This is a genomic window from Thalassospira sp. MBR-102 (genome assembly GCF_040549275.1).
GTDB lineage: Bacteria > Pseudomonadota > Alphaproteobacteria > Rhodospirillales > Thalassospiraceae > Thalassospira > Thalassospira xiamenensis.
Genome location: NZ_JBEPTC010000015.1, coordinates 1 through 115,343, shown reverse-complemented (window position 1 = coordinate 115,343; position 115,343 = coordinate 1). Strand labels below are relative to the sequence as shown.

The following is a 115,343-nucleotide window of genomic DNA, read 5'->3' as shown; positions in this document are numbered from 1 at the left end:
GGCGAGGATGCGGTGAAACGCTATGGCATTACCGATCCGGTGCAATCAGAGAACATGTTCATCCTGTTTTCCCGGGATCACCCGCAAGGCAAAGTGTTGCGCGATGCGTTTGACGGGTTCCTTGATACCCCCGAAGGCCGGGCCATGTGCCGGGGCTGGGGGGTATGTGAACAAACCGCAAGTACCACGCCCGGATCGAAAATGACGGTTAACGGGCAGGGGAGCGTGCCGGGAAATCCGACCGGGGCAGATCAGGTGGGGGCAGATCAGGTTGGCGGTTTTTGACCGCCTTTTGATGATCCCTTGACCATCAGCGGCCCGATCAAAACCATCGGGATATGTTGCGATAACCATTGCGGTATAGATGTTCGATTTGTCCTATCCTTTTCCCGGTTTGTCCATTCTTCCCATGTGAAATCAGACGTATTCTTTCCTTATTGGAACGGTTCTTGTTCCGGAAAACCAACAAGAATAGTCAAGTGAGGTTTACGTCATGCATGTCCCTGTTGCCATTATCGGCTGCGGTCCTTCGGGGTTGCTGCTTTCGCATCTGCTGCATGTGCAGGGAATTGACAGCATTATCCTTGAGCGCAAGGACCGCGCCTATGTCGAGGGGCGCATTCGGGCCGGTGTTCTTGAAATGGGGACGGTCGGCCTGATGGAGCGGGTCGGCGTTGATGCCCGCATGAAGCGCGAGGGCATCATTCATGGCGGCATCTATATTAGCGTTAACGGCAAGCGCCAGCATGTGAATATCGAAGAACTGACCGGTGGTTCGACCGTGATGATTTACGGCCAGACCGAGGTGACCAAGGATCTGATACAGGCACGCCTTGATCATGGCGGCGAGATCGTGTTCGAGGCCGAGGATGTCAGCCTGCATGACTTTGATGCCGACAAGCCGCGTGTTCGATATGTCAAGGACGGCAATCCGGTCGAACTGACATGCGATTATATTGCGGCCTGTGATGGCTTCCACGGGGTCGGGCGGCAGACGATGCCGTCATCGAAACTCAAGACTTATGAAAAGGTGTATCCGTTTGGCTGGCTGGGTGTTCTGGCGAAGGCGAAGCCGGTGGCGGATGAACTGATTTATGCCAGCCATGACCGGGGATTTGCCCTTTGTTCGATGCGGTCCGAAACCGTTGTGCGCCATTATGTGCAGGTGCCGAGCAGTGATAAGATCGAAGACTGGTCCGATGACCGGTTCTGGAGCGAGCTTCGGGTCCGGCTTGGCGAGGCGGACGGGGAGCTGGTCAATGAGGGCGAGGTGTTTGAAAAAAGCATTGCACCGCTTCGAAGCTTTGTGGCCGAACCGTTGAGCCACGGGCGTCTGTTCCTGGCGGGCGATGCGGGGCATATCGTGCCGCCGACCGGGGCCAAGGGGCTTAACCTTGCGGCGAGTGACGTGCATTACCTGTCCGAAGCATTGATCGGTAAATTCAAGCAGAACCGTGATGATTTGCTTGAAACCTATTCCGATACAGCGCTGGCACGCGTGTGGAAGGCGGAGCGGTTTAGCTGGTGGATGACAACGATGCTGCACACCTTTGATGACCATCACGATTTTGACGGTCGTATCCGCCGCGCCGAACTGGAATATATCCTGTCTTCAAAGGCAGGGTTGACGACGCTTGCAGAAAACTATGTCGGTTTGCCTTACTGATTGTCTTGCTGATCGGCATGGTTTGGAGCCCCACACTCCGCAATCCGCCCGGATATCTGCAAGGAATGAACGGCCCGTTCCCACGACGGGCCGTTCTTTTTTGTCAAAAGCGGATTTCTGTTGGAAAAATATGTTGGCCCGGGGCGCAGAATGCCGCGGTTTGACGCGGGTGCCTCCAAATGATCACAATCTTGTGTGGAACTTCTTTGGGGTCCGGTTCGTTAAGCAAGTGTCGAATAAGTTAATGGATAACCACAGGAGTTTTATGATGGTGACCAAGACTGATACGGATAATGCAAAACTTCAGGCCGATGTCGAGGCTTTGCGCAAGGATCTTGCCGAAGTCACCAAGACGCTCAGAACGATGGGCAGTGACCGGGCCAATTCTGTTGCCCAGTCCGCCGCAGAGCGTGTTCGCGAGGTTTCGGGCCAGGTTCATGACCAGTTTGACCATGCGCGCGGCGTTGCCGTTGATCAGGTGCGCGAACGCCCGCTGACCTCGGTTGCCATAACTTTCGGCATTGGCATGCTGGTTGGCGGACTCCTTCGTAAATGATCGATCAGCTTGTTGAAGCGATCACTGAAATCGCAAAGGCCGCCGCCGTAAAGCTGGCGGTCTTTGCGGTTATCGGGGTGACGATCCTGATCGGGATCGGGTTCCTGCTGGCGGCGGTGTTTATTTATCTGGCCGCGCAGTTCGGGACACTTGGTGCCGCCCTTGGTCTGGGGACGGTTCTGGTCGCGCTTGGCTTGGTGGCGCTGGCGATTGTTCTGCAACGCGACCCAAGTGACGGGATCGCACGCGAAGACAAAGCAGGTGCCAAACCGGCACGCGATGAAGATGCGGTTTTGTTTGATATGCTGATCCATGCGGCCCGCGCCGGTTACGCAACCGGGCAGGGCGACAAGCGGCACATGCAGGACGGTCTGGAGCGCCTGTTTGCCGATTTATCGGCCCTTGGCGTGTTTGATCGGCCGGTTGGTTCGACAACAAGCCCCGCCGAACAACCGGGGACGCCAGACCAGCCGGAAAATGGCAGCACGACACCAGATTCAAAAATGGCGGGATAACCGGATGGTTCCCGCCATTTTCATTTCCAGTTTCCGAAAGCTTATTCGCCGTGGAAATGCACCGTGCCGATAAAGGGCAGGTTGCGGTTGGCCTGAGCGTAATCGATGCCATAGCCGACGACAAATTCATCGGGAATGTCAAAGCCGCAATAATGGATCGGAATTTCGACTTCGCGGCGTGACGGCTTGTTCAGCAGCGTGCAGATTTCAAGCCGGTTCGGATCGCGGGTTTTGAGCAGGCGGACGACTTCGGACAGGGTATAGCCGGTATCGATGATGTCTTCGACCAGCAGCACGTCCTTGCCGCGGATCTGACCGTCCAGATCCTTGACGATGCGGACATTGCGCGAGCTTTCGGTGGAATCGCCGTACGAAGACGCGACCATGAAATCGACTTCGACCGGAACGGTCAGCTTGCGGGCCAGATCGGCGATGAAAACGAACGATCCGCGCAGCAGACCGACAACGATCAGTTTTTCAGTATCTTTGAAGTTTTCATTGATCTTGGCGGCAAGCGCATCGATCTGCGTGGCAATTTCGTCCGCCGTTATCAGCGGCTTGACATCATAATCGGCCATCAATCTCGGTCCTGAAGCGTTGTGGGATGATTTCCCGCTTGCTATCACAAGCCGCCCCCCATGACCAGCCCGTGAATGGTAACAGAAGTATAATCCCGTAGAATTCATGCCCTGTTGCACGCCCTGATTGTGCAACAGTCACTCCATCTATACGACGGCTTTTTCATCAGATGGAAACAGGCAGGCGGCAACCGGTCAGGCGGCTTTGAATATCACCGGTTCATCGCCTTCGTGCCATTGGTCATATCTGACCATCGCATCGGCAAACCAGCGGGAATTCAGAAAATCATCAAGCCAGCGTTGCAGATGGACAAAGGGGGCCGCGTCAAAGGCGTCCCTGTCGGTATTAGCGAATTGGCGGATGAAGGGCGCAATCGCAAAATCGGCCAAGGCCGGGCGAGTGCCAAACAGGTATTTGCCAACCGCCAGACGGCCATCAAGCCGGTTGAGGATTTTTTCGGCATCGCGGCGATGTTCGGCCGGATCGGCATCCTCGTAGCGGTTGAAATATTTATAGCGGTCGAGATGATGTTTGAACGGCCCGTCATTTTGCGAAATCAGGGCGAGCATGTCTTCAAGCGTGCCGCTTTCAGGCTCAAGCCATTTTTCCGGGTCATTTTCGGCCAGCGCCCAGACCATGATTTCAAGGCTTTCGTCGATCACGGTGCCATCGGGCAGGATCAGGACGGGCACGGTGGCCTTGGGGGAGGCATCGATCATGGATTGCGGTTTGTCGCGCAGCACGACTTCGCGCAGTTCGACATCGGTGCCGCTTGCCAGCAGGGCCATGCGGGCGCGCATCGCATAGGGGCAGCGACGGAAACTGTATAAAACCGGGCGGGTGTCGTGATCAGTCATATAAGTCGATTAGCGCCTGGGGAAATGCATTGCAACCGATTATCGGGCACAAAGCGGATTGTCATGCGTTAGACATTCACGTATCGACTTCCTATGTTCAAAAGACGGACAAGACGGGATCGCGCAAAAAATTGCGTCCTTTGGGGCCTTTTTTGCGCAAGCGGGGTTGATTTCATGGCACAGTTTGTGAAAGGACAATGCCCGTCATTCATTTAGCAAGACCCGTTCGGGGACGTGCGGGCGCAGAGGGTGCGCCATTTGTACGGAACGCGGTCGAAGACCAAAGCCGACCTGGCACAAGCAAGGGACCAGTTACATGACACCGACCGAAATCGCGCGCGTTACAGATTATCTGCGCCGTACTTTTGATAATCCGAAAATTGCCGTCGATGCGCCCAAGCGCAAAGGCCACCCGATTGAAATGCGCGTTGGCGACGAGTTTGTCGGTGTTGTGCACCGTGACGAGGACGAAGGCGAGGTCAGCTATTCGCTGAATATCGTCATCCTTGAAGAAGACCTGCCGCCAGCCGTTTAAGGTTGCGGCATTGCCGATACAAACGCCCCGTGCCGATGGCCGGGGCGTTTTGCATTTGGGGATTGGCGTTTGTACGGGGGGCTGTTCGCGGGAAACAAAAGCGTGTCGGGCACGTTGGAAAAGGGGCGCGTACCCGTTACCCGGTTTGTTTCATTTCAAAGGACAGGCATGATTGACTGGATCGAACAGCACAGCACATTGCTTCAGACCGCGGTCAGCCTTGCGACCTTGCTGGTGTGGATTTTCTATGCGCAATTGCTGTTTCAGAATTACCGCCGGGTGCGGCGGCCCAAAATCGTGATCAACCAGATGCTGGGGAATTCGGAAAATGCGCGGTTCCTGATCAGCAATATGAGTCAGGAAGCGATCCATATCGAAACGGTGGTGATGTGCCTTGGTGGCGGGGAAAACCGCGTTTGCCAGCTTGTGACCGATGCCGACCCGGATGATGGCACGCGCCAGAGTGAACAGAATGACCAGAATAAAAAGACGGCCCTTTCGGCACGGCTTGACGAGGTGACATTGCAGGGGCCGTTGCCATCAGGCCGGTGTATTGAACTGGGCGCGATGCAACGCCTGCTAAGGCGGTTTGATCACGCGACCCGGCGTGATTACGAAGATGCGGTGGCCTGCAATCCGGTCCGCAATGGCGAGGATTGCCGGGTCGAGATTATCGTGATCGGGGTTTATAGCTCGGAAAAAGGGGTGATCGGGGCCAGCCGGAGCTTTATTTACGACCGAAACGGCCAATTGCGCCCCGAAGAAGTCCAGACCACCCAGCATACCGGCTTTTTCGCCCGCCGCCGGATGGCGCGGCTGCATTCGCGCTATATCTGAGGCAGCATCCCGGCTATGCGGCAGCTTTAGCGCGATTGAAGCAACTGGCGGATTTCATCCGCCGTGGCGACCTTGCCTTCGACGAGAATGCTTTCATCGACCATCAATGCCGGGGTGCGCATGATACCGGCATCAATGATGGCGTTGGTATCGGTGATTTTTTCAAGGTCATAGTCCAGTTCAAGCGCCTGTGCCGCGGCGGTGGCATTTTTGGCGAGTGTCTGGCATTTGGCGCAGCCGCTGCCGTAAATTTTCAATTTCATGGCGGGATTCCTTTATCGATCAGTTTGCGGGCCAGTAATTGCCATAGATGAAACCGGTGATCGTCGCCATGACGATCACAAGCGCGCAATATACCATTGTTTTCTGTGTGCCGATGACGGTCCGGATCACCAGCATATTGGGGAGCGACAGGGCCGGACCGGCCAGAAGCAGCGACAGGGCGGGGCCTTTGCCCATTCCGGCCCCCATCAATGCCTGTACAATCGGGACTTCGGTCAGGGTCGAGAAATACATGAATGCGCCAAGGACCGAGGCCAGGATTGTCGATTTCAGGGAATTGTCGCCGACGGCGGCATTGACCCAGCGGGCGGGGATCAGGCCGTCATGGCCGGGACGGCCCAGCAGCAGGCCCGCGACAAACACCCCGATCACCAGAAGCGGCAGGATCTGTTTGGTGAAATCCCAGCTTTGATCGGCCCATTCACGGTCTTTCGGGCGCGAAAGTGCGATCAGCATCATGCCGCCAATCCCGATGGCAAAGGCAAGTTGCGGCGCATCTGGGACAATCAGGGCGGCAAGGATGACCAGCCCGGCCAGTCGCAGCAGATGCGTTGCCGACCAGTTGAACTGCCAGATCAGCAACACCGCAAGCCCGGCCGAAAGCACAATGGTGATCAGCCATTTATGGTTGAAAACCGCCATCCAGATCGAATTTTCAACCGGCGCCCAATTGGCAAAGACCAGAACCGCAATCATCAGGGCGAAAAACGTGATGGTGGTGCCAAGCGGCTTTTCGGTATCCTTGGCGGCAAAGCCGCGCGCCGATGTTTTGGCCCGTGCGGCTTCTTCGCGGCGATAGATCAGATGCATGATCATGCCGATCACAATGGCAAAAGCAATTGCGCCAACACCGCGTGCAATGCCGATTTCCGCACCAAGAATTTTGGCCGTGACCACAATGGCAATGATGTTGATCGCCGGACCGGAATAGAGAAAGGCAATGGCCGGGCCCAGACCGGCCCCGCGTTTGTAGATGCCACCAAACAGGGGCAATACCGTGCAGGAACACACCGCCAGAAGCGTCCCCGAGATCGCGGCAACACCCAGGGCAATCGGCCGGGATGCATCGGGGCCAAGATACTGCATGACCGATCCCTGACTGATATAAACCGCCATCGCACCGGCAATGACAAAGGCCGGCAGCAGACACAGGATGACATGTTCGCGCGCATACCAGTTGGTCAGGCGGACGGCTTCGAGGACGGCATTGTCAAAACGTTGGGTGCCAGCAGGGATAAAATAGATCGCAAGAAAGCCCGCCAGAACAAGGGCCGCCAGATGCGCCTCTTTCGGGTTGTCGCGATAAAGTGTCCGCAAAGAGTTGAGCATGCCATCCCCCAGACTGGATCAATATTGCAATCTAGCGGGTTTCAAAGAGCAAAACCCTGATCTAGCGCAAGATCAGGGTTTTGTTTCGTGGCCTGTTTTTCAATCTTTTGGGGCGGAATTATGCGGCCTCGGCGTCCTTGGCCTTGATGACCTTGTGGTTGTCTTCGTTCAGGCCGAGTTTCCAGTAGCTTGAGATATAAAGATCATCCTTGCCCAAGCCCCGATCATTGCGGAAATGATCGCGCAGCATTTTCATCGCGGTAAATTCACATGCGGCCCAGACCGACGGGCGGCCATCGGCCCAGGGCAGTTTTTTCACCACATCGGGCAGGGCATTGGCATTTTCGCCCGGATGCGGGTTGATCACCCATTCGATGGTGACGTTATCGGGCTTTTGCAAATCCTGCATGTCGGCTTCGGACGCGATTTCGATCACGGCGTAACCGCGTGCATCGGATGGCAGCGTTTCCAGATTGACCGATATGGCGGGAAGGGCCGTCATATCGCCGACAATCAGGAACCAGTCGGCGGTCGGATCAACCAGCTTTTTCGGGCCGGGGCCGCCGATGGTGATCAGATCGCCGGGTTTGCAATTCACCGCCCAGTTCGAGGCCGGGCCGCCGTGATCGTTATCATCGGAACCATCGCCATGCATGACGAAATCGATATCAATTTCGCGGCCCTGATCGGTGATGCGGTCATGACGCACGGTATAGGTCCGGCGCAAAACCCGGTCCTTTTCATCGCCGTCAATCGGGAAGATCAGTTTGACATAGGCGCTTTCCTGATCGTCGGGGAAGGATACGATGCCGTCACCGCCCAGGGTCACGCGCAGCATATTGGGCGTGACATAACCTTTTCGGATGACGGTCAGATCGCGGGGTGCTGGTCTGTTCATTCCAAGCTCCTGTAGGGATTATCTGTTTTCGGATTCCAGATTGTCGGCCATCAGGCTGGCAATTTCGTTGAAATCCGTGATTTGTTTCTGGCTTAAACCGGTGGCCATGCGCGTGCGGATTTTGGCTTCTACGGCACGATATTCTTCCATCAGCGCATCGCCCTTTGGCGTCAAATGCAGGGTCTGGCTTCGCCCGTCTTCGGGATGCGGGCGGCGTTCGATCAATCCGTTTTCTTCGAGTTCCTTGATAAGCCGCGTGATGCGGCCCTTGTCCTGCCCGGTGCGGGCGGCGATTTGCTGTGCGGTGACGCCGGGGCTTTTGATGATCCATTTCAGCGTGCGCATCTGCGAGATTGGCAGCGGCATATCGGCATCCTGCAAACCTTCGCGCATGGCACGCTTGAAGGCATGGACAAGCCGGTGAAGGGTTTCGCCGGGGACATGCGCATTTGCAGATTTGGTTTCTGGCGTTTCCATTGGCTTACTCATCGATATGTTTCTGTCTTGCACGTGCGCAAGGTGTTGCGGGGTTTGTCATGACTGCTTGGCGACGGCATCCGCACCGTGCGGGGCGATGATGCCGGTGCGGATGGCATATTTGCGGCCCTCGCAAATGGCGGCCGATATCAGGGCAAAGCCCGCCGCAACCCCCATGATCGCGGTCAGATCAAACGCGCCACCCGTGCCGATCAGGATCGCGGCCAGGGCGGCACCAACCGATTGCCCGGTCAGGCGGGCGGTGGCGAGCATCCCGCCCGCACCGCCGCTGCGGTCGCGTGGGGCGCTTGTCATCATCAGGCGGTTATTGGGCGACTGGAACAGGCCAAAACCAACGCCGCAGATCATCAGGCAGGCAATGATCGCAAGGGCGGTATGGGGGCTTCCGGCCGGGATCAGGGTGACTGCAAACAGGCCGATGGCAAAAATCCCCATGCCGATCCCGGTCAGATGGATGGGTGAATATCTATCGGCCAGTCGCCCGGCGATGGGGGCGATGATGGCGGTGGCGACGGGCCATGGCGTCATCAGAAGGCCGGTATCGACAGCACTATAGTGCAGCACGTCATGGAAATAGAATGGGAGTGCGACAAAGGCGATGAATTGCGCGCAAAAGCCCGCAATCGATGACCCGATGGAGCAGGCAAAGACCGGACGGGCCAGCAGATCAAGCGGCAGCATCGGCCGTTCGCGCGAAAACTGCCGACGGACAAGGAAGAACCCGGCGGTGATCGCAATCACGAACTGGCCCGCGATCAGCATCGGGTGGCTTTGGGTGCCGACATTGCCAAGGGCCGAAATCAGGCCGCCAAAGGCCAGCACGTTCAGGAATGCGCTTATATAGTCAAACCGGGTGCGGGTCGGTTTGGTATAGGGCAGGGCGAATGTGCCAAGAACAATGGCGATGATCGAAATCGGCATATTGATCAGAAACAGCCAGTGCCATGTCGTCACCGCCAGAATGGCCGAGGCAATGGTCGGCCCGGCGGCGGCCGAGATCGAGACCACCATGGCAATCAGCCCGATGGCCCGGCCAAGCTTTGCCTGCGGGACGCTGTGGCGCATCAGGGCTGCGTTGATGCTCATGAGTGCTGCTCCGCCCAAACCCTGCAACACGCGGGCGAAGGTCAGGAATTCGATATTGGGGGAATAGGCGCAAAGGGCGGATGCTATGCCGAAAATCACCATCCCGGCCAGATAGACCTTGCGAAAGCCAATCGCTTCGCCAAGGGCGGATAGCGGCAGCAGGGCAACGACAACCGCCAACTGATAGGCGGTGATGACCCAGATGGCGTGCGCCGGGCTGACATTCTGATCCTGCGCGATGGCGGGCAGGGCGACATTCATGATCGACCCGTCAAGGACTGCCATCATGACGGTCAGCAACACGGCGATCATGGCGAATGACCGCTGGGGCTGCGGCAATCCGTCGGCGTGGATGGTTTTTGATATCTTCATGTGGGGCAACATTCCGAAAACAAAGCGTGCGGTGGCAAGAGGCGGCGCGAGGAGCGGGCAAACGGGGCAAATGCCACCCGATATCGCGGTTGCGGGCACGGTTATATGGTTGACTTTATCAACCAATATAAAATGTGGTTGATTTTGTCAACTTGTTTTCGGGGCTGTTCTTCTGGGGCTGTCCTTAGGGGTAGTGTTCGGGGCTATATTAGAGGTGTACCATTCGGGGTGAATAAGGGAGGACAGATTGATGAAAATGATGATGGTTCTGGGGATCGGTGCGCTGTTTGCGATGGGAGCCCTGCCGGGAATGGCAACATATGCGGCACAGGGTTCAATCGCGTTTGATCAGGCGGTTGAACATGGCGGCGGCTGCCGCAAAAGCTCCCCGCCGGGGCAGTGTTGCCATATGGATAACAAGGCGGGGTCGGTGCATTGTCATTAAATAACATTCGGGTGAATTCTTGATGCCAAATCTTATAGATACGAAGCGTGAGCTTGCTGTGATCCAGGGCATTTGTTCTGAGCCAAATGCAAAAATTGCTGTTGCTTTTTGGGGGCGAGGGGCATTTTCCCAACTGCAAGTTAGGTCAGATACTAAGGTAATTTGTAATCTGACAATGGGTGGAACAAACCCATATGAAATCGAAAAAATGCTGAATGACGGTGTGAATATTCGCCATAATCCATTTCTACATGCCAAGTTTTACTTAGGGTCTTCGTCAGCGGTGTTGGGGTCGTCCAATGCTTCCGCGAATGGTCTTTCTTTTCAGGGGGCTGAGACTTCTGGTTGGTTGGAAGCAAATGTTTTCATTGAAGATGGCAGTATGATTAATCAGTTGCGTGATCGGTTTGATTTTTTATGGGCTGAAAATAATACGCAAGAAATCAGTAGCAATGACTTGGTAAAAGCTAAAGAGCGGTGGAATGAGCGCCGCTGGCTTAATCGTAATCAATTTGATCAGTTGTCGGATTTTGATTCTGGTTTAGGCTTGTTAGAAGCCCTTGCAAGAGAACCGTATCTCTTAAGCGATAAAAGTATTTTTATCGCTGTATATGATGGCAAGATCAGCGAAGAGGCTAAAGAAAAGCTCAAAATAGAAAAAATAGCCGCAAAATCTCGAGGTCAGAAACCGAGTGACATTGACCTTTTCGAGAACTGGGATGAATTGCCGAACGCGGCAGATATAATTTGTTTCTATCGGGGCCCCAAGGGAGGGGTTCGTTATGATGGTATATGGCATATGCCTAAAATACGACGTGAAAATGAGGGTGTTGTTTTCTGTGAAAAATCTAAGCTAAGCCTGAATATAGGCCGCGCTAGTGATTGGAAGCCTTTTATAGAGTCTTCATATGAAGGGCGTGGAAGTTTTCATCTGGAAATTGGTGAATTTGCTGAGCAATACATCAAGAAGAGAGAGCTTTAAGACAACGCAAATTTAAATCGAGAATACCGATATATGACGAAGGAAACTTTGGGCGCTCGGGTTGGCGTGACCGAAACTTATATCGAGGCTGTCTAGCGCGGTGCTAGCCCGCTTTCAAAAAACTGGCGATGAAGACTGTGTCAGTTTCAAAGTTGATGCGGAAGATTTGGTGCCTTGGCCGCGAGCATGATTGATTATCGTAATGCGCGGGAAGAGAACTGTCTCCTTCTCAATATTTAATTCTGTAATTCACAATATGTCGATTTTTATATCAACATATTGTTGATGTATTATCGCGCAATCTCCTGTTATTGTTTGTTTTTAATTTGGTTGAGGGGGCGTGATGGTTCAATTGCTTTTTGACAGACTGCAAGAGGCCTCTGATGCCTCAGACAATGTTGCGGTTCATACTTTTCGAGAAGTGACATCTGATTTAAGCCGATTGGGTTTGAATTGGAGTCAACTCGGTAAGCTTATCGGCGGAAGGCTTTTGGGGGCAGAGGATGAAAAAGAAAATAGCTCACAGCAAAAGCGAATTGCTCAAGCCAGCTTTGGAGAGATTCTCAATACTCCCCTAAGTTTCGAGTTGAACAGGAAGGAGAGCGAATTTGTTCGAGGCGTCGAAAAGTTTTGGGTGAAGCACAGATATGTAACTGATAAGCAGGTCGTGAGTATTTGTGAGATATTCAAGTTAAACGAATATCGTGAGGCGGTAGATCTTTATGCAGGTTACGCACGGCCAGAATGGGTAGCAGAATATAAATATCAAAAGAATCAAAAGATCGTAGGAAGACGTGAAGCTGAAGAGGAAAAAAGACGAATACTCTTGAAAAAAGTGTCTGAAATGCAAGCCGTTCTGGCACCATTGAAGATTTCCACCACCCAAACAAATTTTGAGATGTTTGAGAGATGGAAAACGCTAGTGAAAAAATTACCCTATGAGAAGACCGAGCCGCGCTGTGAAATACAGAATTATAGGTCTGCGTTAAACGGTGCTGGATCAAAACAGGGAAGGGTAGGAGTTGCTCTAATGGTAAAGATAAGGCCGTCAGAACTTTTTGCGCGAGATAGTTATAAACGGTCTACAGATAATTACTTGGAAGACGATTTGCTTTGGCTGTCCTTCTTATCTCAAGAGTAAATGTTAGATAGTCAAACACCCACTCAACAAATATCCCCCCGTCGGCGCTTCCCAATCGACCATTTCGCCCAGACAATAGGTGCCGGGGCGTTTTTTGAGTTGGAATGTTTCGTCGAGTTCTTCCCATGCCACACCGCCCGCCGTGCTGATCGCCTCGTCAATCGGGCGGGGTTTGGTGATTTTAAGCGGGAGCGTCTTGATCGCGATGGCGAGTTTGGCGGGGTCGTTCAGGGTTTCGCGGGGGGTGGTTTCGAAAATCAGGGCTGTTTTGGTGGCATCAAGGCCGAGCGCTTTGCGCAGGTGATTGCCAAGCGAGTTTTTGCCGCGTGGTTTGTTTAAGCGCGTGGTGACGTCGGCGAGGTCGCGGTCGGGCGTTAGGTCCAGCGTCACGGTAGCATCGCCGGTTTCAAGCCATTGATCGCGAAGGGCCGCCGAGATGGCATAGACGGCACTGCCTTCGATCCCGGTTCTGGAAATCACGAATTCGCCGCGCACGGTTTGCTGCGGGCCGGATTTGGTTGCGACCGTCAGCGTCACGGCCTTGACAGGCGACCCCGCGCATTTATCAATCAGATGATCGGTCCAGGCGACGTCAAAGCCGCAATTGGCCGGTTTGAACGGGTTGCATGTGATCTCGGCATTTGTAAGGATTTCCATCCATTTGCCATCCGATCCCAGCCGTTTCCAGCTTCCGCCGCCCAATGCCAGAACGGTGATATCGGTCTTGGCGGTCACTTTGCCGTCCGGGGTTTTGAAAACGGCATTTCCGGTTTCATCCCAGCCGGTCCAGTAATGGCGGTAATGGATTTTGCAGCCCAAACCATCCAGACGCCTGAGCCATGCGCGCAAAAGCGGGCTTGCCTTCATCGCGGTCGGGAAAACGCGGCCCGAGGAGCCGACAAAGGTTTCGATGCCAAGCCCGGCACACCAGTCGCGGATTTCGTTGGGGCCGAATTTGCGCAAGTGCGGTTCGAGCCGTGCCCGCGATGCGCCATAGCGCGACAAAAACGTTTCGAGGTCTTCGGCATGGGTGATGTTGAGCCCCGATTTCCCCGCCATCAGGAATTTGCGCCCGGCACTTGGCATGCCCTCATAGATCGTGACGGCATGACCGGACCCGGCGAGGCGTTCGGCCGCCATCAGCCCCGCTGGACCCGCGCCGATGATCATCGCGGTTTTGCCGTTTGGTTTTGGGGGTGGGGTATCCGGGTTTGATGACATGCGGGGCCTTTGGGTGTGGGTTTGTGTCAGGCGGTTTTAGCCGGTTTGGCGGGGGATGGCAATTTGCGGGATTGTTCGCAGACTGGGGGCGGTGTGGGAGCGGGTGGCACGATGGACTCCCGCGTTCGCGGGAGTGACGGTAGAGGAGCGAGGCGACAGTAGAGGGGCGGGAGACGGTAAAGGAAGCGGGGCGGCGCAGGCATCGTGGCAGTGGCGATAGAGGGAACGTTACCATCCCCGTCATGCCCGCGAAGGCGGGCATCCAGTTTGTGGTGCCGGGAGTATCCGATCTTTGTGGTGGAGGTTGTGAGACGAAGGTTCCGGCTGCCCGTGAATGACGTGAGAGGGCGCAAATTCGACCTTGGCGGAAATAGGGTTCGCTGTGACTTGCGCATTAAGGGTGAAATCGACCCTTTTGGCGGAAAAATGCGGCAAAGATTGGCAATTTGTCGATAAATCGGCTAACAAAATTCCGAAGGTTATAACGCATTCAAAAATAATGATCCTGTGGAGGAAACATGGTTTCGATGAGGGGAATGGCGGGCGCGGCACGGCTGGCGCGTGGATCGGTTGTTGCACTGGCGATGGGGGCGAGCGCGCTTGTGGCGTTTGGCGCACAGGCCGCACAAGCCAACGAGAAGGTCGAGATTGCCGCACTGGCGTTTGTTTCAAGCGCGCCGTTATTTATTGCCAAGGAAAAGGGTTACCTTGCCGACGAGGGCCTTGATGCCGAGATTTCGATCTTTCAGGCGGCCCAGCCGGTTGCGGTTGCGATTGCATCGGGCGATGCCGATTTTGGCGTGACGGCGTTTACGGGCGGGTTCTTTAACCTTGCGGCCAAGGGGGCGCTTAAGGTTGTTGGTGCGCAGTTGCATGAAGATCCGGGTTATGACGGATCGGCCATTCTGGCGTCCAATGCGGCGTTTGAGGCGGGGCTGACATCGGTTGATAAATTGCCCGGTCATAGCTTTGCCCTGTCGCAGGTCGGATCAAGTTTCCATTACATGATCGGCAATGTGGCGGAGAAGGCCGGGTTTGACCCGGAAAGCGTGTCGCTTAAACCGTTGCAGTCGGTTCCCAACATGATCGGTGCGCTTAAAAGCGGGCAGGTCGATAGCATGATCATCGTGCCGCATATCGCAAAGCCGCTGGCCAATGCCGGGGCGGCACATATTATCGGCTGGGTGAAGGATTACGTGCCTTATCAGGTCGGTGGCCTGTTTACATCGACCGAGAATGTCGAAGAAAATCGTGAGATGGTCGAGAAGTTCGTGCGGGCCTATCAGAAGGGTGTGGCGGATTACCGTGCGGCCCTTCTGGCGACCGATGCGGATGGCAAGCTTGTTGAAAGCGACACCACGCAGGAAATCCTCGAGATCGTGCATAAATATGTTTATGCCAACGATCCGGCGGACAAGGCCTATCCGAAAATTCGTGATGGCGCGATGTTCATCACCGAGGAAGCCAAGCTTGACGTTGCCGATGTCAGGGCGCAGGTCAAATGGTATCAGGATCGCGGCTTTGTTTCGGCCGATGCCGATCCGGCGAAATTCATCGATACCAGCTTTATCCCGGCCCTGACCGAGTAAGGCGATATTTTCCGACCGGGCCATCTTCTGGCCCGGTCGTTTCATTTGTAGATTTCAGATAAACGGATTGTGCCATGCGGCTGCAAATCAAGGGCATTTGCCATTCATATGATCAGGTCGAGGCGCTGCGCGATATCGATTTCGGGATCGAACCGGGCGAGGTCGTCGCCCTGATCGGGCCGTCGGGCTGCGGCAAATCGACATTATTGTCGATCATTGGCGGGTTGTTGGCCCCGACACGCGGCGAGATTCTGATTTGCGACAAGGCCACCCCGGACGGCTGCCTTAACCCGCTGACTTATGTGTTTCAGGATTTCGCGCTTTTGCCGTGGCGGACGGTGGCGGGCAATATCAGCCTTGTGCTTGAAGACCACGGATTATCGAAGGCGGACCGTGATGCGCGTGTGGCAGAGGTGTTGGAGCAGACCAATCTGTGGGATTTCCGCGATGCCTATCCGAAACAGCTTTCGGGCGGGATGAAGCAGCGTGTGGGGATTGCGCGTGCGCTGGCCGTCCGCCCGGCGGTTTTGCTGATGGACGAGCCGTTATCAGCGCTGGATGCGCAGACGCGGATTTTGCTGCTTGATGAATTTGCGGCGTTATTTGCGCGGACCGGCATGACGGCGGTTTATGTGACGCATAACCTCAACGAAGCGGTGCGGCTGGCAAACCGGGTGGTGGCATTGCGCCGTCGCCCCGGCACGATCAAGGAAATCCACACAATCGATATTCCGATAGCAGAGCGGCGCGAAGGCATGCCGGAGCTGATCGTGCATGAGCAGGCCCTTTGGAACCTGATCCGGGATGAGGCGATTGCGGCCGATAAGGAGCTTGAAAATGTCGCATGATATTAGCGAAGTGCGCGCGGAGCCCCAAGGTGCGGCGTCCCCGGCAAGCCATGTCCGGTTTCGCGCCACGGGCTTTAACCCGAAGGCCAATCCGGTTGCGGCGTGGGGCTTTTTCGTGGCGGTGATTGCGCTTTGGCAATTGGGATCAAGCACCGGGGTGATCAGCGAACTTGCGATGCCAAGCCCGGTTGCGGTGGCCAAGGCGCTTTGGCAATTGATCGTCACGGGTGATCTTTGGCTGCATCTTGGCGCGTCCTTGCAGCGGCTTGTTGGCGGCTGGATCATGGGGACGGTGGCCGGGCTTTTTGTTGGTTTTCTGGTGGGGATGTTCAGCTGGGCGCGGTCGCCCGGTGTGGCGTTTGTATCGGCCCTTTTCCCGATCCCGAAAATTGCGCTTCTGCCGCTTTTCATCATCTGGTTTGGCATTGGTGAACCATCGAAATTTGCCACCATTGCCTTTGGCGTGTTTTTCCCGACCGTGATCAATACATTCGGCGGGGTGGACAATGTGCAGCGCAACCTGATCCGCATGGGGCAAAGCTTTGATCTGCCGATGTGGTCGGTGATCCGCAAGATCATCCTGCCCGGTGCGTTGCCGACGATTTTGTCGGGGTTTCGTATTTCATCCTCGATCGCGATTATCCTTCTGATTGCGGCCGAAATGATCGGGGCGCAATACGGGATTGGGGCGCTTATTCTGGCAGCCGGGAACCTGTATCAGACCGATCAGCTTATTGCCGGTGTGGTGGTTTTGTCGCTTCTGGGCTTATGTGTTTCTTGGTTGCTTGGGCGGCTGGATCGCTGGTTGCTGGGTTGGCGATAATCGATTTCGGACTGTTTGATCTGCCTTGATTTGGAACCAAAGCTGTCCCCGTAACGTTCCGGGGACAGTCCCAACAAAAAGGCAGGTTGAAATGCATAAGAACCAGTGGATTCTCGTGGCCGATGGAGGCAAGGCGCATGTGATTGCGGTTACGCGCGATGCCGAAGGCCGTCATCTGGAAACGGTCGAGGAAATGCAGGCCGATAACCGATCCAGTCAGGAAATCGCCAGCGACAAACCGGGACGCGGTTTTGCCAATCCGGCAGGTAATCAGCAACGCCACGCCATGCCCCCGGCATCCGATCCGCATGAACATGCCCAGAAGGAATTCGTCGATGATGTCGTCAGATATCTTGCCGATGAGTGCAAGCAGGGCAGGTTTGACAATCTGATTGTCATTGCACCGCCCAAGGTGATGGGCGAGGTCCGCACCAAAATGCCCAAGCCATTGGCCGAGACGCTTGATGGGGAAATCGTCAAGGATCTGACCAATGTGCCGCTTGGGGATTTGCCCAAGCATCTGAGCGGGACGGGTGGCTGGCTTTGACCGGTCCCGGATTTGGCCGGAGTTACCGGTGATCCTGCCGGAATTGCACCGGTGACATCGCGGCCTTTTTGGCGAAGAAGCGCGAAAAATATCCGGCATCGCGAAAGCCCAGTTCATCGGCGATCTGCTGAACCGCGATGTCGGTATAGATCAGGGTGCGTTTGGCTTCCAGGATCAGGCGGTGATGGAGGACTTCGATGGCGGTCATGCCATAGATGTCCTTGGCGATGCGGTTGAGCTGTGTCGTGGTGATGCCGATTTCGCGCGCGTAGAATTCCAGCGGTTTGTGCTGATTGTAGAAGGTTTCGATCAGCGACTGGAATTTGCGGAACTTGGCGGTTTTCTGTTCCTTGCGGCTTAGGCGCGCCGGATCGCCGGACGGGGCATCACGACCGATGCCGAGCAACAGCAATCCCAATATGTTGCGCAGGGCATATAACCGCCCGGTATTATGTCCGTAATATTCCGCGACCAGTTGACGGATCAGGAAATCGGTCGGGCTTGGCTGATCGGCGGTTGCCGATGCATCAACGCAAAGTGGTCGGTCAAGGCGTGCAAGCAATTTCGGGGCAGGGGCCAGAATTTCCTGCAAATGATAGTCGGTCAGTGAAATGACCCAGCCGTCGATATCGGGGCTGAAGCGAAAGCCGTGCACGGTGCCGGGCGGCAGGGTCAGCAGATGGCCGACCTGCATGGTGAATTGCCGGTCGTCAAATTCGATCCCGGCATCGCCGTGCGTGATGTAAAGCAGCTGAAACAGATTGGCGTGACGGTGCGGCTGAATGTGCAGGTCATGCAGTTTGGATCGCGACGGGATGCTTTCGAGATGAAAGAATTCCGGTTCGGAAATGGCAATCTGTTCGGCGGTTCCGGGGACGGTATCGCCGGTTTCGCCGTAAAGTTTATAGACCGGAATGCTGTTGCGGGTTGCGACCATGATCATGTGTTGCTGTTTGCTTTGGGACAGTCTAGCGGTTTTCGGGTTTGACCAAAAGAAAAGCCCGCCACAGCGGGCGGGCTTTTCGCAAGCTTATGATGCGCGTTGCTAACCGCCGAGGAATGTTGGGACAAACAATGTCAGGACCGGGACAAAGATCAGCAACATGATGCGGACGATCTCGGCGGCAAAGAAGGGCATGACGCCGCGGAAGGTCTGGCTCATGGGGACGCCATCGGCAAGGGCGTTGATGATGAACACATTCAATCCCACCGGTGGCGTTATCAATCCGAGCTCCACGACAATCAGAGCGAGAATACCAAACCAGATTTTAAGGTCTTCGGCCCCCATGCCATAGGCCGCGGTTGCCGCCGTTGCCCAGTCACCGCCATTGATATCGACCAGGGCCGGCCAGAAGAACGGGATGATCACCACGATCATCGACAGGCTTTCCATGAAGCAGCCCAGAACGATCAGGGCGAGCAGCATCAGAACCATGATCAGCCAGGGATCAAGGCCGCTGGTGGCGGCGGCCTCGGCCATATAGGCCGGAAGGTTGGCACGGCTGAAGAAACCCTTGAGGATTTCGGCACCCAGCAGGATGAAGAAGATCATCGAGGTGGTGACAGCCGTATCGCGCAGCGACTGTTTGAGGCCGGAAAATGTCAGGCCACCCTTGCCGCGCAGGCGCATGTAACCGCCATAAACCAGAATGGCAAACACGCCGACACCGGCCGCCGGGGTCGGGGTGAACAGACCGGCCCCAAGGCCCAGAATGATTGATCCGAAAATCACCATCACCGGGATCAGGCGCAGCAATGCTTCGCGACGTTCGGCCGGTTCCATCGGTTCGGGGATCGGGGCGAGGCTTGGATTCAGGCGGACCTGAATGGCGATCACACCCATAAAGAATGCAACCGCGATCAGGCCGGGGATGATGGCGGCCTGAAACATCTGGATGATCGATGCCTCGACCGTGACGGCGTAAATCACCAGTGCGACAGACGGCGGGATCAGGATGCCAAGTGTCCCGCCCGCCGCCAGCGTACCGGTGGCAAGGCGCGGCGAATAATTCAGGCGGCGCAATTCCGGCAGGGCGACCTTGCCCATGGTCGATGCGGTGGCAAGCGATGATCCGCAAACCGCGCCAAACCCGGCGCAAGCCCCGATGGCGGCCATGGCAACACCACCCCGGAACCGGCCCAGAATGGCATTGACGCCCTGAAACAGATCGCGTGAAAGGTTGGCCTGACTGGCGAGGTAGCCCATCAGGACGAATAACGGCACGACCGAGAGTTCATAGTTCGATACAATCCCGTAAAACAGGGATTTGAACTGTTGCAGATAGGGTTCAAAGCGCAGGAAGGGGAAGAACAGGCTAAGCACATAGTTGCCGCCGATCCCGATCCCGATCATGGCAAGCCCGACCGGAACGCGCAGTGCCAGAATAAAGAACAGCAGTACAAGACCGCCAAGGCCGATTAATTCGCGTTCAGACATTGGCCGTGGCCTCGCTTTCGAAAATCTGGCTTGCGGCAATCAGCGCCCACAGGAACATCGATATGATGCCCGGCACATAGAACGGCCAGATCGGCCAGCCCAGAATTGCCGACAGGGTATTGTCGCTGCGGACTTCGATCAGGCCGTTGATCATCATATAGCCAAGGAACAGGGCCAGCAGCGTCATCAGGACGCCAGAGATGATATCAACGCCGCGCGCGAACCAGTTGGGAAACATTTTGATAAACACGTCGACGGCGACATGGCCGTAACGGGTCTGGCAATAGGGGAAGAACATCAGGGCTGCCGAACTGACAACCATGCTGACGAAATCCTCGTAGCCGATAATTGCCGGGAAATTCGCACCAAACAGGCGCGCGAGTTTGTCCAGGCCGAATGCGGTAACGTTGACGATGGTTACCACCGCGATCAGCAGGGCCAAAAAACCACCCGCCACGGCAAGCCATGATGCGGCCTTGTTAAGCACGTGTTTCATCTGTCATTCATTCTCGCGGGCAATCTTGCGGGAAAACGGGGTTACGTAACGTGATGATACGTAACCCTGTCAGATTTGCCAGTAATCTGGAAAGATTACTGTTTGGTATGGGCGAGAACGGCAGCCTTGGCCTTTTCGACCAATGCAGCACCGTCGATGCCGTTCGATTTGGCTTCTTCGATCCAGCGATCAACAACCGATGCGGATGCATCGTCAAAGGTTGCTTTTTCTTCCGGGGTCAGTTGAACAACCTGACCCTTGCCATCGTTGATCATTTTCTTGCCGACTTCTTCGACATTGTTGAAAACATCACCGATCTGGGCGGCAAAATCGCGGCCGGAGTTCCGGTCGATGATTTCCTTGAGATCGTCGGGCAGGCTGTCGTAACGGTCCTTGTTCATGGCGAACAGGAAGACCGAGGTGCCGAAGCGGGAATTAACGCCCTGGCCTTCGACGGAGTAGGAAACCAGTTCAGCCAGTTTCAGCGGCGGGACGACTTCGAACGGAACCAGGCCGCCGTCAACCACGCCAAGCGACATGGCCTGCGGCAGGGCCGGGACCGGCATGCCAACCGGTTCTGCACCCCAGGATTCAATCACCCATGAACCGGTACGGGTCGGTGTACGCAGTTTGAGGCCTTTGACATCGGCAACGGTGCGGACTTCTTTCTGGGTCAGGTGGATGGCCTGACCGGCATGGACGTGAACGGCGAGCGGATGGATGTCCTTAAGGTCCGGTGCCATGTCTTCCATCAGGTCCCAGATCGCGAGGTTGGTCGCGCGTGCATCGCCCAGATGAACACCCGGAAGTTCGAAAACTTCGGTATGCGGGAAGACGCCCGGGGTGTAACCCGGCAGGGTCCAGACGATATCGGCGACACCATCACGGACCTGACGATACAGTTCCGGCGGGTTGCCACCCAGCGACATGGACGGGAAAATTTCAAACTTGATGCGACCGTTGGATTCTTCTTCGATCTTTTTGGCCCACGGTTCAATCATCTGGGCTTGGGCCGGTGCTTTCGGGCCCAGGAAGTGCTGGATCGTCAGGGTGACTTCCTGTGCGTGGGCGCCAAACGACACCATGGTCGCAACGGCGGCACCTGTCAGCAGTTTCGTGATGTGTTTCATTCTTTCCTCCTTTGAACGTCCCGTGGCGTTGCCAAACGCCATCAAACGTCTCAGCCATGATGCGTTTTTTATCTGCAAAGTTTTCCTGAAGTTTTTTTCTTGTTGTTTTTGTTATTCTTTTTGTTCGCATGTTTGCCGTTTATGCACAGCTGCCATGCCAATTTGTAATCAATCTAATGGTCGTCGCATGGTTATGTATAATGATATTGGCGCTTGTTTTCATAACCATATGATTATGTATCGTGGCGGGCATGGGTTGCATGATGCCGGGCGGCTTCTTCGCGGACGGCATTGATCAGGATTTCGACCGGGGGTGAGACCGGGCTGTCGATACGGGTGGTCAGGCCCACCGGGCCAAAGGTATCGCTGGTATCTATCGGTAATTCGACAAGGTGGCCTTCGGCAATGTCGGATGCCACAGCCCCGTTCGAGATGATCCAGATCGCATCGGTTTCGCGGGTAAAGGCGCGGCCAAAGGATGTCGAAACGGTTTCGATCCGGTCGGGCAGGGCACCGATGCCATGCGCAATCAGCATTTTGTCGACAGTCGAGTGAATGATCGCCTGTTTGGGCGGCACCAGAACCGTAAATTCGCGAATGCGCGTGATATCCGGGTTTTTATCGGCCAGCAATGGATGACCGGGCCGCGCAACCAGAGAGATATGTTCGGAATATAGATGTATGAAGGACAGGCCCGACATCTGATCGGGTTCGGCAAGGCGGCCGACCACCAGATCAAGTTCGCCGACGCGCAACTGCCCCATCAGCATGACGTTTGGTCCGGCCACGACCTTGACCGTTGTATCGGGGCTGAGTGCCTTGAACCGGCGGATGGCGTTTGGCATGACGCTGGCGGCGACGGTTGGCAGAACGCCAAGATTGATCGAAAGCCCGCCCTGCATGCGCACCTGACTGATGCTGTCGACACCCTGACGCAGAGCGGTGACGCTGGCCCCGGCATAACGCAAAAACACCTTGCCGAAATCGGTCAGCGTGACGCCGCGTTTGGACCGGTCAAACAGGCGGGCATCAAGATGTTCTTCAAGTTCGCGGATGGTTTTGGATACGGCCGGCTGGGTGATCGATAATGTGTCGGCGGCCTTGACGACGCTGCGCTGGCGGGCGACCTCCAGAAAGCAGGTCAGATGGCGGAATTTAATGCGTTGATCAAGCATGGTTACCATTCCAGAAATCAAATATTCCTGTTTTGTATAATTGTATAGTTATGCATTTAACGCAAATCCTCATTTTACATAACCAAAGTCGCCTGCCAGATTGGGCGTAACAAGTCAGGGTGGAAATGACATGAGTTTACAAGTCGCCCCGATCAACGGGACACATATCCATTATTGCCAGACCGGCCCGAAAGATGGCCCGGCTTTGGTGTTTTCAAATTCGCTGGGTACCGATCTGCGTATCTGGAACGATGTTGCCCCGGCCTTTGCCGACCGGTTTAACGTCATAACCTATGACAAGCGCGGGCATGGTTTATCGGGCATTGGCGGGGCGGATTACAATATCGACCTGCATGCCAATGACCTGATCGGGCTTCTGGATTATCTCGGCGTCAAAGACGTGATTATTTGCGGTTTGTCGGTCGGTGGACTGATTGCGCAGAAGGTCACCGAACTGGTGCCAGAGCGCGTTCGCGGTCTGATCCTTTGCGATACTGCGCCGAAACTTGGCGATGCGGATGGCTGGAACATGCGGATCAATGCCATCCGGGAAGGCGGTATCGAGGTTCTTGGCGATGCGATCATCGAACGGTGGTTGTCGCCGACATATCGCCGTGACCGTCCGCTTGAAACCGCGATGTATCGCGACATGCTGGTGCGCACCACGGTGGAGGGTTATGTCGGAACCTGTATCGCGCTTCGTGATGGCGATCTTCGTGATGCGGCGACCCGGATTTCGGTGCCGGTCCTTTGTATTTGCGGATCGGACGATCTGGCGACACCGCCCGATGTGGTGCGCGAGATGGCCGGGATGATCCCCGGTGCCCAATTCGAACTTATAAACGGGGTCGGGCATTTGCCGTGCCTTGAAACCCCGGAATTGCTTTCCCGGTTGATCGACCGATTTATCAAGGAGAAGAACCTTGTCTGAGAACCGGTATGAAGTCGGTATGAAAACCCGCCGTTCCGTTCTGGGCGATGCCCATGTGGATCGTGCATCGGCGAATGTCACGGAAATCGATGCCGGTTTTCAGCGTTACATCACCGAGAATGTCTGGAATGGTGTTTGGACCAGCGATGCGTTTACCAAACGCGAACGCAGCATCGTGACCATCGCGCTTCTGGCCGGGCTTGGCCATGAAGAAGAATTGGCGATGCATATCCGGGCGACGCTTAATACCGGTGCCACGCGTGAAGATATCCGTGAAGTTCTGATGCATGTTGCGGTCTATGCCGGTGTTCCCACCGCCAATACGGCGTTCCGCATTGCCAAACAAACCTATGCCGAGATCGATGCGGCCGCCAAGGGAGAGTAACGCCATGTCCACATTCAAACCGCGTGATTGGGGTTCCCACGCCCCCTTTATCGCGCCCGGTTACAAATCCACCATTCTGCGCGGTCCGACGCGTGCCCCGCTTGCCATCAAATCCGGTCTGACCGAGGGTACTGGCCCGCGGTTTGCCCCGGCATCAGTTCGCAAGCTTGATTTCGATCTGACGAAAAACGGTATCACCAATGGTGAACCGCTGGGCGAACGCATTGTGGTGCATGGCAAGGTCATGGATACCAATGGCCGCCCGCAGCCCGACATTCTTGTCGAGGTCTGGCAGGCCAATGCAGCCGGGCGTTATGTGCATAAGGTGGATCAGCATGATGCGCCGCTTGACCCGAATTTTCGCGGGTCGGGCCGGTGCATGACGGATGCCAACGGCAATTATGTTTTCTATACGATCAAGCCGGGAGCCTATCCGTGGGGCAACCATTTCAATGCATGGCGTCCGAACCATATTCATCTGTCGTTGTTCGGGCCGGGTTTTGCCACGCGGCTTGTGACCCAGATGTATTTTCCCGGCGATCCGTTGCTGGAACTTGATCCGATTTTTCTGGGTACCGAGGACGCCGCGGCACGCGAACGCCTGATTGCGAAATTCTCGATCGAGAAGACCGAGGAAGGCTTTGCCCTTGGTTATCAGTTCGACATCGTCCTTCGCGGACGCAATGCCACCCCGATGGAGAATTAAGTCATGGCATATGGTGAAACCCCCTCGCAGACGGTTGGTCCGTATTTCGCCTATGGCCTGACCGCCGGGCAATATGCATACGACTTTACCGACATTGCCGACACGACCATCGCCGGACCGGACGCGGAAGGCGAACATATCCGCATCACTGGTCGTGTTCTTGATGGCAACGGCGATGTCGTCAATGACGCGATGATCGAAATCTGGCAGGCCGACGCCAAGGGAAACTATGCCGAAAATCCGGTTGATGTTGCATCATCGGGTTTTCGGGGCCTTGGCCGTTGTGGCACCGGCACGGATGCGCAGAACCGCTTTTACTTTGACACCGTCAAACCGGGTGTTGTTGCCGATGGTACGGCCCCGTTTGTCAATGTCATCGTGTTCATGCGCGGCATGCTGGTTCATGCCTTTACCCGTTTCTATTTCGATGACGAGGCGGCATTGAATGCCAAGGATGACATCCTGCAATCGGTTCCCGCTGATCGCCGTGACACGCTGATTGCCAAGCGTGTCGAAACCCGTACCGGGGTTGAATACCGGATCGACATTCACATGCAGGGGGACGCGGAAACCGTGTTCTTCGACGTGTAAGTCGCTTCGGTCCGGATGGCTGTGTTCGCTGCTTTGGGGAAAGCCGGTAGGCGCAGCCATCCAAATCATTCCAACGCATCCGGCTGAGATATGCCGCGTTTTCTTGTTCTGGTTACCACAGGAGTTTTACCGTGGTTGCACGTTTCATGTCGCTTAAAGAGGCTGTCGCATCCTGCATCAAGGATGGCGATACCGTCTCGATGGAAGGTTTCACGCATCTGATCCCGCATGCCGCCGGGCACGAGGTCATTCGGCAGGGGATCAGGGATCTGACCCTGATCCGGATGACGCCCGACATGATCTATGATCAGCTGATCGGGGCCGGTTGTGCAAAGAAACTGGTGTTTTCGTGGGGCGGGAACCCCGGTGTCGGGTCTTTGCACCGGTTGCGCGATGCGGTTCAGGAAGGCTGGCCGCACAAGCTTGAGATCGAGGAACACAGCCACGCGGCAATGGCCAATGCCTATGACGCGGGGGCGGCGGGGCTGCCCTGTGCGGTGTTCAAGGGATATCGCGGGGCGGAATTGCCGCGCGTGAACAAGAATATCAAATTCATCGAATGCCCGTTCACTGGTGAAAGCCTTGCCGCTGTTCCGGCCATTCGCCCGGATGTTGCCGTGGTCCATGCCCAGAGAGCCAACAAGAAGGGCGATGTCCTGTTTGAAGGCATTGTCGGTGTTCAGAAAGAAGCCGTTCTGGCGGCGAAAAAGTCGATCATCACGGTCGAGGAGATCGTCGATAATTTTGACGATGTTCCCTACAACGCCGTGATGCTCCCGAACTGGGCGGTGACCGCGATTGTCGAGGTGCCGGGTGGTGCGCATCCGTCTTATGCTCAAGGCTATTACAAGCGCGACAACGCGTTTTACAAGGCGTGGGACAAGATCGCCAATGATCGCGACAGTTTCACCGCGTGGATCGATGAGCATGTCATGAAGGGCGGCCCCGAAGATTTCGCCGCCAAGCGCGCAGCGAACAAAGGGTAAGCGGAGGAAAGATCATGGTTGACTATACCCCTACCGAAATGATGACGGTTTCTGCCTCGCGCGCACTCAAGAATGATGATGTGTGCTTTGTCGGCATCGGCATGCCGTCGGCGGCGTGCAACCTTGCACGTTTGACGCATGCGCCAGAACTGACCCTGATTTATGAAAGCGGCACGATTGGTACGAAGCCAGACGTATTGCCGTTATCCATCGGGGATGGCGAGCTTTGCGAAACGGCGATCAATACCGTGCCGGTGCCGGAAATGTTCCGTTACTGGTTGCAGGGCGGCAAGATTTCCGTCGGCTTCCTTGGCGCGGCACAGCTTGATAAATATGGCAACATCAATACCACCGTGATTGGCGATTATGACGATCCCAAGGTCCGCCTGCCGGGTGGTGGCGGCGCGCCGGAAATCGCGACGAGCTGTGGCGAGGTGTTTCTGGTGATGAAACAAAGCAAGCGCGGCTTTGTTGAAAAGATCGATTTCGTGACCTCGCTTGGTCATGGCAAGGGCGGTGATGACCGCGCGTCCTATGGTGTTGATACCAAAGGGCCATCGCGGCTGATTACCGATCTTTGCATCATGGAACCGCATCCGGTTGGCAAGCATTTCATCGTGACATCGATCCATCCGGGGGTGACGCGCGAAGATATTATCGAAAACACCGGCTGGACTGTTGAATTTGCTGATGAAGTCGCCGAAACTCCGGTGCCCGACGCGCACGAGCTTCAGGTCCTGCGTGACCTGCATGCCCGCACCGCCAAGGCCCATGAAGGCCAGCAGTAAGGACCCCACATATGGCTGATGCTTATATCTGCGATTTTATCCGTACCCCGATTGGCCGTTTTGGCGGCAGTCTTTCATCGGTCCGTGCGGACGACCTTGGTGCCATTCCGCTAAAGGCACTGATCGAACGCAATCCGAATGTTGATTTCGGCGATGTCGATGACGTGATTTTCGGATGTGCCAATCAGGCCGGGGAAGACAATCGCAACGTGGCGCGCATGTCGCTGCTTCTGGCCGGATTGCCGGAAACTGTGACTGGTACGACGGTCAACCGTCTGTGCGGGTCGGGCATGGACGCGATCATCATGGCCGCACGCGCGATCAAATCGGGTGAAGCCGATCTGATGATTGCCGGCGGTGTCGAAAGCATGTCGCGTGCGCCGTTCGTGATGCCAAAGGCCGAAAGTGCCTTTTCACGCAATGCGGAAATCCATGACACCACAATCGGCTGGCGTTTCATCAATCCGGTGATGAAAAAGCAGTATGGCGTTGATTCCATGCCTGAAACCGGTGAAAACGTCGCCGAGGATTTCAAGATCAGCCGTTCCGATCAGGATGCCTTTGCCGCCCGTTCGCAGGACAAGGCGGTGGCGGCACAGGAAAACGGCAATCTGGCCGCGGAAATCACGCCGGTCACCATTCCGCAGCGCAAGGCCGACCCGATCATCGTTGACAAGGATGAACATCCGCGTCCGGGCACGACAGTTGAAAAGCTGGGTAAATTGCCAACCCCGTTCCGCGAAGGTGGTTCGGTAACGGCAGGCAACGCATCGGGGGTTAATGACGGCGCGGCGGCATTGATCATTGCATCGGAAGCGGCGGTCAAGAAATACGGCCTGAAACCGATTGCCAAGGTGGTTGGCGGTGCGACGGCGGGTGTTGCGCCACGCATCATGGGCTTTGGCCCGGCACCGGCCAGCAAGAAGCTTCTGGCGCGTCTTGGTCTTACCACCGATCAGCTTGACGTGATTGAACTGAACGAGGCCTTTGCATCACAGGGGCTTGCGACATTGCGCGATCTTGGCATTGCCGATGACGATGCGCGTGTGAACCCGAATGGCGGGGCGATTGCGCTTGGTCATCCGCTTGGCATGTCGGGCGCACGTATCACCGGGACGGCTGCGATGCAGTTGAAACGTAGTGGCGGCAAATATGCGCTGGCGACGATGTGCATTGGCGTCGGGCAGGGCATTGCCATTGTGCTTGAAGCGGTCTGATTGATCGTTTGCTTTCAAGAAGGCCCCTGTGCCGTTGGAAGAACGGGCAGGGGCTTCTTTTTGTGTTGTTGACCGAACGCAGTCGCAGCGCGACACTAAGGACCTGAAATAACACCTGTTTAAACGGTGGACCAAACCAGATGACGATTTCGCCCTTTGATTCCGCGATGCTTGGCAATCTGTTTGCCGATGCGGAAATTGCCGCCCTGTTTACCGACGATGCGCAGATTGCATCAATGGTGCTGTTCGAGGCGGCACTGGCATCGGCCGAAGCACGCGCAGGCGTGATCCCGGAAACAAGTGCGAACCGTATTGCCGATGTGTGCCGCGAATTTCGCCCCGACCCGGCGTCGCTTGCGGCGGGTACGGCAAGTGCCGGTGTGCCGGTTCCGGCATTGGTCAAGGCGCTTAAGGCCGAGGTCGGCGGGGATGATGCGCGCTATGTCCATTTTGGCGCAACCAGTCAGGATGTGGTTGATACCGGGCTTGTGTTGCGGCTTCGCGATGCGGTGGGGATTATCCGCCGCCGGACGCGCAAGCTGATCAAGGCATTGATTGCACAGGCCGAAACCCACCGGGCAACGGTCATGATCGGGCGGACCCGTTCACAACAGGCGGTGCCGACCACATTCGGGCTTAAGGCCGCCGGATGGCTGGCACCATTGGTGCGGATTGATCAGCGGATTGATACATTATCGACCGATCTGTTCCGGTTAAGTTTTGGCGGGGCGGCAGGAACGCTGGCATCCATCGGGGATAAGGCGATTGAGGTTGAACGCAATCTGGCCGATGAACTTGAACTGCCCCCAACCGATATGCCGTGGCACAGCCAGCGCGATGTTCTGGTCGATTTTGCCGCACAGTTAACCGCGCTGAGCGGTGCGCTTGGCAAGATGGGGCAGGATTTGGTGTTGCTGGCGCAATCCGAAATTGCCGAAGTCCAGCCGGGCAAGGGCGGCGGATCATCGACCATGCCGCATAAATCCAATCCGGTGCAGGCCGAAATGCTGGTTACGCTGGCGCGGTTCAATGCCGGGCAGCTTGGCACATTTGCGCAAAGCCAGATCCATGAACATGAACGATCCGGGGCAAGCTGGTTGCTGGAATGGCTGACTTTGCCGCAGATGATCATGGCGACGGCGGCGGGATTGGCGCAGGCGGTTGATATGGTGCCGAGCCTTAAGGTCAATGCTGACCGGATGGCGGCCAATCTTGAACTGTCACGCGGGGCGATGCTGGCGGAGGCCGCGACCTTTGCGCTTGCCGAGCATCTTGGACGTGACGGGGCGGACAAGCTGGTCAAGGATGCGCTTTCGCGGTCTGCCGCCAATCAAAGCAATCTGTTTGATGAATTGCCAAAACTTACCGATGTCGGGATCGACTGGGCCAAGCTGCGCGATCCGGCGCATTATATCGGGCAGGCCGATGCCTTTGTCGAGCGGGTGGTGACAACCGCCCGTCGGGCGATCAAGGACAGTTGATATGAAAAGGCGGTCGGGAAATGACCGCCTTTTGATTTTGCCCCGATCAGGTCACAGGACGCAGGCGTTTTTCAACGGCGTAGTTATGTATCGGGACCCCGGCGACTTCAAAATCGCGGCGTTCAACCACGTGAAAGCCCTGTTTTAACAGGAAGCCCTTGGCGAGTTCGCTGGCTTCGGAATAGAGCTTTGCGATGTTGCGGTCACGTGCCGATTTTTCGAGGGCGTCATAAAGTATCCTGACCGCACCGGTACCGGCAAGTTCGGGCAGGGCATACAGAAAATGGAGATGCCCGTCGGCTTCGAGATCGCAAAAGGCGACGGCCCGGTCGTTTGCATCCACCGCAATCAGGCGCAGGCGACCATCATCCATCAGTTCGGCAAACCGTTCTGCGGTTGGGGCGAGAGACGCCCAGATGCCGACCTGATCAGGGTTATAGGCACGTGATCCCAGTTCCGTGACGGAACGGGTGTAAATTTCGGTCAGCACCGATGCATCGGTTGCGCGATACGGGCGGATGGTGATCACGTTTGTGAACCCCACGCCGCGTCAAAGAACCGGACTTCAAGTTCGGTTGCCTTGCGAAAACAGGAAAGACAGTTTGCACGGGCCGTGTCATCGAGTGTCGGTCCGGTTTTATCAAGCTGATCATTGAGGAAGGCGACGACGCTTTCGAAATAGGTCCCGATATGCAGATCAAGCCATTCGGCGTACCAGAATTCTGTGGGGTGGCTTTCGATTTCATTGTGAACCCGATCCGCCCAGCCAAGATAGGTGCCTTCGGCCACGGCCAGAACCGCCAGCATACTGGCGTAGTCGTTGCTTTCCATGGCGGTGCGCATCAGATCCTTGAAGGCGCTCGTGACGTCCCAATCCGGCATTTCGCGGCGTTCCTGTTCGGTGACGCCCAGCGCATCAAGTGAGCGTTCGAAATAGGTGTTTTCCGGTCCGGTCAGAAGGGCGAGAAACTGGCAGGCCGGAATCCGGTCCGGCAGCGTTGGCGCACGTGATACGGCACCGGCCAGAAGGGCAACAAACCGGTCGATGAAACGGTGGTCCTGAATCAGATAGTTTTTGAGATTGCGGTCGGGAACCGCGGCCTTGCCCCAGGCATCGGTAAAGGGATGGTGGGTGACCTTGTGCCAATCATCGGCAACACACGCCTTGAGCCACTGGGAAAATGTGCCCGCCGGATTTTGTGCCTGCCAGACTGGCCAATCAGGTGTTGAGGCATTTTCGGGTTGTGATGCAACGTTGTCGGCCATGATCCATCCCCAGAAATTTTGATTTGAGAGGGGCTTAGCACGCGCGGGAAAGGACCGCAACCGGGTGGTTTTGTGCATTGCATTGCGATGGATCATTTTTAACACAAAAAAATGATAAAATTACATTTGATTATTATAATGTTTAATTATAATCTTTGAGCCAAAGATTATTCATCCATTTAAAAAGCGGAGTTTCGCGATGAAAGCCAATGTTGGAACATTTGATCGTGTGGTACGGATCATCCTTGGTCTTGTCCTGATTGTATTGCCGTTCATTCTTGCGACCGAGGCCGGTCCGTTTGCCACCCTTGGCGGTTTTGGCTGGCTTGCGATGATTGTGGGCGCGGTCATCCTGTTGACCGGGGTTATGCGATTCTGCCTGCTGTATCGCATTTTGGGTATTTGCACCTGTCAGACATCCACAAACTAGCATTATCGGTGCCCGACAATACCGGAGGAGTGGCATGAGTATCGGATCAGGCAAACCGTCGCTTCGGGCGGACAAATCGAAAATGCCGGTGGTGAAGGCATTTTTTGACGAGGCGACCTTTACGATCAGCTATGTGGTGCGCGATCCGCAAAGCAGTTGTTGCGCGATTGTTGACTCGGTTCTGGATTATGACCCGGCAAGTGGCCGGACCAATACCGTTTCCGCCGATGCGATTGTTGCCTTTGTACGCGAGGAAGGGCTTACGGTGCAATGGATACTTGAAACCCATGTCCATGCCGATCATCTGTCGGCGGCCCCGTATTTGAAGGACAAGCTGGGCGGGCGCATGGGTATCGGATCAAAGATCAGTGTGGTGCAGGAAACATTTGGCAAGGTGTTTAACGCCGGAACGGAATTCCAGCGCGACGGCAGTCAGTTCGACCATCTGTTCGAGGATGAGGAAACGTTTGAAATCGGCGGGCTTTCGGCGCGTGCGCTGCATACGCCAGGGCATACACCCGCCTGCATGTCCTATGTGATTGGTGATAGCGTTTTTGTCGGCGATACGTTGTTCATGCCCGATTTCGGCACCGCAAGATGTGATTTTCCGGGCGGGGATGCGGCGACACTTTATCGGTCGGTGCAAAAGATTCTGGCCCTTCCGGGAGAAACACGGGTGTTTCTTTGCCATGATTACAAGGCACCGGGGCGCGATATTTATATCTGGGAAACCACGGTGGCCGAAGAACGCGCCCATAATGTCCATGTCCGCGAAGGTATCAGCGAGGATCAATTCACCAAAATGCGCAAGGCCAAGGACGCGACATTGGATATGCCGCGCCTGATCCTGCCATCGGTTCAGGTAAATATGCGCGCTGGGGAGTTGCCACCAGCCGAAGATAATGGCATCCGTTATCTCAAGATCCCGCTTAACAGCCTTTGAGGGCAAAGGCGGGACGATTCCGACGCGAAAGAATGGATGCAAGGACGATGAAACGCCTGAATGACGATCTTACCGTATCGCCCCAGATGCCGATTGAGGCACTGGATCACATTGCCCAAGCCGGTTTTAAGACGATCATTTGCAACCGGCCGGACAATGAAGATCCCGGCCAGCCACCGTTTAGTGCGGTCAAGGCGCGTGCCGAGGAACTTGGCCTTACGGCGGTGTTTCAACCCGTGATGAGTGGCAATGTGCAGGATGGCGATGCCGATGCCTTTGCCAAGGCGTTAAACGAAGCCCCCAAACCGGTGTTTGCCTATTGCCGGACCGGAACGCGCTGCACGATTTTGTGGTCGCTTGCCAATGCCGGGAAGATGCCGGTCGAGGATATTGTCAAAACGGCTGCGGATGCGGGGTATGACATGTCTGGTCTGGTACCGCGGATCGCCGCACGGAGCTGATAATTCAGCGGTGCAGCCATTGGCGGAAACGGGCCGACGTGATTTGTGGCCTTGATGGCCCGGAGTGCCGAATGTGAAACGGTTGCACCGTTATTTTCCGATCCTTGACTGGGGACGGACCTATAACCGACACGACGCCGCCAACGATATGACGGCGGCGGTGATCGTGACGGTAATGTTGATCCCGCAAAGTCTGGCTTATGCGATGCTGGCGGGATTGCCACCCGAAGTCGGGCTTTATGCTTCTATCCTGCCATTGATTGCCTATGCGGTGTTTGGCACGTCCCGTGCCCTGGCCGTCGGGCCGGTTGCGGTCATTTCATTGATGACGGCATCGACCATTGGGGCGGCACAATTGCCCGAGGGCGTTAATGCCTTAATGGCGGCGGTGACATTGGCGGTGATGTCGGGTTTGATGTTGCTGGCGATGGGGATTTTCCGTTTGGGATTTCTGGCCAGCTTTTTGAGCCATCCGGTCATATCAGGTTTCATTACCGCATCGGGCATCCTGATTGCGTTGGGGCAGCTGCGCCATATTCTGGGCCTTCAGATCCCGTCGGGAAATGCGGTGCAGACCGCGATTGCGATTGTGCGATCCGTTGCAGACAGCAACCTTTCGACGGTTTTGATCGGGATTGGCAGCCTGATTTTCCTGTTTTGGGTGCGGATGTCGATGGGGTCGCTTCTGGTGCGGTTGGGGATGGCCAGGGTTTGGGCGTCGTTCTTGACCAAGGCGGGGCCGGTTCTGGTGGTGATCGTCACAACATGGCTGGTCTGGCAGTTTGATCTGGCGGCGGTGGGCGTGCGGATTGTTGGCGATGTTCCGGTCGGGTTTCCCGGGCTGTCGATCCCATCCTTTGACCCGGAACTTGTCGTGCAATTTTTGGTGCCGGCATTGCTGATCAGCGTGATCGGATTTGTTGAATCGGTTTCGGTTGCCCAGACATTGGCGGCCAAGCGCCGCCAGCGCATTGTTCCCGATCAGGAATTGATTGCCCTTGGCGCATCGAACATCGCCGCCGGTTTTTCGGGCGGATATCCGGTGACGGGCGGGTTTGCCCGGTCGGTGGTGAATTTCGATGCCGGGGCGCAAACACCCGCCGCCGGTTTGATAACCGCGATTGCGATTGGGGCGGCGACATTTTTCTTAACGCCGCTTTTGTATTTTCTGCCGCATGCGACATTGGCCGCAACCATCATTGTCGCGGTATTAAGCCTTGTGGATATTGCGGCGATCCGGCGGGTCTGGGTTTATTCGAAACGCGATTTCAGCGCGATGATGGCGACCATTGCCGTAACGCTTTTGTTTGGTGTCGAGCCGGGGGTGATCAGCGGTGTGCTGCTGTCGATCATTTTGCATCTGCATCACACCAGCCGCCCGCATATTGCGGTGGTCGGTCTGGTGCCTGGAACCGAACATTTTCGCAATATCCATCGTCATCAGGTTTTGACCGGCACGCGGGTTTTGACGGTGCGCCCCGATGAAAGTCTTTATTTTGCCAATAGCCGTTATCTGGAAGACCGGATTTATGATCTGGTGGCGAAGAATCCGGGTTTGGCGCATGTGATTTTGATGTGTCCGGCGATTAATGAAATTGACGCCAGCGGTCTTGAAAGCCTTGAGGATATCAATCTGCGTCTGCGCGATGCCGGGGTTAAATTCCATCTATCTGAGGTCAAGGGACCGGTGATGGACCGGTTGGCGCGCACCGCGTTTTTATCGCATCTGAGCGGGCAGGTGTTTTTATCCCAATATGCCGCGATTGCCGCCCTTGACCCAATGATCATCAACCCGGATCAGGATGGCGACGGCATCGCGACCGTAGAGGCAGGATAGCGTTTTTGCGTGACACATCTGCCAAAATTGCACTTTTAGTTTCGAGAGATTAGAACGATATGGTCACGGCGCGCGACAATGGCGCGCATGCCATGTGTTTGAAGGTGCCGTTTTGAGCGACTTATCACTTCGTATGGCGGTCGAGGGCGATCTGGATGCCCTTTGTGCCATCGAAAACCAATCTTTTGCCATCGACCGTCTGTCACGCCGCGCGTTCAAGCGTTTCCTTGGTATCGATACCGCGCGTCTGTGCGTTGCCGAGAAGGGCGGGGTGGTGATTGGCTATGCGCTGGTGATTTTCAGGTCCAACGTTGCGATGGCGCGGCTTTATTCCATGGCGGTGCTGGCCGAACATCGTGGGCTGGGTATTGGCCGCGCACTTTTGAACCGGGCCGAGGAGCTGAGCCTTGATTTCGGCGCGCCGATCCTGCGTCTTGAAGTCAATCTGGATAACGATACGGCGATCCGTCTGTTCAAATCGGCGGGTTACCGCGAATTTGCGCTTTATCCCGATTATTATCCCGACCATTCCGACGCGTTGCGTATGGAACGGGTTCTGGTGCCGCAATCATTGCGTCGGCCATCGCCGATCCATTTTTATCATCAGACATTGCCGTTTACCTGTGGTCCGGCGGCGTTGATGATGGCGATGAATGCGCTTGATCCCGATATTGAAATGGATCGCAATCAGGAGATTGCGCTTTGGCGCGAGGCGACGACGATTTTCATGACGTCGGGGCATGGCGGGTGCGGGCCGCTTGGTCTTGGACTGGCGGCGCATCGGCGCGGATTTGATGTCGAGGTTTTAAGCAGCCGAGACGGGCCGCTTTTCGTCGATACCGTGCGCAAACCCAAAAACCGCGAGGTCGTGGAGCTGGTGCATTATGATTTCGCCCGTCAGGCGCGCGAAGCCGGTATTCCGGTGACCACCGGGCCGTTTAGCATTGCGGAAATCGAGGAACGGTCAAAACAGGGCAAGATCGCGCTTGTTCTGATCAGCCAGTATCGGATTTACGGCGATAAAATCCCGCATTGGGTCGTGGTTTCGGGATTTGATGACCGGTATGTCTATGTCACCGATCCTGATATTGGCGAGGATCACGAACCGTTTAGTGGCAGCGATTGCGTATCGACGCCGATCCTGCGCAACGAGTTTGACCTTATGGCGCGCTATGGCCGGGACAAGCTTCAGGCGGCAGTCTTCATCGAAAAAAGGGCCGGATAAACCGACCCTTTGTTTGTCATTTCGAGTGTCCGAAGACCTTCAGGGGCGTGCGATCTTGCCCAGAAGATGGGCGATGATGCGGCGATACAAATCCATACCCAGAACGACATCCTCGACCCCGCCATCGATACTGGGGTTGTCATTGACCTCGATCACCATCGGGCCATGCGGCGTTTCCTTCATATCGACACCATAAAGCCCATCGCCCATCAGGCGGGCTGCTGCAAGGGCGGTTGAAACAATATCGGCCGGGGCATCTTCAACCGCGACGGTTTCAAAACCGCCTTGTTCAAACGATTTGCCGTCATCTTCGTGTTTGACGATCTGCCAATGGCCCGGCGCCATGAAATAGCGGCTGGCAAAAAGCGGCTCACCCCCCAGAACGCCGATGCGCCAGTCAAAGGTGGTTTCGACATATTCCTGAATGACGAGAAGTTCGGAATTTTTGAACATTTCGGTTGCGACTTCGGCCAGATGTTCGGGCGATTTCACCTTGCGCACCCCGCGCGAGAAACAGCCATCGGGCACCTTCAGGACCGAGGGGAAGCTGAACAGCTTGCCGATTTCGGCAATGCGGCGCTTGTCGAAAATCATGCTGCGCGGGGCCGGGATGCGATGGGTGCGCAGCAATTCGGCAAGATAGACCTTGTTGGTGCAGCGCAGGATCGAGTCCGGATCGTCAATCACCGGAATGCCTTCCTTTCGCGCGCGCTTGGCAAAACGATAGGTGTGATGATCAAGGGCGGTGGTTTCGCGGATCAGCAGCGCATCAAATTCCGACAGATGGTGGAAATCCTTGGCGGTGATCAGTTCGGCCTTCGCACCAAGGTCGGCTGCGGCCTGAACGAACAGGGCCAATGCGTCATTATCGGATGGCGGCAGAACCGCTTCGGGATCATGAAGGATTGCCACCAGCGCACTTGGCGGATTGCCGCCAGATGCCGGTTTGCGCACGCGACCGCGCAGATAGGCACGAATGGCACTTTCAAAGGCGGGCAGGTCTTCGGCATCCAGTTGGCTTAGGGCTGGGGCTTCGATTTCGCGCAGGATTTTCTTATCCGACGGGTTCAGATGCAGGCGCAGGATCGGGCAGCGGAACTGATCGAAGGCGCGTTGCGCGATATCGCGGAAACGCTTATCGACGGTGCGGCCGAAAAAGACGTCAATTCTGGTCGGGTGATCGCCGGGTTTGGTCAGTGCTTCGACGATTTGCGAGCTCATTTCCGCGCGGGCGGTTTTTTGCAGCCGTTTCCAGTTCAGATCCAGAAGCACGTCGGCTTCGGGGATCACGCGTTCGCTGCGTGCGGCGGCAAGCAGGCTGCAATAATAGCCGCGTGACAGATATTCATAGGACTGACACAGGTTGATCACACGCCGGTTGCGGACCCCGTGGTCAAGCGCAAGATATTCGCGCACCCGCATGATGCGCGCACCGGGCACCTGAAACGGCAGATCCTTGAGGCGGTCCACAAGGATCAAGGGGGCACCGGTTGCAACCGCAGGGGACCGTTCGGTCGGAATATCATAAAGATCATGTTGCAGGCGAATGCCATCGGCCCCGTCTTCATAATAACCGGGCAGATCGGCAATCTGTTGATAGCCATGGCGATCATAAAGATTGCGGGCATTGCTGTTTTCAACACGGACTTCAAGGCGGATACGCACACATCCGGCATCAATCGCCAGGTTTTCAAGCCCGGCCAGAAGTTGGGTGCCAAGGCCCTTGCCGCGCCACTTATCGGAAATTGCCAGCGAATAAATGCGCGCAGTTGTCGTATTGGCGCGCAGCAAAAGCAGGCCATAACCGACAATATCGGGTGTTCCGCTTTCGCCGGCATCGGCGACCAGAAGACGGGCGGAAGATTGGCGCAGGAAGCGCGAAAAGCCCGATCGTGAAATCGCGTCGCTTGTGAAGCTGCCGCTTTCAAGAGCGCAAAGGCCATCCAGATCGGATCGGGTCGCCGTACGGATGATAACGGGCAGGGAGGAATTTGATGTCGCGTTGGAGTTCACTTAGGGGCCTCCGGCTTTTGGGTGGCAATGGCAAAAAAATAGCCTTCAACTTCGAGTAAGCCGGGCACATTTTTATGACAAGTGCGTTTAACGATCACAGCCATGCCATTATTTCATGCTTTCTGAGCCTTGGCGTCTTCGACCAGTGTATAGAATGAAAAGATGGCAGGCGCTTGGCAAGTGCCTTAAAACAATAAATGGATCGGCTTGCGCGACGAATGCAGCCGACCGTTGCATAAGTCTATCGGGACCGAGTGAAAATATTGGGGACGTCTTTGGTGAACAGGGGTAAACGCTACAGCCGCAAATCCAGACTGCGTGGCATTGGTGTTCTGTCTGTTCTGCTGATGGGGTCAGCCGTTTCGGGATGTTCAGGGGATGGTGTCTTATCCGAATTTAGGTTCGGTAAGGACAGCGATAGTGCAGCACAGGATGTGTTGGGTGTCCAGATCCCCTATCAGGTCAAGATAGAAGGTATTGATCCGCAGGAGGAAAGGCTGATCAATGCGTTGCGCGAAGTCAGCACATCGATCCGGTTGCAATCGCGTCCCACGCCATCACTTGCCGGGCTTGAACGCCGGGCGGAGGATGATGTGGAGCGGTTCGAGACCATTTTGCGGGCCTTCGGGTTTTATGACGGGCAGGTCGCGTTCAATATCCGCAAGGCCGAACCCGATGATCCGAACATATCGGACGACGAAAATGGCGGCGATGGCGATGACGTTGTCAGCGCGACAAGCGAGCCGGCTGCTGGCGCACCGGCAGGAGGGGAACAACCTGATCCGGTCGATCTGATTTATCAGGTCGACGTCAAGCAGCCCTATCTTCTGTCTGAAGTGAAATTTTCAATTGTCCGTCCGGACCATACGACCAAACGCGAGGCCACGGATGAGGAGCTTGAGCGGTCGAATTTGCACCTTGGACAGCGTGCAGCCGCAGATCCGATTATTCTGGCCGAACAATATGCCGTCGATATCATGCGTGATCGAGGTTATCCATTGGTGGAAGCGGGCAAGCGAACCGTGATTGCAAATACCACCGAAAAGACCATTTCGGTGACCTATGAACTGATTACCGGTGCGCAAGCCAATTTTGGCAAGGTCAATGTCAAAGGGGCTGAAAGTGTTGATGAGGATTTCATCGCCGGTTATCGCAGTTGGAAACCAGGGCAGAAATATTCCCCCGAAGAAGTCAAAACGACGCGCCGCGATCTGGCGCAATCGAATCTGTTTGACAGCGTGATCGTCAAACCGGTCGGGCCGGTTGCCGAAAATGGTGAAATCCCCATCGAGATCGAAGTGCACGAACGCAAACATCGCACGATTGGTGGCGGGGTTGATTTTTCAACTGCCGACGGGCCGGGGGCGAATGCGTTCTGGGAAAACCGCAATCTGTTCGGGGCGGGAGAACGGCTTAGACTTGGTATCGAAGGGTCGGGGCAAAGCCAGGGCCTTGAAGCTGCATTCCGCAAGCCGCAGTTTCTTAAGCGGCGTCAGGCGCTGGTCGCGGATGCTTCGGCCAAGAGTTACAGCACGGATGCCTATGACGGCGAACTTGTCGAAAGCTTTGTCGGTATTGAACGCAAGTTTGGCGATTACTGGTCGGTTACGCTTGGCCCAACGGCGGAATATTCCGACCTGACGGGGGCAGATTCGCCCAATGAGCAATTCTATCTTGGCGGTTTGCGGGGTGTTTTGCGGCGCGACAGCACCGATAATCCGCTTGATCCGACCGAGGGCAACCGGCTTGAATTCAACCTATCGCCCTATACCAGTCTGAGCGGCCCGAGCGCGCAATTCACATCCGTTTCATTGAACGGGTCGCAATATTATGCCTTTGACGAAGAAGGCGATTATGTCATCGCGGGGCGGGGGCGTGCCGGGATGATCATCGGCGAAGACAGATCGGACCTTCCGGCCAACAAACGGTTTTATTCCGGTGGCGGCGGATCGGTGCGCGGTTACGAATATCAGAAAGTCGGGCCGATTGATGATGATGGTGATCCGCTTGGCGGGCGTTCGGTGCTTGAGGCCGGGATCGAATTTCGGGCGCGTCTGACGGAAAGCTTTGGCATCGTGCCATTCATCGAAGGCGGCAACGTGTTTGAGGCAAGTGACCCCGAAGACCTTGATCTGCTTTGGGCGGCAGGGCTTGGTTTTCGTTATTACACGGCGGTCGGTCCGCTTCGTTTTGATGTCGCCGTGCCACTTGATAAGCGTGACAATGTTGACGACGATTTCCAGATTTATCTTAGCCTTGGACAAGCATTTTGACGTCGCCTGAAAATCCGAAACCATCGAGAGCCACCAAACGCGGAAAGGTCGCCAAATGGGTGCGGCGTGGCACGATTGCGTTCATATGCCTTTTGCTGACCGTGATCCTGATTGTCGGTATTGCGGGGACCGGGCCGGTATTGCGTGCGCTAACGCCGTGGTTAAACACTACGGTTGCAAAGGCGATAGAAGGCGATTTCGAACTGGGCCGGATCGAGGGCAGCCTTTGGACGGGGCTTTCGCTGGATCGCTTGTCGTTATCGATGCCGTCATCCGGCTTGGCCGTGGATGTCAGTCAGTTCGGGTTTGACTGGTCCCCGCTCGCCCTTTTGGGTGGGACGCTTCGGATCAATCGCGTTGAAAGTACCGCGATTGATGTGGTCTTGCCCGATATGTCGGGAACCGAAGACGCCGCCGAGGAAGAAAAAAACGCGTCGGGCGGTTTTGCGCCGCCATTGGCCATCGAGCTTGGCAAACTGGCGCTTGGCAATGTGCGTATTTCCGATCCGACCAGCGGCAAAAGCTTTGAATATGGTCTAAGCGCCAGTGCGGCAATTCGCGAAAACCTTGAAGCGGCCTTGTCACTTGATCTGCAACCGCTTGATGACAGCATTGACCGGCTGCGTGTCGAGCTTGATCTTGATGCTGATGCGCAGCGATTGAAGGCCGATATCGAAGGCGAGCTTGATCGTGCAGGCTTGGTCATGACCCTTGCCGGGTTGGCACCCGAAGATGCGCCAAATATCACGATCAGCCTGAAGGGGGATGGCCCTGCGACAGGCTGGAAAGGGCGGATTGAACTTGCGGCAAGTGACCTTGTGACGCTTGGCGGTGATTTGGGCTTGCGGCTTGATGACAGCCGGATCGGGTTTGACCTTGATGGTGTTCTGGCAACGCAGGGTGAACTTGCAGCACAGCTTCCCGAACCGTTGCAGGGTGATCTTGATTTGGGGATTGGCGGGCAGTTTGATGCCGATGCCAATATCCTTTCGGTCACGCGCGGCGACATTGCAAAATCCGGTCTTGCGATGATTGGCGCGACGGCGGAAATCGATTTTGATGAGAGTACTCTTCTGGCCGATCTGCACGGGGATATTGATCCGGCGACATCGGGCCTGATCGAGGATGCCGCGACATGGGGCGGGCTTGATGTGGTCGCACATGCCCAAGGGCCGCTTGAATTGCCTGATGTGACGGTGATGCTGCGTGGGGACAAGGTCGTAACGCCGGTATCAACCATCGCGACGCTGGCACTTGATGCCGATCTGCGTGGTGACGGGGACGGGTTTTCTGTTCAAAGCCGGATCGATGTTTCGGGCAATGACTGGCAGGATGCCGATCTTGGTGCGATGCTGGGCAATGCGCAGCAGGTTGCCCTTGATGCGGCAATCGCACCGGATTTCAGCAAGTTTGCGCTTGGCAAAATCAATATCACAACGCCGGGCATTTCGGTTAACGGCAATACCGATATCAATGACGTGATGGCGGTGACGGATGGCGAACTGATTGCCGATGTCGCAGACCTTTCGATCTTTGCGCCGATTTCGGGGCTTGATCTGCGCGGGACGGGGCAGGTTGCGATACGCGATCTGACATGGTCGGTTGAGCAGGGTGGTACGGCCAATATTGCAATCAAGGCCGATCAGGCCGGGTTTGGCATTGCCGATCTTGATCGCATTGTCGGGGCGACGCCGACCATCGATGGCAAGCTTGTGGTTAGTGATGCATTTGATCTGTCGATCACGCTGGATCAGATTGCCGCGGCGATGGTTTCCGGCCCGGCGCAGATCGATATTTCAAATGAATTCAGTGATTTGTCGGTCAAATCTGAACTCTCGGTTCAGCCCGGCGTGGTGCCACCTGATATCGGTGTTTCCATCGCCCCGGCGACGGTTGCGATCAATCTTGATGGGGATATCGCGGCACCGGTCGGGACCATCAAACTTTCAACGCCATCGGTTTTGGCCGGTGGGCAGAAGTTTGAAAAAATCGCTCTTGTGAGCGAAATGCGCTGGTCCGATCAGGCGGTATTGTCGCTGATCAACAAGGCCGGGTTTGCATTGATGGGGCGCAATTACGATCTGACGGCCGATGTGGTTTTGCCCGCGGATGGGTTGCGGGTTGATAACATTGCCCTGAGCGGCGAGCGACTTGAACTTGTTGGTAGCTTGATGTTGCCAGATTATGTGGTGCCGATGCGTGGCAAGCTTTCGGTGCGTAAACTCGATGCCGCGATGCTGTCGGATTTCGGGGTACCGATGACAAATGGTACGCTAACCGCCGATGTGGCGTTTGTGCCGAAATCGGGCCAGCAGCAGATTGACGTGAATGCGAACATCAAAGGCATTCGGCTTGCCGCCGAAGAAGGAGCCGAACAGCCCGCGATCAAGGATGTTGTTCTGGCCGGTTCGATCCTGAACGCATTTGAAGAGCCCGGTTTCGATCTGAAACTGAATGGTCGCGATATTCGTTTTGCGCCGCTTGCGATTAATGAGTTGCAGACCGAGATTTCCGGCGATCTTTCGGCCATTGGAATTGCGACGAATGCCAATGGTCAGCTTCGCAACACTATCCCGATTAAACTCGATAGCATCGTCGAACTTGGGCTTTCGGATGGCATCAATGTTCGTGCCGATCAGCTTGATATCAATATCGGCAGCCAGAACATCGCACTTCGTGAACCATTGCTGTTTAGCCAAACCGACACGGGGCAGCAGAAACTTGATGTGGCATTGAATGTCGGCGCGGGGCAGGTGATTGCCAAGCTTGATCTGACGCCAAAGAAAAGCTTTGCGGCCAAGGCGCAGATTTCCGAGCTGGTACTAGGCCCGTGGGGAGAGATGTTTGGCCTGAGCGGGCTGGACGGCACAATGAATATCACCGCGGAGATGTCGGAACGTGCCGGGGAACTGCCGGTAGCGACCGTTTCGGGCGGGATTGGCAAGATCACAACCGTCGCGGTCAAGGACCTGAAGCCATTTGAAATGGTGCTTGATCTGGCGTTGCGTGACGGTCAGTTCGATGGCAATGCGACACTTGGCAATGATGAGGCCCAGATTGTAGAGGCGCGCGGTACCGTGCCGCTTGGTATTTCCATACTCAAACAGGATTACACCCTTGATCCGGTTGCTCCGATTGATGCGCTGGTCAAGGTTGATGGCGAAATCGCGCAATTCTGGCCTTATGTCCCAGCCCCAGATCATGTCATGTCTGGCAATCTCAAACTTGATGTGGTCGCCAAGGGTACACTTGATGCGCTTGACTGGAATGGCAATATCGCCCTTTCGGGTGGGGCGTATGAGCATCTGGAATATGGCACGCTGTTAAAGCAGATCAAGATCAATGGCGATTTTGATCAGAACGGTTTGCGGGTTTCGGAAATCTCGGCAACCGATGGCGGCAATGGCCGGATTAGCGGGGCCGCCGAGGTGGTGTTGGATGGCGATCCGCTTGTCAGCTACAAGGCGGAGCTTAAGGTTGATAACGCAGCGCTGTCGCGTAAGGATGAACTACAATTCTGGGCTGATGTGACGGCATCTGTTACCGGAACCGAACAGACTGCTGATATCCAAAGCAATGTGACGCTGCGCCGTGGCGAAGTCGACCTGACCCTTGCGCTGCCAGTGTCGGTCTCGACGCTTGATGTCGAGAATATCGAAGATTCCAGGCAGCGTGAGGAAGAAGAGGAAAAGAAAAACGCCGCATCGGGTTTTGTCGGCAATCTTGACGTGACGGTTGATATTCCGGGGCGTTTGTTTGTGCGCGGGCGGGGGCTTGATTCCGAATGGGGTGGCAAGCTTGATATCAGCGGGACAACCGCAGAGCCGATCATTGTCGGGCAATTGCAGGCGCTTCGCGGGCAGCTTGATATCATTGGCAAGACATTCGTGATCAAGGATTCCAAGATCACGTTTTCAGGGGCAACGCCGCCCGATCCGTTACTCGATATCGCAGGGGTTTATACTACTGATGATCTGACCGTAACCGCCGGTTTCCAGGGACCGGCAAGCGACCCGGAACTGGTTTTGACATCCAATCCGTCCCTGCCGGAAGATGAAATCCTGTCGCAGGTCCTGTTTGGCAAGTCCCAAGGCAGCCTGAGCGCGATTGAGGCGGTCCAGCTTGCCAGTGCGGTGAACGAGCTTTCGGGTGGTGGCGGTGGCCTTGATATTGTTGGGTCGATCCGCCGCTTTATCGGGGCGGATGTTTTGCAGGTGGGCGGCGGCGAAGACGGCCCGAACGTCAAGGTGGGCAAATACCTGACGGACGGGGTCTATGTCGGGACCAAGACCGGAACGACCCCGGGGTCAAGCGGGGTCGAGGTTGAGATTGAATTGACACCAAATATCAGTGTCACCAGTGAAACCACCGAAATCGACAGCAAGGCCGGTGTTCAGTTCCGGCTGGATTACTGATCGAGTTTGATGTCGCTGATATCAACAAGCGCGCCGCGCCGTGAAATCACGCGGCCAGCAACCTTTTGCGCAACCGCAATCGCGGCAGGCACGTCACGCCAGGCATTGCGGGCGGCAAGGTATGATCCGTTAAACGAATCCCCGGCCGATGTCGTATCGATGATATCGGTGACCTTGGGCGGTGTTACGGTGCCGGTTTCACCATCCCTGATCGAATAAAAGGTTGGTTCGCCGCCGCATTTTACAACAACCTCAGTCGCGCCAAGCGAATGCCAGCGTTCAGCGGTGGCAGCAGGCGTGACATCACCAAATAGCGCACTGTCATCGTCAAATGTCGGCAGAACCGTGTGGCAATGGGGTGCAACCGCCAGATAGGTTGTCATTGCAATGTCCTGATCGGACCAAAGGCGCGGGCGATGATTGGTGTCAAAGCAGACCTTGCCGCCCTGTTTGGCGAAGTTTGCAGCGATATCGATCAGGGTTTTACGGTCAGTGTCCGAGAGGATCGCAAGCGTGATCCCCGAAAGATAAAGGCAGTCAAACCCGCGAAGCGCATCGCGCAACACGGCATCGTGGCCGCCCTGAAGCATCTGTTTGGCTGCGGCATCATTGCGCCAGTAGGAAAAACTGCGTTCGCCGGTTTCATCGGTCTGAATGGCATAAAGACCGGGCAGGGCGCCATCGATCCGGCGGACCAGTGATGTGTCGATATTGTCGTGCTGCCACGCGGCAATCATCGCATCGCTATAGGGGTCGGTCCCCAATGCCGTGATGAAGGAAACATCTGTATCAGGCGCTGCAAGCAGGCGGCTGGTGCGTGCCATATAGGTCGCACCATTTAGCGTATCCCCGGCAAAGCCAAGGTTCGCCGCGCCAAAAATGCTGCCGGGGGATGTTCCGGCAAGCTCGATCATGCATTCGCCGATAAAGGCAGTACGGGTCATTGGGGCCTCGATGGGATGGTGGCGTGATTAGTCGCCGATGGGCTGGCGACCAGTCGGCGGATTGAGAGTCAGCAAAGATGACCTGATCCGGCGAAGTTTTTCAAGCGTTCGGTCCGGCGTGCGCCGGGCAACCGCGGTGGCAATGATATCGATGGTTGCCAGAAAAACATGCCGGGTGGCCGTTGGCTTATAAATATCAGGGTTTTCAGGCATATCAATGCCAATCACAAGGTCGCTTTCGGCGGCAAGCGGACTTTGCGGGTGGGTCATGGAGATGACCTTTGCGCCATATTGGCGGGCAATGGCGGCACTGTGGATCAGTTCGGTTGGGCGGCCGCTGGTGGAAATGGCAATAAGCACATCTTCCTCGCCAAAGGTTGAGGCCAGCATGCGCTGAAGGTAACCATCACTTTGTGCCTGTGCCGGAATGCCAAGCCGGAAAAACCGGTTGGCGGCATCAAAGGCAACCGTGGTTGAGCCGCCGCCAACGCCCATAAAAGCGATCTGGCGGGCATTGGCCAGAATATCGGCGGCCTTGTCGATTTCGGTGCTTGAGAGCTGATCGCGCAGCAGGCGCAGGTTATCGACGATTACGCCCAATACATGATTGGAAAGCACGTCGGCGGCAGTTGTATCGTCGGCCAGATCTTCGGGGGCAAGATATTGCATACTGACCGCAAGGTTCTGCGCCAGCCGTATTTTGAAATCACGAAACCCGTCGCAGCCAAGGGTCCGGCAAAACCGGATCACGGTCGGTTCGCTGACGCCGACCTTTTGCGCAAGATCAGAAAGCGCGATGGTGGTGACGTCCTGCAAATGATCCTGAACGTAGTCGGCAACCCGTTGTTCGCGTGCGGGAAAGGTTCCGGCCTTTCGACGCAGGAGGCTGATGATATCGACAGTAGGTTGCATGCAAGCGTTCCGATCATTTTCGAATATGAGGTGTTGTTGCCAACACCCCGCTGATAAATATCACTTTTTCAGTTTGCAGGCGATAGCTGCGATCTTGATCCCGAGATTGCCCATCCTGCCGGATTTAACCGCAAAGCGGGTAGGGCGTTGATTGCCGAAATGCTTGATCGCCGTTGTTGTCTTCCGGTGGTTTTGGGCAGGTGACCCAATAATATAGGTAAAAATGTAGTTTAACTACCTATAATATCATTCGTCTCGGAACATTTGGGGTGATATCTAAGATTATGGTGCAAAAATATGTAGACAAGCTACAAAAATATCCTCAATGTGTAGAAAAATTACACAAAACATTCATCAGCGGAGAGATTGAGTAAGATGGCGCTGCGCCGTGTTGAAGCCACAGCCGCAATGATCAGCCGGTCGTTAAACTGGGTGGTCGAACGAGTGATTGCCGTCCTGATGCTGGCCCTTGTGCTGGATGTCTGGCTGGGCGTGATTGATCGCTACATTTTTCACTGGCAACTGCCTTGGCCCGAAGAACTTGCGCGCTACCTGATGATCTGGGCGGCGCTTTTGGCGGTATCGGCCGGGATTGCGCGGCGCGAACATATCGGCATCGGGATGTTCATCCTCAATACGCCAAAGCCGGTTCAGCGCACGGTTCTGTTCTGTGTCGATCTGATTGCGCTTTGCGCGTTTCTGTATCTGGCGATTTATGGCTTTGATTTTGCCGTGGGCGGTATGCGCCGTCAGGCGATGATTTTTGGCATGTCGCTGATGCTGCCTTATGCGGCGGTGCCGGTTGCGTCCCTTCTTGCTGCCATTCAGCTGTTGCTGGTCGCACTTCGCGATCAGGGACGTTTTGTTCCCATTGATCTGGCGGAGGGCGCAGAATGATCGTCGGTATTGCTTTTGTCGTTCTGATGGTTCTGGGTATGCCGATTGGTTTTGCCCTTGGCGTTGCCGGGGTGATTGGCCTTTATGACATGGGCGGGGGCATATTCCTTGTTCAGGGGCCAAGCAAGGTCTTTAACGGTCTGAACGTTTTCCCGTTTCTTGCCATGCCGTTCTTTATTCTGGCGGGCGAAATCATGAACCATATCGGCATCACCAGCCGCCTTGTCCTGTTTGCGCAGGCGCTTGTCGGGCATTTCCGTGGTGGGTTGGCGCATACCAACATGCTGGCGTCGGTTTTCTTTGCCGGGTTGACCGGGGCGGCGACTGCTGATGCGGCGGCCTTTGGCAAGACACTGGTACCGGCCATGGTTGAACGGGGCTATCGCCGCGATTATGCCTGTGCGGTGACGGCCGCCGGATCGATCATCGGCCCGACCATTCCGCCATCCGGTCTGATGGTGGTCTATGGATCGCTTATGGGGGTTTCCATTGGCGGGCTGTTTGCCGCCGGTATTCTGCCGGGGCTTATGATCTGTCTGATCTGCATGACGGTGATTGCGGTAACCGCCCGGTCCAAGAACCTGCCGAAAAACGAACGTCGGGCAAGCCTTCTGGAAATCTGGAAGATTTTCAAATCATCAATCACGGCCCTGATCATGCCTTTGATTATTCTGGGCGGCATTCTGGGCGGGATTGTCACCCCGACGGAGGCGGCATCGGTCGCCGTCGCCTATGCCCTGTTTATCGGTATCTTTATTTACCGTGCGCTGACATTTGCCGATTTCTTCAAGATGCTGATCCGCACCGCGCGCGTTACGGGGGTGATTTTCATCATCATTGCCTTTGCGTCGATCCTTGGCTGGTGGCTGAGCTTCAATCGCATTCCGCAGGAAGTCGCAAGCCTTGTGCTGAGCCTGTCGTCTGATCCCTATATGGTCATTTTCATGATCGTCGCCCTGTTGCTGATGATCGGGATGGTCATGGATATCAATGCGATCCTGATCATTCTAGCACCGGTTCTGGTGCCATTGACGGTTCAGATCGGCATGGACCCGATCCATGCCGGGATCATCTTTGTTCTTGCACTTAACATCTCGTTGATGACGCCGCCCGTGGGCGCGTGCCTGTTCGTGCTGTCGTCTGTCACGGGTGAAAAGCTTGAAAAAATTGCCGCCCAGCTTTGGCCATTCCTTTTGGCGGAACTGGGTGTGCTGTTCCTGTTTGCCTTCTGGTCCGATCTTGCCCTCGCGATCCCGCGATTGCTGGGCTTCCGGTAACCGGCGGCAATGAAACGTCCCGATCAGGTCCGGATCGGGGCATCAAAACCAAGACCGTGGACAGAAATAAAAGGCCTTAATCAAGGAGAGGTAGAATGAATACGATGAAGCGTTTCGGGGCATTTGCCCTTGCGACGGCCATGCTGGCCAGCACCACGTCATTGGCTTATGCGGAACCCAAGGTTCTGAAATTTGCCCATGACAACAAGGAAGACCCGTTTGAAAACCCGGCGCATGCCTGCACCGCTGTTTTCGCCAACATTGTCGAAGCCGACACCAATGGCGAGATCAAGGTAGAGGTTTATCCGTCCAACCAGCTTGGTTCGGCGGCCGAACATGTGCAGATGGTTCGCGATGGTCTGATCCAGGCGACCCTGACCTCGACCGGGGCGATTGCATCCTATTATCCGCGTATCGATGTTCTGAACCTTGCATTCGCGTTTGACAGCAACGCATCGACCTATGACGTGTTTGATGGTCCGTTTGGTCAGAAACTGGCAAGCGATATCGAAAGCACCCTTGGCGATGTCAAGGTTCTTGGCTTCCCGGATACCGGCGGGTTCTTTGCCGTGACCAACTCCAAGCATCCGATTGCAACGCTTGAGGACTTCAAAGGCATTCGTGTTCGCACCATGTCGCTGCCGTCGCACCAGAAAATCATGCAGTCGCTGGGTGCAGAAGCCTATCCGATGGCGTGGGGCGAAGTGTATGCCGGTCTTCAGACGGGCGTGATTGATGGTCAGATGAACCCGGTTCCGACCGTGACTTTTGCCAAGTTTAACGAAGTGCAGGGCTATCTGACCCTGACCAACCACCTGTTTTCGCCCTACACCTTCATGCTGTCGAAAGCATTCTGGGATGATCTGACTGCCGATCAGCAGAAGATTGTTCGTTATGCCGCACAGTCCTGTGTGGTTGCCAGCCGTGGTGTATCGCGCGTGATCGAGGCATCTGATCGTGGTCTTGCCGGTTTGACCGACAAAATGGAAATCACGGCATTGAGCGCGCAAGAGCGTCAGAAGCTTAAAGATGTGACCCAGCCGGTCGTGGTCAAACACGTTCAGGAATCTTTGGGCACGGAAGGCGTTGAACTTCTCGAACTGTTCCAGACGGAAGTCGATAAGGCCAACGCCCACCGCTACATGGAATAATCCATGCGCGTGCGGGTGGTGCTTCACCCGCACGCATTTTTCTTTTGCACATAAAATATGATGATTACAAAGAACAAAAAGGATGGGGTCATGAGGATTTTTTGCGCCTCTATTGCGACCGAAACCAATACATTCTCGCCGTTGCGCACCGATTTTTCCGATTTCAAGGAGAGCTTCTATGCACCGCCCGGACAGCATCCGGTGACCCCGACGCTGTGCAGTGCCGTCTTTACCGAGGCGCGCGTGCGTGCGGCAAAGGAAGGCTGGGACCTGATCGAGGGAACCGCCACCTGGGCCGAGCCGGGCGGTTTGGTCAATCGGGAAACCTATGAACAATTGCGCGACGAGGTTCTGGGCCAGTTGCGTGCGGCCATGCCGGTTGATGCGGTTATTCTGGGCCTGCACGGGGCGATGGTGGCGCAAGGATATCTGGATTGCGAAGGCGATCTGATTTCGCGTGTTCGCGACATTGTCGGGCCCGACGTTATTATCGGCACAAGTTATGACCCGCACAGCCACCTGACAGAGCAGCGCATTGCGAACGCCGATATTATCGTTGCGTTCAAGGAATTCCCCCATACCGATTTTGTCGATGCCGGGCGTTCGGTGGTTGATCTGGTATTGCGCACGCTTCGCGGCGAGATCAAGCCGACCAAGGCGGTTTTTGACTGCCACATGATCGAAGTTCTGCCGACATCACGCGAACCGATGCGGTCCTTTATTGACCGGGCCAAGGCGATGGAGGGGGCGGGTGATGTTCTTTCGGTATCGTTTATTCACGGCTTTATGGCCGGTGATGTGCCCGATCTTGGTGCCAAGGTGATTGTGACCACCAACAATGATCCGGCCAAGGCAAGCGAGCTCGCCCAAAAGCTGGGTCAGGAGCTTTTCGGGTTCCGCGGTACGACACGGCCAAGTTTTGTAACCCCGAATGTCGCGCTTGATCAGGCATTGGCAAGCGATGCACGGCCGATTGTTCTGACCGATGTGTGGGATAATCCGGGCGGCGGTGTGCCCGGTGACAGCACGATTTTGCTGCGGGCCGTAATGGCGCGCGGGCTTCGCGATTTTGCGGTTGGCACCATCTGGGATCCGATGGCGGTTCGGATTTGCATATCGGCCGGCGAGGGCGCGACATTGCCGTTACGCTTCGGCGGGAAAACCGGTGCACATGCCGGGGCACCGATTGATGCCGAAGTGCGGGTGAAAAAAATCCGGCGCGACTCATGGCAGTATTTCGGTGACAGCATCGTACCGCTGGGTGATTGCGCGGTGATCGAACTTCCGGGTGGGGGGGAGGTGATCCTGAATTCCAACCGATCGCAAAGCTTCGATCCCAGCCTGTTTTCGAATATGGGCATTGATCCGACGGCGAAAAAATATCTGTTTATCAAATCGACCAATCACTTCTACGATGCGTTCGCCAAGATTGCGGGCGAGATCATTTATGTCGATGTCCACGGACCTTATCCGTCCGATCCGAAAACCAATGGATATCATCATCTGACACGCCCGATATGGCCGATTGTTGATGACCCGTTTGCCGCAATTGCAAGCTGATTGCTGCCACCACCTGATTTGATAAGGACGCTGCCCCGATGACCGGAATGCCCCAATATCCCGAACTTGATACGCCGTGCGCGGTTGTTGATCTTGATATCGTTGACCGAAATATCGAAAGCTATCAGGCCTATTGCGACAAACACGGGATCGGGCTGCGTCCGCATATCAAAACCCATAAAATTCCGGCCTTCGCCGCCCAGCAGATGAAGGCCGGGGCGATTGGCATCACCTGCCAGAAAATCGGCGAGGCTGAGGTAATGGCAGATGCGGGGCTGGATGATATTCTTCTGACCTATAACGTATTGGGCGAACGCAAACTGGCCCGTTTGCGGGCCTTGTTTGACCGTATCAAAAGCCTGCGCGTGGTGGCCGACAATGCGGTTGTGGTTGAAGGATTGTCCAAGGCCTTTGCCGACAGTGCCAAGCCGCTTGAAATCCTGATCGAATGCGATACCGGTGGTGGGCGTTGCGGGGTGCAAAATCCGGCAGAGGCCGTTGAACTGGCAAAGAAAATCCAATCACTATCGGGTATCAGGTTTGTCGGGCTCATGACCTATCCGGCGACTGGTGGTGGTGCCAAGGTTGAGGCATTTTTCACCACGGCCATGAAGGAACTGGATGCGATTGGCCTTGAATGCCCGGTGCGCAGTTCCGGCGGGACGCCCGATATGTGGCTGGCCCATGAAGTGCCGTCTGTGACCGAACATCGCATCGGGACTTATATTTATAATGACCGATCCCTGATGGCGCGTGGGGTTTGCAAGGAAGATGATTGTGCGCTTCGGGTTTTGACGGAAATCGTATCCTTGCCAACGCCGGGCCGGGCGATCATTGATGCCGGGTCAAAGGTTCTGACATCCGATTTGCTGGGCCTTGACGGATACGGCTATGTCGTGGGGCATCCCGATGTTGCGGTCAAGGCTCTGTCCGAGGAACACGGCATTTTGCATTTCGATCCGGCGACAAAACCGTTTGAAATCGGCCAGCGGATCGAAATCATCCCGAATCATGTCTGCGTTGTCAGTAACATGCTTGATCAGGTGCATCTGGTGCGTAATGGCGATATCGAAACGGTTGATGTTGCCGCGCGTGGTTGCGTGCTTTAAGGCAAGCGTATCTATGCCGGGTCGTGATTGGGCAGATAGCCGGTGAAACCGGTAATCAGCCATTTTCCATCGATCTGTTTTTCGCAGTAATAATGGGTTTTCCAAAGCAGACGGTCGGTTGATCCGTCTGCTTTTTTTATGGTGCCGTTGAAATGTTTGCGCACCAGTGCACGATTGCCGGTGATATCGATTTTTGAAAGATCGGTAGCATGAAAAACTCCGTCGAACAGGTCTTCGGCATAATCGATTTCCTGTGCGGCAACCGCCTGACGCAGCCATTCGTCACGATAGGCTGCCAGATCGGGAAACATCATTTTCCAGTCATCCGGATCGTCGGATTTACAGGCATCAATCGCGTAAAAACCGTCTGCCTTGAAGTCATCTTGCACCATGGACCAGTCGGCCGCGACAAAGGCCGCGATGTCGCGTGGCACCAGCATTTCCCAAATCTGATTGCGATCCGCATCATCGGCGGGGAACGGGCTTTGGATATTGCGGTTGCTCATGGTCTATCCGGCTGATTTTAAAATTGATTTTCGATATTCTGCCATTGCCTTTCAGGTCTTGCAATCACGACCGCATTTGTATCGCATTGCGTGAAGAACCTTAGCGTAGCATTTGCAAAAACCTGAAAAATAAAGAAAGATTGCCCGACAGGTTTGATATGGCAGCAATGATTCCGGTCGGGCAACGCAAACGAGGTTCAGATGAGTTGGGGTGGTTTTACCCTTGCCGAACTTGAATGGCAGTATAATCCGCGCGAAACCGTGCCGGAATATATGACCTGTTTTGACCGGTTTGTGCGTCTGTCCGACGATACACGGGCAAGTGTCCGCCACATGACCGATATCCGCTATGGTGACGGGCCAAAGGAAACCATGGATGTTTATCCGGCAGCCGAGCCGGACGCACCGGTGCATGTGTTTTTCCATGGTGGGTATTGGCGAAGCCAGGACAAAAAGGACTATGCGTTTGTTGCCCGCGACCTCAACGCCGCGGGCTTTACTGTCATTTGTGCGAATTATGATCTGTGCCCGGATGTGACGGTGGCGGAAATCACCCGTCAGGCGATCCGTTGCATGACCTTCATTTACCAGAATATCGGCGACTTTAACGGGGATCGGGATCGTATCAGCATTTCCGGTCATTCGGCAGGCGGGCAGATTGTCGCGCGGCTCGCGGTTCATCATTGGGAAGATACCCTTAATGATGCCTATCCGTTTTGTGCGGTTGTTCCGGTTTCCGGGGTTTTTGATCTGGAACCGATCCGGTTCACCAGTATCAACAACGACCTGCAACTTAATGCCGCGACGGCAGCGGATAATTCACCGATGCTTGATGCCGTCCCACATGATATCAAAATGATGGTCGTGGTCGGCAGTAACGAAAGCCCGGAATTTGTCCGCCAAAGCGATGCTTATGCCGCCTATTGCAGTCGGGAAGGACTGCATGTTCCGGTTTATAAGGCATGGGGGGCGAACCATTTCACGGTGCTTGAAGAACTTTATCTTGGTACCGGTTCACTGTTTGGCCATTTCAAACGTTTTTTGCAGCGTTAATTTCACCCATTTCGGGAAGATTTTTCACCGGAAACAAAGTGAAAAACAGTGTGCGATCCTGTGACGCATGTCCTTTGACGTGGTATAAGATATCAACGCTACCACGCTGAAATCGAAAATAAATTTACAGGAAGGCCCATGCGTTTCATCTCTGCTGAAGAAATCGATAAATTCGTCTCGCCCCGCGATCTGGTTGAGGCGCTCCGTAAAGGATTTGCCGATGGCTGCGAAGCGCCGCTACGCAGCCATTTCAACATGGAACGCAGCAATGAGGATGACGCGACTTTCCTGATCATGCCTGCCTGGCAAAAGGATGGCGCGGCCGGGGTCAAGGTTGCGGCCGTTGTGCCGGGGAATTCAGCGCGTAACCTGCCGGCGGTTTCTGGGACTTATATCCTTTTGGATGCAGTGACTGGGCAACCATCGGCGGTGATTGACGGCACCAAACTGACGACACGTCGCACGGCGGCGGCCTCGGCCCTGGCAGCGGATTATCTGGCGCGCAAGGATGCCTGCGAAATGGTCATGGTTGGTTCCGGGGCGATGGCGCCCAATCTGATCAATGCACATGCCTCGGTGCGTCCGATCAAAAAGGTCACGATCTGGAACCGGAATGGGGACAAAGCCAGAGCATTGGCCGCAGAAACTGCCGCCCTTGGGTTTGAGGCGGTGGGCACGGATGATCTGGAAGCTGCATGCAAAACAGCCGATCTGATTTCATGCGCGACACTTTCGACCGAGCCGCTGGTGCGGGGCGAATGGCTTCGTGAGGGGACGCATGTTGATCTGGTCGGGGCGTTCAAGCCGACCATGCGCGAAACCGATGATGCCCTGATGCAGAAATGCCGGATTTATGTTGATAGTTTTGAAGGAGCCGCGGCCGAGGGCGGTGATGTGGTGCAGCCGTTGAATGCCGGACTGATTTCGAAATCCGATATTCTGGGCGATCTGTTTGGCCTGACCCGCGGTGAGGTCAAGGGACGCGAAACCGAGGCGGAATGCACCGTTTTCAAATCCGTCGGCCATTCGCTTGAAGATTTCGTTGCGGCGGTCGCGGTTGTCGATGCGGTGGGGAAGGCTGGCAAATGATCAGTGCCGATCTTTTTGCCCCGGAAATGCTGGAAAGTTATCGCGGGACGGTGCCGCAGGACTGGATCGATTTTAACGGGCATGTGAATGTCGGGTATTACGTGGTTGGTTTTGATCTGGGGTCTGTGGCGTTTCTGGACGGGGTCGGGATGGGGCGGACTTATCCCGAACGGCGCGGGTTTTCGACCTTTGCGCTTGAAATGCACATCACCTATGACCGGGAAATTCACCTTAACGACCCGTTCGTGATCCACACGCAAATTCTGGATTGCGATCACAAACGCATTCACATGTATCACGAATTGCGTCACGGGACCGAAGGGTGGCTGTCGGCGACCAATGAAATCATCACGATGCATATCGATATGGAAACGCGCCGTTCGGCGGCATTTCCCGATGACATTCAAAAGACGCTTGATCTGATCCGTGAGGCGCATCGCGATTTGCCGGTGCCAACGGGGGTTGGGCGCAAGATCGGTATTCGCCGCAAGGAATAACGATTTTCAATGCTCCGAAATGAGCAAACCCGCATCCAGTGATGCGGGTTTTTGCGTTCAGGCGACCTTTACAAACAGCTTGCAGGTTTCGCCGCTGTTATTGACGTCCTGATCGCGTTCATAGGTCAGGCCAAGTTTGGTCAGAAGTTTCAGCGATACGGTATTGTCGGGCAGGGTATAGCCAAATATCCGCTCAAACCCGAGAACGTCGTAACCATAGTCGATCAGGGCGTTGCTGACTTCGAAGGCATAGCCCATGCCCTGACGGCTTTCGGTAATGGCATAGCCGATATCGGGCGCATCAAGGGTATCGCGTTTGACAAAACCGCATAGACCGATTGCGGTATGCGTTGCTTTTTCGTCCACGATATAGAGCCCGAAACCGTGTTTCAGATAACTGCTGAGAAGCCGTTCATCGATATAGTCACGTGCAGCATCCAGATCCCGGATGTTGCGATCCCCGATAAACCGGATCCAGCCCGGTTCGTTCAGCAGTTGCAGGATAAAGGGGGCATCATCATGGGTGGCATGACGGACAAGCGTTCTTTTGGTTTCCAGTATTGTCATACTGTATTACCCTTGGTTTCGTGGCAGCGAATATCGCATGCTAGCGTAGAACGTGCATAAATAAACAATGAATTCGCCAAATACCGGCGGCGGAGGTCCGATATGGCTGTAAGGCCGATTAAGCTTAGCTTTGAAGGTGCACTGGGGGCACAGCTTTCGGCACGGTTGGATTTGCCAACGGGGCCGGTTCGGGCCTATGCGCTGTTTGCGCATTGTTTTACGTGCAGCAAGGACCTGACGGCGGCGCGCAAGATCGCGCAGTCGCTGACCATGCAGGGGATTGGCGTTTTGCGGTTCGATTTTACCGGGCTTGGCGGATCGGGCGGTGATTTTGCATCGACCAATTTCACATCCAATCTGGATGACCTGAAACGCGCGGCCGATTTCCTGCGGCATGAATTTGCCGCCCCCCGTTTGCTGATCGGGCATTCGTTGGGCGGGGCGGCGGTTTTGGCCGTGGCCGATAGCGTGCCCGAAGCAACCGCGGTTGCAACGATTGGTGCGCCCGCCGATGTCGAGCATGTGACCCATAATTTCGCCGATTACCTTGAAGATATCGAACGGGACGGGCAGGCCGAAGTTTCGTTAAGCGGGCGGCCCTTTGTGATCAAGAAGCATTTCATTGACGATCTGCGTGCCCACAATATTGAAAAATCGGTCGGCAGATTGCACAAGGCGTTGCTGGTGCTGCATGCGCCGATGGATCAGACGGTGGGTATTGAAAATGCCGCACGGATTTTTGATGCCGCCAAGCATCCGAAAAGTTTTGTGTCGCTTGATAGTGCGGATCATTTGTTACGCGATCCCGATGATGCGACCTATGCCGCCGAGGTGATCAGCGCCTGGGCGAAGCGTTATATTACCGACGAAGACCCGGTAAATGACGAAGTGCCCGATGGGGCGGTGGTTGTGCGTGAAACCGGGCTTGGCAAGTTTCAGGCGATGGTTCTGGCCGGGCATCACCGCATGTTGGCCGATGAACCCGAAGATGTTGGCGGGTTTGACAGTGGACCGTCACCTTATGATTTTCTTGCCGCCGCCCTTGGGTCATGCACGGTGATGACGATGCGGATGTATGCCGATCAGAAACAGATACCGGTCGATGGCATTCGGGTCGAAGTCCGACATGATAAAATCCACGCAAGTGATTGTATGGAATGCGGGGCAGAGTTCGAACAAAAGAGCGGCAAGATCGACCGGTTTGAACGGATCATTACCCTGCATGGTGATTTTACCGAGGAAGTCCGGGAAAAACTGATCGCGATTGCCAATAAATGCCCTGTACATCGGACATTGGAAGCCAAGTCATTGATCGTGACACGGGACGAGCGGGATCGGTAGAATTCATATTCCCGTGCAAATGGCCAAAATAAAAACGCCCGGCGAAATCAGCCGGGCGTTTTGCATTCGGGTCGGAAGTGACCGGATTACGGTTTTGCCGCAACCACGATGAATTCAACCAGATAGTCCGGGGTGGCAAGTTTGGCTTCGCCGCATGCACGGGCCGGGGTGTGACCCTGCGGGACCCATGCATCCCAGATTTCGTTCATTTTCGCGAAGTCGGCCATATCGGCAAGCCAGATGGTGGTCGACAGGATGTTTTCCTTTGACGCGCCGCATTCGGCCAGAAGCGCATCAACCTTGGCAAGGCATTCCTTGGTCTGGTTGGTGACGTCGCTGCCCGGTTCGCCAACCTGACCGGCAAGATAGATGGTGTTGCCATGGACAACGGCCTGGCTCATGCGGGGGCCGGTGTGAAAACGCTGAACGGTCATCAAAGTCTCCTGATATCAAGATATGATTGGGTTTTGGTATGATTATGCGGCGTGATTATCACGTTTGGTAACGCCGCACCAGTCGGCAATGAACAGGGCAAGGACCTCGGTGACTTCCATCATGCTGGAAATCGAAACCCGTTCGTCAATGCCATGAATTCGTTCGGCTTTCGGGCCATAGCAGGTGGCCGGGATATTGCCGTAAATCTGGAAGAACCGCGCATCCGTGGTGGCGGTGGAGGCATAATTTTTGATCGCATTGCCGGTGACCTCGTGGTGAATGTCGCCGATCATGGTCATCATCGGATGGGTTTCGTCCATGACGCATCCCTCCGCCTGAAAACCGCGATAGGTGATGTCGAATTCTGCCCCCTTGCAGGCTGGGTGATTTTCCATCGCACTTTGTGCAACCGCCTCGATGGTTTCACGCACCTTGGCCAATTCCATGCCGGGATAGAACCCGACACGGATATCGGCCGAACAAACCGGCGGCACGGTTGATGCCCATTCACCGCCTTCGATCTTGCCCAGATTGAAGTTCACCGGATGGATATGCGCACCATAGGCCGCATGACGGTGGGTGGGGTGGTTCCAGATGTCTTCGACTTCTTTCAGGGTTTCGAAAAAGCCAAAGGCGGCCTCGATGGCGTTACTTCCGGCTGAGGTATCAAGCACATGCGCCGGACTTCCGGTGACGTGAAGCTGAAACCACATCACGCCAAGCTGGGCGGTCATCAGCGTCTGATTGAACGGTTCGGGAATGATCACACAATCGGCCAGATACCCGGCATGCAGGCAGGCCAGTGCGCCATTGCCGGTGCATTCTTCTTCGACAACCGATTGCAGGATCACCGGGGCGGCGGGCTCAAGCCCCAGATCGAGAAGGGCGGCAAGGGCATGGCAATAGGCAATGATGCCGGCCTTCATATCGCCAGCCCCGCGGCCATAAAGCCAGTCGCGTTCGACATAGGGATCAAACGGTCCGCGTCGCCATTGCGCCACTGGCCCGGTTGGAACGACATCAATATGCCCGTTTAAAATCAGGCTGCGTCCGGTTTGTTTGGCCGGTTGATGAATGCCGACGATATTTTCCCGTCCGTTATATTCCGTCGTAACCGGCGGGGAAAAGCCCGGTAAATCACGCAATTCGTCAATATTGATCGCAACCCGTTCGACCATAAGCCCCATATCGGCGAAACGATCCGCGACCCAGTTCTGAGCCGATGTTTCATTGCCCAGAAGGCTGTCATGGCGAACCAAAGCGCAAAGGTCGTCAATCGCACGATCCCGGCGATTGGCAACGGCACTGCGCAGTTCATTGCGATCAAAATGGGTCATGGCACGATTTCCGTTCAATCCTTACGCGGTTTGGCCAAGGCCGGGACGGGTGGCGGCAAGGGCATCTTCGGTCACGCCAAGTTTCACCATCCGGTCCGGAACGCCATCGCCGCAAATCAGGCTGGCGGCGTATTCACCCATCGCGGGTGCGGTTTGAATGCCATAGCCGCCCTGACCGGCAAGCCAGTAAAAGCCATCCGCAACCGGATCGAATGCCGATACCGGATCGCCATCGGGTAAGAAGCTGCGCAGGCCAGCCCATGCTTCGCCCGGTCGATTGACCTTAAGCGTGGTTGCCGTCATCAGGCGGTCAATCGTGATGGCGATATCAAGTTCTTCGGGCTGGACATCGTGGGGAACCGTCGGCGTTGCATCGGAGGGTGACACCAGAAGGCGACCAGCATCTTCCTTGAAATACAGGCCTTCGCCGACGTCTGACACCATGTGCCAGCCATGCGCATTGACATCAGATGGCAGATCAACCATCACCGCCGTGCGGCGTTTGGGGGTGATGCCCAATGGGGTAACGCCCGCCAGTTTTGCGATTTCATCGGCCCAGGCACCGGATGCGTTAACGAGGATTTGGGCCTCATAGGTTTCGCCGCCTGCCGTGACCTGCCAACCGGTTGCGGTCTTTGTGATTGCACTGACATCGGCATTGACGACCAGATCACCGCCAAGCTTTTTGAAATGACGGATAAAGCCCCAATGCAGCGCATGAACATCAATATCCATGGCATCGGTTTCAAGGGCACCGCACGCGATGAGATCGGTATTAAGGATCGGGATCAGCTTTTTGATATCATCGGCTGTCAGGGCGACAACATTCGCGCCATTTGCGCGGCCTTCGGTCAGTAGTTCGTCAATCGCGCCTTCATTGCCGTGGGCAGCGGTCAGGATCACACCGCGCGGGGTCAGGATCGGATTTTCGGTGAAACCTTCGGGCGGGTTCAGGAAAAACTCCCGGCTGGCTGTCGACATCTTGCGGATGATTTTCGGGCCATAGGTTTCGCTGTATAGTGCGGCTGACCGGCCGGTGCTGTGATAGCCGGGCTGATCTTCGCGTTCGAGAACCGTAACGGACCTGCCGTGTTTGGCCAGAAAATAGGCTGCTGACATGCCGGCAATACCGCCGCCAATGATCAGGATATCGGATGTTTTCATTTGGGGCTCCCCGCGGTGGTGGCGTCAAAGGCGCTGATAAACTGAAAAAGGTTTTCAGCCAGTGTGTTACTGACATAACCACCTTCCTGCACTAGCACGGTTGGCAGTTTGAGGCTGCCAATTTTTTCACCGATTTTGGCAAATCCGCCGGGTGTCACGGCAAGTCCGCCAAACGGATCATCCGATGATGCATCCAGACCCAGTGCAATGACAACTGCATCGGCGCTGAAATGATCGATCATGACAAGCGCACGATCAAGGGCGGCCAGAAATGCGTCATCGCCGCTGCCAAGGGGCAGGGGATAATTGTGGTTGAAACCAAGCCCTGCACCCTGTCCGCGTTCTTCGGCATGGCCCCAGAAAAACGGATAGAAATCACGCGGGTCGGCATGGATCGACAGCGTCATGACATCATCACGGGCATAGAAAATATGCTGTGTGCCGTTGCCATGATGCAGATCGACATCAAGGATCGCAACGCGGTCGTATTTGACACGCAGTTCCTGTGCGGCAATCGCGCTGTTGTTCAGGTAACAGAAACCACCGGCGATATCGCGGCTGGCATGGTGGCCGGGGGGACGGCAAAGGGCATAGGCCGATCTGGCATTGCCATCGCGGATCTGGCGCGTGGCGGCGATGGCGGTTTGCGCACTGGCATAGGCCGATTGCCAGGTGGTTGCCGATATCGGGCAGGATGTATCGCCCATATGAAAACCGGCCTTGCCCGCAGGTGATCTCGGATAGGGGCCAAGCCGGTCAAACGGATGAATACCGGGCACCACCAGATCAGACCCACCGACGGCCTTCCATTCGGCATGGATGGTTTGCAGGAATTTCAGATATTCCGGCGCATGAATGGCGGCAATCGGACCCATGCCGAAATCATCGGGGGTGCGCAAATCAAGGCCAAGCCGTTTAATGGCAGTGGTCAGTATTTCCGCCCGTTCGGGGACTTCGGGGATTGGCCGTGCTTCGCCTGAGACCATGAATGTCTGGCCGTGATGGCGAAGCTGATCGGCTGAGAAATAGGCATGCATCATGGGTGCCGCCTTTCGTTGGCTTTGCGTCGTGGTGTTGGTGGCAGTTTGTTGTTTCCTAAAAGGCGACCAGATTGGCACCTTTCAGACCCAGCATGGCGCGGGCTTCGTCCGGTGTTGCGATTTCAAGCGATAACCCGTCCAGAACGTCGCGGATTTTGCGAACTTGTGATGCGTTGTCCGGGGCCAGTTCGCCCTTGCGCAGATACAGGTTATCTTCAAGCCCGACCCGGACATGACCGCCCATGGCGGCCGACATGGTGGCAAGCGGCATCTGATGTCGCCCGGCACCCAGAACCGAAAACTGGTACTGATCACCAAAAAGTTTGTCGGCGGTTCGTTTCAAATGGGCAAGATTGTCGGGATCGGCCCCGATACTACCCAGAACACCCAGAACGAACTGAATGAAAATCGGCCCTTTGATCAGGCCGCGATCAACAAAATGGGCCAGCGTATAAAGATGCCCGACGTCATAGCATTCAAATTCAAACCTTGTGCCATTGGCATCGCCGAGATCGGCCAGAATGGTTTCGATATCGGCAAAGGTGTTTTTGAAAACGAAATCACGACTGTCTTCGAGAAATTTCGGTTCCCAGTCATGTTGCCAGTCGCTGCGTCCGGCAAGCGCCGGGAACAGGCCGAAATTCATCGTCCCCATATTCAATGACGCCATTTCGGGTGCTGCCTGCTTTGCCGCACGAATACGGTCCTTGACCGTCATGGTCATGCCGCCGCCGGTCGAAATATTGATCACCGCATCGGTGGCCGATTTGATGCGCGGCAGGAATTGGTTGAAAATTGCGGGTTCCGGGCTTGGAAAGCCGGTTTCGGGATCGCGTGCATGCAGATGCAGGATGGCAGCCCCGGCATTTGCCGCCGCAATCGCCTGATCGGCAATCTGGTCGGGGGTGATTGGCAGGTGCGGGCTCATGGACGGGGTATGAACCGATCCGGTGATGGCGCAGGTGATGATGACTTTCCGGCTCATGCGAAGGCTCCGGCACGGGTGAGTTCGTCCTGAAGCTCGCCAAGGGCGGCGCGCAACGGAATGAGGATGTCGTCAAACTGATCCGGTGTGATCATCATGGGCGGGCAGACCATCACATGATCACCGCGATACCCGCCGCGGGTGCGACGCCAGTAAATGATCAGGCCCTTGTCATAGGCAATATCAACAAGGCGGGCAGCCGCAAGATGTTTGGGATCAATCGGTTCCATGGTTTCGCGGTCTTTGACCAGTTCGACCGCAAGAAGCAATCCAAGGCCACGCACATCGCCGATGATCGGAAATTCATCGGCAAGTTTACCAAGTTCGGCCTTTAATGCCGCCCCGCTTTGGGTCGCATTTTCCAGAAGGTTATCTTCGTCGATAACATCAAGAACCGCGTTACCCGCCGCACAGGCCATCGGATTTCCGGCATAGGTATAACCATGGATAAACCCGCCATGATCAAGAACCGGTCCGACAATGCGATCAGGTGCAATCATCGCCCCCAGCGGGGCATACCCCGCCGCCAGTCCCTTTGACACGGCCAGAATATCCGGCGTGATGCCCCAATGTTCGGCGGCAAAATATTTGCCAGTGCGTCCGGCACCCGTCATGACCTCGTCATAGATCAGAAGAATGCCGTATTGATCGCAGATCTCGCGAATGCGGGCATAGTAGCTGTCAGGCGCAACCAGTGCGCCGGTCGCAGCCCCGCCAACCGGTTCCATGATGAAACCAAGAACGGTTTCAGGGCCCTGTTTGAGTATTTCGGATTCTAGCATGTTGGCGTATTTCAGGCCGCGTTCATGATTACTCAGATCATCGCGATCCAGATAGCAGGTCGGGGCGGGGATTTTGGGTTGGTCCACCATCATCGGGGCGAAGGGCGCATGCATCGGCGTATAGCCGGTGATGGCAAGCGCACCAAGGGTTGAGCCGTGATAGCTGGGGAAACGCGAAATGATCTTGGTTCGTTGGGCTTGCCCCTTTGCCAGGGCATATTGACGGGCAAGCTTGATGCAGCTTTCGACGGCTTCTGACCCGCCGGAGACAAAAAATACCCGTTCAAGATCGCCCGGTGCGCGTTCGGCAAGGCGGAATGCCAGATTTTCGGCCGCATCATTTTCAAAATGCAGGCGATAGGCGAAACTGGCCTTTTCAAGCTGCGCATTCATTGCGGCAATCACGCGTGGGTCGCTATGGCCGATATTGCTGACCATCGCACCGCTGGAAGCGTCGATATAGCGTTTGCCATCGACATCCCACATATAGACGCCCTTGGCGCGGTCGATCAGCGGCCGGCGCGAACGGCTTTGATAAAACAGGCGGGATTCCCGGTTATGGCCGGTTTTGGGGTTATCATGCGTCACTTCGGGTGGCACTCCAGATCCGGTCAGTCGTGATGACCGGGCAACAACACACAATTTCGGGCGGCAATGTGCATGAACACATCGGCACCTTCGTGATGGGGGCGGGCATCAATCGGGTTGATCACCTGCCAGTCACGACCATTGGCCGTGACGAAATAGCGGGCCTGCTGCCCCAGATAGTCGACCGTTTTGATCCTGCCGGGGATGGCGATCACACCGTCCGTCGCACCGTTCTGATCCGACAGGCCGATTTTTTCAGCGCGGATAACGGCGCGGACGTCTTTTGAACCATTGGTTTTGGCGGTTTGTTCGGATGTGGTCAGCAATGTTTCGCCGCTTTGCAGGGCAACCTTGGTAAAGGCCGCATCCGGTGCACCAAGGGCAGCAGGAATGATATTGGAATGACCAAGGAAATCGGCAACAAAGGCCGATGCGGGATTGTTATAGACGTCTTCAGGCGCGCCTTCCTGTTCGACGACACCGTTATTCATCACCACCAGTTTGTCGGACATGGCAAGGGCTTCGGATTGATCGTGGGTGACGAAAACGGTGGCAATGCCCAGCTCGCGCTGAATACGTTTCAGTTCGACCCGCATTTCTTCACGCAGATTGGCGTCAAGGGCAGATAGCGGTTCATCAAGTAACAGTACATCGGGTTCGATCACGATGGCGCGCGCAAGGGCAATGCGCTGCTGCTGCCCGCCGGAAAGCTGGTTGGGAAAACGATCCGCAACATGGGGCAGTTGCACCAGATCAAGGGCACGATTGACCTTTTCCCGGATGTCAGATTTGGACACCTTGCGGTATTTCAGGCCAAAGGCGATATTGTCGTAAATCGATTTGTGCGGGAACAGGGCGTAGTTCTGAAAAACCAGTCCCAGATTGCGTTTGTGGATCGGCAGGGCATTGACCCGTTTGCCACGGATCAGCAAATTGCCTTCGGTAATGTCGGTCAGCCCGGCAATCATGCGAAGTGTCGTGGTCTTGCCGCAGCCCGATGGACCCAGAAAGGTCACGAAGCTGTTGTCAGGCACGGTCAGATCCATGCGTTGCACGGCGGTAAATTCGCCGTAACGTTTGACGACATTTTGCAGTTCGACCGCATTTTCGATGTCAGCCATCACAAATAACCCTGTCAGAAAAAGGCGGTGGTGCCCCGGCCATTATTTAAAAACAACGACCGGGGTTCCGGTTTATGCGATCAGTCCGGCTTAGTAGCCGCGCTGAACCCGCGAGAAGGTTTTCGACCAGTCGGCTTCGTTTTCGTTCCAGTAGGCCGGATCAAAGAAGCTGAGTTCCTTGAGCGTGCCGGATGGATCAAACGCGGGCAGGGTCGGGATGACTTTGCCGAGTTCGACTTTCTGCGGATCAAGAGCAGGCGGATAGCTTTGGCCTTCGGCAACCGCAATCGCGACTTCGGGTTCGAGCATGAAGTTCAGAAGTTCTTCACAGGCTGCCATCGGGCTTCCGCGCAGAACGAACAGGCATTCCTGCCAGCCAAGACCGCCTTTCGGGTCGTGATAGCCGATATCGTGGCCCTGATCCTGTAATGCCTTGATGCGCCCGGACCAGCCTTCGGTGACATAGATTTCTTCTTCGGCCAGAAGGCTCATCAGTTCGGCCCCTGAGCTCCAGTATTTCAGGGCCAGATCGCGATGGGCACGGATCATGTCCCAGACGGCGTCGATATCCTTGATTGCATTCGGGTCCTGATCGGATTGCAGGGCACCGTACCAGACGCGGGTTTTCCATTCGCCCCAGCCGCCGATCTTGCCTTTGTAAGCTTCATCGACCATCAGCTTGGCACCTTTGGCCTTGGCTTCATCGTCGCTGATATATTTGCGGTTATAGGCAATGCCGGTGGTGCCGTAATCATAGGGAACCGCCGAAATGGTACCGCCGGTGATTTTGCGCAGCGGTTCGATCAGGCCGGGAATGACGTTTTTCAGGTTCGGAATATTGGCTTCGTTCAGTTCTGACGTCAGTTCCAGACCATGATATCGGGCATAGTCAAACACACCCGACAGGTGGGCAAGGTTAAACTCGCCCGGTTGGCCCGCCTTGACGCGGGCGATATATTCGTCCGCACCGCCAAAGGTGCCCGATACGACCTTGATCCCGGTTTTCTCGGTATAGGGGGCAAATGCGTATTTTTCAAATGCCTCGGATACCACACCGCCCCAGCCGTCAAAGCGGACCTGTTCTGGTGTTGCGGCAAGGGCGTTGCGGGCCAGCATGCCCATCGGGCCCCCGGTGATTCCGGCGGTGACACCCGCAGCCCCCAGAACGGTCAGAAAAGTGCGACGGTTGATATCGCCGTCTTTTAGGCGGGTAAGCAGGCGTTCATAGCGTTTCGTCTCGTCCATTTAAGGCCTCCTGATAAAGGTTTTTATCCGTTTTCTTGTCGGTCTTATGGTCTTCTTTTTTATGGTCTTGTTGTTGGTTTTGGCGGTTTCCCGCGGTATCTGTTGTTTGTTAGGCAGCGGCTTTTTGTGCCCGTATTTTTCGTGCTGATGCGATGCGTGCAATGGCGGTGGCAATCAATGGTAGCGCGATGGTGAAGATCACCATCACAGCGCCCAGTGCATTGATTTCCGGGCTGATGGAATTGCGCAGCATGGCAAAAATCTGGGTTGGGACGGTTTCAACCCCGCCCGGTTTCCAGAACAAGGTGCCGGTGATGTCGTCAAACGAGATGGTGAAGGAAAACAGCATCCCGGCCATGACAGCCGGCATCATCAGCGGCAGGGTGATTTCAAAGAAAGTCTGGATCGGAGTTGCGCCAAGGCTCATGGCGGCTTCTTCGACGTCGCGCCGGATCGATACAAGGCGCGCCTGAACCACCAGAACCACAAAGGGCAGGGTGAAAACGACATGCCCCATCAAAAGCAGGCCAAAGCTTTTGGGCATGGAGAGGAATTGCAGAAACAGCAAAAGGGCCACAGCCAGGACGACTTCGGGGATCAGGATTGGAGCAACCAGAAGCGTTGATATTGAACGCTTCCCCGGAAAATCGTACCTGACCATGGCAAGGGCCGCGAGCGTGCCAAACGTCGTTGAAATTGCACTGGTCAGCGCGCCCAGCAACAGAGATGTTTTGAATGCACGGATAATAGCATCGTTGTTCCACAATGCTTCGAACCAGCGTGTCGAAAAACCTTCAATCGGGAAACTGCCGAACTGGTTGGCGTTGAATGCCAACAGGATGACGACCGCGACCGGCGCGAACAGAAACAGATAAACAAGGATTGTGGCGATACGGATCAGGGACCAGCCGGACATCATTACATTTCCCTATTTGAAGCTTTTGGCGATCTGATCGACGCCAAGATAACGGGTGTAAATGACAACCAGCGTACCCAGCAGGGCCAGCAGAACAAGCGACAGGGCGGAACCCAGTGGCCAGTTAAGCTGTGTGACGATGGCCTCGAACACGAGATTGGCAAACATCGCATCGCGTGGGCCCCCGAGAACAATCGGGGTGATATAGGTGCCTGCGGCCAGCACGAAACATAACAGGGATCCGGCAGCAAGACCGGGGAAGGACAGGGGCAGGGTGACTTCGCGGAAGGCCTGCCAGCCGGTGCAGCCAAGGCTTTGGGCGGCCTCGGTAAGGTTTTTTTCAATACCATCCAGGCTGACATAGACATTCAGGATCATGAAGGGCAGCAGATAATGCACAAGACCCAGAATAACCGTGGTCTGATTGTAGAGCATCTGGATCGGTTCATCGATGATGCCAAGCGATAGCATCAATGTGTTGAGCGCGCCCGACGTGCCAAGGATGTTGATCCAGGACATGGTGCGGATGATGTAGCTGATCCAGAAGGGCAGCATCAGCATCAACAGCAGGAAAGTCTTCGATTTCATCGGGGTGTTGGCAACGAAATAGGCCGGGATATAGCCAACCAGCGCACAGATCACCGTGGTGTAAAAGGCAATGGCAAAGGTCTGAAACAGGATATCGCGGTAAAACCGGTCGCCAAGTACTTCGATCCAGTTATCGAGATAAAATCCGACCTGATCAGCACCGGTCGCGGTGCGCAGCCAGAACGAATAAACCACGATGAACATCATCGGGACGATCAATAACAGCGATATCGTCGCCAGTGACGGCGATAGCAGGACCCAGGGCGTTCTGCGTGCCCCGGCTACATCTGCGGCCATTTTTGCCTCCCGTTATTGTGCTCTGGCAATTGCCTGCCATGCGCGGTTATCTGGCCGTGAATGAATATGTCTGATCATTTCACCCCAGACTTGCGCATAGCGCAAATAGATAAGTAGAATAGATCACATAGCCAATCGCTATGGGTGGGGAAATGAGCGACCTTTTAAAACGGCAATTCGACTGGAACCTGTTGCATACCTTTACGGTGATTGTCGAAGAACGGTCGATCACCGGGGCGGCCAACCGGCTGCTTTTGCGCCAGCCCAGTGTCAGCAATGCGCTTAAACGGCTTGAAGATCAGATCGGCGCGCGCCTGATTGACCGGGAACGCGGCCGGTTTGAGGTTACCGAACAGGGATTGGCGCTTTATCATGAATGCCGCGAGATTTGCGGGGCGATTGGCCGACTTTCCGATGTGATGTCGGACAGTGGCAATCAGCTTAGCGGGCATTTGCATTTGTGGCTGGCAAGTCATGTGGTGTTTCCGCCGCTTGACGATGCGTTGTTTGAATTCAATCGCGAACATCCCGAAGTCACCTATGAAATCAACGTCGCGACATCCGCCCATGTAACAAGTCAGGTCCTGTCCCAACAGGCAAGTTTCGGCATTTGTCTTGTGAATGAACAGCATCCCCGGCTGGAATATCGCAAACTGTATCGCGAGCATTTCGGGTTCTTTTGCGGGCCGACACATCATTTGTTTGGCCGGGAAAACCTGACACTTGCCGATCTGCGTAGCGAAGCATTTGTATCGTTTTCCACCGATCAGCTTTCCGATGCGCTAGCCCCGGTTGCGGTATTACGCGCGCGCGAAGGCATGAAAGGCAAGGTGATCGCCACCAGCCCGCATCTGGAAGAAGTACGCCGCCTGATCAATGCTGGACTTGGCATTGGCCCGTTGCCGATCCATGTCGTGCAAAACGCGATGGAACGCAGGCAGTTATGGCGCCTGCCACCCTATGATGCGCCGCCGGCAATTGATATCTATCTGGTGACCAATCCGCGCATGTCGCTTGGCCGGGCGGAACGGTTTTTTATTGAAAACCTGACCGGGCGGCTTGGCAATGCGCCGGATGGCTATTTTGTTTATCCGTAAACAGGATGTGATCGGGACTTGCGGATTGTGGGTGTTTGCGCAAGCATGCGGCCAAACACGGATTTCAAGCGAACGGGATAGAAGATGAAGCTGGTTTATTTTTCCTGGGTCAAGGATCGTATCGGCATGGCCGAGGAAGAGGTTGAACTGCCGGAAAATGTGAAAACCGTTGCCGACCTTCTGGCATGGATGCCGGGCAGGGGGGCGAATTTCGCTGATGCGCTTGCTGATCCGGCGATTATCCGGGTTGCGGTTGATCAGGAATATGCGCAAGGCGAACGTGATGTTCGTGGTGCCAGCGAAATCGCGCTGTTTCCGCCGGTAACCGGGGGATAAAAGACGAAATTGAAATGGTATTTAAAAGGCGCCCGGTTTGCAGGGCGCCTTTTTTGATGATCAGTCTGCGACGGTTGCCGTTTGCGTCAGGCTTTCAAAAAATTCCTTGCGGCCCAATGTGCCGGAAATGCGTCCCTCGCGGGTTAGAAGCACCGGATTCTGGGTGATGCTGCGCATTTCGATCAGGTCTTTGAGAAGCACGGTATCATCGGCAACGAAGATGACCGAATTGTCGGTCCCGTCCAGATCGTCCGGCAGGTTGCCGTCATACTGGATTAGCTTCAACTCGCCATGTTCGCCGCTATTGGCGGCACGAATGATGCCGCCCTGAAGCGTGATGCGGATATCTTCGTCTTCGACGGAAAGTTCGCCGGTCGTGTTGCGCTGATCGCGGTCAATGCGGTGCATGATGGCGCGACCGCGCAGGATATTGACCGGGTTCATATGGGCAACAAAATCGGCGACATATTCATTGGCCGGACGCAGGGCGATGTCTTCGGGCGTGCCATGCTGTACGACATAGCCACCTTCCATGATGGCAATTGAATTGCCAAGCTTCATGGCTTCGTCCAGATCATGACTGACAAACAGGATGGTTTTATTAAGCTTTTCCTGAAGATCAAGAAGCTCGTCCTGAAGGCGGTTACGGATCAGCGGATCAAGGGCCGAAAACGGTTCATCCATCAAAAGGATCGGTGCATCGGTGGCAAAGGCACGGGCAAGGCCGACACGCTGCTGCATACCGCCTGAAAGTTCATGGGCATATTTTCCGGCCCACTGATCCAGCCCGACAAGAGCCAGCTTTTCCCGGACGATTTCACGGCGTTCCTTCGGTCCCATGCCGTCAAGCTCTAGGCCGAAACCGACATTGTCTTCGACGGTGCGCCAAGGGAACAGGCCGAATTGCTGAAAGACCATGGCAACGCATTTACGACGCAGATCGCGTAGCGTATTGGCATCACAGCTGGTGACATCGACCATCCAGTCCCCGTCATGTACCCGAAGCGATCCGCGTGAAACGCGGTTAAGCCCGTTTACACAGCGCAGCAACGAGGATTTACCCGAGCCCGAAAGCCCCATCAGAACGCAGATTTCACCCTGCGGGACGTCAAAGCTGACATTGGCAACACCAAGGATATTTCCGGTTTCCTTGGCTATTTCGTCACGGTTTTTACCGGCGTCGAGGAGGGCGAGCGATTCAGCCTGCTTATCCCCGAAAATGACGTCGATATTATCAAATTCAACAGCATTGCTCATGATTACTGCCCCGTATTTTCTGATTTGTCGCGGCGGCAGATGCGGTCCAGCACAATGGCCAGGATCACAATTGCAAGGCCGGCCTCGAAGCCTTGGGCGATATTGACCGTATTAAGTGCGCGAACAACCGGTTTGCCAAGTCCATCAGCCCCGACAAGAGCGGCAATCACCACCATGGACAGTGACAGCATGATGCATTGGGTAAGGCCCGCCATGATCGATGGCATGGCAGATGGCAGTTCGACCTTGAAAAGCAATTGCCGCGGCGTGCAGCCAAAGCTTCTGCCAGCTTCAATCAGCGCCTTTGGCGTGCTGGCGATGCCAAGATGCGTCAGGCGGATCGGGGCGGCGATGGCAAAGATCACGGTCGAAATCAGGCCCGGAACCACGCCAAGACCAAACAGGATCAGGGTCGGGATCAGATAGACAAAGGTCGGTATCGTCTGCATCAGGTCAAGAACCGGACGCAATGCCTGATAAAGCCAGGGGCGATGTGCCGATGCTACGCCAAGCGGTACCCCGATCATCATACAGAACAGCGTCGCATAGATTACAAGTGCGAGCGTTTCCATGGTGGCTTCCCAATAGCCAAGATTGACGATCAGAAGCAGGGAAAGAACCGTGAAGGCCGTCAGTTTCCAAGATCTGTGCAGCCATGCAGCCAGCACGCCAAATAGCGCGATAATCAGAAACGGCGGTAACCAGACCAGCAGATCGACTGTGTTTTCGATAATGAATTCAAGAACGTCCGAGATGGTGTAAAACACGAAGTCGGCATGCTCGTTAAGCGCATCCATAAGGGATGCAATCCACCGTCCCAGCGGAATTTTAGTTTCCGTGAGCCATTCCATTGGATTTTTCCATTATTTGAACAAAGAAAATGTGCCGATACGCTGCCTGTGATGATGGCAACGTACCGGGATTATGTATTTGAAGCTGGACCCTAGAGACCGAGTTCATCTTTAAGCGCTGCCTTGGCATCGCCACCGTCAAAGGTGGTAACACCGTCAAGCCAGGCCATCGCGGCATCCGGATTGGCTTTAAGCCATGCGGTTGCGGCATCTTCCGGATCGGTGCCTTCGTTCAGAATGGCATCCATGATCTGGTTTTCCATATCAAGGCTGAATTTCAGGTTGGTGACGAATTTACCGGCATTCGGGCATTCATCGGTGTAACCGGCACGCAGATTGGTATGAACCGTGGCACCACCGAAATTAGGACCAAATACGTCATCGCCACCATCAAGATAGGCCATGTCATATTTGGCATTCATCGGGTGCGGTTCCCAGCCAAGGAAAACGATGAATTTGTCACGTGCCGATTTGCGTTTGACTTCGGCCAGCATGCCCTGTTCGGAAGATTCAACAAGTTCAAAGTCCTTGAGGCCGAACTGGTCATTGTCGATCATGTCCTGGATCAGGCGGTTGCCATCATTGCCCGGCTCGATCCCGTAAATTTCACCATCAAGCTGGTCCTTGAATTTGGCGATGTCGGCGAAATCCTTGAGGCCCGCATCATAGGCATTTTTCGAAACGGCCAGCGTATATTTAGCGCCTTCAAGGTTCGCGCCGGTGCTGACGACGGTTTTCTTTTCCAGATAGGGCGCAATGTCTGCTGCCATTGTCGGCATCCAGTTACCGAGGAAGACGTCAACGTCCCCGTTGGCAAGGCTGGTATAGGTGACAGGAACGGAAAGAAGTTCGGTTTCAGCGTCATAGCCAAGTGCTTCGAGAATAACCGATGCGGTTGCCGTGGTCGCGGTGATGTCGGTCCAGCCAACATCAGAAAATGTTACGGTTTTGCAAGCATCGCTATCAGCCGCCTGTGCACCGGCCGCCCCCAGAAGGGTGGTGGCAATGACAGTGGTGCCAAGAAGACGGCCAATGGTGGAACGTGTGGTCATGTTTATGGTTCTCCCTTGTGTGGACCTAGCGGTTACTGATGGTGGCAATATCGCCGCCATCAGACTTTCGGTTCCGGAGGCCAGACGCATGTCAAACGATGCGCATCTGGCACCGCCAACACCCGTCCAAAACCATGTGATCGGGTCCCCTGAACCCTGTCACATAGACCGGAATAATCATAAAAACAGCCGTAAAGCCGCGCAACCAAGGCACTTTCCCTGTTAACGTCGCGCCACAAAAGACGGCGTTTTTTATTGATTGATTGTTCAATTAAAATACAGCATATTCCCCCGAGGTCAATTGCGAAGGGCGAAAAAGTCGCATTTGCGTCATCAAACAGGCCTAAGTCCTTCGGATCGCTTAGAATTGGATTAGTAATGCCCAAGGTTGGAATGCAGCCTGTACGCCGCAGGCAACTGATCGATGCCACGATCGAGACCATTCACCGCTTTGGTTTTGCCGATACCACGATCAGTCGGATTGCCGGGGCGGCGGGGATGTCGTCAGGAATTATTTCGCACTATTTCGGCGGTAAGAATGCGCTTCTGGAAGCAACGATGCGCTTTCTGATGCAGGAATTGCGCAGCGATTTTCTGGGCCGCGTTGCCAAGGCGAAAACACCCCACGAACGTCTTGAAGCGATTGTTGATACCAACTTCAACGAAGAACAATTCACGCCGCAGGTGATTGGTGCGTGGTTGTCATTCTGGTCGCAGGTGCCGTTTTCCGATCCGCTGCGCCGATTGAATGCGGTTTATTTCAAGCGACTGGCATCGAATTTACGCCATGAGTTGCGCCGGCTGACAACCGATCAGCGGGCCGAAGAAATTGCGGCGGTGACTGCTGCCATGATCGACGGCATCTGGGTGCGGTCCGGTTTGACACCGGGACGCGCCAATGTCGCGGCGGCGCGGAAAATGGTGCTTGATACCATGCACCTGCATCTGGCGAGTTCGCCCGCGCGCTAGTCAATAGACATACACTTAAAAAAAGGGCTGCCCGTTTCCGGTGTGGCCTGCAGGAGTTTCGACATGAGCCTTTATCAGATCCAGAACTTTATCAACGGCAAAAAAGTTGCCGGTTCGGGTGCGGAAATGGTCACGCTGAACCCCGCGACCAATAAGGTCCTTGCCAAGGGTAAGGAAAGCACCGCTGCCGATGTTGATGCCGCAGTGAAGGCCGCACGTGCCGGTTTTGAAATCTGGAAAAACACGCCCGCGGCTGAACGGGCACGCGTTTTGTTCAAGGCGGCCCAAATTCTGCGGGACCGTAACGATGAATTGGCGCTGGTAGAAACCCGTGATACGGGCCGTGCCATTCAGGAAACCGAAATTGTTGACGTGATTTCCGGTGTCGAATGTCTTGAATATTTTGCCGGTGTGGCCGGAAGCCTATCGGGAGAGCATATCGATCTTGGCGGCAATTTTGCCTATACCCGGCGCGAGGCGGTTGGCGTTTGCGGTGCCATTGGGGCGTGGAACTATCCGATCCAGATTGCCTGCTGGAAAGCCGCACCGGCATTGGCGTGCGGAAACGCGGTTGTTTACAAACCCTCCGAAGTCACGCCGCTTTCGGCGATCGCGGTGGCCGAGGCATTGCAGCAAGCAGGCCTTCCCGATGGGGTTTACAACGTGGTTCAGGGCGCGCGTGCTTGTGGTGCGGCACTGGTCGAACATCCGGGCGTTGATAAAATCTCGTTGACCGGCTCGGCCGAGACCGGTGCCAAGGTCGCCGCAGTTGCCGCAGGCGGCATGAAGGCCGTGACCATGGAGCTTGGCGGCAAATCGCCGATGATCGTGTTTGAAGATGCCGATCTGGATAACGCCGTATCGGGCGCGCAGATGGCGAACTTTTATTCATCCGGGCAGATTTGTTCAAACGGCACGCGCGTTTTCGTCCATGAAACCGTTGCCGATGCCTTCATCGAAAAACTGATTGCGCGCAGCAAGGATCTTGTTCTTGGTGATCCGGAAAAACCGGAAACCCAGGTTGGTCCGATCGTGACCAAAGGCCAGTTCGACAAGATCATGTCCTATATCGAAACCGGCAAGGGCGAGGGGGCGAAATGCGTTCTTGGCGGTCATGCGGTTACCGAAAACATGCCCGAAGGCGGCCTGTTTGTGGCCCCGACCATCTTTACCGGCTGCGCCGATGATATGGTTATTGTGCGTGAGGAAATCTTTGGTCCGGTGATGTCGGTCCTGACCTTCAGGGATGAAGACGAAGTCATCAAACGTGCTAACGATACCCAGTATGGTCTGGCTGCGGGGGTCTTTACCAGGGACCTGTCGCGCGGGCACCGCGTTGTCGCGCGGCTTGAGGCAGGAACTTGCTGGATCAATACCTACAACATCACCCCGATTGAAATGCCGTTCGGCGGGGTCAAGAAATCCGGGGTGGGCCGCGAAAATGGCCGGGCCGCGATTGAACATTATACCCGGATCAAATCCGTCTATGTCGAAACCGGTGACGTCGAGGCGCCTTATTGATCACGGTTCCGAACTGTGAATGGCTGCCTGCAACCTGTTGAAGATAAGGAAAAAGCATGAATACGCCGACCACCACGGAAAAGTACGATTACGTTATTGTCGGTTCCGGTTCTGCCGGTGCCGTGCTGGCCAGTCGCCTGACCGAGGACCCGGAAGTCAGGGTTCTGGTGGTTGAAGCCGGACCGGTTGATCATTGGTGGGACTGGCGCATCCATATGCCAACCGCACTTTCCTATCCGATGCAGTCCGAAACCTATAACTGGGCCTATTGGACGACGCCGCAGGCGAACCTTAACAATCGCCGTATGGAAACACCGCGCGGGCGGGTCTTTGGCGGGTCCAGTTCAATCAACGGCATGGCCTATGTTCGAGGTCATGCGCTTGATTACAATCGCTGGGCGGAACAGGATGCGGTGCTGAAAGAATGGGATTATGCGCGGTGCCTGCCGTATTTCCGCAAGGCCGATACGCGCAATGAAGACACCAATGGTGACGAATATCATGGCGGAGATGGCCCGCTGCATGTCACCACGGGGGCTTGCAAAAACCCGCTGCACAAGGCGTGGATCAAGGCCGGTCAGGAGGCCGGTTATGAATTTACTCCCGACCAGAATGGTTATCGCCAGGAAGGTCTGGGGACGATGGATATGACGGTTTACAAGGGCCGCCGCTGGTCAACCGCGCGGGCCTATTTGCATCCGGCAATGAAACGCCCGAACTTGACTGTTTATGACAAGGCATTGGCGCAGCGCGTTGTTTTTGATGGAAAACGTGCCGTCGGACTTGAGTTTACCCATCGTGGGGAGCTTAAGCGTGCGACTGTTGATCGCGAGGTGATTATTTCGGCAGGATCGATCAATTCACCGAAGCTTTTGATGTTGTCGGGTGTTGGTCCGGCCGCACATCTGCGCGAACACGGGATTGATGTGGTGGCAGATATTCCCGGTGTTGGTGAAAACCTTCAGGACCATCTGGAACTTTACGTTCAGATGGAATGCACCCAGCCTATCAGTCTGAACAGCAAGCTTGATCCTTGGAACAAATTCAAGATCGGCTTGGAATGGTATCTTTTCAAAACCGGGCTTGGTGCGACCAACCATTTTGAAGCCGGTGGGTTTATCCGGTCAAAAGCGGGTGTTCAGCATCCTGACCTTCAATATCACTTTATACCGGCAGCGATTAACTATAACGGATCCAAAGCCGCCGAAAAGGATGGCTTCCAAGCGCATGTCGGTCCGATGCGGTCCAAATCGCGCGGCACGGTCCGGTTGGCGTCAAACGATCCGGCAAAGCGCCCGATTGTTGATCCCAATTACATGAGCCATCCGGAAGACTGGGAAGAAATGCGCGCATCCGTGCGTCTGACCCGCGAGATTTTCGCACAGGATGCCTTCAAGGACCTGCGCGGTATTGAAATTTCGCCGGGCAGGGACATTCAGACCGATGATGAAATCAATGCATGGGTCGCCGATCATGCCGAAAGTGCCTATCACCCGTCCTGTTCGTGCAAGATGGGCAGCGACGATATGGCAGTGGTGGATGAAAAAACGCGCGTGCATGGTATCGAAGGTCTACGCGTGGTGGACAGTTCGATCATGCCGACAATCGCATCGGGCAATTTGAATGCCCCGACCATCATGATCGGGGAAAAGGCCGCAGATATCATTCGCGGACGCGATCCGTTGCCGCCATCAAATGCGCCATATTTCGTCCATCCTGAATGGGAAACCAAACAGCGCTGATACTGCTCATCCCCGGTCTTTGATCTTTCAGGACCGGGGATTTTTCGTTTCGGTCATTGCTTTCGTCCATCTTGCGCGCGATCATCGGGAAAAATCACATGCAATTTTCCCGGATTGCCCCGCCATGCAAGAAATCAGTCTGCTTAATTCCGTTATTGGCCCCGTGATGCGCGGCCCATCAAGTTCCCATTGCGCAGCACCTTATATGATGGCGAAGGTCGTGCGCGAATTATCGTGCAGCAATGGCGAGGTTTTGAAAAAGGCGATTGTCCGTTTCGATCCGCGCGGGTCGTTTGCGCCCGTGTATCAGGCACAAAGTTCGGATGAAAATTTTGCCGCCGGTTTTGCCGGGGCGGCGCTGACGGATACAGATTACCGTGACATTTTACCGCGTGTGACGCGGGGCGAGGGATTTCTCTTCGCGGTCGAAATCGTCGAACTTGAAAACAACAACCATCCCAACCGGGTTGACCTTGAACTGACCGTAACCGAGCGGAATGGCTCGGATCGTGCCGATCTGTATGCCGGTGCATCGGTTGGTGGCGGGATGTATTACATCGATGCGATGAATGGCGAACCGGTCTTTCTGACTGGCAAAACCGCAAGTGTGTTTGTCTGGGGCTCTGATATCGGTGCGCGGGCAGATAACATTGCGGCCGGGCTTGCTTTGAATGGCAACAAGTTGCTCGGAATATCGGTCGATCCGGATCATAACCGCTGCGAAATCGCCCTGCAGACCTTGCCCGATACAAAGCTGATTGCCTCTTTACGTGATCAGGACGGTATCAAAGACGTTCGTTTCGCTGCTGCCTCGCAATATCCGGTGTGTGCCACTGATGATCTGTTTTCGACCAGCGATGCGGTCATCGCGGTGGGCGAACAACAGGGCGGATCACTTGCCGAGGCGGGCCTGGTTCTGGAAGCAAGGCGCCTTGGTCTTTCACGTGATGCAACGCGTGCCCTGTTTCGTGAACGGTGCGAATTGATGTTGCGTGTGGTGGCCGAAGGGTTCGATGCCAAGCCCGAAGACAATGTGATGCGGTTTTTAACCCTTCGGGCGCGCAAGGTTCGCGATGCCAATTTGCCCGCAGGGCTGGGCGGGGCGGTTTTGCAGGATGCGATTGCAGGTGCCCTTTCGGCGATGGAACGGGATTCCAATCGCGGACTGGTCTGTGCTGCACCAACGGCAGGCAGTGCTGGTGTGGTTCCGGGCACACTGTATGGCCTTATCCGGCATGGCATTGATCTGGATGGAGCGACCGATGCGTTGCAGGTGATGGCGCTGGTGGGTGCCGTGTTTGCCGCGCGCGGAACCTTTGCCGCCGAATGCGGTGGTTGTTCGGTGGAAACCGGTGCATCGGCGGCAATGGCGGCCGCGGGTGTGGCGCAGGCATTTGGCGGAACACCTGTACAATGTTTTGACGCTGCCAGTATGTGTTTGATGAATACGCTGGGCCTTGTCTGTGATCCGGTGGGCGGGGATGTTGAAATCCCGTGCCATGCGCGCAATGTTGCCGGGGTGTCGCACGCATTTTCATCGGCAATGGCGGTTATGGCCGGGTTTGATGCGGTGTTGGGATATGACGAGTTGGTCGATCAGACGGTTAAAATCGGGGCCATGATGCATCCGGATTTGCGATGCACGGCACGCGGCGGATGTGCTGCGACCAAAACCGCCCTTCGTATGGTTGAGGCTGTAACGCAGGCGCGTTGAATTACCCTTATAAACCGGTTTTTGCGCAATCCTTTGTTCCGGTTGTTGCCTGTTTTGACATAATCGGTGAAAAGCATGTGCGAAGGCTGGTTTTAGCCAGTTTTCCCTTGATGGTCCGATCAATTCCGGCACCATGACGGGATTATAAATCTCAAGACAACCAATCCGAGGCATCGCGTGTTTACCCCAAGCTTCCTGACCGCAAATGACAAGTCCGGTGCATATCCGTCGTCCTATTACGCCGCGACGGCAAACAAGACCGAACACTTTGTCGAACTGGATGGGGATCAGGTTTGCGATGTTGTTGTTGTCGGCGGCGGGTTTACCGGACTGTCCTCGGCACTTCATCTGGCGGAACGCGGATATAGTGTGGTGTTGCTTGAAGCGCACCGGGTTGGTTGGGGTGCATCAGGGCGCAATGGCGGGCAGGTCGGTTCGGGACAGCGCCGCGAGCAGGACGACCTTGAAAAGATGGTCGGTCGCGACGATGCCAGAAAGCTATGGGATATTGCGGAGCAATCCAAGGATATCGTCAAAAGCCTGATTACCAAGCATGACATCAAGTGTGACTGGAAACCGGGCATTCTGCATGCCGATCATCGCGAACGATTTGTTGCAGGCACGCATGAATATACCGAAAAACTCCGGACCGAATATGGCTACGACGCCATTCGTGCCGTTGGCCGGGATGAAATCCGCGACATGCTGGGGTCGGAATTTTATTATGGCGGGTCGCTTGATATGGGGGCGGGGCATCTTCATCCGCTGAATTTCGCGCTTGGACTTGCGGATGCGGCACGTGCCGCCGGGGCGCGGATTTTTGAAAACGCGACGGTTAATGGCTATGACAATGACGAAAAGGTTATTGTCAAAACGGCATCAGGGCATCGGGTGACGGCGGATATGATGGTGCTGGGCTGCAACGGGTATCTTGACGGGCTGGAAGACCGGGTTGCCAGACGGGTGATGCCGATCAACAATTTCGTTATTGCGACCGAGCCATTGGGCGATGATCTGGCGCGTGAACTGATCCGCGATGATGTGGCGGTGGCGGATTCAAAATTCGTGATCAATTATTATCGCCTGTCGGCTGATAAACGCATGTTGTTTGGCGGTGGCGAGACATACAGCTATCACTTCCCCAAGGATATAAAATCCTTTGTTGCGCCGCATATGCTGGAAGTCTATCCGCAGCTTAAGGATGTGAAAATCGATTATGGCTGGGGCGGGACATTGGCGATTACGATGAATCGCATGCCGTTTTTCCGCAAGGTAGAGGACCGCGTCTATACCGCGACGGGCTATTCCGGGCATGGGGTTGCCATGGCGACACTGGCCGGGCAGATCATGGCCGATGCGATATCGGGCACGATGGACCGGTTTGATGTGATGTCAAACATCAAAATTCCAAGTTTCCCGGGCGGCAAGGCGTTGCGCTATCCGTTTTTGGTTCTTGCCATGACCTGGTATTCAATCCGCGACAGACTGTAAAGTTTCAGGATGCCTTGGCGGGGGCTTGTGTGATGGTGCTTTTGGCACCACTCGCCGCGAGGCGGGCCTTGGTTTTTTGCCAAATGCCGGGATTGACCGCCAAAATACCGGCATCGGTGAATGAAACATCATATCCGCGGTTGATTGCGGCCTGCATTGTTGCTTGGACGCAGTAATTTCCATCCAGACCGACGATGTGCAGCTTGCCGACTTTCTGGCGTTCAAGAACGCGTTCAAGTTCAGGCGCGCTGAAGGCATCGGCGCGGGCTTTGGTAATGTCATGATCGATATCGCCGTTCAGGCGGGCATCAAGATCAAGGCCCGGTGATTTCGGGCTACCGCGCCCATTATTGAACAGACTAACCAGAAGATTGATGTACCAGCCTTTGAATATCTGACGGACAGAGATCACCGATTGACCGGTTTTGTTGGCAATTTCAACAAGTTCATTGATCGCGGAAATCGTTTTTTCGACCGCGGCAGGTTCATAGGCGTTTTTGCCGGTGGCCAGCGTAAAGTCTTCTTGCAGATCAATGATTAGAAGCGCGCTGTTTGGGCGTTGAGAAAGATCGATTTTCTTACCCTTTGTCGGGCTGAGATGACGTTTGTGGCCATAAATCGTATAGGTAATCAGGGCTAGAATGATGACTGCGCTGACGCCAATCCAAGACCACATATCGTCTTTCTCCGCTCTCGTCCGTCGTACTCTGCAATCGGTCTGGCACATAGCAATCTTGCAGGGCTGCCAATATAAGCCCTTTGATTTGCCAGTTCAGTGCGCGCGAAGATTGCCCCCGTCTAGTAATAACACGTAAAAATATTTTGTTCAGAGCAGGACAATGTTGTCAACATGTCGGTCTTAAGAAAGCTGACAAAAAGTTTTGCAGTGTGCTGATTACTATGAGTTCTGGCCTATTTCGGGGACCATGCCGAAACCGGATCGTAACGTTCGCCTTTACCCAGAATGACGCCGTTATGCGCAGCAATCCCGATTTCGAAACTGGATGCAATCCGAAGGGCGCGTTCCATGAAGTGACGTGCGGCAGCTGTTTCGCAATGCTCTGCCAGTGTTTCGGCAAATAATTCAAGCCAGCGATCAAAATGGGTGCGGTCGATCCTGAGTGTCAGGTGCTTTTGCATCGGGCGACCGTCATAGGCACCACTGGCAAGTGCCACAGATGCCCAAAACATGCACATCCGTTCCAAATGGTGATCCCAATCCGTGATCTTCTCGGCAAATACCGGGCCCAGCATCGCGTCGTCGTGTACCTTGGCATAAAAGCCATGCACGATATCTTTGATCATTTGGTGATCAATACCGGTTTCTTCGCGGATTTTGCGGGTCGCGATTTCACGCCGTTCTTTGATTTCGGCAAGGGTCGGTTGATCTGACATGCTCGTCTCGTGCTCGATAAGGATTAATACGGGCAATAGCGCAAAGGCCATATCCGCGACATGACATAGGTCAGTTTGACTGATTACGCAAACTCGTCACGCAGACCATAATATCGATAGGCAAGACTGCGGCCGATCCGGCGAAACTTTGATAACGGGAAACGATCCGGTGGTGTCCCCATGATGGCACCGACATCATCCGGGCCCTTGGCGCCCAGAATTTGCTGACCCAGCATTTTCCCGGCCAGACTTCCAAGTGCGACGCCGTTGCCATGCCATGCAAGTCCCGTCCAGACGTCCCGATGCCCCGGAACCCGACCAAGATAGGGGCGGAACGACTGCGAAAGGCAGGCAAGACCGTTCCAGTGATGGGTGATTTCAACATCCTGCCATGCGGGGAACATCCGGCGAAAATGCGCCAACAGATGCTGTTTTGCATCATCAAATGCGGCGGGGGTTGCCGTGATGCCGCCGCGACCGCCAAACATGAACCGATTATCAGGGAGTTTACGGAAATAGTGCAGCAAGATGCGGGTATCAAACGCCATCAGGTCGCTGGTCCAGCCTTGCGTTGCAAGCTCATGATCTGACATCGGTCGGGTGACAAGAATACCCGAAAAGACCGGCATCAATCGCCCGCCGATCCAGTCTGGCAGGTTTTCGGCGCTGTAGCCATTAGTGGCGATAACGACCTTGTTCGCCGAAATTCGCACATTTTTGCAGGTCAGGATGTAACCGTCCCCGGTGTCTTGGAGGTCTTCAATGGTCGCCTGTTCAAATATCCGAACACCTTTGGTTACACAGGCACGATGCAGTCCGGCCAGATATTTCAACGGATGCAGGCCAAAACCTTTTTTGACGTGCAATCCTGCATGGGTTTCCTGCGCACAAAGACCGCGTTCGCGAAGCTCGTCCTTGGTCAGGAATTCGCTTTCGATACCGGTAAAATGATTATTTTCCTCGGCCTCTTTGCGCAATTCCGCCACCCGATTGGCTTTGTGCGCCAGTATGACTTCCCCGTCCGAATGACGATCAGCATCAATATTCCACTCTTCATTCCACTCTTCAAGCCGCGATGCGACAAGGTCAATCGCACTGCGTTGAAGTTTGGCAAAATGGCGTGTTTGGTCATCACCAAACTTCTTTGAAAGCTGTGCATAGCTTTTGCCGCTTCCGCCCATGCAGCAAAATCCACCATTGCGCCCTGATGCGCCCCATCCGGAACGCCCGGCATCGAATACCGCAACATCAATGCCGCTTTCTGCCAGTTCCAGTGCAGCTGACAGGCCGCAATAACCGCCACCAATGATCGCGACATCGGCCGTGATGGTGCCCTCATCGGGCATTTGATCACATTCGGGCAGATGGCCAGCACTGGCAACCCAATAGCTGTCGGGCAGGGTGGCGGTTTGATAGGCGGGGGATTGATAAAGGCGTTTGAGCATGGCGGACTCTTTTGAGATAGGGCATTTCAGCAGTGTTTCGAGACAAAATCACAAACACCCGGCGAATGATATATCCCGCCGGGTGTTTGTGTAATGTCTTGATTTAAATCGGAACCTACATTTTGCCGATTTTCCTGGCTGTTGCATCAAACGCGGCACGTGCGCGTTTGACCAGCTCATCGACTTCGTCGTGCGTGATGCAAAGCGGAGGTGATGCCACCATGCGATCACCGCAGGCTCGCATGATAACGCCATTTTCAACACAGGCATCCCGGCAGATCGTGCCCACCGTGCCCGGTTTATCGAACGGTTTGCGGGTCGCCTTGTTATCGACCAGCGGAATACCGGCAATCAGGCCGACGGTTTCAACTGCCCCGACCAGCGGATGATCGGCAAGGGTTTTAAGTTTTTCGGCAAAGTACGGACCGATATCATCGCGGACACGTTCAACAAGCTTTTCATCGCGAATGATCCTGATGTTTTCCAAGGCTACGGCGGCGGCTGCCGGGTGGCCGGAATAGGTGAAGCCGTGGGTAAATTCGCCGCATTCGTTGATCAGGACGTCAGCAACCCGTTCACCGACCATAACGGCCGAAATCGGAAGGTAACCCGACGACATGCCCTTTGCCATTGGCATCAGGTCCGGCTTGATATCGAACGTGTCGGAGCCGAACCAGTTGCCGGTACGGCCAAATCCGCAAATGACTTCATCTGCAATCAGAAGAATGTCGTATTTTTTGCAGATGCGTTGAATTTCCGGCCAGTAGGTTGATGGCGGAATGATCACGCCACCCGCACCCTGGATCGGTTCGCCGATGAAGGCGCCGACGCGGTCGACACCGAGTTCTTCGATTTTTTCTTCAAGCTTGCGTGCGGCAATCAGGCCGAATTCTTCGGGGGTATGATCGCCGCCTTCGCCGTACCAGTAAGGTTGATCGATATGCACAACATCAGGCAGCATCGGCCCGCCCTGTGAATGCATCCCGGCCATCCCGCCAAGCGATGCCCCGGCAATGGTCGAGCCGTGATAGGCGTTCTTGCGGCTGATGATGTAGGTGCGTTCCGGCTGGCCTTTAAGCTTCCAGTACTGGCGCACCATGCGCACGACCGTGTCGTTCGCTTCCGACCCGGAGTTGGCATAAAATACGTGGTTCAAACCATCGGGCGTGATTTCTGCAAGAACTTTGGAAAGCTCGATCGCAGGTGTGTTCGCACACTGGAAGAAGTTGTTGTAGTAGGGCAATTCCAGCATCTGGTTATAAGCGGCTTCGGCAAGTTCCTTGCGGCCATAACCGACATTGACGCACCACAAGCCAGCCATGCCGTCCAGATACTGTTTACCGTGCGAATCTTCGATGAAGACGCCTTTGGCGCGTGTAATCACGCGTGTGCCACGATTGTTAAGGTCGGCCGTATCGGTAAACGGATGAATGTGGTGCTGCTGATCGATATCCTGCCAATAGGCGGTTTTGTCGAAATTATTCATAACGTCTCCTGACAGCGATAGTCGCCTGCTTTGTGCGATATGTTGAACATCTGAGACAAGTGTTCGTTTTTTTGAACACCTTTGCAAGGGGAAATTTTATGAAACAATTTTGTCGTCTTGGCGTCAAATTTGATATGCACTGGTTGTTTCAAACCATTCTTAATATCCAATGCAATGATGTCGTGCGTTTATTTTGCAGTGCATTATTTGCACGATATATCGAACGAGGGGCTTGACCGCAATCATTGGGCGGGGCACGATGAAAAGTGAAATAAACAGGCTTTTCTGGGAGTATTAGACGATGAACAAGTCGTTCGTCGAAGACAGTAGGGCGGAAGCTCAACGATTCTTTGAAGCAAATCCGGATATAGAACTTGTCGAATTACTCATTCCTGATGTGAACGGAGTGTTCCGGGGCAAGCGAATCAGCAAGCAGAAGTTTCTTAAAAGCTTCCATGAAGGCATCAACATGCCGGGTTCTGTGTGTCTGGTGGATATCACCGGCGACAACCCGGAAGGTACCGGCATGCTTTGGTCCAGTGGTGATCAGGACAATATCGCCAAGCCAATCCCGGGAACCCTGCATGCGGTTCCCTATGGTGAGCTGCCGTTGGCACAGGTCATGATGAGCCTGTATAACTTGGACGGTACAAAATTCTTTGCCGATCCGCGCAACGTTTTGCAGGCGGTTGTGGATCGTCTGGCAGCGGATGGTTTCTATCCGACCGTGGCGCTGGAACTTGAATTCTATCTTGCCGATCAGAACGAACAAACTGCCGCACCCTTGCCACCCGCACCGCTTGGCGGCGGGATCGCGTCGGATGGTGTGCAGGTCTATGGCCTCCAGCAGATCGAGGATTTCGAAAAAGTCCTTCATGACGCGGTTGCCGAACTGAACCGTCAGGGCATTCCTGCCGATACAATCGTTGCCGAAGCAGGCCCCGGCCAGTTCGAGATCAATCTGGGTCATGTCAATGATCCGATGCAGGCGGCAGACCACGCGATGCAGCTTAAGCGCGTTGTCAAAGGTATTGCCTGGGATCATGGTGTGACCGCGACATTCATGGCAAAACCCTATTCCGATCAGGCGGGTAACGGATTGCACGTTCATGTGTCGCTGCGTGACGAGGAAGGAAACAACGCCCTGTCGCCCAAGGGCGACGAGGATGTTTCGGATCTCCTGTTGAACGCTATTGGTGGCTTGCAGGCGTCGATGTTTGAAAGCATGGCGATTTTTGCGCCAAATCCGAATTCCTACCGCCGGTTCCAGAACAAGGCCTATGCGCCGATGTCTCCAAACTGGGGGCTTAACAACCGTACGGTTGCCCTGCGTATCCCAGCCGGTAGCCCGCAAGCCGCGCGTATCGAACATCGTGTGTCGGGCGCGGATGCCAACCCGTATCTGGTTCTGGCCTGCGTTCTTGCAGGGATGCATTACGGCATCAAGAACAAGCTTGATCCAGGTGATCCGATTGTTGGCAACGGCTATGAACAGCATGGCGGCAAGATCGTCCCGCGCAGCATGATTTCTGCACTTGATCGTTTTGTCGAGGGTGACATCGTCAAGGAATATCTGGGGGAACGGTTTGTCGAGGTGTTCGATATCTGCCGACGTTCCGAATATGACGAATTCTTCTCGGAGGTCACGCCGCTTGAATACCGCTGGTATCTTGACGCGGTATAACGCCACTTTTGCAAAATGGTCGCCGAGAAGAGCGACCGACAGGGAAGAGACCGGATGTCACAAAAGGTTGGGGATCGCCTGAAAGCAGTACGTACCATGTACGGGCTATCCCAGCGTGAACTGGCGCGCCGCGCCGGTGTCACCAACAGCACGATATCGACGATTGAACAGAACCGGGTCAGCCCGTCGGTCGACAGTCTGGCCAAGGTTCTGGCAGGCATCCCTATGAGCCTGATCAACTTCTTTACGATTGATCTGGAAAACGGCGAGGAGATTTTCTTTCGCAAGGAAGACCTCGTCGAGCTTTCCGATGGCACCATGTCGATGCGTCTTGTCGGCGCAACACGCAAGGACCGCAATCTGCGCGTCCTTCATGAAATTTATCCGCCCGGCGGCGATACCGGCGACAATCTGATCGTCCAGAAGGGTGAGGAGGCCGGTGTTGTCGTCCGTGGCAAGCTTGAGGTCACGGTGGGCGAACGGGTTCAGGTTCTTGGACCGGGTGATGCCTATTACTTTAATGCGGAAATCCCGCACCGGTTTCGTAACGCGGGCGACATTGAATGCGAAGTCGTCAGTGCCGCGACACCACCGTCATACTGATTGCACAATCATCATGTTTGAATATCGCGCGGAACAAACAGCACGCGCGATCCGTCAGGAGGATTTCCGATGACAAACCAGTTGAATTTCGAACAGCTTAGAGCACAGACCGCCAGCCTGACGATCCGCAACAAGGCCTTTGTCAATGGCGTTTATGTCGATGCGGCATCGGGTAAAACGTTTGATTGCATCAGCCCGCGCGACGGCAAGATTTTGACCCAGGTCGCCGAATGCGATGTTGAAGACGTCAATCGCGCGGTGCAGTCCGCGCGTGTGGTCTTTGAAAAAGGCAGTTGGTCGGAAGCATCCCCGGGCAAGCGCAAGGCCGTCATGATGAAATTTGCCGATCTGATGGAAAAGCATGCAGCCGAACTGGCGCTGCTTGAAAGTCTTGATATGGGCAAACCGATCAGCCTTGCGGCGGGTGATGACATTCCGCTTTCCTATAAATGCATTCGCTGGTACGCCGAGGCGATTGACAAGATTTATGACGAGATTTCACCGGGCGAAGCACGCGCAATCGGTATGATCACGCGTGAACCGCTGGGCGTGGTGGCGGCAGTCGTACCATGGAACTTCCCGCTGATGATGGCGGTCTGGAAGCTTGGCCCGGCTCTGGCGATGGGTAACTCGATCATTCTCAAACCTGCCGAACAGTCGCCATTGACCGCGATCCGTGTTGCGGAGCTGGCGGTCGAAGCCGGTCTTCCGGCGGGTGTTCTGAACGTTCTGCCCGGCTTTGGACCGACAGCGGGTAAGGCGCTTGGTCTACATCCTGATGTTGATTGCGTGACTTTTACCGGTTCGGGCGAAGTCGGGAAACTGTTCTTGCAATATTCCGGTCAGTCGAACATGAAACGCGTCTGGCTGGAATGTGGTGGCAAAAGCCCCAATATCGTTCTGGCCGATTGTCCGGATATGGACGCGGCGGCCGAAGCGGCAGCAGGCGGAATTTTCTATAATCAGGGCGAGGTTTGCACGGCCGGTTCGCGCCTGATTGTTGAAGAAAGCATCAAGGATGAGTTCATCGAGAAAGTGGTTGCGGCAGGCCGCAAAATGCAGCCGGGTGACCCCCTGGACCCGAACAGTCAGATGGGCGCGATTGTCGATGAAAATCAGATGAACCGCGTTCTGGGCTATATAGAGAAGGGGGCGGCCGAGGGTGCAAAACTTTGCACCGGCGGCAAGCGTGCACGCACCGAGTCCGGTGGCTATTATGTCGAACCAACCGTTTTTGATGCGGTCAAAAACGACATGACAATCGCCAAGGAAGAAATCTTTGGCCCGGTTTTGTCGGTGATTTCGGTCAAGGACTGGAAAGAGGCTGTTCAGACGGCAAATGATACGCCATATGGACTTGCCGCAGCCGTATGGACGCGCGATATCAACAAGGCGCATCTGGCCGCGAAAAAACTGCGTGCCGGTCTTGTCTGGGTCAATTGCTGGGACGGTGGATCCATCACCATGCCGTTTGGCGGTTACAAGCAATCGGGCACCGGTCGTGACCGTTCGCTGCATGCGATGGACAAATATTGTGAAATCAAGTCGACCTGGATTGCACTGGGCGACGCCTGAGGTTGGGAAAGGACAAGGGGACGAATTATGAGCAGTACCGGGGTTATTGATACCAAAGGCGGCGACAACGCTTTTACTGCGAAATCCGTGCATCAGAATACCAGCGAGCCGATGTATTCCGGTGCGCTGTCATTCATGCGCCGCAAATATACCCGTGATCTTACGGGCATTGATGTTGCGGTGACCGGTATTCCCTTTGATCTTGCAACGTCGAGCCGCCCTGGTACGCGCCTTGGACCGCAGGGGGTGCGCCGTGCTTCGGTGAACCTTGCATGGGCACCACATTTTCCGTCCGGGCGCGATATCTTTGGCGAACTGGCCGTGATTGACTATGGCGATATGGTCATCGATCCCGGTTATCCGCATAAAATCCCGGAAATGATCGAGGATCACGCACGCGATATCGTCAGTTCCGGGGCAAAGATGTTGACGATCGGCGGCGACCATTTCATCAGCTATCCGATCCTGAAGGCCCATGCCGAAAAGTACGGTAAGGGTATATCGCTTATTCAGTTCGACGCCCATTCCGACACTTGGGAAGACGATGGTGATCGGATCGATCACGGGACCATGTTCTGGCATGCGGCAAAGAACGGCATTGTCGATGCGTCGAAATCCATTCAGGTCGGTATCCGTACGCACAATGAATCGACCCACGGATACAACATCCTTTACGGGCCAGATGTGCAGGCGATGTCGATTGATCAGATCGTGGCCAAAATCAAGGACGTGGTGGGTGACAATCACGCCTATATCACCTTTGATATCGACGGGCTTGACCCGTGCTATGCACCGGGCACGGGCACGCCGGTTCTGGGCGGCCTGACCAGCCATCAGGCGGTTTCGATCCTGCGCGGTCTTGCGGGGGGGATCAATCTGATCGGCTCGGACGTGGTGGAAGTTTCCCCGCCTTATGATGTATCGGACATCACATCGCTTGCCGGTGCGACGATTGCTTGGGAAATGCTGAATATCCATGCGGTGAACCGAAAGCCGTAATAGCAAGATCACAAAGATTTCAAAGCGGGCCGGTATTTTAACACTACCGGCCCTTTGCTTTTTACGGCTGCTGTGATGTTATTGCGCTTAATCAGTGTATTGGAGGAAAGACATGAAACCGGTTTCTATTTCGCTTTTGACGATTTGTGGCATTGATGAACTGCCAACCCATCAAACCCGGTCGGTTTCGCATGTGCTTTCGGTCCTTGATCCGGAAAGACCGGACCCCGATGCATTCGCGGCTTATGCCCCCCATGAACGTACCATTTTGCGGTTCCACGATATCATTGATGAACTGCCCGGTCAGATGGCTCCGACGGTCGCCCATGTCGAAGAGGTTCTCGCCTTTGGTGAGGGACTCAAAAACACCGTCGATGCCCGTAAGGACGGCCATTTGCTGGTGCATTGCCATATGGGCGTTTCACGTTCGACAGCAGCGATGCTGACGCTAATGGCGCAAACCCAGCCCGATGCAAACGAAGATGAACTTTTTGCAACCCTTCGTGCCATGCGTCCGATTGCCTGGCCAAATTCGCGGATGATTGCCTTTGCTGATAATCTGCTTGGTCGGGACGGTAAGCTGACGGCTGCCCTTAACCGGCATTATCGCTATCAGCTTGAACATGACGATCATTTCGAGGAATGGATGACATCGCTTGGCCGTGCGCGTGAAGTGGCACTTGGGAAAGCGGCCTGAGTGTGTCTTAGATAAGCTGGATTAAGCCACTTTGTTCGCGAAGTGGCTTTTCCTTTGCCTGATGAATTGAATCGATTTAAAAACGTCGCGTCCCACAGCAAATGATAATGCCCGCAACCCGTTTGCGGGCGATATAAACGGAGAAACGCTATGAGCGCAAAAGCAGTTTGCCTTGGGGAATTGCTGATCGATTTTGTTCCGACCGTAACTGGCACCGGCCTTGCCGATGCGCCGGCATTTGCCAAGGCCGCAGGTGGTGCGCCGGGCAATGTGGCTGTGGGATTGCAGCGGCTTGGAATTGAAACGGGTTTTATCGGCAAGCTTGGCGATGATGCATTCGGTCATTTTCTGGTCGATACGCTCAAAGCCGACAATGTCGATACATCGGGCATTGTCCTGACCAAGGAAGCCCTGACGGGCCTTGCGTTTGTTTCATTGCGGGCCGATGGCGAACGTGAATTTTCTTTCTATCGCAGCCCGTCGGCCGACATGCTGTTGTCGCCGTCCGATCTGGATCAGGACATGCTGAAGGGATGCGCGCTGTTTCACTATGGCACGCTTTGCATGATCGACGATGATCCGCGCGCGGCGACGGTTGCGGCCATCGACATTGCACGTGAAAACGGCGCGATCATTTCATGTGATCCGAACCTGCGCCTGCCGCTTTGGCCCAGTGCCGATGCCGCCCGTGATATGCTGCGTCTTGCGATTACCAAGGCGGATATTGTGAAAATTTCTGACGACGAAGTCGCCTTTATCACCGGCAAGGATGATCTTGAAGCAGGCGTTCGTGAATTGTGGTGCGATCACTGGAAACTGATGATCGTGACGTCGGGCCCGAAAGGCAGCCGGTTCTTTACACCTGATTTCGAAGGTTCGGCCGATCCGTTCAAGGTCACGGCTGTCGACGCGACCGGAGCAGGGGACGGTTTTACTGCCGGTTTCCTGTCACGTTTGTTGAAAGATCCGCAATTGCTGGAATCCGCGGAAAAGGTCGAGGCAGCATGCCGTTTTGCCAATGCGGTAGGTGCAATAACAGCCACCAAACGCGGTGCGATTGCTGCCCTCCCGACCGAAGCGCAGGTTTCGGAATTTCTTTCTGCAAACTGATTAACCGGTTAATATCCGTGGTGATGGCAATCCTGTTCCCGCCGGATTGCCATCAAAATGTCCCACAAACTGTCCCACAAATGGTCGCATCGGCGTGTTAGTGTTTTGACATGACGTCGATATTGTTTGCTATCTGTTTGAAGCCGAGGGTGGAATGTCCACAGAAAATCTGACGACCTGTTGGGAAAAGCTTGATCGACTGGGCGCGGAAGTTTCCAAGAACCTTAATTTACGCAAAGCCTTTGCCGATGATCCGGCGCGGTTTGCGCGTTTCCATGTCACGCAGGACGATCTGTTTATCGATTATTCGAAAAACCTGATCACCGATGATGTGATGGCCGCATTACGTGAATTGGCGGAAACGGCCAATGTTGAAAACTGGCGCGAACGGATGTTTGCAGGTGATCGGATCAATATCACTGAAAACCGCGCTGTTCTTCATACGGCACTTCGCAATCTGGATGGCAATCCGGTGATGGTCGATGGCAAGGACGTTATGCCTGATGTCAAGGACGTCTTGGTACGTATGAAACGCTTTGCCGCGCGTGTGCATACCGGCGACTGGAAAGGCCATACCGGCAAGGCGATCACCGATGTGGTCAATATCGGGATTGGCGGTTCCGACCTTGGCCCGGTCATGGTGAACGAGGCACTCCGTCCGTATCATATCGACGGTATTCGCTGCCATTTCGTTTCCAACGTCGATGGCGCGCATATCGTTGATACGCTCAAAGACCTTGATGCGGAAACGACGCTTTTCATCATTGCATCCAAGACCTTTACCACCGACGAAACCCTGACCAATGCCTATTCGGCGCGCGACTGGCTTGTTGGTTTGCTGAAAGACGAGGGTGCTGTTGCCAAGCATTTTGTCGCGGTATCGACTGCCTTGGACAAGGTTGCTGAATTCGGTATTGATACCGACAACGCGTTTGGTTTCTGGGACTGGGTCGGTGGGCGGTACAGCCTTTGGTCGGCTATCGGCTTGCCGATCATTCTGGCGGTTGGTTACGAGAAATTCGAAGAATTGCTGCGCGGTGCGCAGGCGATGGATAATCATTTTCGTTCAGCCCCGCTTGAGCGCAACATTCCGGTGACGCTGGCCTTGATCGGGGTGTGGTATCGCAATGTTCTGGGCGCGTCCAGTCAGGCAATCCTGCCTTATGACCAGCATCTTTCACGTCTGCCGGCTTATTTGCAGCAGGCCGATATGGAAAGTAATGGCAAGTCGGTTACCCGCGATGGCAAGCCGATCTATTACGAAACCGGCCCGATCATCTGGGGTGAACCGGGTACCAATGGCCAGCATGCCTTTTATCAGCTGATCCATCAGGGCACGGAACTGATCCCGGTTGATTTCATCGTTGCGGCGAATGCGCTGCATCCATTGGCAAACCATCATGACAAGTTGGTGGCGAATTGCTTTGCACAGGCCGAAGCCCTGATGCGCGGCAAGACCGAGGCCGAAGTACGTGACGAACTTGCCGGTGGCAATCTGACCCCGGCCGAGATTGATGTGCTGGCACCGCAAAAGATCTTTGCCGGGAACAAACCCAGCACAATGATCCTTTACAAGCAGCTTGATCCCTTTACGCTGGGACGTCTGGTTGCAATGTATGAACATAAAATCTTTGTTCAGGGGATTATCTGGAACGTCAATTCCTATGACCAGTGGGGGGTCGAACTTGGCAAACAGCTTGCCAAGGAATTGCTGCCAATGGTTCAGGGGAATGAAACTGCCGATAGCCGTGACGCTTCAACCGCCGGTCTGATCCATCAGTTGCATGCCCTTCGGGGTTAATTTTGATCCGACAAATCTGTGGATTTATGGGGCGGTGTCAGCCTGACTGGCACCGCCCCTGATATTTGCGCGATGATCCCGACAACGGGCAGAGCAATATTTGACATCGTCCCAGCAATTACGCCATTTGCGCCTCCAGGCAAACGGTCGATTACAGGTCAGGCAGGTTTTGTGTGGCAGGGCTGATTTTGTCGGCCTTTGACCATTGGCATTTCGGCGCATCCCAAATTACCCGATCAGTGTCTCGATCATGGCATGGGCCGCGCATTTTCCGCTGCGCCATGCGGCTTCCACCCTTGCACCAAGACACCAATCGCCCGCAGCAATGACGCGCCCGTTCATGCCGCTAAGATGACTTTTTCCAAGCGATTTGATCGTGCGGGCATATCGCCAGCGATGCGTGTTTACGGACACCACATCGGGAAGCTTTGCACCGCTAGCTTTATGCAGTTTTTCAAGCAGAAGGAATGCGATGCGTTCCTTGTCTTCTTCCAGGTGATCACGTGACCATTCCGGACTTGCGTGCAGAACCCAAAGATCAGGTGAAGGTCGATGGATCAGATCACGGTGATCGCCATTGCGTGCCGCCCAGCTGATCGCAGGATCGGGATGGATCATGGCATCAAATGCCGTGGGCAACGGTTTGGCAAATGCAATCATTGCTGCCCAGCACGGTGCCATTTCCACATCCGCAATGGGATCAAATCTTGGGGCAAGTGGTTGCAGAAGCTCTGCGGTTTGCGGGGCAGGGGCGGTAACAATCACACCGTCAAATGGCCCGAATTCACCATCCAGATCGTCATGCAGGATAAAGCTGCGTGGTCCGGCGGTTTCGATACAGGTAATACGGTGTTCTTTGCGGATTTCAAACGGATCAAGCAGCGGGGTGATCAGTTTGTTCATTTGCGGTGACCCCTGATACCAGATATCTGCGGCCGTATTTGTACGTTTCAAAGCCGATGCCGGTGCCCCTGCGGTTGCGTTTTCACCACGAAGGAGATGTGGTTGCCATTTCCGAACGGATTTTTGATGTTCGGCCTGTTGTAGGAATGATTGAAATTCCGGATGCAGCGCCGTGACATATTGGGCGCCATGATTGAAATTGCCCAATTCGGTACGACGTGTTGCAAGTCGCCCTCCGGCACCACGGCTTTTTTCAAAAACCGTTACGCAAAAGCCGACTGCATGAAGTGTGGCCGCCGCCCGAAGGCCGGCCATTCCCGCACCGATCACGGCAATATTCATTGGGGCCATTTTGTTGTTCCTGTTCGAACCTTGTGAACCTTTTCCTCCTTACGTCAAAAGTCGTTGTTTGGAGCATCAACACCCCGAAGATATTTATGAAACTGTCATCGTCAGGTCATTAAACCGTTACGCATTGTCCGCAGTTTGTCTGCCACGGTTCATCCAGTTTTCAGGGGGAAATATGCGTTATTCTTTGATGGCCACGGTGGCATTTTCGGTTATGCTCGGTGCCTGCGGCACCACGACAACGTCAAAAAACATGGTAATGGCCGTTGATACGGCATCGCCTGCCGCCAAGCCGCTTTCAATCGTGCCGATGGGCGACTATCGCACCGGCATGTTTGACGAAGGGGCCGCGGAAATTCCGGCTTTTGACCCGGTGACCAAACGCATATTCGTAGTCAATGGTGGCGACAAGTCGATTGATATTCTTGATATGTCGGACCCTGAAACACTTGCAAAAATCGGTTCGGTCAAGCTTTCGACATGGGGTAAGGCGGCAAACAGCGTTGCCGTTCATGGCAATATTGTCGTAGCGGCTGTCGAGAATGACGACAAACAGGCACCGGGCAAGGCCGTGTTCTTTAACACGGATGGTGATTTCATTGCGGCTGTAACTGTCGGTGCATTGCCCGACATGATCAAATTTACTCCGGATGGCAAGCACGTTCTGGTCGCGAACGAAGGCGAGCCGAACGATGCATTCGACAATGACCCGGAAGGCAGTGTTTCGATTATCCCGGTATCGGGAAATCTCACCGATCTGTCAGATGCCGATGTTCGCACGGTAAACTTTGGCTTCCTCAATGATGTGGACCTGCCTTATGGCATGCGGACATCAAACCCGGGAACGTCGACCGTGGCACAGGATGTCGAGCCGGAATATATCGCCGTCTCAAAAGACAGTAAAACGGCTTATGTTTCACTTCAGGAAAACAATGCGGTGGCGATCATTGATATTGAAACCGCAAACGTTGTCCGGGTTGCCGGTCTTGGCTTCAAGGACCATTCGGTCAACGCATTTGATGCCAGCGACAAGGACGGCAAAATCAACATCCGTACATGGCCTGTGATGGGCATGTATATGCCAGACACGATCGATGCTATCGAAATCGGCGGCAAAACCTGGGTCCTGACGGCAAACGAAGGCGACTCACGCGACTATGACGGCTACAGCGAAGAAACCCGCGTCGGAAAACTGACCCTTGATCCGGTCGCCTTCCCGAATGCCGCAACCCTGCAAAAAGATGAAAACCTCGGTCGCTTGAAAACGACCACTGCGCAGGGCGATACGGATGGTGATGGCGATTTCGATGTGATCTACAGCTATGGGGCACGTTCGTTCTCGGTCCTGAATGCGAATGGCGACATGGTCTTTGACAGTGGCGACAAGTTCGAACAGTTCATGGCGGCCAATTACGAGAGAGTTTTCAACGCATCGAACACTGAAAACTATAGCCGCGATAACCGTTCGGATGACAAAGGCCCGGAACCCGAAGGTCTGGCAACCGGCTACGTTAATGGCACACCTTATGCCTTTATCGGTCTGGAACGTCAGGGCGGATTTATGGTCTATGATCTGACCAATCCGACTAATCCGCAATTTGTCACCTATCATTCAGATCGTCGTTTTTCCGGCAATCCGGAAGCAGACACCGCAGGTGAACTTGCCCCGGAAGGTATGCTGTTTGTCGAAGCAAAGGATAGCCCCACCGGCAATGCCATGCTGATCGTGGCAAGCGAAGTATCGGGCAGTACAAAAGTTTATGACCTGAAATAGGTTTTTAAGCTGCTGTATATAAAGAGATTTCACCTGAAAAGCCGGGGATTTTGTCCTCGGCTTTTTCAATTATGTCCGGTGCTTGGTAAAATGGTTCAATCCTGTAACGTTATGCACTAAACTCCGCGCCACGGTCCGGTTCCGGGCTTGTCGACCGAAGGGAGGCGGAGACTGAGTACGCGACGTGAACCCCATATTCTGGTTGTCGATGACGATCAGGAAATCCAGAAGCTCCTGAAAAAATTCCTGCTCCAGCACGGGTTTCGTATCACCACCGTTTCCGACGGGGCGGAGATGCATCGTGCGCTTCGTGACTGGAATATCGATCTGGTAATCCTTGATATCATGTTGCCCGGCGAGGATGGTTTTGCGCTCTGCCGGGATGTGCGCCGTAATTCCAAGGTGCCGATTGTCATGCTGACTGCGGTGGGCGAGGATACAGATCGTATTCTTGGTCTTGAACTGGGTGCAGATGACTATCTGACCAAGCCGTTCAATCCGCGTGAATTGCTGGCCCGTATTCGTGCCGTTTTCCGCCGTTTTGAAACTGGTACCGTGACACAGGTCCATCACGAAGAAACCAAAACCCAGAAAATCCTGTTTGCCGACTGGACGCTCGATATCGGATCACGTGAATTGCGCGATCTTGATGATGTGGCGGTGCATTTGTCGACCGGGGAGTTTTCGCTGTTGCTGGCGCTGGTCAAGCATAACAAGCGTGCGCTTTCGCGTGAACAGCTTGTTGATATCGTACGCGGGCAAAGCTCTATCCCGTTTGACCGCAGTATCGATATCCAGATCAGTCGCCTGCGCCGCAAAATTGAAAAAGATGCCAAAAACCCCAAACTGATTAAAACGGTGCGCGGGATCGGCTATCAGTTCTGTGCCGATACGAGGACCGTCTAGGAATTCGATCCATGACAGATCAGATTGGTGCGATTTCCGAATATATGCGGCGGTTCAAGCCCCGCACGCTGGGCGGACGCATCTTTATGATCATGATGGTCGGCGGTGTCATCATCGCGGGCATCAGTTCAATCGCATCGAAATACATCATCGAACGGAGCGAGCGGATCAGCCGAGCCTATACTTTGGGCTTTACCATTCGCGAATTGATCCTGATTGCCGAAAGTCCGGAGTTACAGGGAAATATCGTTGATATAGCCGCGCGTGACGGGCTTTCTGTTCGTGTTCTGCCATCTGACGATATCGGTACCATTCTTCTGTTTTCGCGCCCGGCACAACATATCGCAATGCCCGCACGTCTGGCCGATACGGGCTGGCCGACATCGGTAAAGGTCCATTTTCGGCGCGGGCGTCTTGGCGCGGAACAGCGCCACCTGATTGAAACCGCCGAAAATCCCAGTCTGTTTTTTGCCGGCCTATCGCGCGAAATAGCGCGTCAGGGACTTGAGGCTCGCGTTGAAATCATGTTGCCATCCGGCATGCGAATGCTGTTGTCTCATCCGGTGCTGTGGTCCGACTATGCATCGCCATCCATGGTTTTTCTGATCTTTCTGGTCGGGGTTGTTGCCGTGTTGGCGGTGTTTGCCGCTTTGGCCGATCTTCTGGCCGGTCCCTTCAAGAATTTGACCGAGGCGATCATTCGCCAGGGGGATGAAGTTGAAGGCCCCCCGGTGGAGGAGCGGGGGCCGACCGAAGCCCGGTCAATGGCCGCAGCATATAATGGATTGCGGGAACGGATTTCACGGATGCTGGGTGACAGAACCCGTATGCTGGCCGCAATTTCACACGATTTGCGCACGCCCAGCACGCGCCTGCGTCTGCGTGCAGAATTTATCGAAAATGAAGAATTGCGTGAAACCGTGTTGCGCGATCTTGACGAAATGGACGGGCTTCTCAACGATGCACTCGATTTCCTTGGTGACTGGATTAGCAAGGAAGAAGAGCGCACAGTTGACTTCACATCGGTTCTCGAAGCGATTTGTGACGATTATGCCGATCTTGGCCGTCCGGTAAGTTTCGAGGGACCGCAGCCGCTTCGTTTCAGTTCGGTTCACACCGTATTTGGCGGCGGGGACGAGGCGCATTCGTTTGGTGACAAGCGCAGCATCCGTCTGACCTGCCGGCCCGGAACATTAAAACGTGCCTTCACCAATCTGATCGAGAATGCGCTGAAATACGGTTACCGTGCCTATGTCAGTCTGGATGCGACGGCCGACACGGTGCTAGTGTCCATTCGGGACGAAGGACCGGGAATCGCCGCGGAACATCAGGAGGATGTCTTTCTGCCGTTCTTCCGTGTCGAAGGATCACGCGCACGCACCACCGGTGGCAGCGGCCTTGGTCTGTCGATTGTAAAAACGGTCATCGATGCACACGACGGGACGATACGATTACGCAATCTGCCCCGACGCGGGTTGGAAGTCACGATTGCTTTGCCGCGGCGCGTCGACAAAGGTTGAAAACAAAACGACCCGGGAATTCCGGGCCGTTTTGTTCGAAGGTCATACCATATACAAGAACGGCGGGCGGCCCCCAGAACCGCCCGCCGATCAGATCAGATCCGAAGTTCCGTTACCGGATCAAACAGACTGATCTGAGACATGTCGGCCGAGAATGTCATCATCTCGCCCGGTTGCGGTGCCCGGTCAGGCCGGACACGTGCAACGATTTCCTTTCCGCCGATTTCGACAACGGTCATGGTGTCAGCACCGGTCGGTTCAATAACCTCGACCTTGCAGTCGAAATTGACATACTGGCTGCCCGGTTCATCAGAACCGGTACGCTTGTGCGTCAAACCTTCCGGACGGATGCCGAAAACGACATCTTTCCCGACATAGCTCTGATAGCTTTCCGGCGCATCTTTCAGCGGCAGAATGATCGGGTCGTTATCGCGTTTGATCGATACGGCCAGATTGCCATTGTCATTGATCAGGGTTGCGTTGATGAAGTTCATCGACGGCGAACCGATAAAGCCAGCAACAAAGATGTTGTTCGGGCGTTCATAGATGTTCTGCGGCGTATCGAACTGCTGCAGAATGCCGTCTTTCATGACCGCAATGCGCGAGGCAAGGGTCATGGCTTCGATCTGGTCGTGGGTGACGTAAACGATGGTGGCACCCAGACGCTGATGCAGTTTCTTGATCTCGGTGCGCATATCGACGCGCAGCTTGGCATCAAGGTTCGACAGCGGTTCGTCAAACAGGAAGATGTCCGGATCGCGAACCAGTGCACGGCCCATCGCAACGCGCTGGCGCTGACCACCCGAAAGCTGGGATGGCTTGCGATCCAGCAGGGCTTCGATCTGTAGCAGTTTGGCGACATCGGCAACCGCCTTGTCACGTTCTGCTGCCGAAACACCACGGATTTCAAGGCCGAAGGTGATGTTCTTGCGAACGGTCATGTTCGGGTAAAGCGCGTAGGACTGGAACACCATGGCGATGTTTCGGTCCTTGGGGTGAACATCGTTGATCACGCGATCACCGATGCGGATTTCCCCGTCGCTGGAACCTTCCAGACCTGCGATCAGGTTAAGAAGGGTCGATTTGCCGCAACCCGACGGGCCGACCAGAACGAGGAACTCGCCGTCTTCAATAGCAATATTGATTTCTTTGAGAACCTCGACAGGACCGAAGGCCTTGCGAACTTTATCAAGGGTGAGTGATGCCATTTGCTTATCCCTTCACCGAACCGGCGGTCAGGCCGCGGACGAAGTATTTTCCGGCCAGAACATAAACAAGCAGGGTCGGCAGGCCGGTCAGCAGGGCTGTGGCCATATCGACATTGTACTGTTTCACGCCGGTCGTGGTGTTGACGATATTGTTGAGTGCGACAGTCATCGGCGCATTATCGCCAGAGGCGAAGGAAGCACCGAAAAGGAAGTCATTCCAGATCTGGGTAAACTGCCAGATGACCGACACGACGATGATCGGTGTCGAAATCGGCAGAATGATACGCCAGAAAATGGTGAAGAAACCTGCGCCGTCGATGGTGGCTGCCTTCACCAGTTCATCCGGGATCGAAACATAGTAATTGCGGAAGAACAGGGTGGTGAAGCACAGGCCGTAAACGACATGCACAAGAACAAGACCGGTGGTCGAGCTGGCAAGGCCAAGTGACCCCAGAACCTGTGACATCGGCAGCAGCACAACCTGGAACGGAATGAAGCAACCAAACAGCAGCAGGGCAAAGACGATATTAGCCCCTTTAAAACGCCATTTGGTCAGGGCATATCCGTTGATCGCACCAAGGAAGGTCGAAATCAGAACCGCCGGAACCGCCATTTTGACCGAATTCCAGAAGTAAATTTTGATGCCTGAACATTCAACGCCGACACAGGCTTCATTCCACGCATAGTTCCAGGCATCGAACGTGATGACGCGCGGCAGCGAAATGAGTGAGCCTTCCCGGATTTCATCGAGCGACTTCAACGAGGTCGAAATCATCACGAAAAGCGGGAACAGATAGTAGGCTGCGAACAGGATCAGAACGAGATATAGCAACCCGCGCAGTATGGTATGTTTCCAGCCTGCGTCGTGGCTGTAATGCTGAATATCAGCCATTTTTCTTGCCTCCGCGCAGTTCGGAATACAGATACGGCACAATGATCGCCATCACGGTCGCCAGCATCATCATGGCACTTGCTGCACCAACGCCCAGCTGGTTGCGCTGGAAGGCCATCGTGTACATGAAGGTTGCCGGAAGATCGGACGAATAGCCGGGGCCGCCGCCGGTAAGTGCAATGACGAGGTCGAAGCTTTTAACGGCCAGATGGGCCAGAACGACAATGGCACTGAGGAAAACCGGACGGATCGACGGAATGATAATCCCGAAATAGATGCGGGGCAGGCTGGCACCATCCATATAGGCTGCGCGAATGATGTCCTGATCGACGCCGCGCAATGCCGCAAGGAACATTGCCATAACAAAACCCGATGCCTGCCAGACGGCTGCGATCACGACCGTGTAGATCGCCATGTCCGAATTGACCAGCCAGTCGAATTTGAAACTGGTCCAGCCAAGGTCATGCATCATGCTTTCCAGGCCAAGGCCCGGATTGAGAAGCCATTTCCAGACGGTACCCGTCACGATGAAGGACAGGGCCATCGGATACAGGAAAATTGTGCGAAGGACGCCTTCGGCGCGGATGCGCTGATCAAGAAGAACTGCAAGCAGGCAGCCAAGAAACAGGCAGATAACAATAAAGAGACCGCCGAAAATCAGCAGGTTCTCGATGGCAACATGCCAGCGTTCCATTTGCCACAGACGTTCGTATTGCCGCAGGCCGGCCCAATCCCAGACCGGAAGCATGCGCGATTTCGAAAACGCCATATAGCCTGTCCACAGGATGAACCCGTAGACGAAAAACAGGGACGCAGCAAAGGACGGTGCAACAACGATCTTGGAAAGATGACGCTGGATGCTGGCCGTCAGGTTGCTTTCGGTGCTTGAAGAAGCCCCCATACCCTTTGCCTCAAACAATTAAAGTAGCGGGAATCCGGCCCCGGAAATGTCCGGGGCCGGTGCGTCGTCAGTCAATGTGACTGTACAGGTCAGATGAGATTAGTCTTTGGCCAGTTCAACAGCTTCGACCAGCCGCGAGACGGCTTCGTCAGACGACATGTCGGAGTTGAAATGTGCGGTTACGACGTCAATGATCGCACCCGAAAGATGACCGCGAAGAGCCATGCCGTGTGCCATCGACGGAAGGAACCCGCCTGCGTCCTGGGCAGCCAGAAGGTCAGCCTCGGATTTCTTCGCACAATCGTCAAATTTGTCGAGCGGAACGCCAAGACGTGCCGGGATCGAGCCTTTGAGAAGGTTGAAGGTTTCCTGGAATTTCTGGCCAACGATCAGTTCTGCAAGCAGTTTCTGGCCTTCTACCTTGTCATCGCCCGAAACATTGAACATCGCAAAGCTGTCAACGTTGAACAGGTAGCCGTGTTCGGACGGGGTTGCCGAACAGATGAAGTCTTTGCCCGGGACTTTGCCAGCAGCAAGGAATTCGCCTTTTGCCCAGTCCCCCATGATCTGCATGGCGGCATCGCCATTCATGACCATAGCTGTTGCAAGGTTCCAGTCACGACCCGGGAAGTCGGCATCGACATAACCGCGGATTTTGCGCATCTGGTCGAATACGGCTTTCATCGTGTCGGATTTCAGCGCGTCTTCGTCGAGATCAACCAGGGCTTGCTGGTAGAATTCCGGGCCGCCAAGCCCAAGAACGACGGTTTCAAAGACGGTTGCATCCTGCCACGGCTGACCACCATGGGCGACAGGCGTGATGCCGGCCGCTTTGAGCTTGTCAGCAAGGGCGTTGAATTCGTCCCAGGTTTTCGGCGCTTCGGTGGCACCAACTTTGGCCAGCAATTCCGGGTTTGCCCAGATCCAGTCAACACGGTGAATGTTTACAGGAACGGCAACATAATCGCCTTCATACTTCATGACGCTCTGAATAGCTGGCGGAATGACTTTGTCCCAGCCTTCTGCTTCGGCAACGTCATTCAGATCGGCAAGTGCACCCTGTTCTGCCCAATCCTGGATCGCCGGGCCTTTAAGCTGAACAGCGGCCGGGGCATCGCCCGACAGAACGCGCGAACGCAGCACGGTCATTGCGGCGTCACCGCCACCACCGGCAACCGGGCTATCAACCCATTTGCCACCACGTGCTTCGAAATCTTCTTTCAGGGCAGAGACCGCTTTGGCTTCACCGCCCGAGGTCCACCAATGCAGGACTTCGGCAGTCGGTTCGGCATGTGCGAAGCTTGCAGTCGCGAGAGCAGAGAACGCCACACCGGTGGCGAGAATGGTTTTGCGCAGATTCATTTAGGTTTCCTCCCTGGCTTTAAACCAATTGCAGCGACAACATGCTGCCAAGGGGGACCCTTTGCACTCACAAAACTGTAACAGGGCGTTTCCAGAATGCGAACTGAAACAAACTGTTACAAAAATAGCATGGTAGTCCTGAATTATATTGCACGGCAGCAAGAAAAATTAGCGTATTTCGCCGCAAGACAGTTATTCCAATGATGCACAACTGAATGAAATGTGTCCGTATTTGTAACAGCTTGGAAAAGGCGTGCCGGTGCAATTTGAATTCAGCATGCGTCCTCCGGAGAAGGCGGGAAAAGCTCTGCGAGAGGGTGAGGGACTTTAGTATTGATACTGTGCTGCTCTTGGCATCGTGCCAGAGATGCCAAGATACCTTGACATGGAACAGTTTGGCATTATTAATCGCCGCCATGAAAAACGTTATTTGCCTGTTTGCTGATTTCTATTACGGCCCTGCCACATAAGGCGGGAGCGTTTTTCTATGTTCAACCGCTGCGTCGTCGGCGGTTGATTTATAAGGCAGGCACCGGCATCGCAGCTCTTCGGAGACAGACGATGCCTTTTTTATTTCCAGATCACCCGACCATCGGGATTTTCGGGTTCGGCGCCTTTGGTTGTTTGACCGCCCGGCATCTGGCAGATCATTTTCCGGTTTTGGTACATGATGTTAATCCTGATGCGGTTTCGGCATACGTGTCGGAAGCAGCGCATGGAAACATTCGGGCGGCTGATATTCTAAGCGTGGCGAAATGCGATATCGTCATTCTGGCCGTCCCCGTTACGGAAATGAGATCTGTGATCGCGACGATTTCACCATATTTGCGTAAGGGGGCGATTGTTCTGGATGTCGGGTCCGTGAAAATGGAACCAGCGCAGGCAATGCTTGAAGGGCTTCCCGATCATGTCGAGATCATCGGTACCCATCCGTTGTTTGGTCCGCAAAGTGCGCGGGACGGTATTTCCGGGCTCAAAATTGCGATATGCCCTGTGCGGGGATACAAATTTCGCCGGATTGCCGCGTTCCTGCGCCTTGTTCTGCGGCTCAAGGTTTTTGTTGTTACTCCGGAGGTCCATGACCGCGAGGCCGCGGTCGTGCAGGGTGTAACGCATCTCATTGCCAAGGTTCTTGCCCGGATGGATCCATTGCCTGTGCGCATGACAACAGCAAGCTTTGACTTGCTGGTCAAGGCCACCGAAATGGTGCGCTACGACGCGCCCAGCGTTTTCTGGGCGATTGAAAACGAGAACCCCTATGCCGGTGCCGTGCGGGAACAGTTCTTTGAATTGGCAATGGGGGTACGTGATCAGCTAGCGGGTGATAAATGTGTGGTTGCCGCGGGAATGGCGAAATGAGATTTTTGCCGTGCGTGGCTATGTTGCGTTGCCGCATGGGGGCGAAGGCTGAAATATATGATTCATTTCAATTTTTCCTGTGATGAAGGCTACAAGTTTCACAATTGAACCCATTCAATTGTGACGTTTTGGAATAGATGATGTGCAATCTTTGGCGGTTGAGATATATGGCACTTGGGAGCATATTGCATTGCAGAAAGCGAAGTGATGAACGCGCCGACCAAAAGCGGAAGACCCGCAGGCTAGCGTTCTTATTCTTAAACCAAGGAGGTTCAACATGTTCCTGTCCAGTATTCTCGTTGCTGTTCGCCGTTGGGCCTATGCACGCTCTGTCGCGAACGAACTCTACAATCTCGACAAGCGTGATCTGGATGATGTCGGGATTTCCCACTGGCAGATCAAAGACGTAGCGCGCAAAGCTGCTCGTGACGCGATCGCTTAAGCCAGACTGAATTTCGACAGCGCCAGTTTGTAGGCAGCTGTGTAAGCAGAAGCCGGACATTTCGTCCGGCTTTTTGTTTTTCTGTCTTCTGAATACGCCGCTGTATTTCAGATGATCCCGGCTACCACAGGCTTGCCTGATGTGATGGCTTTGGGATTTTTCCGGTATCCATCTGTGTCAGGAAATGCTCGGCCTGTTCGATTAGTGCCGTTTTACTGTTCCCATTCATACGCGACCAATTGCGATATGGCATAGCAAGGCGCGGATTTTTGCCGAGTTTATCGACGTTACGATCCAGGAAGTGCCAGTAAAGTGCGTTAAAGGGGCATGCATCGGGCCCTGTGTTCTTATTGGGACTGTATTGGCAAGCCGTACAGTAATCAGACATCCGGTTGATGTATTTTCCACTCGCAGCATAGGGCTTGGACGCCATTTTTCCCCCGTCGGCATAAAGTGCCATGCCAAAGGTGTTGGGAAGTTCCACCCACTCAAATGCGTCGATATAAACTGCCAGATACCATTCACAGACTTCCTTTGGATCCAGACCGGATAGAAGCGCAAAGTTGCCAATCACCATCAATCGCTGAATGTGATGTGCGTAGGCATTGTCCAGCGTTTCGGTGATGGCGTGATGCAGGCAGTTCATCCCAACATTCCCATCCCAGAAAAAGGCGGGTAGGGGGCGTCTGGCATCGAAATAACTGCCTTTTCCGTAATCGGGCCCCATATGCCAGTAAAGCCCGCGCACATATTCGCGCCAGCCAAGGATCTGACGAATAAAGCCCTCGACGGCGTTGATTGGTATCTTGCCGACGCGATAGGCATTTTCAGCGGCACGGCATACTTCATCGGGGAGCAAAAGCCCGACATTGATATAGCCGCTTAGAAGAGAGTGATAAACAGTGCTGCTTTTTACAGTCATCGCATCCTGATAGTCACCAAATAGCGGCAATCGATGTTCTATAAAGTGATCAAGGACTGTAAGCGCATCGCGTCGGGTAACCGCCCAGCCGAAACTTTCGTGATCCCCGCAGGCATTCGGGAAATCCTGTTTAACCCGGTTGAGCAATGCCTGCGTGATGCTATCCGGTTTGAAAGTCAGGGGGCTTGGCGGCCTGTGATCATCGGGAAGGCGTTTGCGATTATCGTGATCAAAATTCCACTGACCGCCAACCGGTTTGCCATCCGGTTCCATCAGGATACCGGTTGTACGTCGCAGTTGCCGATAGAAATACTCCATACGGAGTTCCTTGCGGTTTTCAGCAAATTCCGCAAATACCGAAAGTGGGGCAAAGAAACGATCATCGTCGCGAACATCAAGGACGATACCGAACTTGTCCGCCCATGTTTCGATTTCCGTGCGTATCCGCCATTCGCCGGGCTCTGTAATGATTACCTGTTTTACCGGATGATTTTTCAATGCCAGTTTCAGGGCATCGCTAAAGCTATTGGTCGGCTGATTCTCATAATCGAAATAACAAATCGCGAAACCTTTTTCACGTAATTCATGAGCGAAATGGCGCATCGCAGACAGAATGAAGACAATTTTCTGCCTGTGATGGGCGACATAGTTTGCCTCGCTGTTCGGTTCCGCCATTACAATCAAGTCGTGATCAGGATCGGCATCCCTTAAACTTGCCAGTGAAACAGACAGCTGATCACCAAGTATGAAACGGATTGATTTGATGGCAGACATTTAACGGGCGACCTCTGGCAGCGAAAATCATATTTCCGACTCGTACGCGAAAAAAGGTCCCAGAGATTGGTTGAAGCAAACAAAAACAACCGAAAACGGGCGGACCGATTTTCATTCGCAATGGTTACTGCGCGAATGATTTTTACTTGTGTGCCATGATCTGAAAATTTGCAAAAAAATCGGCTAAATTATTGATAATGGTAATCAAAGGCGCGGTTTTCCCTTGAAAAGGGGAATGGTCGATCCCACTATTTGGACAGCCCAATCATCAGGAGTGCCACCATGAAGGGTGATCCCAAGATCATCAGTTATCTTAATCGCGTGCTGACCAACCAGTTAACGGCGATTAACCAGTATTTCCTGCATGCCCGTATGCTCCGCGACTGGGGCGTGGAAGAAATGGGCGAGTACGAATACAAACTTTCGATCAAGGAAATGAAACGTGCCGATGACACCATCGAGCGCATTCTGTTCCTTGAAGGTCTGCCCAATCTTCAGAATTTGAACAAGCTTATGATCGGCGAGAATGTCGAGGAAATCGTTTCCTGCGACATGAAGTTCGAGTTGGCAAGCCTGCCGCTTCTGCGCGAGGCGATTAGCGCCTGCGAAAAGGCCGAAGACTTTGTAACCCGCGATCTGCTGGTCAAATTCCTTGAAGATCAGGAAGAACATGTCGACTGGCTGGAAACGGAGCAGTGGCAGATCGAAAATGTCGGTATTCAGAATTATATTCAAAGCCGTTCTGGCGACGGCGACTAACACATCAGGAGCTTGAACGCCATGAAGGGTAACAAGAAGGTTATCGACGCGCTGAACAAGCAGCTTACGGCTGAATTGTCCGCCGCCGACCAGTACAACACCCATGCCGAGATGTATCTCGATTGGGGTTTGCATGCACTTTATGCTCGTATGCATCATGAAAAGGACGAAGAACTCGAACATGCAAAACGCCTGATCGAACGTATTCTGTTCCTTGAAGGTGTGCCCGATACCGCGTCGCGCAGTCCGATCAAGATCGGCAAAACCGTGCCCGAGATGATGAAAAACGATCTCGAACACGAATATCATGTGATCGATCTTCTGAAAAAGGCGATTAAACTTGCCGAGAAGGAAGAAGATTATCAGACGCGCAATATGCTGACCACGCTGCTGGATGACAGCGAAGAGGATCATGCATATTGGCTTGAACAGCAGATCCGTCTGATCGATATGATGGGCTTGCCGAACTATATCCAGTTCCGCGCTGTTGGCGAGCCGAACCCGCACGGTTAAGGTTGCCAAATGTCATTTGAAAACCCCGGTATTGTCCGGGGTTTTTTTATTTTTATCAGATATTTGCGGGTGAATTGATAACGCAAAATCAATCCGCCCGTTTTATGCTTGACCTTCCAGTTGCTGGAACCTCTATGGTCACCCATATCAAGTTATTGATTATGGAATGGTGACCTAAATGGACAGGCGATCAGAACCCGACATCCCTGAAATTCGTGGCAATGGTGCCCCCGGTTTGAAAAAACCGACGGACGAAGGGGCGCGTGGCGAAGTGACCCTGCAAATCGGCGGGATGACTTGTTCATCCTGTGCCGGTCGGATTGAAAAGGCATTGGGCAAGCTGCCCGGTGTATCGTCCGAGGTGAACCTTGCGCTGAATTCTGCCCATGTCACCTTTGATCGTGATCAGACATCAGTTAGCAAACTGGCCGATACCATCCGTTCTGCGGGCTATTCTGTTGCCGATGAAAGCCGGTCTTTTGATATTGATGGCATGACCTGCGCCAATTGCGCGCTTCGCGTCGAAAAGGCATTGAGCAAACTGCCCGGCGTTACGGAAGCCAGTGTCAATTTCGCACTGGAGCGGGCCGATATTCATACCTTACCGGGACAGGTTGGTGACGCCGATGTCATCGCGGCTGTTGAAAAGGCCGGTTATCACGCTGTTTCACGAGGCAAATCGGGTCAGGAAAACGGGCAGGATCCCGCAGACCAAAAGAATTCCGACAAGTCGCTTTGGTGGCTGGCGGCTTCGATTGTCCTGACCGCGCCGCTGGTGGCCCAGATGATCTGGATGTATCTGGGGGTCGATTTTCATTTGAGCCCTTGGGTAGAACTGGCGCTGGCGACCCCGGTGCAGTTCCTGATCGGTTGGCGGTTCTATCGCGGCGCCTGGATGGCGTTGCGTAACGCCAGTGCCAATATGGACGTGCTGGTCGCACTTGGCACGTCGGCCGCCTATTTCCTGAGCCTTTATAACATGATTGTGGCTGATCATGACGGGCAGACGCATCTTTATTTCGAGGCATCCGCCGCGATCATCACCCTGATCCTTGCCGGTAAAATCATGGAAGAACGCGCCAAACGCGGTGCGTCGGCGGCTATTCGTGAACTGATGGCGCTACGTCCGCGCCGTGCGCGTAAACTTGACGAAACCAAAGGCGAAATTGAAATCGATATCGCCCAGCTTGTTATCGGTGACACCGTCAGGGTTTTGCCAGGTGAACGTGTTCCCGTTGATGGCAAGGTTTCAGCAGGTGAAAGTGAACTTGATGAAAGCCTGATCACCGGAGAAACACGCCCGGTCGCGCGTGTGGCAGGGGATATGGTCGTTGGTGGTGCGGTCAATGGTACCGGGCGGCTTGATGTCGAAGTCACCGCAATCGGCGAAGATACAACACTGTCGCGGATCATTCGGCTGGTTGAACATGCCCAGACCGGAAAGGCACCGGTTCAGAAACTGGTCGATAAAGTTTCCGGGATTTTTGTGCCCGTGGTCGTCTTGATTGCCTTGGTTACCTTTGGCGGATGGCTTTTATTCGGTGCCACGATGGAAGCATCGATTGTGGCCGCTGTTTCGGTTCTTGTTATTGCCTGCCCCTGTGCATTGGGGCTTGCGACACCAACCGCACTGGTGGCGGGCACGGGGGCCGCGGCGAAAAGCGGTATCCTGATCCGGAACTTCGATGCGCTGGAACAGGCACACAATGTTGATACCGTCATTTTTGATAAAACCGGTACGCTGACCGAAGGTAAGCCAACAGTTCGATACATCAAACCCGCAGAGGGCACAGATGAAGCCGAACTGCTGCGTATGGTCGCCGCCGTGCAGGCCGCAAGCGAACATCCGCTGGCGCGTGCAATCGTCAATGCCGCACGCAAACAGGAAATTAAAATTCCTGACATCACTGATTTTAGCAGCAAAACCGGTGCCGGTGTTCAGGCAAAGGTTGAAGACCACAATGTCGTTATAGGCAATGAGGCAATGCTTGCCGATCTTGGTATTGGATTGCCAGATGGTGATCTTGGCAGCCAGATTGCCGATTACGAAGGGCGCGGCCAGACCGTCATTCTGGTTGCGATTGACGGCAGGTTCGCCGGGTTCATCACGCTGGAAGATCGCATTCGTGCGTCGGCTAAACAGGCGATAGCCGATCTGAAAGCGCGTGGGATCAACAGCATCATGTTGTCTGGAGACGGTGAAGATGTTGCTTCCTATGTTGCAAAGCAGCTTGGTCTTGAAGAAGGCCGCGGTCGTATCCGGCCGCAGGACAAGGCGCGCGAGGTCGAAAAACTGCGCAAGGCTGGCCGTCATGTTGCCATGGTCGGCGATGGTATCAATGATGCGCCAGCCTTGGCTGCGGCGGATGTTGGTATTGCGATGGGGGGCGGTACCGATGTGGCCATGGAGACGGCGGGCATTACCCTGATGCGGTCTGACCCGGCACTTGTTGAGGGGGCAATTGATGTGTCGATCGCAACACGGCGCAAGATCGCCCAAAACCTGTTCTGGGCGTTTGGTTATAACGTGATCGGCGTGCCGTTGGCGGCGTTCGGTATCCTGAGCCCCGCGATTGCGGGGGCTGCGATGGCGTTGAGTTCGGTTTCGGTCGTCAGCAACTCGCTGTTGCTGCGCGGTTGGAAAGTCCGCGGAGAAAAACCATGAATATTTCCGATGCATCCCGCGATAGCGGTCTTCCGGCGAAAACCATCCGTTATTACGAGGATATCGGACTGGTAAAGCCCGGTCGGCTTGAAAACGGCTACCGGGACTACAGCGACGATGACTTGCACAAATTGCGCTTTTTGCAGCGTTCCCGGGGGCTTGGCTTTTCGGTAGAGGATTGCCGGGTGTTACTGTCGCTCTACGAGGATCGAAACCGTGCTTCGGCAGATGTGAAGCAGATTGCCAAAACACATCTGATCGAAATCGAACGCAAGATCGCAGAACTGCAAAGTCTGCAAAAGACCTTGTCGCATCTGGTTGACGAATGCCAAGGCGATCATCGTCCTCATTGTCCTATCATCAACGATCTCGCGGGATAGCCTGCTTAAATCTGAAGAAGGAAGACATTCGTTGAAGAAGAAAACGATTTTTGCCCTCGGCGGAGCTGTGGCCGTGTCCGCAATCGTGGTGATTGCTGTTGTCTTTTCAGGTGCCTACCCTAAAAAAGATGCGGCGCAGGTTCGCTTGCAACCCGATAATTTGCAACTGGTTGCAATGGGCAAGAAAATCTATGATGCCAATTGTGCGTCCTGCCACGGTCGTGATTTTAAAGGGGAAGCAAACTGGCGCGAACGACGCGACGATGGTTTGCTGCCTGCACCTCCCCATGATGAAACCGGCCATACCTGGCATCACCCGGATGATTTGCTATTTGCATTGACCAAATATGGTCCGGCGAAAATGATCGGTGATGGTTATCAGTCTGCGATGCCCGGCTTTGAAAAAGTTCTGACGGATGAGGAAATCATAGCATCCCTGTCCTATATCAAAAGCCGCTGGCCCAAAGAAATCCGGATGCGCCACGATCAGATGAACAAGTCGGCCGCCCAATAAAGCACAAGGCCTGGCAATGTCCTGCCGGGCCTTCATGTTTTTACGACATAAAACCTAAACGCGGGGCAGGGTGATTCGTACTGTTGTGCCCTTGCCAAGGTCGCTTTCGATGCTTAGTCGTCCACCGTGCAATTCAACCAAAAGCTTGGCCAGCGGCAAACCAAGTCCCGTTCCGGCACTTTCCTTGACCCCAGATGGGTGCAATTGGGAGAACCGGGCAAGCGCACGTGGAATGTCGTTCGGACTCATGCCGACACCATTATCCTGAATGGCAAAACAGATTTCGTCGTCCAAGACCGTCAATGTTACGGAAATCTCTCCCTTGTCGGGGGTGAACTTGGCGGCGTTGCTGAGTATGTTTATCAGGATTTGCTTCAGTTTCAGGCGATCACATGGCATCACCAATGGTTTTTGCGGCAAATTCAGGATCAGTTTGTGATGCCGTTTCTTGATGTCGTCGCTGACTAGTTTTGTTGCTTCCTGCGTTACAGAAACAATATCGTCTTCTGCCAGTTGCAAAGCCATCGAGCCATTCGAAAGCTTCGAGACATCAAGAACATTGTTCACGAGTTCAAGCAGATGCGTTCCAGCCTCGTACACGTCGCGTGCGCAGTCACGATAGCTGTCGGAAATATCGCCCAGCACGCCTTCGGCGATCAATTCGGAATTGCCGATAATCGCATTAAGCGGGGTGCGCAGTTCATGCCCCATATTGGCAATGAAGTCGGATTTTGATGCATTGGCGTCCGAGCGTTCGCGATTCTGTTCCATCAAGGTGCGCTCGGCCTGTTGCTGCCTGTCATTTTCAAGCAGCGTCATCAGGACAGCTGTGCGTGTTTCGTTTTCGCGGAAATATTCCAGCGGGGCGATGGACAGATCGCACATGTGGCTTTCATCGCTGGCATTGACCAGCACGATATCGCCGCGCCATGTCCTACCGGATGCAAAGACATCATCAATGTCATTGAGAAGTCCGGCAGACAGAAAGCCCGCCTTGCGCCCTATCATTCGGTCGCGGGCAACACCGATCAGGTTCGCCATGGCGTCATTGCACTGCAAAACCTTGCCGCTACGCTCGCAGATGACGGCGGCATAGGGCAGTGCGTTCAGAACAACTTGATCTGCCAATGGCGCGGTTTCCGCGTCAATCGGGGAGTCTGTGGTCATGTCGGCCCCTGGTCCCATCGTTATCCAGCAATCAATCGTTTAAAAACGGTCGATACCCAGTCCAAGAAGCGAGATATCGGGTTTGCGTCCGTCAATGAGATCGGCAACAGCCTTTCCAGAACCACAACTCATCGTCCACCCCAAAGTCCCGTGCCCCGTATTAAGATACAGATTATCATATTTGGTATCACTAATAACAGGGACAGAATCAGGTGTTACAGGACGAAGTCCCGACCAGAACTCGATTGTTGAACGATCACCGGAATTTGGAAACAATTCGAATGCCTTGTCGGCAATCATTTTTTGGCGTCGTTCCGACATTCTAAGATTATAGCCGTCCAGTTCCGCCGTTCCCGCGACGCGTAGCCGGTTTCCAAGCCGCGAATAGACCATCTTCACACTGTCATCAATCAGGGCCACCCGGGGGGCGCCGTTATGGCCAGTGGTATCGATGCTGATCGAATATCCCTTGCACGGGTAAACCGGCAAATGGATGCCAAGCGGCTTTAACAGAAGCGGGCTGTAACTGCCCAGACACATCAGATAACGATCACCGGAAATATCGCCCTGATCGGTGCTGACGGCGGCAATGCGGCCCTGATCCTGTTTAAGTCCGGTGATGGTGGTGTCGAGCCTGAAGATGGCACCGCGTTCACGGCAGCGGTCTGCCAGAAGTTCGGTAAATTTTCGCGCATCCCCGCTTTCATCGTCGGGGGTAAAGCTGCCGCCGATGATTTTGGCATTGCTGTCGCGCAAGGCTGGTTCGATTTCAAGGCATTCGGTGGCACTGACCATGCGGCGGTTCAGGCCAAATTCCTGCATCTGGCGGGTTGCCTTTTCGACCGTTGCCAGTTCGTCTTCGTTTCGACAGACGTGAAGAATACCCTGTTCGAGATGGTCATATTCAAGGCCAAGGCTGCTGCGCAGGTCTTTTAGGCAGGCGCGGCTGTATGTCGCAACGCGCAGTGCCTTTTCAAGGTTCACGCGTGCCCGTTTATCGGTGCAGTTGCGCAGGAACCGGAGACCCCATGAAAACAGTTGCGGATCCCAGCGCATCCGGAACAACAGCGGCGCTTCTTCGCGGCCAAGCCATTTCAGTATCTGTGCGGGGGTATGTTCATTTGCCCACGGTGTGGCATGGCAGGCGGAAATCTGGCCACCATTGGCAAAGCTGGTTTCCTGACCTGCGGCGTGCTGTCGGTCAATGACCGTAACCTGATGGCCGTTTTCCAAAAGATACCAGGCCGCCGTCGTCCCAATGACGCCAGCGCCCATCACGACAACATGCATACCGGAAAAGCCTCGTTACGGATCGTTAAGTACGCGTTAGTCTCTGACTCGCGATTGCGTTTGCAATATACTGATCGGGAAAACAAATAGCTACCGGTGTCTGTTCGTTTTCCGGATGATCCGGCAAGCACGCCAATGTACCGAATGTGACAGGTGAAAATGTTTGAAGTCCTCACCACTGAACAGATGTACGAAGCCGACCGCAGAACCATTGAAGCTGGCACATCTGGCGATGTCTTGATGGAAAATGCCGGTGCGTCTGTTGTTGCCGAAATCGTGTCGCGGTGGACTGCGCGTGCCGCAACGGTGTTATGCGGGCCGGGGAACAATGGCGGCGATGGCTTTGTCATTGCCCGCCTTTTACGCAATGCGGGGTGGTCGGTACGGTTGGGGTTGCTTGGCGATGTTGAAAAGCTGACCGGGGATGCCGCCCTGAATGCGGGACGCTGGGATAGGGCGGTCGAGCGGCTTTCGCCTGCATTGCTGGTCGGGGCCGATCTGGTGGTTGATTGTCTGTTTGGCGCGGGGCTTGCGCGGCCAATTGAGGGTGATCTTGCCAGTCTGGTGCAGGCTGTAAACGATTCCGGCGTGCCGGTTGTTGCGGTAGATGTGCCAAGCGGGGTCGATGGCAATTCCGGCGAGGTTCGCGGTATTTCGGTCAAGGCGAACGTCACCGTGACATTCTGCCGTCCGAAACCGGGGCACTATCTTTTGCCCGGTCGCATTCTGTGCGGTCAGGTGATTGTGCGTGACATCGGTATCGCCGATCAGACGATCCGCGATATCCGTCCGATGCTTGTATGTAATGAGCCCGGTGTGTGGCGGGCGGGCATTAACTGGCCCGGTGTGGATGGGCATAAATATCATCGGGGGCATTTGCTGGTGATTGGCGGGGCTACCATGACCGGGGCAGGCCGGCTGGTGGCAAGGGCGGCGCGCCGTGTTGGGGCAGGGTTGCTTACAGTTGTGGCAGAACCCGCAAGCCTTTCGGTTTATGCCGCGGATAGCCCCGGCATCATGACGGCACCGATTGCGACCCTTGATGACCTGTTAAAGGATTGTCGTCACAACGCGTTGGTGATCGGGCCGGGATTCGGCGTTGGGGATGAAACATGCAGCCGGATCATTACGTTGCTGCATTATTGTCGGTGCACGGTTCTGGATGCCGATGCGCTGACCAGTTTCGCAGAACAGCCCAGCACGCTGTTTTTTGCCATTCAGGGGCCAACGGTGTTAACGCCACATGAAGGCGAATTTGCCCGTCTGTTTCCTGATATCGAAGGCGACAAGCTAAGCCGGGCGCGGGCCGCAGCCAAGCGAAGCGGTGCGACCGTCCTGATCAAGGGGGCGGATACGGTTGTTGCCGCCCCAGATGGCCGGGCGGCAATCAACACGATCGATGCGCCGTGGCTGGCAACAGCCGGATCGGGGGATGTCCTGGCCGGGATTATCGGCGGGTTGATGGCACAGGGGATGGAAATGTTTGATGCTGCCTGCATCGGGGCGTGGCTTCATGCGCGTGCCGGGGTGGATATTGGTCCCGGTCTGATTGCCGAGGATATTCCGCATCATCTGCCGGTTCTGCTGGGGCAGCTTTGGCGTGCCGTGCCCAAGTGATGTCTGGATGAGGCGCTAAAGCATTTTGCTTTTAATCTGAAGCATAGCCTGCAGCCTTAAAGAAGTTCCAGCATTCATTAGGCTCGAAGATGTCGCATATATTGCCGAT

Annotated in this window: 108 protein-coding genes (1 of these 108 running past the window's edge); 62 read left to right on the top strand and 46 right to left on the bottom strand. The window is 54.8% G+C overall.

The genetic code is table 11. The features are described 5' to 3' along the window. The 4 genes from ABIE64_RS20600 to ABIE64_RS20585 all read left to right on the top strand — a co-directional run. A protein-coding gene (locus ABIE64_RS20600; RefSeq protein ID WP_354378459.1) for a substrate-binding periplasmic protein crosses the window boundary here: on the top strand, positions 1-285 show its end. The gene continues 654 nt to the left of window position 1, outside the view; only the last 285 of its 939 coding nucleotides appear in the window; its start codon lies beyond the left edge, outside the window; its stop codon occupies positions 283-285. A gap of 208 nt (positions 286-493) precedes the next feature. Then, the gene (pobA, locus tag ABIE64_RS20595) at positions 494-1,666 is read left to right on the top strand and encodes a 4-hydroxybenzoate 3-monooxygenase (RefSeq protein ID WP_354378458.1); all 1,173 of its coding nucleotides are present in this window, start codon (positions 494-496) and stop codon (positions 1,664-1,666) included. 268 nt (positions 1,667-1,934) lie between these two features. Next, positions 1,935-2,222 carry an ElaB/YgaM/YqjD family protein gene (locus tag ABIE64_RS20590; protein ID WP_007089293.1) on the top strand — a complete coding sequence of 96 codons (288 nt, stop codon included), beginning with the start codon at positions 1,935-1,937 and terminating at the stop codon, positions 2,220-2,222. Beyond that, positions 2,219-2,737 (top strand): hypothetical protein, encoded by a 519-nt coding sequence (locus ABIE64_RS20585; RefSeq protein WP_354378457.1) that lies wholly within the window; start codon positions 2,219-2,221, stop codon positions 2,735-2,737. Before ABIE64_RS20590 ends, ABIE64_RS20585 begins: the two co-directional genes overlap by 4 nt. Positions 2,738-2,778: 41 nt before the next feature. Here ABIE64_RS20585 and hpt read toward each other — a convergent pair whose 3' ends face one another. Continuing rightward, a complete protein-coding gene (gene hpt, locus ABIE64_RS20580) occupies positions 2,779-3,315 on the bottom strand; it encodes a hypoxanthine phosphoribosyltransferase (protein ID WP_063091850.1) in 537 nt (178 codons plus the stop codon). Between the two features lie 195 nt (positions 3,316-3,510). After that, positions 3,511-4,173, bottom strand: a complete 663-nt coding sequence (locus ABIE64_RS20575) for a glutathione S-transferase (RefSeq protein WP_114093294.1) — start codon at positions 4,171-4,173, stop codon at positions 3,511-3,513. 316 nt (positions 4,174-4,489) lie between these two features. On the opposite strand from ABIE64_RS20575, the gene ABIE64_RS20570 reads away from it, so the two are divergent. Further along, positions 4,490-4,708, top strand: coding sequence for a DUF3126 family protein (locus ABIE64_RS20570; RefSeq protein ID WP_007089297.1), 219 nt, complete (start codon positions 4,490-4,492; stop codon positions 4,706-4,708). A 168-nt stretch (positions 4,709-4,876) separates the two neighbouring features. Further along, the gene (locus ABIE64_RS20565; protein ID WP_354378456.1) at positions 4,877-5,545 is read left to right on the top strand and encodes a hypothetical protein; all 669 of its coding nucleotides are present in this window, start codon (positions 4,877-4,879) and stop codon (positions 5,543-5,545) included. A gap of 26 nt (positions 5,546-5,571) precedes the next feature. Here the strand turns inward: ABIE64_RS20565 and ABIE64_RS20560 are convergent, their stop codons facing one another. From ABIE64_RS20560 to ABIE64_RS20540, 5 genes are all read right to left on the bottom strand, one after another. Continuing rightward, positions 5,572-5,808, bottom strand: coding sequence for a thioredoxin family protein (locus ABIE64_RS20560; protein ID WP_354378455.1), 237 nt, complete (start codon positions 5,806-5,808; stop codon positions 5,572-5,574). Positions 5,809-5,827: 19 nt separating this feature from the next. Beyond that, the gene (locus ABIE64_RS20555) at positions 5,828-7,156 is read right to left on the bottom strand and encodes a permease (protein ID WP_354378454.1); all 1,329 of its coding nucleotides are present in this window, start codon (positions 7,154-7,156) and stop codon (positions 5,828-5,830) included. A gap of 118 nt (positions 7,157-7,274) precedes the next feature. After that, on the bottom strand, positions 7,275-8,054 hold the full coding sequence (locus tag ABIE64_RS20550; RefSeq protein WP_354378453.1) for a siderophore-interacting protein: 780 nt from the start codon (positions 8,052-8,054) through the stop codon (positions 7,275-7,277). 18 nt (positions 8,055-8,072) lie between these two features. Then, the gene (locus tag ABIE64_RS20545) at positions 8,073-8,543 is read right to left on the bottom strand and encodes a MarR family winged helix-turn-helix transcriptional regulator (RefSeq protein WP_354378452.1); all 471 of its coding nucleotides are present in this window, start codon (positions 8,541-8,543) and stop codon (positions 8,073-8,075) included. Between the two features lie 45 nt (positions 8,544-8,588). Next, positions 8,589-10,010, bottom strand: coding sequence for an MFS transporter (locus ABIE64_RS20540; RefSeq protein ID WP_354378451.1), 1,422 nt, complete (start codon positions 10,008-10,010; stop codon positions 8,589-8,591). A 250-nt stretch (positions 10,011-10,260) separates the two neighbouring features. Between ABIE64_RS20540 and ABIE64_RS20535 the strand changes: the two genes are divergently transcribed. The 3 genes from ABIE64_RS20535 (at position 10,261) to ABIE64_RS20525 (ending at position 12,578) form a co-directional block, all read left to right on the top strand. Next, positions 10,261-10,455 carry a hypothetical protein gene (locus ABIE64_RS20535; protein WP_354378450.1) on the top strand — a complete coding sequence of 65 codons (195 nt, stop codon included), beginning with the start codon at positions 10,261-10,263 and terminating at the stop codon, positions 10,453-10,455. Positions 10,456-10,477: 22 nt separating this feature from the next. After that, positions 10,478-11,437: a phospholipase D family protein gene (locus ABIE64_RS20530; RefSeq protein WP_354378449.1), complete on the top strand. Its 960-nt coding sequence runs from the start codon at positions 10,478-10,480 to the stop codon at positions 11,435-11,437. Positions 11,438-11,780: 343 nt separating this feature from the next. After that, positions 11,781-12,578, top strand: coding sequence for a hypothetical protein (locus tag ABIE64_RS20525; protein WP_354378448.1), 798 nt, complete (start codon positions 11,781-11,783; stop codon positions 12,576-12,578). A 3-nt stretch (positions 12,579-12,581) separates the two neighbouring features. Here the strand turns inward: ABIE64_RS20525 and ABIE64_RS20520 are convergent, their stop codons facing one another. Next, a complete protein-coding gene (locus ABIE64_RS20520; RefSeq protein ID WP_354378447.1) occupies positions 12,582-13,799 on the bottom strand; it encodes a TIGR03862 family flavoprotein in 1,218 nt (405 codons plus the stop codon). A 518-nt stretch (positions 13,800-14,317) separates the two neighbouring features. On the opposite strand from ABIE64_RS20520, the gene ABIE64_RS20515 reads away from it, so the two are divergent. The 4 genes from ABIE64_RS20515 (at position 14,318) to ABIE64_RS20500 (ending at position 17,606) form a co-directional block, all read left to right on the top strand. Beyond that, positions 14,318-15,388, top strand: coding sequence for an ABC transporter substrate-binding protein (locus tag ABIE64_RS20515; protein ID WP_354378446.1), 1,071 nt, complete (start codon positions 14,318-14,320; stop codon positions 15,386-15,388). Positions 15,389-15,462: 74 nt separating this feature from the next. Continuing rightward, positions 15,463-16,236: an ABC transporter ATP-binding protein gene (locus ABIE64_RS20510; protein ID WP_354378445.1), complete on the top strand. Its 774-nt coding sequence runs from the start codon at positions 15,463-15,465 to the stop codon at positions 16,234-16,236. Beyond that, complete coding sequence (locus tag ABIE64_RS20505; protein WP_209221889.1) at positions 16,226-17,059, top strand: ABC transporter permease; 834 nt, start codon at positions 16,226-16,228, stop codon at positions 17,057-17,059. The genes ABIE64_RS20510 and ABIE64_RS20505 overlap by 11 nt, the downstream gene beginning before the upstream one ends. 91 nt (positions 17,060-17,150) lie before the next feature. After that, positions 17,151-17,606 carry a baeRF12 domain-containing protein gene (locus tag ABIE64_RS20500; RefSeq protein WP_354378444.1) on the top strand — a complete coding sequence of 152 codons (456 nt, stop codon included), beginning with the start codon at positions 17,151-17,153 and terminating at the stop codon, positions 17,604-17,606. Positions 17,607-17,628: 22 nt separating this feature from the next. Here ABIE64_RS20500 and ABIE64_RS20495 read toward each other — a convergent pair whose 3' ends face one another. From ABIE64_RS20495 to pcaQ, 5 genes are all read right to left on the bottom strand, one after another. Further along, entirely contained in the window at positions 17,629-18,549 is a 921-nt protein-coding gene (locus tag ABIE64_RS20495) for a helix-turn-helix domain-containing protein (protein ID WP_354378443.1), read from the bottom strand. A gap of 102 nt (positions 18,550-18,651) precedes the next feature. Further along, positions 18,652-20,043 (bottom strand): TRAP transporter large permease, encoded by a 1,392-nt coding sequence (locus tag ABIE64_RS20490; RefSeq protein ID WP_354378442.1) that lies wholly within the window; start codon positions 20,041-20,043, stop codon positions 18,652-18,654. After that, a complete protein-coding gene (locus ABIE64_RS20485) occupies positions 20,036-20,539 on the bottom strand; it encodes a TRAP transporter small permease (protein WP_354378441.1) in 504 nt (167 codons plus the stop codon). Before ABIE64_RS20485 ends, ABIE64_RS20490 begins: the two co-directional genes overlap by 8 nt. Before the next feature lie 95 nt (positions 20,540-20,634). After that, positions 20,635-21,669, bottom strand: coding sequence for a TRAP transporter substrate-binding protein (locus ABIE64_RS20480; protein WP_354378440.1), 1,035 nt, complete (start codon positions 21,667-21,669; stop codon positions 20,635-20,637). Between the two features lie 233 nt (positions 21,670-21,902). After that, the gene (gene pcaQ, locus ABIE64_RS20475; RefSeq protein WP_037991474.1) at positions 21,903-22,844 is read right to left on the bottom strand and encodes a pca operon transcription factor PcaQ; all 942 of its coding nucleotides are present in this window, start codon (positions 22,842-22,844) and stop codon (positions 21,903-21,905) included. A gap of 130 nt (positions 22,845-22,974) precedes the next feature. On the opposite strand from pcaQ, the gene pcaD reads away from it, so the two are divergent. From pcaD to ABIE64_RS20435, 8 genes are all read left to right on the top strand, one after another. Further along, positions 22,975-23,775, top strand: coding sequence for a 3-oxoadipate enol-lactonase (gene pcaD, locus ABIE64_RS20470; RefSeq protein WP_354378439.1), 801 nt, complete (start codon positions 22,975-22,977; stop codon positions 23,773-23,775). Next, entirely contained in the window at positions 23,768-24,160 is a 393-nt protein-coding gene (gene pcaC, locus ABIE64_RS20465) for a 4-carboxymuconolactone decarboxylase (protein ID WP_037991466.1), read from the top strand. Before pcaD ends, pcaC begins: the two co-directional genes overlap by 8 nt. Before the next feature lie 4 nt (positions 24,161-24,164). Next, the gene (gene pcaH / locus ABIE64_RS20460; RefSeq protein WP_037991464.1) at positions 24,165-24,866 is read left to right on the top strand and encodes a protocatechuate 3,4-dioxygenase subunit beta; all 702 of its coding nucleotides are present in this window, start codon (positions 24,165-24,167) and stop codon (positions 24,864-24,866) included. 3 nt (positions 24,867-24,869) lie between these two features. Beyond that, on the top strand, positions 24,870-25,457 hold the full coding sequence (gene pcaG / locus ABIE64_RS20455; protein WP_354378438.1) for a protocatechuate 3,4-dioxygenase subunit alpha: 588 nt from the start codon (positions 24,870-24,872) through the stop codon (positions 25,455-25,457). A gap of 131 nt (positions 25,458-25,588) precedes the next feature. Then, on the top strand, positions 25,589-26,443 hold the full coding sequence (locus ABIE64_RS20450) for a CoA transferase subunit A (protein WP_354378437.1): 855 nt from the start codon (positions 25,589-25,591) through the stop codon (positions 26,441-26,443). A 14-nt stretch (positions 26,444-26,457) separates the two neighbouring features. Next, positions 26,458-27,231 carry a CoA-transferase subunit beta gene (locus tag ABIE64_RS20445; protein ID WP_354378436.1) on the top strand — a complete coding sequence of 258 codons (774 nt, stop codon included), beginning with the start codon at positions 26,458-26,460 and terminating at the stop codon, positions 27,229-27,231. Between the two features lie 11 nt (positions 27,232-27,242). Beyond that, positions 27,243-28,448, top strand: a complete 1,206-nt coding sequence (gene pcaF, locus ABIE64_RS20440; protein WP_354378435.1) for a 3-oxoadipyl-CoA thiolase — start codon at positions 27,243-27,245, stop codon at positions 28,446-28,448. A gap of 140 nt (positions 28,449-28,588) precedes the next feature. Next, positions 28,589-29,929 carry a 3-carboxy-cis,cis-muconate cycloisomerase gene (locus ABIE64_RS20435; protein ID WP_354378434.1) on the top strand — a complete coding sequence of 447 codons (1,341 nt, stop codon included), beginning with the start codon at positions 28,589-28,591 and terminating at the stop codon, positions 29,927-29,929. Positions 29,930-29,975: 46 nt separating this feature from the next. Here ABIE64_RS20435 and ABIE64_RS20430 read toward each other — a convergent pair whose 3' ends face one another. Both ABIE64_RS20430 and ABIE64_RS20425 read right to left on the bottom strand, forming a co-directional pair. Then, the gene (locus ABIE64_RS20430) at positions 29,976-30,458 is read right to left on the bottom strand and encodes a GNAT family N-acetyltransferase (protein ID WP_354378432.1); all 483 of its coding nucleotides are present in this window, start codon (positions 30,456-30,458) and stop codon (positions 29,976-29,978) included. Then, on the bottom strand, positions 30,455-31,195 hold the full coding sequence (locus tag ABIE64_RS20425; RefSeq protein WP_354378431.1) for a TenA family protein: 741 nt from the start codon (positions 31,193-31,195) through the stop codon (positions 30,455-30,457). The genes ABIE64_RS20430 and ABIE64_RS20425 overlap by 4 nt, the downstream gene beginning before the upstream one ends. Before the next feature lie 199 nt (positions 31,196-31,394). On the opposite strand from ABIE64_RS20425, the gene ABIE64_RS20420 reads away from it, so the two are divergent. From ABIE64_RS20420 to ABIE64_RS20400, 5 genes are all read left to right on the top strand, one after another. Beyond that, the gene (locus tag ABIE64_RS20420; protein ID WP_037991445.1) at positions 31,395-31,625 is read left to right on the top strand and encodes a YgaP family membrane protein; all 231 of its coding nucleotides are present in this window, start codon (positions 31,395-31,397) and stop codon (positions 31,623-31,625) included. Between the two features lie 34 nt (positions 31,626-31,659). Then, entirely contained in the window at positions 31,660-32,568 is a 909-nt protein-coding gene (locus tag ABIE64_RS20415) for an MBL fold metallo-hydrolase (protein WP_051682332.1), read from the top strand. Between the two features lie 47 nt (positions 32,569-32,615). Beyond that, entirely contained in the window at positions 32,616-33,029 is a 414-nt protein-coding gene (locus ABIE64_RS20410) for a protein tyrosine phosphatase family protein (protein ID WP_354378430.1), read from the top strand. 73 nt (positions 33,030-33,102) lie between these two features. Then, on the top strand, positions 33,103-34,866 hold the full coding sequence (locus ABIE64_RS20405; RefSeq protein ID WP_354378429.1) for a SulP family inorganic anion transporter: 1,764 nt from the start codon (positions 33,103-33,105) through the stop codon (positions 34,864-34,866). 112 nt (positions 34,867-34,978) lie between these two features. Next, positions 34,979-36,091, top strand: coding sequence for a peptidase C39 family protein (locus tag ABIE64_RS20400; protein ID WP_247643547.1), 1,113 nt, complete (start codon positions 34,979-34,981; stop codon positions 36,089-36,091). Positions 36,092-36,130: 39 nt separating this feature from the next. On the opposite strand, the gene ABIE64_RS20395 is transcribed toward ABIE64_RS20400, so the two are convergent. Continuing rightward, the gene (locus ABIE64_RS20395; protein WP_354378428.1) at positions 36,131-38,104 is read right to left on the bottom strand and encodes a GNAT family N-acetyltransferase; all 1,974 of its coding nucleotides are present in this window, start codon (positions 38,102-38,104) and stop codon (positions 36,131-36,133) included. Positions 38,105-38,382: 278 nt separating this feature from the next. Between ABIE64_RS20395 and ABIE64_RS20390 the strand changes: the two genes are divergently transcribed. Next, a complete protein-coding gene (locus ABIE64_RS20390) occupies positions 38,383-40,377 on the top strand; it encodes an autotransporter assembly complex protein TamA (RefSeq protein ID WP_354378427.1) in 1,995 nt (664 codons plus the stop codon). Further along, the gene (locus tag ABIE64_RS20385; RefSeq protein WP_354378426.1) at positions 40,374-44,792 is read left to right on the top strand and encodes a translocation/assembly module TamB domain-containing protein; all 4,419 of its coding nucleotides are present in this window, start codon (positions 40,374-40,376) and stop codon (positions 44,790-44,792) included. Before ABIE64_RS20390 ends, ABIE64_RS20385 begins: the two co-directional genes overlap by 4 nt. Here ABIE64_RS20385 and ABIE64_RS20380 read toward each other — a convergent pair. After that, complete coding sequence (locus ABIE64_RS20380) at positions 44,786-45,736, bottom strand: sugar kinase (protein ID WP_354378425.1); 951 nt, start codon at positions 45,734-45,736, stop codon at positions 44,786-44,788. The genes ABIE64_RS20385 and ABIE64_RS20380 overlap by 7 nt on opposite strands. 27 nt (positions 45,737-45,763) lie before the next feature. Then, positions 45,764-46,648 carry a MurR/RpiR family transcriptional regulator gene (locus ABIE64_RS20375; RefSeq protein WP_354378424.1) on the bottom strand — a complete coding sequence of 295 codons (885 nt, stop codon included), beginning with the start codon at positions 46,646-46,648 and terminating at the stop codon, positions 45,764-45,766. A 375-nt stretch (positions 46,649-47,023) separates the two neighbouring features. On the opposite strand from ABIE64_RS20375, the gene ABIE64_RS20370 reads away from it, so the two are divergent. The 5 genes from ABIE64_RS20370 (at position 47,024) to ABIE64_RS20350 (ending at position 52,642) form a co-directional block, all read left to right on the top strand. Beyond that, the gene (locus tag ABIE64_RS20370) at positions 47,024-47,545 is read left to right on the top strand and encodes a TRAP transporter small permease (RefSeq protein WP_354378423.1); all 522 of its coding nucleotides are present in this window, start codon (positions 47,024-47,026) and stop codon (positions 47,543-47,545) included. Continuing rightward, a complete protein-coding gene (locus ABIE64_RS20365) occupies positions 47,542-48,822 on the top strand; it encodes a TRAP transporter large permease (protein ID WP_354378422.1) in 1,281 nt (426 codons plus the stop codon). The genes ABIE64_RS20370 and ABIE64_RS20365 overlap by 4 nt, the downstream gene beginning before the upstream one ends. A 95-nt stretch (positions 48,823-48,917) precedes the next feature. After that, complete coding sequence (locus tag ABIE64_RS20360) at positions 48,918-49,973, top strand: TRAP transporter substrate-binding protein (RefSeq protein WP_110252364.1); 1,056 nt, start codon at positions 48,918-48,920, stop codon at positions 49,971-49,973. Positions 49,974-50,063: 90 nt separating this feature from the next. After that, on the top strand, positions 50,064-51,533 hold the full coding sequence (locus ABIE64_RS20355; RefSeq protein ID WP_354378421.1) for a M81 family metallopeptidase: 1,470 nt from the start codon (positions 50,064-50,066) through the stop codon (positions 51,531-51,533). A 38-nt stretch (positions 51,534-51,571) separates the two neighbouring features. Then, complete coding sequence (locus tag ABIE64_RS20350) at positions 51,572-52,642, top strand: D-TA family PLP-dependent enzyme (RefSeq protein ID WP_354378420.1); 1,071 nt, start codon at positions 51,572-51,574, stop codon at positions 52,640-52,642. A gap of 11 nt (positions 52,643-52,653) precedes the next feature. Here ABIE64_RS20350 and ABIE64_RS20345 read toward each other — a convergent pair whose 3' ends face one another. Then, positions 52,654-53,148, bottom strand: a complete 495-nt coding sequence (locus ABIE64_RS20345) for a hypothetical protein (protein WP_354378419.1) — start codon at positions 53,146-53,148, stop codon at positions 52,654-52,656. 201 nt (positions 53,149-53,349) lie between these two features. Here ABIE64_RS20345 and ABIE64_RS20340 point away from each other — a divergent pair, with 201 nt between their 5' ends. From ABIE64_RS20340 to ABIE64_RS20330, 3 genes are all read left to right on the top strand, one after another. Next, the gene (locus ABIE64_RS20340) at positions 53,350-54,201 is read left to right on the top strand and encodes an alpha/beta hydrolase (protein WP_354378418.1); all 852 of its coding nucleotides are present in this window, start codon (positions 53,350-53,352) and stop codon (positions 54,199-54,201) included. 138 nt (positions 54,202-54,339) lie between these two features. Then, positions 54,340-55,290, top strand: coding sequence for a bifunctional Delta(1)-pyrroline-2-carboxylate/Delta(1)-piperideine-2-carboxylate reductase (lhpI, locus tag ABIE64_RS20335; protein ID WP_354378417.1), 951 nt, complete (start codon positions 54,340-54,342; stop codon positions 55,288-55,290). Then, entirely contained in the window at positions 55,287-55,787 is a 501-nt protein-coding gene (locus ABIE64_RS20330; protein WP_354378416.1) for a thioesterase family protein, read from the top strand. The genes lhpI and ABIE64_RS20330 overlap by 4 nt, the downstream gene beginning before the upstream one ends. Before the next feature lie 57 nt (positions 55,788-55,844). Here ABIE64_RS20330 and ABIE64_RS20325 read toward each other — a convergent pair whose 3' ends face one another. After that, positions 55,845-56,354, bottom strand: coding sequence for a GNAT family N-acetyltransferase (locus tag ABIE64_RS20325; protein WP_354378415.1), 510 nt, complete (start codon positions 56,352-56,354; stop codon positions 55,845-55,847). Positions 56,355-56,456: 102 nt separating this feature from the next. Between ABIE64_RS20325 and ABIE64_RS20320 the strand changes: the two genes are divergently transcribed. Then, a complete protein-coding gene (locus tag ABIE64_RS20320; RefSeq protein ID WP_354378414.1) occupies positions 56,457-57,695 on the top strand; it encodes a bifunctional alpha/beta hydrolase/OsmC family protein in 1,239 nt (412 codons plus the stop codon). A gap of 86 nt (positions 57,696-57,781) precedes the next feature. Here the strand turns inward: ABIE64_RS20320 and ABIE64_RS20315 are convergent, their stop codons facing one another. The 10 genes from ABIE64_RS20315 to ABIE64_RS20270 all read right to left on the bottom strand — a co-directional run bounded on the left by ABIE64_RS20315 (position 57,782) and on the right by ABIE64_RS20270 (position 68,193). Further along, a complete protein-coding gene (locus ABIE64_RS20315; protein ID WP_037991412.1) occupies positions 57,782-58,129 on the bottom strand; it encodes a RidA family protein in 348 nt (115 codons plus the stop codon). 42 nt (positions 58,130-58,171) lie between these two features. Then, positions 58,172-59,467: an ArgE/DapE family deacylase gene (locus ABIE64_RS20310; protein WP_354378413.1), complete on the bottom strand. Its 1,296-nt coding sequence runs from the start codon at positions 59,465-59,467 to the stop codon at positions 58,172-58,174. Positions 59,468-59,488: 21 nt separating this feature from the next. Continuing rightward, the gene (locus ABIE64_RS20305; protein ID WP_354378412.1) at positions 59,489-60,631 is read right to left on the bottom strand and encodes an NAD(P)/FAD-dependent oxidoreductase; all 1,143 of its coding nucleotides are present in this window, start codon (positions 60,629-60,631) and stop codon (positions 59,489-59,491) included. Beyond that, positions 60,628-61,671, bottom strand: coding sequence for a histone deacetylase family protein (locus ABIE64_RS20300; RefSeq protein ID WP_354378411.1), 1,044 nt, complete (start codon positions 61,669-61,671; stop codon positions 60,628-60,630). The genes ABIE64_RS20305 and ABIE64_RS20300 overlap by 4 nt, the downstream gene beginning before the upstream one ends. A 55-nt stretch (positions 61,672-61,726) precedes the next feature. Next, entirely contained in the window at positions 61,727-62,656 is a 930-nt protein-coding gene (gene kce, locus ABIE64_RS20295; protein ID WP_354378410.1) for a 3,5-dioxohexanoate:acetyl-CoA acetone transferase, read from the bottom strand. Beyond that, positions 62,653-64,026, bottom strand: a complete 1,374-nt coding sequence (locus tag ABIE64_RS20290; protein WP_354378409.1) for an aminotransferase family protein — start codon at positions 64,024-64,026, stop codon at positions 62,653-62,655. Before ABIE64_RS20290 ends, kce begins: the two co-directional genes overlap by 4 nt. A gap of 23 nt (positions 64,027-64,049) precedes the next feature. After that, entirely contained in the window at positions 64,050-65,147 is a 1,098-nt protein-coding gene (locus tag ABIE64_RS20285; protein ID WP_007089355.1) for an ABC transporter ATP-binding protein, read from the bottom strand. Positions 65,148-65,237: 90 nt separating this feature from the next. Beyond that, entirely contained in the window at positions 65,238-66,392 is a 1,155-nt protein-coding gene (locus tag ABIE64_RS20280) for an ABC transporter substrate-binding protein (RefSeq protein ID WP_062953104.1), read from the bottom strand. A gap of 109 nt (positions 66,393-66,501) precedes the next feature. Further along, positions 66,502-67,308 carry an ABC transporter permease gene (locus ABIE64_RS20275; protein WP_007089357.1) on the bottom strand — a complete coding sequence of 269 codons (807 nt, stop codon included), beginning with the start codon at positions 67,306-67,308 and terminating at the stop codon, positions 66,502-66,504. 12 nt (positions 67,309-67,320) lie between these two features. Then, positions 67,321-68,193 (bottom strand): ABC transporter permease, encoded by an 873-nt coding sequence (locus ABIE64_RS20270; protein ID WP_354378408.1) that lies wholly within the window; start codon positions 68,191-68,193, stop codon positions 67,321-67,323. A gap of 152 nt (positions 68,194-68,345) precedes the next feature. Between ABIE64_RS20270 and ABIE64_RS20265 the strand changes: the two genes are divergently transcribed. Both ABIE64_RS20265 and moaD read left to right on the top strand, forming a co-directional pair. Further along, entirely contained in the window at positions 68,346-69,290 is a 945-nt protein-coding gene (locus tag ABIE64_RS20265; protein ID WP_139328141.1) for a LysR family transcriptional regulator, read from the top strand. Positions 69,291-69,374: 84 nt separating this feature from the next. After that, positions 69,375-69,626, top strand: a complete 252-nt coding sequence (gene moaD, locus ABIE64_RS20260) for a molybdopterin converting factor subunit 1 (RefSeq protein ID WP_037991388.1) — start codon at positions 69,375-69,377, stop codon at positions 69,624-69,626. 60 nt (positions 69,627-69,686) lie between these two features. Here the strand turns inward: moaD and choV are convergent, their stop codons facing one another. From choV to ABIE64_RS20245, 3 genes are all read right to left on the bottom strand, one after another. Further along, positions 69,687-70,883, bottom strand: coding sequence for a choline ABC transporter ATP-binding protein (gene choV / locus ABIE64_RS20255; protein WP_354378407.1), 1,197 nt, complete (start codon positions 70,881-70,883; stop codon positions 69,687-69,689). A 2-nt stretch (positions 70,884-70,885) separates the two neighbouring features. Beyond that, complete coding sequence (gene choW, locus ABIE64_RS20250; RefSeq protein WP_071239906.1) at positions 70,886-71,734, bottom strand: choline ABC transporter permease subunit; 849 nt, start codon at positions 71,732-71,734, stop codon at positions 70,886-70,888. Between the two features lie 92 nt (positions 71,735-71,826). Continuing rightward, positions 71,827-72,786 (bottom strand): choline ABC transporter substrate-binding protein, encoded by a 960-nt coding sequence (locus tag ABIE64_RS20245; RefSeq protein ID WP_063091890.1) that lies wholly within the window; start codon positions 72,784-72,786, stop codon positions 71,827-71,829. Between the two features lie 378 nt (positions 72,787-73,164). Between ABIE64_RS20245 and betI the strand changes: the two genes are divergently transcribed. The 5 genes from betI (at position 73,165) to ABIE64_RS20220 (ending at position 80,223) form a co-directional block, all read left to right on the top strand. Beyond that, positions 73,165-73,755: a choline-binding transcriptional repressor BetI gene (betI, locus tag ABIE64_RS20240; protein WP_007089364.1), complete on the top strand. Its 591-nt coding sequence runs from the start codon at positions 73,165-73,167 to the stop codon at positions 73,753-73,755. A 63-nt stretch (positions 73,756-73,818) separates the two neighbouring features. Next, complete coding sequence (gene betB / locus ABIE64_RS20235) at positions 73,819-75,276, top strand: betaine-aldehyde dehydrogenase (RefSeq protein WP_354378406.1); 1,458 nt, start codon at positions 73,819-73,821, stop codon at positions 75,274-75,276. Between the two features lie 56 nt (positions 75,277-75,332). Then, positions 75,333-77,018, top strand: a complete 1,686-nt coding sequence (gene betA, locus ABIE64_RS20230; protein ID WP_354378405.1) for a choline dehydrogenase — start codon at positions 75,333-75,335, stop codon at positions 77,016-77,018. A gap of 124 nt (positions 77,019-77,142) precedes the next feature. Beyond that, the gene (locus ABIE64_RS20225; protein ID WP_354378404.1) at positions 77,143-78,732 is read left to right on the top strand and encodes an L-serine ammonia-lyase, iron-sulfur-dependent, subunit alpha; all 1,590 of its coding nucleotides are present in this window, start codon (positions 77,143-77,145) and stop codon (positions 78,730-78,732) included. A gap of 177 nt (positions 78,733-78,909) precedes the next feature. Beyond that, positions 78,910-80,223 (top strand): NAD(P)/FAD-dependent oxidoreductase, encoded by a 1,314-nt coding sequence (locus ABIE64_RS20220; RefSeq protein WP_354378403.1) that lies wholly within the window; start codon positions 78,910-78,912, stop codon positions 80,221-80,223. 4 nt (positions 80,224-80,227) lie between these two features. Here ABIE64_RS20220 and ABIE64_RS20215 read toward each other — a convergent pair whose 3' ends face one another. The 4 genes from ABIE64_RS20215 to ABIE64_RS20200 form a co-directional block, all read right to left on the bottom strand. Then, complete coding sequence (locus tag ABIE64_RS20215) at positions 80,228-80,899, bottom strand: cysteine hydrolase family protein (RefSeq protein ID WP_007089369.1); 672 nt, start codon at positions 80,897-80,899, stop codon at positions 80,228-80,230. Between the two features lie 236 nt (positions 80,900-81,135). Next, positions 81,136-81,618: a group III truncated hemoglobin gene (locus ABIE64_RS20210; RefSeq protein WP_007089370.1), complete on the bottom strand. Its 483-nt coding sequence runs from the start codon at positions 81,616-81,618 to the stop codon at positions 81,136-81,138. Between the two features lie 83 nt (positions 81,619-81,701). Then, positions 81,702-83,063, bottom strand: coding sequence for an NAD(P)/FAD-dependent oxidoreductase (locus ABIE64_RS20205; protein WP_354378402.1), 1,362 nt, complete (start codon positions 83,061-83,063; stop codon positions 81,702-81,704). Between the two features lie 115 nt (positions 83,064-83,178). After that, positions 83,179-84,549, bottom strand: coding sequence for an aspartate aminotransferase family protein (locus ABIE64_RS20200; RefSeq protein WP_354378401.1), 1,371 nt, complete (start codon positions 84,547-84,549; stop codon positions 83,179-83,181). A 301-nt stretch (positions 84,550-84,850) separates the two neighbouring features. Between ABIE64_RS20200 and ABIE64_RS20195 the strand changes: the two genes are divergently transcribed. The 7 genes from ABIE64_RS20195 to pgi all read left to right on the top strand — a co-directional run bounded on the left by ABIE64_RS20195 (position 84,851) and on the right by pgi (position 93,018). Next, on the top strand, positions 84,851-86,233 hold the full coding sequence (locus tag ABIE64_RS20195; RefSeq protein ID WP_007089373.1) for a glutamine synthetase family protein: 1,383 nt from the start codon (positions 84,851-84,853) through the stop codon (positions 86,231-86,233). Positions 86,234-86,287: 54 nt separating this feature from the next. Continuing rightward, positions 86,288-86,836 carry a cupin domain-containing protein gene (locus ABIE64_RS20190; RefSeq protein WP_007089374.1) on the top strand — a complete coding sequence of 183 codons (549 nt, stop codon included), beginning with the start codon at positions 86,288-86,290 and terminating at the stop codon, positions 86,834-86,836. Positions 86,837-86,905: 69 nt separating this feature from the next. Beyond that, on the top strand, positions 86,906-88,411 hold the full coding sequence (locus ABIE64_RS20185) for an aldehyde dehydrogenase (protein ID WP_354378400.1): 1,506 nt from the start codon (positions 86,906-86,908) through the stop codon (positions 88,409-88,411). Between the two features lie 27 nt (positions 88,412-88,438). After that, entirely contained in the window at positions 88,439-89,410 is a 972-nt protein-coding gene (gene speB / locus ABIE64_RS20180) for an agmatinase (protein ID WP_007089376.1), read from the top strand. A 112-nt stretch (positions 89,411-89,522) separates the two neighbouring features. After that, entirely contained in the window at positions 89,523-90,107 is a 585-nt protein-coding gene (locus ABIE64_RS20175) for a tyrosine phosphatase family protein (protein ID WP_354378399.1), read from the top strand. A gap of 150 nt (positions 90,108-90,257) precedes the next feature. Continuing rightward, positions 90,258-91,217 carry a PfkB family carbohydrate kinase gene (locus tag ABIE64_RS20170; RefSeq protein WP_354378398.1) on the top strand — a complete coding sequence of 320 codons (960 nt, stop codon included), beginning with the start codon at positions 90,258-90,260 and terminating at the stop codon, positions 91,215-91,217. 154 nt (positions 91,218-91,371) lie between these two features. Next, positions 91,372-93,018 (top strand): glucose-6-phosphate isomerase, encoded by a 1,647-nt coding sequence (pgi, locus tag ABIE64_RS20165; RefSeq protein ID WP_354378397.1) that lies wholly within the window; start codon positions 91,372-91,374, stop codon positions 93,016-93,018. A 24-nt stretch (positions 93,019-93,042) separates the two neighbouring features. Here pgi and ABIE64_RS20160 read toward each other — a convergent pair whose 3' ends face one another. Both ABIE64_RS20160 and ABIE64_RS20155 read right to left on the bottom strand, forming a co-directional pair. Further along, positions 93,043-93,240 (bottom strand): DUF2256 domain-containing protein, encoded by a 198-nt coding sequence (locus tag ABIE64_RS20160; protein WP_354378396.1) that lies wholly within the window; start codon positions 93,238-93,240, stop codon positions 93,043-93,045. A 6-nt stretch (positions 93,241-93,246) separates the two neighbouring features. Beyond that, positions 93,247-94,272, bottom strand: coding sequence for an NAD(P)/FAD-dependent oxidoreductase (locus tag ABIE64_RS20155; protein ID WP_063091900.1), 1,026 nt, complete (start codon positions 94,270-94,272; stop codon positions 93,247-93,249). A 172-nt stretch (positions 94,273-94,444) separates the two neighbouring features. Here ABIE64_RS20155 and ABIE64_RS20150 point away from each other — a divergent pair, with 172 nt between their 5' ends. From ABIE64_RS20150 to ABIE64_RS20140, 3 genes are all read left to right on the top strand, one after another. Next, entirely contained in the window at positions 94,445-96,043 is a 1,599-nt protein-coding gene (locus ABIE64_RS20150; RefSeq protein WP_354378395.1) for a choice-of-anchor I family protein, read from the top strand. 147 nt (positions 96,044-96,190) lie between these two features. Then, positions 96,191-96,949, top strand: coding sequence for a response regulator (locus ABIE64_RS20145; RefSeq protein WP_240478846.1), 759 nt, complete (start codon positions 96,191-96,193; stop codon positions 96,947-96,949). Between the two features lie 11 nt (positions 96,950-96,960). Continuing rightward, positions 96,961-98,469, top strand: a complete 1,509-nt coding sequence (locus ABIE64_RS20140; RefSeq protein ID WP_037991360.1) for an ATP-binding protein — start codon at positions 96,961-96,963, stop codon at positions 98,467-98,469. Between the two features lie 95 nt (positions 98,470-98,564). Here the strand turns inward: ABIE64_RS20140 and ABIE64_RS20135 are convergent, their stop codons facing one another. The 4 genes from ABIE64_RS20135 to ABIE64_RS20120 all read right to left on the bottom strand — a co-directional run bounded on the left by ABIE64_RS20135 (position 98,565) and on the right by ABIE64_RS20120 (position 102,832). After that, positions 98,565-99,677 (bottom strand): ABC transporter ATP-binding protein, encoded by a 1,113-nt coding sequence (locus ABIE64_RS20135; protein WP_007089384.1) that lies wholly within the window; start codon positions 99,675-99,677, stop codon positions 98,565-98,567. A gap of 4 nt (positions 99,678-99,681) precedes the next feature. Next, positions 99,682-100,569: a carbohydrate ABC transporter permease gene (locus ABIE64_RS20130; RefSeq protein WP_037991355.1), complete on the bottom strand. Its 888-nt coding sequence runs from the start codon at positions 100,567-100,569 to the stop codon at positions 99,682-99,684. Next, positions 100,562-101,470 carry a carbohydrate ABC transporter permease gene (locus ABIE64_RS20125; protein WP_007089386.1) on the bottom strand — a complete coding sequence of 303 codons (909 nt, stop codon included), beginning with the start codon at positions 101,468-101,470 and terminating at the stop codon, positions 100,562-100,564. The genes ABIE64_RS20130 and ABIE64_RS20125 overlap by 8 nt, the downstream gene beginning before the upstream one ends. A gap of 99 nt (positions 101,471-101,569) precedes the next feature. Beyond that, the gene (locus ABIE64_RS20120) at positions 101,570-102,832 is read right to left on the bottom strand and encodes an ABC transporter substrate-binding protein (RefSeq protein ID WP_037991354.1); all 1,263 of its coding nucleotides are present in this window, start codon (positions 102,830-102,832) and stop codon (positions 101,570-101,572) included. 561 nt (positions 102,833-103,393) lie between these two features. Between ABIE64_RS20120 and ABIE64_RS20115 the strand changes: the two genes are divergently transcribed. Then, on the top strand, positions 103,394-104,191 hold the full coding sequence (locus tag ABIE64_RS20115; RefSeq protein ID WP_354378394.1) for a prephenate dehydrogenase/arogenate dehydrogenase family protein: 798 nt from the start codon (positions 103,394-103,396) through the stop codon (positions 104,189-104,191). A 277-nt stretch (positions 104,192-104,468) separates the two neighbouring features. Beyond that, the gene (locus ABIE64_RS20110; protein ID WP_007089389.1) at positions 104,469-104,633 is read left to right on the top strand and encodes a DUF1127 domain-containing protein; all 165 of its coding nucleotides are present in this window, start codon (positions 104,469-104,471) and stop codon (positions 104,631-104,633) included. Between the two features lie 121 nt (positions 104,634-104,754). On the opposite strand, the gene ABIE64_RS20105 is transcribed toward ABIE64_RS20110, so the two are convergent. Next, a complete protein-coding gene (locus tag ABIE64_RS20105; RefSeq protein WP_354378393.1) occupies positions 104,755-106,329 on the bottom strand; it encodes a cryptochrome/photolyase family protein in 1,575 nt (524 codons plus the stop codon). Between the two features lie 282 nt (positions 106,330-106,611). On the opposite strand from ABIE64_RS20105, the gene bfr (ABIE64_RS20100) reads away from it, so the two are divergent. The 5 genes from bfr (ABIE64_RS20100) to ABIE64_RS20080 all read left to right on the top strand — a co-directional run bounded on the left by bfr (ABIE64_RS20100) (position 106,612) and on the right by ABIE64_RS20080 (position 111,160). Then, the gene (gene bfr / locus ABIE64_RS20100; protein WP_354378392.1) at positions 106,612-107,088 is read left to right on the top strand and encodes a bacterioferritin; all 477 of its coding nucleotides are present in this window, start codon (positions 106,612-106,614) and stop codon (positions 107,086-107,088) included. A 21-nt stretch (positions 107,089-107,109) separates the two neighbouring features. After that, on the top strand, positions 107,110-107,601 hold the full coding sequence (gene bfr / locus ABIE64_RS20095; RefSeq protein WP_007089392.1) for a bacterioferritin: 492 nt from the start codon (positions 107,110-107,112) through the stop codon (positions 107,599-107,601). 178 nt (positions 107,602-107,779) lie between these two features. Then, complete coding sequence (locus ABIE64_RS20090; protein WP_354378390.1) at positions 107,780-110,266, top strand: heavy metal translocating P-type ATPase; 2,487 nt, start codon at positions 107,780-107,782, stop codon at positions 110,264-110,266. After that, positions 110,263-110,646, top strand: a complete 384-nt coding sequence (gene cueR / locus ABIE64_RS20085) for a Cu(I)-responsive transcriptional regulator (RefSeq protein ID WP_007089394.1) — start codon at positions 110,263-110,265, stop codon at positions 110,644-110,646. Before ABIE64_RS20090 ends, cueR begins: the two co-directional genes overlap by 4 nt. A 31-nt stretch (positions 110,647-110,677) precedes the next feature. Further along, the gene (locus ABIE64_RS20080; protein ID WP_354378389.1) at positions 110,678-111,160 is read left to right on the top strand and encodes a c-type cytochrome; all 483 of its coding nucleotides are present in this window, start codon (positions 110,678-110,680) and stop codon (positions 111,158-111,160) included. Positions 111,161-111,214: 54 nt separating this feature from the next. Here ABIE64_RS20080 and ABIE64_RS20075 read toward each other — a convergent pair whose 3' ends face one another. Both ABIE64_RS20075 and ABIE64_RS20070 read right to left on the bottom strand, forming a co-directional pair. Then, positions 111,215-112,327 (bottom strand): PAS domain-containing sensor histidine kinase, encoded by a 1,113-nt coding sequence (locus tag ABIE64_RS20075; protein ID WP_037991336.1) that lies wholly within the window; start codon positions 112,325-112,327, stop codon positions 111,215-111,217. A gap of 39 nt (positions 112,328-112,366) precedes the next feature. After that, a complete protein-coding gene (locus tag ABIE64_RS20070) occupies positions 112,367-113,617 on the bottom strand; it encodes a D-amino acid dehydrogenase (protein WP_354378388.1) in 1,251 nt (416 codons plus the stop codon). 159 nt (positions 113,618-113,776) lie between these two features. Here ABIE64_RS20070 and ABIE64_RS20065 point away from each other — a divergent pair, with 159 nt between their 5' ends. Further along, positions 113,777-115,234, top strand: a complete 1,458-nt coding sequence (locus ABIE64_RS20065) for an NAD(P)H-hydrate dehydratase (RefSeq protein WP_354378387.1) — start codon at positions 113,777-113,779, stop codon at positions 115,232-115,234. Positions 115,235-115,343: the final 109 nt, after the last annotated feature.

Bases quoted from the DNA above. Each gene is read 5' to 3' on its own strand.
- pobA (WP_354378458.1), top strand. From the start codon at position 494: ATGCATGTCCCTGTTGCCATTATCGGCTGCGGTCCTTCGGGGTTGCTG.
- ABIE64_RS20590 (WP_007089293.1), top strand. From the start codon at position 1,935: ATGGTGACCAAGACTGATACGGATAATGCAAAACTTCAGGCCGATGTC.
- ABIE64_RS20585 (WP_354378457.1), top strand. From the start codon at position 2,219: ATGATCGATCAGCTTGTTGAAGCGATCACTGAAATCGCAAAGGCCGCC.
- hpt (WP_063091850.1), bottom strand. From the start codon at position 3,315: ATGGCCGATTATGATGTCAAGCCGCTGATAACGGCGGACGAAATTGCC.
- ABIE64_RS20575 (WP_114093294.1), bottom strand. From the start codon at position 4,173: ATGACTGATCACGACACCCGCCCGGTTTTATACAGTTTCCGTCGCTGC.
- ABIE64_RS20570 (WP_007089297.1), top strand. From the start codon at position 4,490: ATGACACCGACCGAAATCGCGCGCGTTACAGATTATCTGCGCCGTACT.
- ABIE64_RS20565 (WP_354378456.1), top strand. From the start codon at position 4,877: ATGATTGACTGGATCGAACAGCACAGCACATTGCTTCAGACCGCGGTC.
- ABIE64_RS20560 (WP_354378455.1), bottom strand. From the start codon at position 5,808: ATGAAATTGAAAATTTACGGCAGCGGCTGCGCCAAATGCCAGACACTC.
- ABIE64_RS20555 (WP_354378454.1), bottom strand. From the start codon at position 7,156: ATGCTCAACTCTTTGCGGACACTTTATCGCGACAACCCGAAAGAGGCG.
- ABIE64_RS20550 (WP_354378453.1), bottom strand. From the start codon at position 8,054: ATGAACAGACCAGCACCCCGCGATCTGACCGTCATCCGAAAAGGTTAT.
- ABIE64_RS20545 (WP_354378452.1), bottom strand. From the start codon at position 8,543: ATGAGTAAGCCAATGGAAACGCCAGAAACCAAATCTGCAAATGCGCAT.
- ABIE64_RS20540 (WP_354378451.1), bottom strand. From the start codon at position 10,010: ATGAAGATATCAAAAACCATCCACGCCGACGGATTGCCGCAGCCCCAG.
- ABIE64_RS20535 (WP_354378450.1), top strand. From the start codon at position 10,261: ATGAAAATGATGATGGTTCTGGGGATCGGTGCGCTGTTTGCGATGGGA.
- ABIE64_RS20530 (WP_354378449.1), top strand. From the start codon at position 10,478: ATGCCAAATCTTATAGATACGAAGCGTGAGCTTGCTGTGATCCAGGGC.
- ABIE64_RS20525 (WP_354378448.1), top strand. From the start codon at position 11,781: ATGGTTCAATTGCTTTTTGACAGACTGCAAGAGGCCTCTGATGCCTCA.
- ABIE64_RS20520 (WP_354378447.1), bottom strand. From the start codon at position 13,799: ATGTCATCAAACCCGGATACCCCACCCCCAAAACCAAACGGCAAAACC.
- ABIE64_RS20515 (WP_354378446.1), top strand. From the start codon at position 14,318: ATGGTTTCGATGAGGGGAATGGCGGGCGCGGCACGGCTGGCGCGTGGA.
- ABIE64_RS20510 (WP_354378445.1), top strand. From the start codon at position 15,463: ATGCGGCTGCAAATCAAGGGCATTTGCCATTCATATGATCAGGTCGAG.
- ABIE64_RS20505 (WP_209221889.1), top strand. From the start codon at position 16,226: ATGTCGCATGATATTAGCGAAGTGCGCGCGGAGCCCCAAGGTGCGGCG.
- ABIE64_RS20500 (WP_354378444.1), top strand. From the start codon at position 17,151: ATGCATAAGAACCAGTGGATTCTCGTGGCCGATGGAGGCAAGGCGCAT.
- ABIE64_RS20495 (WP_354378443.1), bottom strand. From the start codon at position 18,549: ATGATCATGGTCGCAACCCGCAACAGCATTCCGGTCTATAAACTTTAC.
- ABIE64_RS20490 (WP_354378442.1), bottom strand. From the start codon at position 20,043: ATGTCTGAACGCGAATTAATCGGCCTTGGCGGTCTTGTACTGCTGTTC.
- ABIE64_RS20485 (WP_354378441.1), bottom strand. From the start codon at position 20,539: ATGAAACACGTGCTTAACAAGGCCGCATCATGGCTTGCCGTGGCGGGT.
- ABIE64_RS20480 (WP_354378440.1), bottom strand. From the start codon at position 21,669: ATGAAACACATCACGAAACTGCTGACAGGTGCCGCCGTTGCGACCATG.
- pcaQ (WP_037991474.1), bottom strand. From the start codon at position 22,844: ATGCTTGATCAACGCATTAAATTCCGCCATCTGACCTGCTTTCTGGAG.
- pcaD (WP_354378439.1), top strand. From the start codon at position 22,975: ATGAGTTTACAAGTCGCCCCGATCAACGGGACACATATCCATTATTGC.
- pcaH (WP_037991464.1), top strand. From the start codon at position 24,165: ATGTCCACATTCAAACCGCGTGATTGGGGTTCCCACGCCCCCTTTATC.
- pcaG (WP_354378438.1), top strand. From the start codon at position 24,870: ATGGCATATGGTGAAACCCCCTCGCAGACGGTTGGTCCGTATTTCGCC.
- ABIE64_RS20445 (WP_354378436.1), top strand. From the start codon at position 26,458: ATGGTTGACTATACCCCTACCGAAATGATGACGGTTTCTGCCTCGCGC.
- pcaF (WP_354378435.1), top strand. From the start codon at position 27,243: ATGGCTGATGCTTATATCTGCGATTTTATCCGTACCCCGATTGGCCGT.
- ABIE64_RS20435 (WP_354378434.1), top strand. From the start codon at position 28,589: ATGACGATTTCGCCCTTTGATTCCGCGATGCTTGGCAATCTGTTTGCC.
- ABIE64_RS20425 (WP_354378431.1), bottom strand. From the start codon at position 31,195: ATGGCCGACAACGTTGCATCACAACCCGAAAATGCCTCAACACCTGAT.
- ABIE64_RS20420 (WP_037991445.1), top strand. From the start codon at position 31,395: ATGAAAGCCAATGTTGGAACATTTGATCGTGTGGTACGGATCATCCTT.
- ABIE64_RS20415 (WP_051682332.1), top strand. From the start codon at position 31,660: ATGAGTATCGGATCAGGCAAACCGTCGCTTCGGGCGGACAAATCGAAA.
- ABIE64_RS20410 (WP_354378430.1), top strand. From the start codon at position 32,616: ATGAAACGCCTGAATGACGATCTTACCGTATCGCCCCAGATGCCGATT.
- ABIE64_RS20380 (WP_354378425.1), bottom strand. From the start codon at position 45,736: ATGACCCGTACTGCCTTTATCGGCGAATGCATGATCGAGCTTGCCGGA.
- ABIE64_RS20375 (WP_354378424.1), bottom strand. From the start codon at position 46,648: ATGCAACCTACTGTCGATATCATCAGCCTCCTGCGTCGAAAGGCCGGA.
- ABIE64_RS20370 (WP_354378423.1), top strand. From the start codon at position 47,024: ATGGCGCTGCGCCGTGTTGAAGCCACAGCCGCAATGATCAGCCGGTCG.
- ABIE64_RS20365 (WP_354378422.1), top strand. From the start codon at position 47,542: ATGATCGTCGGTATTGCTTTTGTCGTTCTGATGGTTCTGGGTATGCCG.
- ABIE64_RS20360 (WP_110252364.1), top strand. From the start codon at position 48,918: ATGAATACGATGAAGCGTTTCGGGGCATTTGCCCTTGCGACGGCCATG.
- ABIE64_RS20355 (WP_354378421.1), top strand. From the start codon at position 50,064: ATGAGGATTTTTTGCGCCTCTATTGCGACCGAAACCAATACATTCTCG.
- ABIE64_RS20350 (WP_354378420.1), top strand. From the start codon at position 51,572: ATGACCGGAATGCCCCAATATCCCGAACTTGATACGCCGTGCGCGGTT.
- ABIE64_RS20345 (WP_354378419.1), bottom strand. From the start codon at position 53,148: ATGAGCAACCGCAATATCCAAAGCCCGTTCCCCGCCGATGATGCGGAT.
- ABIE64_RS20340 (WP_354378418.1), top strand. From the start codon at position 53,350: ATGAGTTGGGGTGGTTTTACCCTTGCCGAACTTGAATGGCAGTATAAT.
- lhpI (WP_354378417.1), top strand. From the start codon at position 54,340: ATGCGTTTCATCTCTGCTGAAGAAATCGATAAATTCGTCTCGCCCCGC.
- ABIE64_RS20330 (WP_354378416.1), top strand. From the start codon at position 55,287: ATGATCAGTGCCGATCTTTTTGCCCCGGAAATGCTGGAAAGTTATCGC.
- ABIE64_RS20325 (WP_354378415.1), bottom strand. From the start codon at position 56,354: ATGACAATACTGGAAACCAAAAGAACGCTTGTCCGTCATGCCACCCAT.
- ABIE64_RS20320 (WP_354378414.1), top strand. From the start codon at position 56,457: ATGGCTGTAAGGCCGATTAAGCTTAGCTTTGAAGGTGCACTGGGGGCA.
- ABIE64_RS20315 (WP_037991412.1), bottom strand. From the start codon at position 58,129: ATGACCGTTCAGCGTTTTCACACCGGCCCCCGCATGAGCCAGGCCGTT.
- ABIE64_RS20310 (WP_354378413.1), bottom strand. From the start codon at position 59,467: ATGACCCATTTTGATCGCAATGAACTGCGCAGTGCCGTTGCCAATCGC.
- ABIE64_RS20305 (WP_354378412.1), bottom strand. From the start codon at position 60,631: ATGAAAACATCCGATATCCTGATCATTGGCGGCGGTATTGCCGGCATG.
- ABIE64_RS20300 (WP_354378411.1), bottom strand. From the start codon at position 61,671: ATGATGCATGCCTATTTCTCAGCCGATCAGCTTCGCCATCACGGCCAG.
- kce (WP_354378410.1), bottom strand. From the start codon at position 62,656: ATGAGCCGGAAAGTCATCATCACCTGCGCCATCACCGGATCGGTTCAT.
- ABIE64_RS20285 (WP_007089355.1), bottom strand. From the start codon at position 65,147: ATGGCTGACATCGAAAATGCGGTCGAACTGCAAAATGTCGTCAAACGT.
- ABIE64_RS20280 (WP_062953104.1), bottom strand. From the start codon at position 66,392: ATGGACGAGACGAAACGCTATGAACGCCTGCTTACCCGCCTAAAAGAC.
- ABIE64_RS20275 (WP_007089357.1), bottom strand. From the start codon at position 67,308: ATGTCCGGCTGGTCCCTGATCCGTATCGCCACAATCCTTGTTTATCTG.
- ABIE64_RS20270 (WP_354378408.1), bottom strand. From the start codon at position 68,193: ATGGCCGCAGATGTAGCCGGGGCACGCAGAACGCCCTGGGTCCTGCTA.
- ABIE64_RS20265 (WP_139328141.1), top strand. From the start codon at position 68,346: ATGAGCGACCTTTTAAAACGGCAATTCGACTGGAACCTGTTGCATACC.
- moaD (WP_037991388.1), top strand. From the start codon at position 69,375: ATGAAGCTGGTTTATTTTTCCTGGGTCAAGGATCGTATCGGCATGGCC.
- choV (WP_354378407.1), bottom strand. From the start codon at position 70,883: ATGAGCAATGCTGTTGAATTTGATAATATCGACGTCATTTTCGGGGAT.
- choW (WP_071239906.1), bottom strand. From the start codon at position 71,734: ATGGAATGGCTCACGGAAACTAAAATTCCGCTGGGACGGTGGATTGCA.
- ABIE64_RS20245 (WP_063091890.1), bottom strand. From the start codon at position 72,786: ATGACCACACGTTCCACCATTGGCCGTCTTCTTGGCACCACTGTCATT.
- betI (WP_007089364.1), top strand. From the start codon at position 73,165: ATGCCCAAGGTTGGAATGCAGCCTGTACGCCGCAGGCAACTGATCGAT.
- betB (WP_354378406.1), top strand. From the start codon at position 73,819: ATGAGCCTTTATCAGATCCAGAACTTTATCAACGGCAAAAAAGTTGCC.
- betA (WP_354378405.1), top strand. From the start codon at position 75,333: ATGAATACGCCGACCACCACGGAAAAGTACGATTACGTTATTGTCGGT.
- ABIE64_RS20225 (WP_354378404.1), top strand. From the start codon at position 77,143: ATGCAAGAAATCAGTCTGCTTAATTCCGTTATTGGCCCCGTGATGCGC.
- ABIE64_RS20215 (WP_007089369.1), bottom strand. From the start codon at position 80,899: ATGTGGTCTTGGATTGGCGTCAGCGCAGTCATCATTCTAGCCCTGATT.
- ABIE64_RS20210 (WP_007089370.1), bottom strand. From the start codon at position 81,618: ATGTCAGATCAACCGACCCTTGCCGAAATCAAAGAACGGCGTGAAATC.
- ABIE64_RS20205 (WP_354378402.1), bottom strand. From the start codon at position 83,063: ATGCTCAAACGCCTTTATCAATCCCCCGCCTATCAAACCGCCACCCTG.
- ABIE64_RS20200 (WP_354378401.1), bottom strand. From the start codon at position 84,549: ATGAATAATTTCGACAAAACCGCCTATTGGCAGGATATCGATCAGCAG.
- ABIE64_RS20195 (WP_007089373.1), top strand. From the start codon at position 84,851: ATGAACAAGTCGTTCGTCGAAGACAGTAGGGCGGAAGCTCAACGATTC.
- ABIE64_RS20190 (WP_007089374.1), top strand. From the start codon at position 86,288: ATGTCACAAAAGGTTGGGGATCGCCTGAAAGCAGTACGTACCATGTAC.
- ABIE64_RS20185 (WP_354378400.1), top strand. From the start codon at position 86,906: ATGACAAACCAGTTGAATTTCGAACAGCTTAGAGCACAGACCGCCAGC.
- speB (WP_007089376.1), top strand. From the start codon at position 88,439: ATGAGCAGTACCGGGGTTATTGATACCAAAGGCGGCGACAACGCTTTT.
- ABIE64_RS20175 (WP_354378399.1), top strand. From the start codon at position 89,523: ATGAAACCGGTTTCTATTTCGCTTTTGACGATTTGTGGCATTGATGAA.
- ABIE64_RS20170 (WP_354378398.1), top strand. From the start codon at position 90,258: ATGAGCGCAAAAGCAGTTTGCCTTGGGGAATTGCTGATCGATTTTGTT.
- pgi (WP_354378397.1), top strand. From the start codon at position 91,372: ATGTCCACAGAAAATCTGACGACCTGTTGGGAAAAGCTTGATCGACTG.
- ABIE64_RS20160 (WP_354378396.1), bottom strand. From the start codon at position 93,240: ATGCGCCGAAATGCCAATGGTCAAAGGCCGACAAAATCAGCCCTGCCA.
- ABIE64_RS20155 (WP_063091900.1), bottom strand. From the start codon at position 94,272: ATGGCCCCAATGAATATTGCCGTGATCGGTGCGGGAATGGCCGGCCTT.
- ABIE64_RS20150 (WP_354378395.1), top strand. From the start codon at position 94,445: ATGCGTTATTCTTTGATGGCCACGGTGGCATTTTCGGTTATGCTCGGT.
- ABIE64_RS20140 (WP_037991360.1), top strand. From the start codon at position 96,961: ATGACAGATCAGATTGGTGCGATTTCCGAATATATGCGGCGGTTCAAG.
- ABIE64_RS20135 (WP_007089384.1), bottom strand. From the start codon at position 99,677: ATGGCATCACTCACCCTTGATAAAGTTCGCAAGGCCTTCGGTCCTGTC.
- ABIE64_RS20130 (WP_037991355.1), bottom strand. From the start codon at position 100,569: ATGGCTGATATTCAGCATTACAGCCACGACGCAGGCTGGAAACATACC.
- ABIE64_RS20125 (WP_007089386.1), bottom strand. From the start codon at position 101,470: ATGGGGGCTTCTTCAAGCACCGAAAGCAACCTGACGGCCAGCATCCAG.
- ABIE64_RS20120 (WP_037991354.1), bottom strand. From the start codon at position 102,832: ATGAATCTGCGCAAAACCATTCTCGCCACCGGTGTGGCGTTCTCTGCT.
- ABIE64_RS20115 (WP_354378394.1), top strand. From the start codon at position 103,394: ATGCCTTTTTTATTTCCAGATCACCCGACCATCGGGATTTTCGGGTTC.
- ABIE64_RS20110 (WP_007089389.1), top strand. From the start codon at position 104,469: ATGTTCCTGTCCAGTATTCTCGTTGCTGTTCGCCGTTGGGCCTATGCA.
- ABIE64_RS20105 (WP_354378393.1), bottom strand. From the start codon at position 106,329: ATGTCTGCCATCAAATCAATCCGTTTCATACTTGGTGATCAGCTGTCT.
- bfr (WP_354378392.1), top strand. From the start codon at position 106,612: ATGAAGGGTGATCCCAAGATCATCAGTTATCTTAATCGCGTGCTGACC.
- bfr (WP_007089392.1), top strand. From the start codon at position 107,110: ATGAAGGGTAACAAGAAGGTTATCGACGCGCTGAACAAGCAGCTTACG.
- ABIE64_RS20090 (WP_354378390.1), top strand. From the start codon at position 107,780: ATGGACAGGCGATCAGAACCCGACATCCCTGAAATTCGTGGCAATGGT.
- cueR (WP_007089394.1), top strand. From the start codon at position 110,263: ATGAATATTTCCGATGCATCCCGCGATAGCGGTCTTCCGGCGAAAACC.
- ABIE64_RS20075 (WP_037991336.1), bottom strand. From the start codon at position 112,327: ATGACCACAGACTCCCCGATTGACGCGGAAACCGCGCCATTGGCAGAT.
- ABIE64_RS20070 (WP_354378388.1), bottom strand. From the start codon at position 113,617: ATGCATGTTGTCGTGATGGGCGCTGGCGTCATTGGGACGACGGCGGCC.
- ABIE64_RS20065 (WP_354378387.1), top strand. From the start codon at position 113,777: ATGTTTGAAGTCCTCACCACTGAACAGATGTACGAAGCCGACCGCAGA.